Annotated in this window: 106 protein-coding genes, 3 tRNA genes and 1 pseudogene (1 of these 110 running past the window's edge); 68 read left to right on the top strand and 42 right to left on the bottom strand. The window is 59.9% G+C overall.

Features of this window, described 5'->3' with window-relative positions:
- From ilvG to ompA, 6 genes are all read left to right on the top strand, one after another.
- On the top strand, nt 1-35 hold the 3' portion of the coding sequence (ilvG, locus tag AB5Y71_RS05330; protein WP_368171147.1) for an acetolactate synthase 2 catalytic subunit. 1,612 nt of this gene lie to the left of the window's left edge; 35 of the gene's 1,647 nt are visible here — the last part of the coding sequence; the start codon falls outside the window, past its left edge; the stop codon is at nt 33-35.
- Nucleotides 32-310 (top strand): acetolactate synthase 2 small subunit, encoded by a 279-nt coding sequence (ilvM, locus tag AB5Y71_RS05325; RefSeq protein WP_139426456.1) that lies wholly within the window; start codon nt 32-34, stop codon nt 308-310. The genes ilvG and ilvM overlap by 4 nt, the downstream gene beginning before the upstream one ends.
- Nucleotides 311-322: 12 nt before the next feature.
- Nucleotides 323-1,267, top strand: a complete 945-nt coding sequence (locus tag AB5Y71_RS05320; RefSeq protein ID WP_088870379.1) for a branched-chain amino acid transaminase — start codon at nt 323-325, stop codon at nt 1,265-1,267.
- Between the two features lie 144 nt (nt 1,268-1,411).
- Nucleotides 1,412-3,253, top strand: coding sequence for a dihydroxy-acid dehydratase (gene ilvD / locus AB5Y71_RS05315; protein ID WP_368171146.1), 1,842 nt, complete (start codon nt 1,412-1,414; stop codon nt 3,251-3,253).
- 3 nt (nt 3,254-3,256) lie between these two features.
- Nucleotides 3,257-4,777, top strand: a complete 1,521-nt coding sequence (gene ilvA, locus AB5Y71_RS05310) for a threonine ammonia-lyase, biosynthetic (RefSeq protein ID WP_368171145.1) — start codon at nt 3,257-3,259, stop codon at nt 4,775-4,777.
- Between the two features lie 301 nt (nt 4,778-5,078).
- Nucleotides 5,079-6,173, top strand: coding sequence for a porin OmpA (ompA, locus tag AB5Y71_RS05305; protein WP_236322644.1), 1,095 nt, complete (start codon nt 5,079-5,081; stop codon nt 6,171-6,173).
- A gap of 79 nt (nt 6,174-6,252) precedes the next feature.
- Here ompA and AB5Y71_RS05300 read toward each other — a convergent pair whose 3' ends face one another.
- The 6 genes from AB5Y71_RS05300 to AB5Y71_RS05275 form a co-directional block, all read right to left on the bottom strand.
- Nucleotides 6,253-7,362: a YeeE/YedE family protein gene (locus tag AB5Y71_RS05300; protein ID WP_368171144.1), complete on the bottom strand. Its 1,110-nt coding sequence runs from the start codon at nt 7,360-7,362 to the stop codon at nt 6,253-6,255.
- A gap of 122 nt (nt 7,363-7,484) precedes the next feature.
- Entirely contained in the window at nt 7,485-9,104 is a 1,620-nt protein-coding gene (locus AB5Y71_RS05295) for a methyl-accepting chemotaxis protein (protein WP_368171143.1), read from the bottom strand.
- Between the two features lie 180 nt (nt 9,105-9,284).
- The gene (rarD, locus tag AB5Y71_RS05290; protein WP_368171142.1) at nt 9,285-10,181 is read right to left on the bottom strand and encodes an EamA family transporter RarD; all 897 of its coding nucleotides are present in this window, start codon (nt 10,179-10,181) and stop codon (nt 9,285-9,287) included.
- A 125-nt stretch (nt 10,182-10,306) separates the two neighbouring features.
- The gene (locus AB5Y71_RS05285; RefSeq protein WP_005341999.1) at nt 10,307-10,477 is read right to left on the bottom strand and encodes a hypothetical protein; all 171 of its coding nucleotides are present in this window, start codon (nt 10,475-10,477) and stop codon (nt 10,307-10,309) included.
- Nucleotides 10,478-10,603: 126 nt separating this feature from the next.
- A complete protein-coding gene (locus AB5Y71_RS05280; RefSeq protein ID WP_368171141.1) occupies nt 10,604-12,100 on the bottom strand; it encodes an aldehyde dehydrogenase in 1,497 nt (498 codons plus the stop codon).
- A gap of 124 nt (nt 12,101-12,224) precedes the next feature.
- Nucleotides 12,225-12,767 (bottom strand): cupin domain-containing protein, encoded by a 543-nt coding sequence (locus AB5Y71_RS05275; protein ID WP_005339643.1) that lies wholly within the window; start codon nt 12,765-12,767, stop codon nt 12,225-12,227.
- A gap of 186 nt (nt 12,768-12,953) precedes the next feature.
- Between AB5Y71_RS05275 and AB5Y71_RS05270 the strand changes: the two genes are divergently transcribed.
- From AB5Y71_RS05270 to AB5Y71_RS05245, 6 genes are all read left to right on the top strand, one after another.
- A complete protein-coding gene (locus AB5Y71_RS05270) occupies nt 12,954-14,285 on the top strand; it encodes an aspartate aminotransferase family protein (protein WP_368171140.1) in 1,332 nt (443 codons plus the stop codon).
- A gap of 82 nt (nt 14,286-14,367) precedes the next feature.
- Entirely contained in the window at nt 14,368-15,864 is a 1,497-nt protein-coding gene (locus tag AB5Y71_RS05265) for a CoA-acylating methylmalonate-semialdehyde dehydrogenase (RefSeq protein ID WP_368171139.1), read from the top strand.
- Nucleotides 15,865-15,947: 83 nt separating this feature from the next.
- Nucleotides 15,948-16,676, top strand: coding sequence for a glutamine amidotransferase (locus tag AB5Y71_RS05260; RefSeq protein WP_005357481.1), 729 nt, complete (start codon nt 15,948-15,950; stop codon nt 16,674-16,676).
- 183 nt (nt 16,677-16,859) lie between these two features.
- Nucleotides 16,860-17,831: a LysR substrate-binding domain-containing protein gene (locus AB5Y71_RS05255; RefSeq protein WP_005339651.1), complete on the top strand. Its 972-nt coding sequence runs from the start codon at nt 16,860-16,862 to the stop codon at nt 17,829-17,831.
- 106 nt (nt 17,832-17,937) lie between these two features.
- Entirely contained in the window at nt 17,938-18,777 is an 840-nt protein-coding gene (locus AB5Y71_RS05250; RefSeq protein WP_287873398.1) for a PfkB family carbohydrate kinase, read from the top strand.
- Between the two features lie 320 nt (nt 18,778-19,097).
- Nucleotides 19,098-19,550, top strand: coding sequence for an Rrf2 family transcriptional regulator (locus AB5Y71_RS05245; protein WP_033114760.1), 453 nt, complete (start codon nt 19,098-19,100; stop codon nt 19,548-19,550).
- A 53-nt stretch (nt 19,551-19,603) separates the two neighbouring features.
- Here AB5Y71_RS05245 and AB5Y71_RS05240 read toward each other — a convergent pair whose 3' ends face one another.
- Nucleotides 19,604-20,125 (bottom strand): ferredoxin-type protein NapF, encoded by a 522-nt coding sequence (locus AB5Y71_RS05240; RefSeq protein WP_033114761.1) that lies wholly within the window; start codon nt 20,123-20,125, stop codon nt 19,604-19,606.
- Between the two features lie 141 nt (nt 20,126-20,266).
- On the opposite strand from AB5Y71_RS05240, the gene AB5Y71_RS05235 reads away from it, so the two are divergent.
- Complete coding sequence (locus AB5Y71_RS05235; RefSeq protein WP_033114762.1) at nt 20,267-20,482, top strand: hypothetical protein; 216 nt, start codon at nt 20,267-20,269, stop codon at nt 20,480-20,482.
- Nucleotides 20,479-21,819 carry a DNA recombination protein RmuC gene (gene rmuC / locus AB5Y71_RS05230; protein WP_368171138.1) on the top strand — a complete coding sequence of 447 codons (1,341 nt, stop codon included), beginning with the start codon at nt 20,479-20,481 and terminating at the stop codon, nt 21,817-21,819. The genes AB5Y71_RS05235 and rmuC overlap by 4 nt, the downstream gene beginning before the upstream one ends.
- Nucleotides 21,820-21,970: 151 nt before the next feature.
- Here the strand turns inward: rmuC and add are convergent, their stop codons facing one another.
- From add to glnA, 5 genes are all read right to left on the bottom strand, one after another.
- Nucleotides 21,971-22,972, bottom strand: coding sequence for an adenosine deaminase (gene add / locus AB5Y71_RS05225; protein WP_368171137.1), 1,002 nt, complete (start codon nt 22,970-22,972; stop codon nt 21,971-21,973).
- 141 nt (nt 22,973-23,113) lie between these two features.
- On the bottom strand, nt 23,114-24,532 hold the full coding sequence (gene glnG, locus AB5Y71_RS05220) for a nitrogen regulation protein NR(I) (protein WP_368171136.1): 1,419 nt from the start codon (nt 24,530-24,532) through the stop codon (nt 23,114-23,116).
- 9 nt (nt 24,533-24,541) lie between these two features.
- Nucleotides 24,542-25,597 (bottom strand): nitrogen regulation protein NR(II), encoded by a 1,056-nt coding sequence (gene glnL / locus AB5Y71_RS05215; RefSeq protein ID WP_005356202.1) that lies wholly within the window; start codon nt 25,595-25,597, stop codon nt 24,542-24,544.
- Nucleotides 25,598-25,683: 86 nt separating this feature from the next.
- Nucleotides 25,684-26,262 carry a DUF4124 domain-containing protein gene (locus AB5Y71_RS05210; RefSeq protein ID WP_368171135.1) on the bottom strand — a complete coding sequence of 193 codons (579 nt, stop codon included), beginning with the start codon at nt 26,260-26,262 and terminating at the stop codon, nt 25,684-25,686.
- A 115-nt stretch (nt 26,263-26,377) separates the two neighbouring features.
- Entirely contained in the window at nt 26,378-27,787 is a 1,410-nt protein-coding gene (gene glnA / locus AB5Y71_RS05205) for a glutamate--ammonia ligase (RefSeq protein WP_005339672.1), read from the bottom strand.
- A 351-nt stretch (nt 27,788-28,138) separates the two neighbouring features.
- On the opposite strand from glnA, the gene typA reads away from it, so the two are divergent.
- A complete protein-coding gene (gene typA / locus AB5Y71_RS05200; protein ID WP_005339679.1) occupies nt 28,139-29,950 on the top strand; it encodes a translational GTPase TypA in 1,812 nt (603 codons plus the stop codon).
- 245 nt (nt 29,951-30,195) lie between these two features.
- Here typA and AB5Y71_RS05195 read toward each other — a convergent pair whose 3' ends face one another.
- From AB5Y71_RS05195 to def, 5 genes are all read right to left on the bottom strand, one after another.
- Entirely contained in the window at nt 30,196-31,638 is a 1,443-nt protein-coding gene (locus AB5Y71_RS05195) for a TrkH family potassium uptake protein (RefSeq protein WP_005341967.1), read from the bottom strand.
- 96 nt (nt 31,639-31,734) lie between these two features.
- The gene (gene trkA, locus AB5Y71_RS05190; RefSeq protein WP_005339689.1) at nt 31,735-33,111 is read right to left on the bottom strand and encodes a Trk system potassium transporter TrkA; all 1,377 of its coding nucleotides are present in this window, start codon (nt 33,109-33,111) and stop codon (nt 31,735-31,737) included.
- 87 nt (nt 33,112-33,198) lie between these two features.
- Complete coding sequence (gene rsmB / locus AB5Y71_RS05185) at nt 33,199-34,491, bottom strand: 16S rRNA (cytosine(967)-C(5))-methyltransferase RsmB (protein ID WP_368171134.1); 1,293 nt, start codon at nt 34,489-34,491, stop codon at nt 33,199-33,201.
- Between the two features lie 75 nt (nt 34,492-34,566).
- Complete coding sequence (gene fmt, locus AB5Y71_RS05180; RefSeq protein ID WP_107683207.1) at nt 34,567-35,511, bottom strand: methionyl-tRNA formyltransferase; 945 nt, start codon at nt 35,509-35,511, stop codon at nt 34,567-34,569.
- Between the two features lie 12 nt (nt 35,512-35,523).
- Nucleotides 35,524-36,036 carry a peptide deformylase gene (def, locus tag AB5Y71_RS05175; RefSeq protein WP_005339694.1) on the bottom strand — a complete coding sequence of 171 codons (513 nt, stop codon included), beginning with the start codon at nt 36,034-36,036 and terminating at the stop codon, nt 35,524-35,526.
- Between the two features lie 108 nt (nt 36,037-36,144).
- Between def and AB5Y71_RS05170 the strand changes: the two genes are divergently transcribed.
- The 9 genes from AB5Y71_RS05170 to AB5Y71_RS05130 all read left to right on the top strand — a co-directional run bounded on the left by AB5Y71_RS05170 (nt 36,145) and on the right by AB5Y71_RS05130 (nt 42,909).
- Nucleotides 36,145-37,236 (top strand): LysM peptidoglycan-binding domain-containing protein, encoded by a 1,092-nt coding sequence (locus tag AB5Y71_RS05170; RefSeq protein WP_167557389.1) that lies wholly within the window; start codon nt 36,145-36,147, stop codon nt 37,234-37,236.
- A 1-nt stretch (nt 37,237) separates the two neighbouring features.
- Nucleotides 37,238-38,353: a DNA-processing protein DprA gene (gene dprA / locus AB5Y71_RS05165; RefSeq protein WP_368171133.1), complete on the top strand. Its 1,116-nt coding sequence runs from the start codon at nt 37,238-37,240 to the stop codon at nt 38,351-38,353.
- The gene (locus tag AB5Y71_RS05160) at nt 38,346-38,819 is read left to right on the top strand and encodes a DUF494 family protein (protein WP_005339699.1); all 474 of its coding nucleotides are present in this window, start codon (nt 38,346-38,348) and stop codon (nt 38,817-38,819) included. The genes dprA and AB5Y71_RS05160 overlap by 8 nt, the downstream gene beginning before the upstream one ends.
- 55 nt (nt 38,820-38,874) lie before the next feature.
- Entirely contained in the window at nt 38,875-39,432 is a 558-nt protein-coding gene (locus tag AB5Y71_RS05155) for a topoisomerase DNA-binding C4 zinc finger domain-containing protein (RefSeq protein WP_368171132.1), read from the top strand.
- 74 nt (nt 39,433-39,506) lie between these two features.
- Nucleotides 39,507-40,010 (top strand): 5-(carboxyamino)imidazole ribonucleotide mutase, encoded by a 504-nt coding sequence (gene purE, locus AB5Y71_RS05150; protein WP_005339704.1) that lies wholly within the window; start codon nt 39,507-39,509, stop codon nt 40,008-40,010.
- Nucleotides 40,011-40,145: 135 nt separating this feature from the next.
- Entirely contained in the window at nt 40,146-40,706 is a 561-nt protein-coding gene (locus AB5Y71_RS05145; protein ID WP_110304141.1) for an L-threonylcarbamoyladenylate synthase, read from the top strand.
- A 112-nt stretch (nt 40,707-40,818) separates the two neighbouring features.
- Entirely contained in the window at nt 40,819-41,727 is a 909-nt protein-coding gene (gene hemF / locus AB5Y71_RS05140) for an oxygen-dependent coproporphyrinogen oxidase (protein ID WP_236322632.1), read from the top strand.
- A gap of 103 nt (nt 41,728-41,830) precedes the next feature.
- The gene (aroE, locus tag AB5Y71_RS05135) at nt 41,831-42,652 is read left to right on the top strand and encodes a shikimate dehydrogenase (protein ID WP_139412105.1); all 822 of its coding nucleotides are present in this window, start codon (nt 41,831-41,833) and stop codon (nt 42,650-42,652) included.
- The gene (locus AB5Y71_RS05130) at nt 42,649-42,909 is read left to right on the top strand and encodes a DUF1488 domain-containing protein (RefSeq protein ID WP_227095651.1); all 261 of its coding nucleotides are present in this window, start codon (nt 42,649-42,651) and stop codon (nt 42,907-42,909) included. Before aroE ends, AB5Y71_RS05130 begins: the two co-directional genes overlap by 4 nt.
- Before the next feature lie 776 nt (nt 42,910-43,685).
- On the opposite strand, the gene yihA is transcribed toward AB5Y71_RS05130, so the two are convergent.
- On the bottom strand, nt 43,686-44,342 hold the full coding sequence (gene yihA / locus AB5Y71_RS05125; protein WP_064337553.1) for a ribosome biogenesis GTP-binding protein YihA/YsxC: 657 nt from the start codon (nt 44,340-44,342) through the stop codon (nt 43,686-43,688).
- 142 nt (nt 44,343-44,484) lie between these two features.
- On the opposite strand from yihA, the gene AB5Y71_RS05120 reads away from it, so the two are divergent.
- The 4 genes from AB5Y71_RS05120 to hemN all read left to right on the top strand — a co-directional run bounded on the left by AB5Y71_RS05120 (nt 44,485) and on the right by hemN (nt 48,385).
- Complete coding sequence (locus AB5Y71_RS05120; protein WP_005339710.1) at nt 44,485-45,102, top strand: cytochrome c; 618 nt, start codon at nt 44,485-44,487, stop codon at nt 45,100-45,102.
- Nucleotides 45,103-45,940: 838 nt separating this feature from the next.
- A complete protein-coding gene (gene yihI, locus AB5Y71_RS05115) occupies nt 45,941-46,528 on the top strand; it encodes a Der GTPase-activating protein YihI (protein ID WP_019445784.1) in 588 nt (195 codons plus the stop codon).
- A gap of 11 nt (nt 46,529-46,539) precedes the next feature.
- Entirely contained in the window at nt 46,540-46,980 is a 441-nt protein-coding gene (locus tag AB5Y71_RS05110) for a DUF2489 domain-containing protein (RefSeq protein ID WP_005339712.1), read from the top strand.
- 31 nt (nt 46,981-47,011) lie between these two features.
- Nucleotides 47,012-48,385, top strand: coding sequence for an oxygen-independent coproporphyrinogen III oxidase (hemN, locus tag AB5Y71_RS05105; RefSeq protein ID WP_368171131.1), 1,374 nt, complete (start codon nt 47,012-47,014; stop codon nt 48,383-48,385).
- A gap of 737 nt (nt 48,386-49,122) precedes the next feature.
- Here the strand turns inward: hemN and AB5Y71_RS05100 are convergent.
- From AB5Y71_RS05100 to AB5Y71_RS05090, 3 genes are all read right to left on the bottom strand, one after another.
- Nucleotides 49,123-49,491, bottom strand: a complete 369-nt coding sequence (locus AB5Y71_RS05100; RefSeq protein WP_005339715.1) for a hypothetical protein — start codon at nt 49,489-49,491, stop codon at nt 49,123-49,125.
- A gap of 1 nt (nt 49,492) precedes the next feature.
- Entirely contained in the window at nt 49,493-50,140 is a 648-nt protein-coding gene (locus AB5Y71_RS05095; RefSeq protein WP_005339716.1) for an AAA family ATPase, read from the bottom strand.
- Nucleotides 50,141-50,237: 97 nt separating this feature from the next.
- Nucleotides 50,238-50,414 carry a hypothetical protein gene (locus tag AB5Y71_RS05090; RefSeq protein WP_368171130.1) on the bottom strand — a complete coding sequence of 59 codons (177 nt, stop codon included), beginning with the start codon at nt 50,412-50,414 and terminating at the stop codon, nt 50,238-50,240.
- Between the two features lie 747 nt (nt 50,415-51,161).
- Between AB5Y71_RS05090 and arcA the strand changes: the two genes are divergently transcribed.
- The 4 genes from arcA to AB5Y71_RS05070 all read left to right on the top strand — a co-directional run bounded on the left by arcA (nt 51,162) and on the right by AB5Y71_RS05070 (nt 55,985).
- Nucleotides 51,162-52,382 (top strand): arginine deiminase, encoded by a 1,221-nt coding sequence (gene arcA / locus AB5Y71_RS05085; protein WP_005339718.1) that lies wholly within the window; start codon nt 51,162-51,164, stop codon nt 52,380-52,382.
- A 62-nt stretch (nt 52,383-52,444) separates the two neighbouring features.
- Nucleotides 52,445-53,371 carry a carbamate kinase gene (gene arcC, locus AB5Y71_RS05080; RefSeq protein ID WP_005339719.1) on the top strand — a complete coding sequence of 309 codons (927 nt, stop codon included), beginning with the start codon at nt 52,445-52,447 and terminating at the stop codon, nt 53,369-53,371.
- A 79-nt stretch (nt 53,372-53,450) separates the two neighbouring features.
- Nucleotides 53,451-54,455 (top strand): ornithine carbamoyltransferase, encoded by a 1,005-nt coding sequence (argF, locus tag AB5Y71_RS05075; RefSeq protein ID WP_021231476.1) that lies wholly within the window; start codon nt 53,451-53,453, stop codon nt 54,453-54,455.
- 123 nt (nt 54,456-54,578) lie between these two features.
- Entirely contained in the window at nt 54,579-55,985 is a 1,407-nt protein-coding gene (locus AB5Y71_RS05070) for a YfcC family protein (RefSeq protein ID WP_005339725.1), read from the top strand.
- A gap of 132 nt (nt 55,986-56,117) precedes the next feature.
- Here the strand turns inward: AB5Y71_RS05070 and AB5Y71_RS05065 are convergent, their stop codons facing one another.
- The 4 genes from AB5Y71_RS05065 to AB5Y71_RS05050 all read right to left on the bottom strand — a co-directional run bounded on the left by AB5Y71_RS05065 (nt 56,118) and on the right by AB5Y71_RS05050 (nt 59,026).
- On the bottom strand, nt 56,118-56,609 hold the full coding sequence (locus AB5Y71_RS05065; protein ID WP_005339728.1) for an arginine repressor: 492 nt from the start codon (nt 56,607-56,609) through the stop codon (nt 56,118-56,120).
- Nucleotides 56,610-56,809: 200 nt separating this feature from the next.
- A complete protein-coding gene (gene pyrI / locus AB5Y71_RS05060) occupies nt 56,810-57,274 on the bottom strand; it encodes an aspartate carbamoyltransferase regulatory subunit (RefSeq protein WP_005339730.1) in 465 nt (154 codons plus the stop codon).
- Nucleotides 57,275-57,289: 15 nt separating this feature from the next.
- On the bottom strand, nt 57,290-58,210 hold the full coding sequence (gene pyrB / locus AB5Y71_RS05055) for an aspartate carbamoyltransferase (RefSeq protein ID WP_005339735.1): 921 nt from the start codon (nt 58,208-58,210) through the stop codon (nt 57,290-57,292).
- Between the two features lie 273 nt (nt 58,211-58,483).
- On the bottom strand, nt 58,484-59,026 hold the full coding sequence (locus AB5Y71_RS05050; RefSeq protein WP_368171129.1) for a hypothetical protein: 543 nt from the start codon (nt 59,024-59,026) through the stop codon (nt 58,484-58,486).
- A gap of 201 nt (nt 59,027-59,227) precedes the next feature.
- On the opposite strand from AB5Y71_RS05050, the gene AB5Y71_RS05045 reads away from it, so the two are divergent.
- Nucleotides 59,228-59,304, top strand: a tRNA-Trp gene (locus AB5Y71_RS05045).
- Nucleotides 59,305-59,449: 145 nt separating this feature from the next.
- On the opposite strand, the gene AB5Y71_RS05040 is transcribed toward AB5Y71_RS05045, so the two are convergent.
- Nucleotides 59,450-60,322, bottom strand: coding sequence for a LysR family transcriptional regulator (locus AB5Y71_RS05040; RefSeq protein ID WP_108542290.1), 873 nt, complete (start codon nt 60,320-60,322; stop codon nt 59,450-59,452).
- Between the two features lie 100 nt (nt 60,323-60,422).
- On the opposite strand from AB5Y71_RS05040, the gene AB5Y71_RS05035 reads away from it, so the two are divergent.
- The gene (locus AB5Y71_RS05035; protein WP_368171128.1) at nt 60,423-60,920 is read left to right on the top strand and encodes a lactoylglutathione lyase family protein; all 498 of its coding nucleotides are present in this window, start codon (nt 60,423-60,425) and stop codon (nt 60,918-60,920) included.
- A 207-nt stretch (nt 60,921-61,127) separates the two neighbouring features.
- The gene (locus AB5Y71_RS05030) at nt 61,128-63,020 is read left to right on the top strand and encodes a methyl-accepting chemotaxis protein (protein ID WP_005357549.1); all 1,893 of its coding nucleotides are present in this window, start codon (nt 61,128-61,130) and stop codon (nt 63,018-63,020) included.
- Nucleotides 63,021-63,085: 65 nt separating this feature from the next.
- Here the strand turns inward: AB5Y71_RS05030 and AB5Y71_RS05025 are convergent, their stop codons facing one another.
- Both AB5Y71_RS05025 and AB5Y71_RS05020 read right to left on the bottom strand, forming a co-directional pair.
- Nucleotides 63,086-63,598, bottom strand: a complete 513-nt coding sequence (locus AB5Y71_RS05025) for a lipocalin family protein (protein WP_368171127.1) — start codon at nt 63,596-63,598, stop codon at nt 63,086-63,088.
- A 17-nt stretch (nt 63,599-63,615) separates the two neighbouring features.
- Nucleotides 63,616-64,518 (bottom strand): AraC family transcriptional regulator, encoded by a 903-nt coding sequence (locus AB5Y71_RS05020; protein WP_139444352.1) that lies wholly within the window; start codon nt 64,516-64,518, stop codon nt 63,616-63,618.
- 157 nt (nt 64,519-64,675) lie between these two features.
- Between AB5Y71_RS05020 and yqhD the strand changes: the two genes are divergently transcribed.
- The 8 genes from yqhD (at nt 64,676) to AB5Y71_RS04980 (ending at nt 75,347) form a co-directional block, all read left to right on the top strand.
- On the top strand, nt 64,676-65,839 hold the full coding sequence (gene yqhD / locus AB5Y71_RS05015; RefSeq protein ID WP_058058975.1) for an alcohol dehydrogenase: 1,164 nt from the start codon (nt 64,676-64,678) through the stop codon (nt 65,837-65,839).
- A gap of 507 nt (nt 65,840-66,346) precedes the next feature.
- On the top strand, nt 66,347-67,873 hold the full coding sequence (pntA, locus tag AB5Y71_RS05010) for a Re/Si-specific NAD(P)(+) transhydrogenase subunit alpha (RefSeq protein WP_113740331.1): 1,527 nt from the start codon (nt 66,347-66,349) through the stop codon (nt 67,871-67,873).
- An 11-nt stretch (nt 67,874-67,884) separates the two neighbouring features.
- Entirely contained in the window at nt 67,885-69,369 is a 1,485-nt protein-coding gene (gene pntB / locus AB5Y71_RS05005; protein WP_069526987.1) for a Re/Si-specific NAD(P)(+) transhydrogenase subunit beta, read from the top strand.
- Between the two features lie 98 nt (nt 69,370-69,467).
- Entirely contained in the window at nt 69,468-70,247 is a 780-nt protein-coding gene (locus AB5Y71_RS05000) for a substrate-binding periplasmic protein (RefSeq protein ID WP_368171126.1), read from the top strand.
- Between the two features lie 147 nt (nt 70,248-70,394).
- The gene (locus tag AB5Y71_RS04995; protein ID WP_005357564.1) at nt 70,395-71,063 is read left to right on the top strand and encodes a transcriptional regulator; all 669 of its coding nucleotides are present in this window, start codon (nt 70,395-70,397) and stop codon (nt 71,061-71,063) included.
- 21 nt (nt 71,064-71,084) lie between these two features.
- Nucleotides 71,085-72,386: a serine dehydratase subunit alpha family protein gene (locus AB5Y71_RS04990; RefSeq protein ID WP_179214497.1), complete on the top strand. Its 1,302-nt coding sequence runs from the start codon at nt 71,085-71,087 to the stop codon at nt 72,384-72,386.
- Between the two features lie 133 nt (nt 72,387-72,519).
- Nucleotides 72,520-73,920, top strand: coding sequence for an L-cystine transporter (locus AB5Y71_RS04985; RefSeq protein WP_005341918.1), 1,401 nt, complete (start codon nt 72,520-72,522; stop codon nt 73,918-73,920).
- A gap of 98 nt (nt 73,921-74,018) precedes the next feature.
- Nucleotides 74,019-75,347 (top strand): CoA-disulfide reductase, encoded by a 1,329-nt coding sequence (locus AB5Y71_RS04980; RefSeq protein ID WP_368171125.1) that lies wholly within the window; start codon nt 74,019-74,021, stop codon nt 75,345-75,347.
- Nucleotides 75,348-75,482: 135 nt separating this feature from the next.
- Here the strand turns inward: AB5Y71_RS04980 and AB5Y71_RS04975 are convergent, their stop codons facing one another.
- The gene (locus AB5Y71_RS04975; RefSeq protein WP_019446583.1) at nt 75,483-76,238 is read right to left on the bottom strand and encodes an outer membrane protein assembly factor BamD; all 756 of its coding nucleotides are present in this window, start codon (nt 76,236-76,238) and stop codon (nt 75,483-75,485) included.
- 117 nt (nt 76,239-76,355) lie between these two features.
- On the opposite strand from AB5Y71_RS04975, the gene rluD reads away from it, so the two are divergent.
- The 3 genes from rluD (at nt 76,356) to clpB (ending at nt 80,962) form a co-directional block, all read left to right on the top strand.
- Complete coding sequence (rluD, locus tag AB5Y71_RS04970; RefSeq protein ID WP_005339771.1) at nt 76,356-77,336, top strand: 23S rRNA pseudouridine(1911/1915/1917) synthase RluD; 981 nt, start codon at nt 76,356-76,358, stop codon at nt 77,334-77,336.
- A gap of 112 nt (nt 77,337-77,448) precedes the next feature.
- On the top strand, nt 77,449-78,186 hold the full coding sequence (gene pgeF / locus AB5Y71_RS04965) for a peptidoglycan editing factor PgeF (protein WP_368171124.1): 738 nt from the start codon (nt 77,449-77,451) through the stop codon (nt 78,184-78,186).
- Nucleotides 78,187-78,388: 202 nt separating this feature from the next.
- Nucleotides 78,389-80,962: an ATP-dependent chaperone ClpB gene (clpB, locus tag AB5Y71_RS04960; protein ID WP_368171123.1), complete on the top strand. Its 2,574-nt coding sequence runs from the start codon at nt 78,389-78,391 to the stop codon at nt 80,960-80,962.
- A 299-nt stretch (nt 80,963-81,261) separates the two neighbouring features.
- Here the strand turns inward: clpB and asnA are convergent, their stop codons facing one another.
- Nucleotides 81,262-82,254, bottom strand: a complete 993-nt coding sequence (gene asnA / locus AB5Y71_RS04955; RefSeq protein WP_368171122.1) for an aspartate--ammonia ligase — start codon at nt 82,252-82,254, stop codon at nt 81,262-81,264.
- A gap of 154 nt (nt 82,255-82,408) precedes the next feature.
- Here asnA and asnC point away from each other — a divergent pair, with 154 nt between their 5' ends.
- Nucleotides 82,409-82,870, top strand: coding sequence for a transcriptional regulator AsnC (gene asnC, locus AB5Y71_RS04950; RefSeq protein WP_033135290.1), 462 nt, complete (start codon nt 82,409-82,411; stop codon nt 82,868-82,870).
- Between the two features lie 62 nt (nt 82,871-82,932).
- On the opposite strand, the gene AB5Y71_RS04945 is transcribed toward asnC, so the two are convergent.
- On the bottom strand, nt 82,933-83,697 hold the full coding sequence (locus AB5Y71_RS04945) for a substrate-binding periplasmic protein (RefSeq protein WP_368171121.1): 765 nt from the start codon (nt 83,695-83,697) through the stop codon (nt 82,933-82,935).
- 87 nt (nt 83,698-83,784) lie between these two features.
- Between AB5Y71_RS04945 and AB5Y71_RS04940 the strand changes: the two are divergent.
- Nucleotides 83,785-84,323 (top strand): annotated as a pseudogene (locus AB5Y71_RS04940) (DUF2301 domain-containing membrane protein).
- Here the strand turns inward: AB5Y71_RS04940 and AB5Y71_RS04935 are convergent.
- Entirely contained in the window at nt 84,320-84,724 is a 405-nt protein-coding gene (locus tag AB5Y71_RS04935; RefSeq protein WP_129504900.1) for a CBS domain-containing protein, read from the bottom strand. The pseudogene AB5Y71_RS04940 and the gene AB5Y71_RS04935 sit on opposite strands and share 4 nt — an antisense overlap.
- 161 nt (nt 84,725-84,885) lie before the next feature.
- Between AB5Y71_RS04935 and AB5Y71_RS04930 the strand changes: the two genes are divergently transcribed.
- The gene (locus AB5Y71_RS04930; protein WP_368171120.1) at nt 84,886-85,590 is read left to right on the top strand and encodes an SDR family oxidoreductase; all 705 of its coding nucleotides are present in this window, start codon (nt 84,886-84,888) and stop codon (nt 85,588-85,590) included.
- Here the strand turns inward: AB5Y71_RS04930 and AB5Y71_RS04925 are convergent.
- Complete coding sequence (locus AB5Y71_RS04925) at nt 85,516-86,091, bottom strand: 2-amino-4-hydroxy-6-hydroxymethyldihydropteridine diphosphokinase (RefSeq protein WP_368171119.1); 576 nt, start codon at nt 86,089-86,091, stop codon at nt 85,516-85,518. The two genes, AB5Y71_RS04930 and AB5Y71_RS04925, sit on opposite strands and share 75 nt — an antisense overlap.
- 124 nt (nt 86,092-86,215) lie before the next feature.
- Here AB5Y71_RS04925 and AB5Y71_RS04920 point away from each other — a divergent pair, with 124 nt between their 5' ends.
- The 4 genes from AB5Y71_RS04920 (at nt 86,216) to AB5Y71_RS04905 (ending at nt 89,613) form a co-directional block, all read left to right on the top strand.
- Nucleotides 86,216-86,308 (top strand): YnhF family membrane protein, encoded by a 93-nt coding sequence (locus AB5Y71_RS04920; RefSeq protein WP_005339800.1) that lies wholly within the window; start codon nt 86,216-86,218, stop codon nt 86,306-86,308.
- Between the two features lie 103 nt (nt 86,309-86,411).
- Nucleotides 86,412-87,812: a HAMP domain-containing sensor histidine kinase gene (locus AB5Y71_RS04915; protein WP_042657344.1), complete on the top strand. Its 1,401-nt coding sequence runs from the start codon at nt 86,412-86,414 to the stop codon at nt 87,810-87,812.
- A gap of 5 nt (nt 87,813-87,817) precedes the next feature.
- A complete protein-coding gene (locus AB5Y71_RS04910) occupies nt 87,818-88,336 on the top strand; it encodes a hypothetical protein (RefSeq protein WP_368171118.1) in 519 nt (172 codons plus the stop codon).
- Nucleotides 88,333-89,613 carry a sigma 54-interacting transcriptional regulator gene (locus AB5Y71_RS04905; protein WP_005339807.1) on the top strand — a complete coding sequence of 427 codons (1,281 nt, stop codon included), beginning with the start codon at nt 88,333-88,335 and terminating at the stop codon, nt 89,611-89,613. Before AB5Y71_RS04910 ends, AB5Y71_RS04905 begins: the two co-directional genes overlap by 4 nt.
- A gap of 1 nt (nt 89,614) precedes the next feature.
- Here AB5Y71_RS04905 and AB5Y71_RS04900 read toward each other — a convergent pair whose 3' ends face one another.
- Entirely contained in the window at nt 89,615-90,097 is a 483-nt protein-coding gene (locus AB5Y71_RS04900; RefSeq protein ID WP_201990928.1) for a DUF1097 domain-containing protein, read from the bottom strand.
- 369 nt (nt 90,098-90,466) lie between these two features.
- On the opposite strand from AB5Y71_RS04900, the gene msrP reads away from it, so the two are divergent.
- A complete protein-coding gene (gene msrP, locus AB5Y71_RS04895; protein ID WP_201990929.1) occupies nt 90,467-91,468 on the top strand; it encodes a protein-methionine-sulfoxide reductase catalytic subunit MsrP in 1,002 nt (333 codons plus the stop codon).
- A complete protein-coding gene (gene msrQ, locus AB5Y71_RS04890; RefSeq protein WP_201998504.1) occupies nt 91,459-92,085 on the top strand; it encodes a protein-methionine-sulfoxide reductase heme-binding subunit MsrQ in 627 nt (208 codons plus the stop codon). The genes msrP and msrQ overlap by 10 nt, the downstream gene beginning before the upstream one ends.
- On the opposite strand, the gene AB5Y71_RS04885 is transcribed toward msrQ, so the two are convergent.
- Nucleotides 92,082-92,330 (bottom strand): PepSY domain-containing protein, encoded by a 249-nt coding sequence (locus AB5Y71_RS04885; RefSeq protein WP_013724184.1) that lies wholly within the window; start codon nt 92,328-92,330, stop codon nt 92,082-92,084. The two genes, msrQ and AB5Y71_RS04885, sit on opposite strands and share 4 nt — an antisense overlap.
- 63 nt (nt 92,331-92,393) lie before the next feature.
- Here AB5Y71_RS04885 and AB5Y71_RS04880 point away from each other — a divergent pair, with 63 nt between their 5' ends.
- From AB5Y71_RS04880 to AB5Y71_RS04865, 4 genes are read left to right on the top strand one after another with little or no spacing between them, the layout of a single operon-like run.
- Nucleotides 92,394-92,732 carry a PepSY domain-containing protein gene (locus AB5Y71_RS04880; protein WP_201998507.1) on the top strand — a complete coding sequence of 113 codons (339 nt, stop codon included), beginning with the start codon at nt 92,394-92,396 and terminating at the stop codon, nt 92,730-92,732.
- Between the two features lie 21 nt (nt 92,733-92,753).
- Nucleotides 92,754-93,410, top strand: a complete 657-nt coding sequence (locus AB5Y71_RS04875) for a response regulator transcription factor (protein WP_005339826.1) — start codon at nt 92,754-92,756, stop codon at nt 93,408-93,410.
- A complete protein-coding gene (locus AB5Y71_RS04870; RefSeq protein WP_179902746.1) occupies nt 93,407-94,756 on the top strand; it encodes a sensor histidine kinase in 1,350 nt (449 codons plus the stop codon). Before AB5Y71_RS04875 ends, AB5Y71_RS04870 begins: the two co-directional genes overlap by 4 nt.
- Before the next feature lie 41 nt (nt 94,757-94,797).
- Complete coding sequence (locus AB5Y71_RS04865; RefSeq protein WP_368171117.1) at nt 94,798-95,259, top strand: hypothetical protein; 462 nt, start codon at nt 94,798-94,800, stop codon at nt 95,257-95,259.
- Between the two features lie 82 nt (nt 95,260-95,341).
- Here the strand turns inward: AB5Y71_RS04865 and torA are convergent, their stop codons facing one another.
- Together torA and AB5Y71_RS04855 are read right to left on the bottom strand one after the other, a co-directional pair.
- Nucleotides 95,342-97,822, bottom strand: a complete 2,481-nt coding sequence (torA, locus tag AB5Y71_RS04860) for a trimethylamine-N-oxide reductase TorA (RefSeq protein WP_368171116.1) — start codon at nt 97,820-97,822, stop codon at nt 95,342-95,344.
- 23 nt (nt 97,823-97,845) lie between these two features.
- The gene (locus tag AB5Y71_RS04855; RefSeq protein WP_330125154.1) at nt 97,846-98,976 is read right to left on the bottom strand and encodes a NapC/NirT family cytochrome c; all 1,131 of its coding nucleotides are present in this window, start codon (nt 98,974-98,976) and stop codon (nt 97,846-97,848) included.
- 276 nt (nt 98,977-99,252) lie between these two features.
- On the opposite strand from AB5Y71_RS04855, the gene AB5Y71_RS04850 reads away from it, so the two are divergent.
- From AB5Y71_RS04850 to AB5Y71_RS04840, 3 genes are all read left to right on the top strand, one after another.
- The gene (locus AB5Y71_RS04850; protein WP_368171115.1) at nt 99,253-101,220 is read left to right on the top strand and encodes an ATP-binding protein; all 1,968 of its coding nucleotides are present in this window, start codon (nt 99,253-99,255) and stop codon (nt 101,218-101,220) included.
- Between the two features lie 55 nt (nt 101,221-101,275).
- Nucleotides 101,276-101,773: a response regulator gene (locus AB5Y71_RS04845; protein ID WP_005341867.1), complete on the top strand. Its 498-nt coding sequence runs from the start codon at nt 101,276-101,278 to the stop codon at nt 101,771-101,773.
- Between the two features lie 67 nt (nt 101,774-101,840).
- Nucleotides 101,841-103,814 (top strand): DNA topoisomerase III, encoded by a 1,974-nt coding sequence (locus tag AB5Y71_RS04840; RefSeq protein ID WP_368171114.1) that lies wholly within the window; start codon nt 101,841-101,843, stop codon nt 103,812-103,814.
- A 40-nt stretch (nt 103,815-103,854) separates the two neighbouring features.
- On the opposite strand, the gene AB5Y71_RS04835 is transcribed toward AB5Y71_RS04840, so the two are convergent.
- Nucleotides 103,855-104,295 (bottom strand): DUF417 family protein, encoded by a 441-nt coding sequence (locus tag AB5Y71_RS04835; RefSeq protein WP_005341854.1) that lies wholly within the window; start codon nt 104,293-104,295, stop codon nt 103,855-103,857.
- Between the two features lie 13 nt (nt 104,296-104,308).
- On the bottom strand, nt 104,309-104,842 hold the full coding sequence (locus AB5Y71_RS04830) for a carboxymuconolactone decarboxylase family protein (protein ID WP_368171113.1): 534 nt from the start codon (nt 104,840-104,842) through the stop codon (nt 104,309-104,311).
- A 101-nt stretch (nt 104,843-104,943) separates the two neighbouring features.
- Between AB5Y71_RS04830 and AB5Y71_RS04825 the strand changes: the two genes are divergently transcribed.
- Nucleotides 104,944-105,774: an AraC family transcriptional regulator gene (locus AB5Y71_RS04825; RefSeq protein WP_103250729.1), complete on the top strand. Its 831-nt coding sequence runs from the start codon at nt 104,944-104,946 to the stop codon at nt 105,772-105,774.
- Nucleotides 105,775-105,816: 42 nt separating this feature from the next.
- Here the strand turns inward: AB5Y71_RS04825 and AB5Y71_RS04820 are convergent, their stop codons facing one another.
- Together AB5Y71_RS04820 and AB5Y71_RS04815 are read right to left on the bottom strand one after the other, a co-directional pair.
- Nucleotides 105,817-107,172, bottom strand: a complete 1,356-nt coding sequence (locus AB5Y71_RS04820; protein WP_058058992.1) for a TrkH family potassium uptake protein — start codon at nt 107,170-107,172, stop codon at nt 105,817-105,819.
- Nucleotides 107,169-107,822 carry a TrkA family potassium uptake protein gene (locus AB5Y71_RS04815; RefSeq protein ID WP_005339863.1) on the bottom strand — a complete coding sequence of 218 codons (654 nt, stop codon included), beginning with the start codon at nt 107,820-107,822 and terminating at the stop codon, nt 107,169-107,171. The genes AB5Y71_RS04820 and AB5Y71_RS04815 overlap by 4 nt, the downstream gene beginning before the upstream one ends.
- 127 nt (nt 107,823-107,949) lie before the next feature.
- Between AB5Y71_RS04815 and murB the strand changes: the two genes are divergently transcribed.
- Complete coding sequence (gene murB / locus AB5Y71_RS04810) at nt 107,950-108,987, top strand: UDP-N-acetylmuramate dehydrogenase (RefSeq protein ID WP_368171112.1); 1,038 nt, start codon at nt 107,950-107,952, stop codon at nt 108,985-108,987.
- The gene (gene birA / locus AB5Y71_RS04805; RefSeq protein ID WP_021231448.1) at nt 108,984-109,949 is read left to right on the top strand and encodes a bifunctional biotin--[acetyl-CoA-carboxylase] ligase/biotin operon repressor BirA; all 966 of its coding nucleotides are present in this window, start codon (nt 108,984-108,986) and stop codon (nt 109,947-109,949) included. The genes murB and birA overlap by 4 nt, the downstream gene beginning before the upstream one ends.
- Nucleotides 109,950-110,029: 80 nt before the next feature.
- On the opposite strand, the gene coaA is transcribed toward birA, so the two are convergent.
- The gene (gene coaA, locus AB5Y71_RS04800) at nt 110,030-110,968 is read right to left on the bottom strand and encodes a type I pantothenate kinase (protein WP_005356367.1); all 939 of its coding nucleotides are present in this window, start codon (nt 110,966-110,968) and stop codon (nt 110,030-110,032) included.
- Between the two features lie 263 nt (nt 110,969-111,231).
- On the opposite strand from coaA, the gene AB5Y71_RS04795 reads away from it, so the two are divergent.
- The 3 genes from AB5Y71_RS04795 to tuf all read left to right on the top strand — a co-directional run.
- Nucleotides 111,232-111,316 (top strand) — tRNA-Tyr (locus AB5Y71_RS04795).
- Nucleotides 111,317-111,354: 38 nt separating this feature from the next.
- Nucleotides 111,355-111,429, top strand: a tRNA-Gly gene (locus AB5Y71_RS04790).
- A gap of 168 nt (nt 111,430-111,597) precedes the next feature.
- On the top strand, nt 111,598-112,700 hold a 1,103-nt coding region (gene tuf / locus AB5Y71_RS04785; protein ID WP_368171110.1), incomplete at its 3' end, for an elongation factor Tu.

The following is a 112,700-nucleotide window of genomic DNA, read 5'->3' as shown; positions in this document are numbered from 1 at the left end:
TCGCCAACCACAAGATGATGGAGCAACGCCCATGAACCCGCACACCCTTGCACAGCCAGCATTTGTACAGCACACCCTGCATATTCACGCCCAGCCCAGACCCGAAGTGATGGAGCGGGTGCTGCGGGTGGTGCGTCACCGCGGCTTTAATCTCTGCGCATTGAATATGGAGCAGGATTGCCAACAGCTGCGGATCACGGTTACTGTCGAGTCGGTGCGTCCCATCCAGCAGTTGTGGAGCCAGCTGGTCAAGCTGGTGGACGTCTCCCGGGTCGATGCACTGGAACAGCAACCCCGGATCAGAGCTTAAGGAGCAAAGCCAATGTCACAGCCTTCCCAATCCGCCACTCACCCACAATACATCTGGTTCAACGGCAAACTGGTGCCCTGGCAAGATGCTCAGGTACACGTCATGAGCCACGCCCTGCACTATGGCTCCTCGGTGTTCGAAGGGGTGCGTGCCTACGATACCCCCAAGGGTACCTGCATCTTCCGCCTGCAGGAGCACACCCGTCGCCTGTTCGACTCCGCCAAGATCTACTGGATGGACGTGCCTTACAGCGAGTCTGACGTGAATGAAGCCTGCCGCACCGTGGTGCGCGAGAACGGCCTGAAGAGCGGCTATCTGCGCCCGCTGGCCTTTGTCGGCAACGTGGGGCTGGGGCTGCATCCGCCGCTGGATGCCAAGGCTGACCTGATGGTGGCGGCCCTGCCGTGGGGCGCCTATCTGGGGGAAGAGGGGCTGAAGAACGGGGTCGATGTGTGCGTCACCTCATGGAACCGGCTCGCCCCCAACACCATTCCCACCGGCGCCAAGGCGGGCGGCAACTACCTCTCTTCCCAGCTGATCAGCCGCGAGGCCAAACGCAACGGCTTCGCCGAGGGGCTGGCGCTGGATGTTAACGGCTACCTGAGCGAAGGGGCGGGTGAGAACCTGTTTCTGGTGAAGAACGGTGTGCTGTTCACCCCGCCCGCTACTGCCGCCATCCTGCCCGGTATCACCCGCGACACCATCATGACGCTGGCCCGCGATCTCGGTTACGAGGTGCGCGAGCAGGCGCTGCCCCGCGAGGCGCTGTACGTGGCGGACGAGATCTTCATGACCGGCACGGCCGCCGAGGTGACCCCGGTGCGCTCCGTCGATCGGATGAAGGTGGGCGCTGGCAGTCGTGGTCCGGTGACCGAGCAGCTGCAAAATGCCTTCTTCGGCCTGTTCAACGGCCAGACCGAGGACAAGTGGGGCTGGCTGACGCCAGTCAACGACTGATAAGAGAGGGGAGGCGCCATGCCTCCCCGAGTCGCTTCCGGTGAGAGCTTCCTAGAGGAGTCTTCACCAGGGTCGATTCCGATCCACTCGTATCATCACCGCATAACGCATCGAGCCCATATGGGCATTCAGGGAGTAGAGACAATGCCGAAGTTGAGATCCGCCACCACCACCCACGGACGTAACATGGCCGGGGCCCGCGCCCTGTGGCGTGCCACCGGAATGACCGATCAGGATTTCGGCAAACCCATCATCGCCGTGGTCAACTCCTTCACCCAGTTTGTGCCGGGCCACGTCCACCTCAAGGATCTGGGCCAGCTGGTGGCGCGCGAAATCGAAGCCGCAGGCGGCGTGGCCAAGGAGTTCAACACCATCGCCGTGGATGACGGCATCGCCATGGGCCACGGCGGCATGCTTTATTCCCTACCATCGCGGGAGCTGATTGCCGACTCGGTGGAGTACATGGTCAACGCCCACTGCGCCGACGCCATGGTCTGCATCTCCAACTGTGACAAGATCACCCCGGGGATGCTGATGGCAGCCCTGCGTATCAATATCCCGGTTATTTTCGTCTCCGGCGGCCCGATGGAAGCGGGCAAGACCAAGCTTTCCGACCAGATCATCAAGCTGGATCTGGTAGACGCCATGATCCAGGGTGCCGATCCCAAGGTCTCCGATGCCCAGAGCGATCAGATCGAGCGCAGCGCTTGCCCCACCTGCGGCTCCTGCTCCGGCATGTTTACCGCCAATTCCATGAACTGTCTGACCGAGGCGCTCGGTCTCTCCCAGCCGGGCAATGGCTCCATGCTGGCGACCCACAGCGATCGCGAGCAGCTGTTCAAGCTGGCGGGTCAGCGCATCGTGACCCTGGCCAAGCGCTGGTATGAGCAGGATGACGAGAGCGCGCTGCCGCGCAATATTGCCAACAAGGCTGCGTTCGAAAACGCCATGGCGCTCGACATCGCTATGGGCGGCTCCACCAATACCGTGCTGCACCTGCTGGCGGCGGCACAAGAGGCCGGTGTCGACTTCACCATGGCCGATATCGACCGCATGTCCCGCAAGGTGCCGCAGCTCTGCAAGGTGGCGCCCTCTACCCAGAAATACCATATGGAAGATGTGCACCGCGCCGGTGGCGTGGTCGCCATTCTGGGCCAGCTGGAAAAAGCGGGTCTGGTGCATGGCGATACCCGTACCGTGCTGGGTTGCTCCCTCGTCGAACAGCTCAATGAATATGACGTCAGCCGCCAGCCGAGTCAGGAGGTGGTGGACTTCTACCGCGCTGGCCCGGCCGGCATCCGCACCACCAAGGCGTTCAGTCAGGATTGCCGCTGGCCGGAGCTGGATCTGGACCGCGCCGAAGGCTGCATCCGCTCGCTGGAAAATGCCTACAGCCAGGAGGGCGGCCTGGCGGTGCTCTCAGGTAACCTCGCGGTCAACGGCGCCATCGTCAAGACTGCCGGGGTGGATGAGGAGAACCTCACCTTCCGTGGCCCGGCCCGGGTATTCGAGAGTCAGGAGAGCGCGGTGAACGGCATCCTCGACGGTACCGTGAAAGCGGGCGAGGTGGTTGTGATCCGCTATGAAGGGCCGAAAGGGGGCCCCGGCATGCAGGAGATGCTCTACCCCACCACTTATCTCAAGTCCATGGGGCTCGGCAAGGCGTGCGCCCTGATCACCGATGGCCGCTTCTCTGGCGGTACCTCGGGCCTCTCCATCGGCCACGTCTCGCCGGAAGCAGCCTCTGGCGGCACCATAGGTCTGGTGGAGGATGGCGACATCATCAGCATCAACATCCCGGCCCGCAGCATGGTGCTGGAGGTGGCCGACAGCGTGCTGGCTGCCCGCCGTGTCGCCGTGGAAGCCCGTGGCTGGAAGCCGCTCGATCGTCAGCGTCAGGTCTCCTTTGCCCTGCGCGCCTACGCCATGTTCGCCACCAGCGCCGACAAGGGCGCGGTGCGTGATCGCTCAATGCTGGGGGAATAAATCATGGTCTCTGCGGCGGATTATCTACGCAAGGTGTTGCTCTCCCCCGTCTATGAGGCGGCGCGGGTGACCCCCCTGCAAACCTTGAAGAAACTTTCCGAGCGACTCGGCAACCATGTCAGCCTGAAGCGGGAGGATCTGCAACCGGTCCACTCCTTCAAGCTGCGCGGCGCATACCACAAGATCGCTACCCTGACCGAGGAGCAGAAGGCGCGCGGCGTCATCGCCGCCTCTGCTGGCAACCACGCGCAGGGGGTCGCCCTGTCGGCCGCCAAGCTCGGCATCAAGGCGATCATCGTGATGCCCAAGACCACGCCGGACATCAAGATCGACGCGGTGCGCCGGCAGGGCGGCAACGTCATGCTGTTTGGCAACAGCTTCGATGAGGCTTATGGCGAGAGTCGCCGCCTCGCTGAATTGGAAGGCTACACCCTGATCCCGCCGTTTGACGACGTTGAGGTGATCGCCGGGCAGGGCACCATCGGCAAGGAGCTGCTGGAGCAGGATACCCACCTCACCCACGTGTTCGTGCCGGTGGGCGGCGGCGGGTTGGCCGCCGGGGTGGCGGTCTATATCAAGCAACTGCTGCCGGATGTGAAGGTGATCGGGGTGGAGGCTGAAGGATCCGCCTGTCTCAAGGCAGCCATGGCTGCTGGCGAGCCGGTCAATCTGGAGCGGGTCTCGCTGTTTGCGGACGGGGTGGCGGTCAAGCGCATCGGTGAGGAGACCTTCCGCCTCTGCAACCAGTATCTGGACGAGGTGGTGACCGTTTCCAACGATCAGATCTGCGCCGCACTGAAAGACATCTTCGACGACTGCCGCGCCATTGCCGAGCCGTCGGGCGCCCTGTCGCTGGCGGGCCTCAAGGCCTACAGCGAGCGGGAGCAGGTCAGGGGTGGCCGGATGGCAGCCATTCTGTCCGGTGCCAACGTCAACTTCCACAGCCTGCGCTACGTGTCGGAGCGCTGCGAGATTGGCGAGAAGCGCGAGGGCATGCTGGCGGTGACCATCCCCGAGCGCAAGGGGGCCTTCCTCGACTTCTGCCGTCAGCTCGGGCCGCGCATGGTGACCGAGTTCAACTATCGCTATGCGGATGCCGAGCAGGCGTCGCTGTTCGTCTCGGTGCGCCTCACCGGTGGTGATGAAGAGCTGGGCCAGATCATCGATCAGCTCGGCGGCAACGGCTACCCGGTGGTCAACATGACCGAGAGCGAGCTGGCCAAGAACCACGTGCGTTACATGATTGGCGGCCGCCCGGCCCGGCCCCTCGGTGAACGGCTCTATAGCTTCAAGTTTCCGGAGCAGCCTGGCGCTTTGATGCGCTTTCTCGAGACCCTCGGCTGTCGCTGGAACATCAGCCTGTTCCACTACCGCAACCACGGTGCCGACTACGGCCGGGTGCTCTGTGCCTTCGAACTGCCGGACGATGACGTGGCCGCCTTCCACGACTATCTGCGCGAGATTGGTTACGGCTGGAAAGAGGTGAGCGACGACCCCGCCTACCGGCTGTTCCTGGCCAGTTGAGCAAGGGGGCTGCAACAACTCACCGGGAGGGAGGCATTATGCCTCCCTTTTCTATTGCTGCGTGCGGATAGGTCCACTCCGTACGACGCAACGTCATGGTTTAACTGGCAAAACAGTGTGAATAGGTACACAGGTGATTTTTACGCCGGATATTGCTGGCAAGCTCACACTCCTGATGGCTTGGTCATTTGAGGCTGCGTTCGGATGGGATACCCTGAATAGCGGAGAGGCCGCCTGACGGCTTCACACAGGGAAAGTGCGCACTCAGGCGCCCATAACGACTTATTGCAGAGGCGAAAATATGAATAAATCCATGCTTGCCGTATTGGTCAGTGGTTTGCTGGCGGCCGGAGCCGTGCAGGCCGCCGCTCAGGACAATACCTGGTATGTCGGTGGCAAGGCCGGTTGGTCCAATTACTATGGCGTTGACCACAACCAGTATGCCGAGTCGATTGCCCAGACGTTGGGTAATACCAGTGAGAACACGGATGATCTGGGTCTGGGTCTGTTCGCCGGTTACCAGCTCAACCCCAATCTGGGCTTCGAGCTGGGTTATGACTGGCTTGGCAAATACGACACCACTTCGGGCACTGGCGCCAATACCCTCAAGACCGAAGCCAAGAGCCAGATGATTCAGGCCACCATGAAGATCAGCTTCCCGGCAACGAATGTGCTCGATCTTTATGGCCGACTGGGCGGTGCTTATGCCTGGACGGATAGCGAGATCAGCTTCGCCAATACCAGCGAGACCGGTAAAAAGCATGGCGCCGCCTTCGTTGGTGCGCTGGGTGCCGAATATGCCATCGATCGTGACTGGGCCGCCCGTCTGGAGTACCAGTACACCACGCCGCTGGGAGATGCCTCTCTCGATCGCTCCGGTATCGAGATGGATAACGGCCTGATCTCGTTCGGGATGCTCTATCGCTTCGGTCAGCAAGGTGGCGAGGTCGCTGCACCGGCGCCCGCTCCGGCAGCCGAACCGGCACCTGTAGCCGTGGTGGAGCCCAAGACCTTCAGTCTGAGTTCCGATGTGCTGTTCGAGTTCAACAAGGCGACCCTGAAACCGGCTGCCAATCAGGCGCTCGATGCCCTGTTCAGCCAGATTGTGGCGGCCAATCCGAAAGATGGTGTCGCAACTGTCATCGGTTATACCGACCGCATTGGTTCCGACAACTACAACCTGGCCCTCTCCGAGAAGCGGGCCCAGAGCGTGGCCAGCTATCTGGTATCCAAAGGCTTGTATGCCGACAAGGTACGGGTCGAGGGGCGTGGCAAGTCCAATCCGGTCACTGGCAACAGCTGTGCCAGCCGCTCCAAGCAAGAGCTGATCGCCTGTCTGGCACCGGATCGTCGGGTGGAAATTCATCTGGAAGGGGTTTCCCAGCCTGTCCAATAAGCAGAGCGACGGGAGCGATAAATGTTAAAACGGGAGGCCTGGCCTCCCGTTTCTTATGAGGTGTTTACGATGTCGAGCCTCAGAGCCCGAACAGCGGGCGCAGGCGAATGCCGATGAGGCTGCCTGCGAGGGCCATCAGCATCCAGACCCAGCCGTGCAGGCTGCCAGAGGCGGTGCCATCGAAGAAGCCGCCGAGGTTGCAGGCGGCGTACATGGCGCCCATCCCCATCAGCAGACCGCCGATGATTGAGGCCAGACTGTTGCCGAGTCGCATCGGGGCGAAGTTGCCGCCACCGCTCAAACAGCGCGCCAGCATGGCCCCCAGAATGCCGAGCCAGAACATGCCGACCATGGGATTGATGAAGAGTGGCTGGGCCAGCTTGGGGTTGCCCTCGAACAGGCCGAACAGGGAGGCGCCGCGCAGCGCCATGTCATAGACGGCGCCGGTGATGGTCCAGGCCGAGCCGTGCAGGGCGACGACAGTGGAGTTGAGTATGGCGATGATGATGCCGCCGGTCAGCACGGTAAAGCGGCCATCGCGCCAGAACAGATTGCCGCCGCTGAAGAGGGGCTTGAGCTCGCCGGTGCGCTTGAGTTCGCTCTTGCGAAACAGCAGGAACAGCGAGGCGACCAGCGCCAAGTTGAGCAGCATGCCGCTCCAGATGTTGCCGGTCAAATCCTTGGCCAGCACCACATGGCTGGAGAAGGTGGCCTCCAGTTCGGGGCGGAACTGGTTGCTGATGAGGGTGCCGATGCCGTAGCAGATCAGCACCAGCCAGAAGCGGGGTTGCCCCTCGCCGCAGCAATAAAGAGTGCCGGTGGCGCAGACGCCTGCCAGCTGCATGCCGATGCCGAACAGGAAGGCACCGATGATGAAGGGAATGCCGATAGCCATCACGTTACCCACCATGGCATCGCCAAACAGGGCGTGGCTAAAGGAGAGGAAGGTGGTGAACAGCAGAATTTCGATGGCGATGGTGAGTAGGTGAACCCGCACGTAGTAGCTGTTGCGCTTGGTCAGCATTTCGCGCCAACCGAATACGATGCCGAAGCGACTGAAGGAGAGGGTGAAGCCGAAGCCGAATCCGATCAGGGCCATCAGAGCCCATTTCATACCAAAGGTGTTGCCAAGCCAGAGTAACGCTCCCCCCGCGATTACCACGATGGGGAGCGACCATTTTCGAGTCATGTCAGTTGATCCTTGCAGTTGGTTTTTAGAGGGGTGGATCCTATTCCCTCATGGAGTCTAATGCTACCCATTTAACCAGTGCAGAGAAAAAGGGGAGCGCTGACTCCCGTCAGCGCCGGGGATCAATGGCGGGTGGTGTCGAGATGGAAGTGGTGAGTCTGCCTGGTCAGGATGCGGGCGTGTTGGGCGACCATGGTCGCCTCTTCGGCGGCCTGACTGGCGCTCTGGTTGGCCTCGGCCGCCAACCGCGACATCTCCCCGACCTGATGGTGGATCCCTTGTATCAGCCGGGTCTCATCGCTCATCAACTGATCGACCTGAGCGATGCGCTGGTTGATCTCCTCGCAGCTCTGCGCGATCCGGGCGACGCTCTGGCGCGCTGTCATCGTGTGAGTGACCGCTTGTTCGACCCGTGCCAGTTCGGTATCCATCTCGCTGGCGGCGCGCAGACTGACATCCTGGATCTTGCCGATGATGGTGTTGATCTCGGTGGTGGCGCTGCCGGTGCGGGTCGCCAGCGAGCGCACTTCATCGGCCACCACGGCAAAACCGCGTCCCTGTTCAGCTGTCCGTGCCGCTTCAATGGCCGCGTTCAGCGCCAGCAGATTCGTCTGCTCCGCAATATCGTGAATGGCGCCCGCCAGCCCGGCAATCTGCTGCGAGAGGCCAGCCAGATCCGAAATGGTATGGGAGACCTGCTTCACGCCCGTGACTTGCTCCCCGATCACCTGTTCCACGGTGTGGATGGCGAGTGTCGCCTCTTGTGCCCGCTCTGCTGACTGCAGGGTTTGCTCCCCCACCTGATGCAGCTGGCTACCCGCCTGTTCAATGGAGTGGGTGAGCTGTTCGATGGCCTGTTCGATATGGTGGGCCGCCCCGACCTGTGCCTGACTGTCATCGGTGTGCCGTTGTGCCATGGCGGTCAGGCTGGTTGCGCGATCATCCAGCGTACTGGCGCTGCGCTGCAGTGACTCCACCAGGGTTGCCAGCTGGTCACGCATAGTCCCGATCTGGCGGATCAACTCGCCGATGGCGTCGAGGCCCGGCTCCGGCATGGGGCGGTTCAACTCCCCTTCGGCGATGGCGGCGGTGGCTTTGCCTGCGGCCAGCAGCCGCTGTTGGGTGGGGCGTCCCAGCCAGAAGATGAGCCCGGCCCCCAGCAGTGCGGCGCACAACAGCAGTCCGTAGCAGAGTCGGGTGGTGTTGGCGAGATGGGCCATCTGCTCGGCGGCATACTCGTTGCCGCGGATGACGGTGGCGTCCACCCCTAGCCGGTGGGCGTTATAGAGGGTGTGCAGGCGCGTCGCAATCGTGCCCGCCTGCGCCAGATCCCCCGCCTTGATGGCGGGGACAAACCTGTCGTTGAGCAACTGCCAGAACAGCTCCCCCTGCACTTTTTGCTCCCCCAGCAGCAGCTCCCTGAGGGGCTCGTTCAGGCTGCTCTCTTGCCAGAAGCGGTTGCGGCTCTCGAACTCTTGCTGCAGCCGGGCGAGGGTTTGCAGCAGGGCCTCCCGCTCCTCCGGTTTGGCATGGAGCAGGGTGTAGACCTGCAACTGGGATTCGATGAGGTAGAGGGGCGGCGGCAGAATATCGGCTACCACATCCTTCCCCTGTCCCATCTGATCGGCTGCGCTCCGGACCGAATAAAGCCCAAAAAAGCTGATGGAGATCAGCGTGATAATGACCATGATCCCCAGAATCTGACCAAAAAGCAGGGATCTGTCGTGAATGTGCTTGAGCATGTTGCCTCCATTCGGCTCCGTTCATGGATAGCATAGCTCTCTGGCGGGATAGTGAGACTCGGATGTGGTCTGTTGATGGCGAGTCGGCTCTGGAGAAGGGGAAGTCGCAGTCTGAAAACCGCCGGTGGCACGAAAAAGAACCCCGGCTGATGAGCCGGGGTCGATGGTGGTGAGGCGGTGTCAGGTTCGGCTTGGCGCGGCTTTGCCGCTGCGCAGCCCATCCAGACTGAACAGCACCAGCGCACTCCAGATGCAGGCAAAGGTGAGCAGTTTGTCCATCGCCAGCGCTTCCCCATAGAGGGTGACCGCGAGGATGAACATCAGGCTGGGGCCTATGTACTGGAAGAAGCCCAGGGTGGAGAGCTTGAGCCTGGTCGCGGCGGCAGTGAAGCAGAGCAGGGGGGCCGTGGTGACGGCGCCTGCGGCGATCAGCAGCAGGTTGAGTTGCCAATCGTTCTGGGTGAGATGGCTGGTGGGGCTGTCGGCAAAGCCCCACAGATAGATGGCAGCTGGCGGCAGCATGATCATGGTTTCGATCAGCAGACCGGTGAGGGCATCGAGGGCCAGTTTTTTGCGCACCAGCCCATAGATGGCAAAGCTCGACGCCAGCACCAGCGCAATCCAGGGCAAGGAGCCAAAGGCGATAAGCTGGATCGCCACCCCGGCAAAGGCCAGCGCCACCGCCCACCACTGCAGGCGGCGCAGCTTCTCGCTCAGAAACACCATTCCCAACAGTACGTTGAACAGCGGGTTGATGTAGTAGCCGAGGCTGGCATCCAGCATATGGCCGTTGTTGATGGCCCAGATGAACAGCAGCCAGTTGCCGCCGACGGTAACCGAGGTAAACGCCAGGGTGAGCAACACTTTTGGCTGGCGTAGCACCGCCTGCACCTTGTGCCACTGGCGTCCTGCCAGGGTGAGTGCCATCAGCAGCACGCAGGACCAGATCATCCGGTGGGTCAGGATCTCGGCAGCCGGGACGGCAGAGATGGTCTTGAAATAGATGGGGGCTATGCCCCAAAGGGTATAGGCGCACAGGGCGTAGATGATGCCCTGACGCTGGATCTGTTGCGGCATGCGGATGACCTTTACTGAAGCGTTGGATGCGGGAAAACATCGCAAAAAATCAGTGTAGCGATCCTTTTGCGGGGAAAGAAGCGAATAAACGAAGTTTGAGGGATAGGAGGAGGGTGACTGGCCGGTCAGCCTTTACCGCGGCGGATCTTGTCGACGTCCATCAACAGCCACAACATCAGGGCGATGGCTGAGATCCAGGGGCCCCAGGTCACGTAGGCCTCGCCGTGCCCCAGCACGAAGAACAGCAGGGGCAAACCGATCACCAGAAAAAGTACGCTTCCCAGAAAAAATAGCATTTTTGTCTTTATATTTAACATGTTGGCTTTTTTATCATTATAAGGATTGAGCCCGGTGATGGAAGGCCAAAAATGCAAAAGGGGGATTTCTCCCCCTTTTTGATCCGATAGTGCTGCTTTGTCGTGTTATTCCAGCTGAATCCAGGTGCTTTTCAGCTCGGTGTACTTCTCCAGTGCATGAAGTGACTTGTCGCGACCGTTACCGGACTGTTTGAAGCCGCCAAACGGCATGGTCATGTCACCGCCGTCCCAGTTGTTGACGAACACGGTACCGGCGCGCAGGGCGCGGGAACCTTTCACCGCCTTGTTGAGATCAGCCGTCCAGATCGCCGCCGCCAGCCCATAGTCGGTGTCGTTGCCCAGCGCAATGGCTTCTTCCAGCGTATCGAAGCCGGTCACCGCCAGCACAGGGCCGAAGATCTCCTCGCGGAAGATGCGCATCTGCGGGGTCACGTCGTCAAAGATGGTGGGTTCGATATAGAAGCCGCCACTCTCCATATTGGTGCGGTTGCCGCCCAGCAGCAGTTTGGCCCCCTCCTGTTTGCCAATTTCGATATAGCGCAGCACCTGCTCCATCTGGATGTGATCCACCATGGCGCCGATGCGGGTCGCAGGGTCGAGCGGGTTGCTCGAGATCCACTCGCGGGCATGGGCCAGCAGTCGCTCCATAAATTGTGGCTTGATGCTGTTTTGCACTAGCAGCCGAGAGGCGGCGGTACATACCTCGCCCTGGTTGTAGAAGATGGCGCCAGCGGCGCTCTTGGCTGCGGCGTCCAGATCCGGCGCATCCGCCAGTATGATGTTGGGGCTCTTGCCGCCGCACTCCATAAAGGCGCGCTTGAGGTTGGACTTGCCGGAGCACTCCACCAGATGTTTACCGATCTTGGTGGAGCCGGTGAAGGTGATGCAGTCCACATCCATATGCATGGCCAGCGCCTCGCCCACGGTATGACCAAAGCCCGGCAGCACGTTGAACACGCCGTCCGGAATACCCGCCTCCTTGGCCAGACCTGCGATACGCAGGGCGGTCAGGGGGGATTTTTCGGAAGGCTTGAGAATGACCGAGTTGCCGGTAGCGAGCGCCGGGCCCAGCTTCCAGCAGGCCATCACCAGCGGGAAGTTCCACGGCACGATGGCGGCGACCACCCCGAGCGCTTCGCGGGTCACCAGTGCCAGGGCTGACTCCTCGACCGGGGCGACCTGATCGTAGATCTTGTCGATCGCTTCGGCGTTCCAGGCTATGCAGTTGGCGGCGGCGGGGGCGTCATAGCCCATGGCATCGCCGATGGGTTTACCCATATCCAGCGACTCCAGCAGCGCCAGCTCCACCTTGTTGAGGCGCATCAGCTCGGCGAAGCGCTGCATGATCTGTTTGCGCTGTTTCGGCGGCAGGCCGCTCCAACGCTTGTCGTTGAAGGCGTCACGCGCAGCCTTTACCGCCAGTTCGGCATCGGCGGCATCGCAGGCCGCCACCTTGGTCAGCAGCTTGCCGTTGGCCGGGTTGATGCAATCGAAGGTGGCGCCATTGACGGCATCCCGATAGCTGCCGTTGATAAAGGCTTGCGAGGGCAGGGTCAGATGGGCGGCCTTGTGTTGCCACTGGGCCAGGGTAAGGTCACTCATGTTCACTCCTTGAACCGGCAAAAGTCAGTTTCCGCGTATCAATATGCTAAACATCCTGCCGCTTGTAAATCCATCTTGTAACAATTAATTAAACATTATCCCCCTGCCGACGCGCGTCTGAATGTCAGAAACTGGCGGGGGTGTTGGCCGAGATCAGCACGCACTCCTGCTCGCCGCTATTGCGAAAACGGTGGGGGGTGCGGCTGTCGAAGTAGTAGCCATCCCCGGCGCCCAGCAGGTAGATCTGCTCGCCCACGGTCACTTCAACCTCGCCCTTGATGACGATGCCGCACTCTTCACCCTCGTGGCTCAGCATGTCGTCGCCGGTGTCGGCGCCCGGTGGCAGCACCTCCTGCAACATGCCGATGGCGCGGTTGGCACGGCTGTGCCCGACCAGCCGGTAGCTGATGGGATGCGTGCCGAGATCCGGCATATCGGCGGCGCGGAAGATCACTTCGGTGCCCATTTCGGTCTCTTCGGTGAAGAAGCTGGCCAGCGACATGGGGATGCCTTCCAGCACCTTGCGCAGGGAGGCGACAGAGGGGCTCACCTGATTTTTCTCGATCTGGGAGATAAATCCGTTGGTCACACCGGAGCGCTTGGCCAGCTCGCGCTGGGAGAGGGCTGCCTTGGTGCGAACCGCCTTGAGGCGGTGACCGATATCCATCTATAGACACTCCTTGACTGTTTACTATTATTAAAATTGTGTTAAATATCTTATACCACCCTGCTGATGCGTCTAGCTAGGGGTGGCACCAGACAGGGCGATAACGGGCCCTTTTTTATGGATTCAGGTGTTTAATTTAATAGGCATTGGCCGACAGTTGCTAAACACCTTAAGTATGAGGTGACCATGAAACCGATCAGCGACATCAATACGCCCTCCGACATGTCCGCCTTCTGGATGCCGTTCACCGCCAACCAGCAGTTCAAGGCGGCGCCGCGCATCCTGAAGTCGGCAGAGGGGATGTATTATCACTCAGAGGATGGCCGCAAGATACTGGATGGCACAGCCGGACTCTGGTGTTGCAACGCGGGCCATGGTCGGCGCGAGATTGCCGAGGCGGTTTCCCAGCAGATTTCCCACCTCGATTTCGCCCCCACCTTCCAGATGGGTCACCCCCTGCCGTTTGAGCTGGCCAACCGGCTAGTGGAGATCGCCCCCAAGGGCTTTGGTCACGTCTTCTACACCAACTCGGGTTCCGAGTCGGTCGATACCGCGCTGAAAATCGCGCTGGCCTGGCAGCGGGCTCGCGGTCAGGGCTCTCGCACCCGGTTGATTGGCCGCGAGCGTGGCTATCACGGGGTCGGCTTTGGCGGCATCTCGGTGGGGGGGATTCCCGGCAACCGCAAGTGGTTCGGCTCCCTGCTGACCGGGGTGGATCATCTGCCCCATACCCTCAACATCGCCAAGAACGCCTTCACCAAAGGGCTGCCCGAAGAGGATGTGGCGCTGGCTGACGAGCTGGAGAAGATCGTCTTCCTACACGATGCCAGCAATATCGCGGCGGTGATCGTCGAGCCCATCGCTGGCAGTACCGGCGTGCTGATGCCCCCCAAAGGCTACCTCAAGCGGCTGCGCGAGATCTGTACCAAGCACGGCATCTTGCTGATTTTTGACGAGGTGATCACCGGTTTCGGTCGCCTTGGCTCCCCCTTCGCCGCGCAGGAGTTCGATGTCATCCCCGACATGATCACCTGCGCCAAGGGGCTGACCAACGGCGCCATCCCCATGGGGGCTGTGCTGGTGCAGAAGCACATTTATGACGACATGATGGCGGCAGGCAAGGGGGCCATCGAGCTGTTCCACGGCTACACCTATTCTGGTCATCCGGTGGCTGCGGCTGCGGGGCTCGCGACCCTCGAGATCTATCGCAACGAGAACCTGCTCAGCCGTGCCACCGATCTGGCGGGCTACTGGGAGGAGGCGGCCCATTCGCTGAAGGGCTGCAAGCATGTGAAGGATGTGCGCAACTACGGGCTGGTGGCGGGTATCGAGCTGGAATCCATGCCGGATGCGCCGGGCAAGCGCGCCTATGAGGTGTTTGTGCGCTGCTTCGAGAAGGGGGCTCTGATCCGGGTGACCGGCGACATCATCGCCCTGTCGCCACCCCTTATCATCGAGCGCAGCCAGATCGACGATCTCTTCACCCTGCTGCAGGATGCCCTGCAGGCACAACCCTAACCCATATTTGATGGCCCCGCACTGCGGGGCCTTGCGTTGATTTGCTCAGCGCATTTACCACATCAGTTATCACGGAGGATACATGACATACAGGGTCAGCAACTTCATCAACGGCCAGCCGCAGGAGAGTCGCAGCGAGCGCCAGGGGGCCATCTTCAACCCAGCCTGCGGCAACCAGCAGGGGAGTGTCGGGCTGTCCAGCGCCGCCGAGTGTCAGGAGGCGATCGCCATCGCCGAGCGCGCCTTTGCCGACTGGTCGCAAACCCCGCCGCTGGTGCGGGCCCGGGTCTTTTTCCGCTTCAAGGAGTTGATGGAGCAGCACAGAGACGAGCTGGCCCAGCTCATCAGCCGCGAGCATGGCAAGGTCTTCTCCGATGCGCAGGGGGAGTTGACCCGCGGGCTGGAGGTGGTGGAGTTTGCCTGCGGCATTCCCCATCTGCTCAAGGGGGAGCACTCCCTCAACGTTGGTCGCGGGGTAGACAGCTACTCCATGATGCAGCCAGTCGGTGTTTGCGCCGGTATCACCCCGTTCAACTTCCCGGCCATGGTGCCGCTCTGGATGTTCCCGGTCGCCATCGCCTGCGGCAACACCTTCATTCTCAAGCCCTCCGAGAAGGATCCCTCCCTCTCGTTGCGGATGGCCGAGCTGCTCAAGGAGGCCGGTCTGCCGGATGGAGTGCTCAACGTGGTGAACGGTGACAAGGAGGTGGTGGATGTGTTGCTGACCGATCCGCGGGTCGGTGCCGTCTCGTTTGTCGGCTCCACCCCCATTGCCCAGTACATCTATGCCACCGCCTCGGCCCATGGCAAGCGAGTGCAGGCGCTGGGCGGTGCCAAGAACCACATGGTGGTGATGCCGGATGCGGATCTCGATCAGGCGGTCTCCGCCCTGATGGGGGCTGCTTATGGGGCAGCGGGCGAGCGCTGCATGGCGATCTCGGTAGCTGTGGTGGTGGGTGACGAGACCGCCGATGCGCTGGTAGCCAAGCTGACGCCGCTGGTGGAAAAACTGCGGGTGGGCCCGGGGCTGGGCCAGAGCCCGGAGAACGAAATGGGGCCGCTCATCAGCAAGGAGCATCTGGCCAAGGTGCGCGGCTATGTGGATCAGGGGGTGGCCGAAGGGGCCACGCTGCGGGTCGATGGTCGCACGCTGAGCCACGACGAGGGTTACTTCATCGGTGGCTGCCTGTTTGACGAGGTGACGCCAGAGATGCGCATCTATCGCGAGGAGATCTTCGGCCCTGTGCTCTCCATCGTGCGGGTACCGGATTACGAGACGGCGCTGCGCCTCATCAACGAGCACGAGTACGGCAACGGCACCGCCATCTTTACCTGTGACGGCGACACCGCGCGGGACTTCACGGCGCGGGTGCAGGTCGGTATGGTAGGGGTGAACGTTCCCATTCCGGTGCCGATGGCGTTTCACAGCTTTGGCGGCTGGAAGCGCTCCATCTTCGGGCCGCTCAACATGCACGGGCCGGACGGGGTTCGCTTTTATACCCGGATGAAGACGGTGACGGCGCGCTGGCCCCAGAGCCTGCGCAGTGGTGCCGAGTTCTCCATGCCGACCATGAAGTGACGCGCTGGCGCGTGTTCATGGCCTAACCTCTTGCCCCCGCCGGTCAATGATTGGCGGGGGCGAACTCTGTAAAGGAACAACAGATGCGATTGGGAATTCTCGATTGTGACCGGCTCGATCCCGATCTGGCGGATCGTTTTGGCCCCGTTTACTCCGAGATGTTTATCAGGGGCTTTGCGGCCCTGGCCCCCGAGCTGGAATTTCGGGTCTGGTCGGCTCTTGATGGGGAATTGCCGGAGGATCTGCACGAGTGCGATGCCTGGCTCATCACAGGCTCGCGCCACGATGCTTACAGCGATATCCCCTGGATTCAGGCTCTGCGGGCGTGGATCCGTCAGGCGCACGATGCCGACGTCAAGCTGGCCGGTGTCTGCTTCGGTCATCAGGTGATCGCCCAGGCACTGGGTGGCGAAGTGGTGAAGTCTACCAAGGGGTGGGGGCTGGGTGTGTCGGTGCACCCCATGCTGGCAGATGAGCCCTGGATGGCGCCAGCGCGGGATCAGATCCGCATTCTGGCCAGCCATCAGGATCAGGTGGCACTGCTGCCGCCGGGGGCGACCCGGCTGGCGGGCAACGATTTTTGTCCCAACTTTATGTTTTTGCAGGGTGATCACATCGTCGCCATTCAGGGGCATCCGGAGTTCTCGGTGGAGTACAACCGGGCGCTGATCGAGCGGCGCCGTGGCCTGTTGCCCGACGAGCGCTACCAGAGCAGCCTCTCCTCGCTGGAGGGGGAGGTGGATTCGGCGACCATGATGCAGTGGCTGCTGCAGTTTCTGGGGATCCTGCCGCTGCGGGCTGGCGCGGCCTGAACCCGGTTTGTCAGCCACCCCTTCGGATGCTAGATTTTGTAGCAAAATGAAGGATCAAGCGCTGAGATGTCGGGATCGGATGGTACACTGGCCGCCCATGTGGCGGCCTGTTTGTCTGGCTTGATTGCCGTCCCGGCCTGAGCCAAACCTGTCTGAGCCAAACCAGTGTGAGAGTGTGACGCCTTGAAACTACAGCAATTGAAGTATTTGATCGCGATCCGGGACCACAACCTCAATGTGTCCGTGGCTTCCGATGCGCTCTTCACCAGTCAGCCGGGGGTCAGCAAGCAGATTGGCCTGCTGGAGAGCGAGCTGGGGGTGCGGATCTTCGAGCGCCGTGGCAAACACCTGCACCGCATCACCCCGGTGGGTGAGGAGATCATCAAGTGTGCCGAGGCGATGCTCAACATAGAGAGCAAGATCAAGGCGATCTCCCGCGAGTATCTGGATCCGACCGTGGGCACCCTCAATATTCACACCACCCACACCATCGCCCGCTACCTGTTGCCCAAGTCAGTCACCTACTTCACCAAGAAGTATCCCAAGATCTCGTTCCACCTCCATCCGGTGATGTCGGCGAGCAAGGAGCAGATCAGCAAGGGTTACTCCGATTTTTCCATCGTTGCCCACGAGATTGGCTTCGACAAGGAGCTGATTGCGCTTCCCGCCTACCTCTGGACTCTCTCGCTGGTGGTGCCGCAGGATCACCCGCTGGCCAAGGTGAAGAAGCCGACGCTGGAGCAGCTCTGCCACTACCCGATCCTCAGTTACGAGAGCGGTGCCACCGGTCGGCAGGTGCAGGATGAGGTGTTTCAGGCGGCGGGGCTGACCCCGAGCTACTACATGACGGTAATGGATGCCGGAGTGATCAAGCGCTACGTGGAGCTGGGTTTTGGTATCGGCATCATCTCCTCGCTGGTGGCCAACGACACCGACAGCCCCGGGCTGGTCTCCATCAATCTGGAGCACCTGTTCAAGCCCTGCCCGGCGCAGATCTGTTTCAGCAAGAGCATCCTGCTGCAGAACTATATGTATGACTTCATCAGCTCCTTCTCGCCCCACCTCACCAAGGAGGTGATCCAGAGTGTGATGCAGCAGCCGAGTCAGGCGCGCATCGACGAGCTGCTGGCCGGGGTAGAGCTGCCCATCTATTGATCCCGATCGGATTCCCGATCCCTGCCGGTTGTCTCTTCTGTCAGGCTGGGCTCTACTCGGGGTTCAGCCTGTCTCTTTTGGGCTATCTCCATCGTCCGAGGTCTCTATGTCCCGCATTCTGCTGCTTGCCAATCTCAACTGTGATCATGTGCTCTCCCTCTCCGAACCGCTGGTGGCGGGGGCCCGGCTGCAATATGTGGATCAGGGGCGCAGGCTCGGCGGTGGCGCGGCCAACACCGGCATCGGGCTGGTGTGGGCGGGCCACGAGGTGACCATTGCTTCCCGTATCGGGCTGGACGAGACCGGCGACTGGCTGCTGGAGCAGGCGGCCGGTTACGGGCTGGATTGCAGCCATGTGGAGCGCTTTGGCGGCGAGACCGGCGAGCTGCTGATCCTGGTGGACTCCACTGGCGAGCGCACCATACTGCGCCGCCCGCGGCGTCCCGACTTGCCCGGCGATCTGCCGCTGGAGGGGGTGGATTGCCTCTATGTGAACTATCCCGGTACCGCCATCATCAGCTACATGCGCCAGATGCTCGGCAAGAGCTTCGTGGTGGCCCAGTATCCCAAGGGCGGCCAAGCGCGCCGCCCCTGTCATGTGCTGGTGGCTTCCCGCTCCGATCTCGGCGAGGTGAGCGACCCCTGGCTACACGCCCGTCAGCTGGCGGGGGAGCAGCTGGAGTGGCTGGTGTTGACCGAAGGCAAGGCGGGCGCAGTGGCAATCCATGGCGAGGAGCAGATCAGGGTCGCCGCCCGGCCGGTTTCGGTGGTTGATACCACGGGGGCGGGGGATGCCTTCGCTGGCGGATTGATCCACGGGCTGGCGCGAGGCATGGCGATCAAGGATGCGTTGCAGTGTGCGGTGGACTGGGGCGCATTTGCCGTCGCCTCCGAGAGTTCTATCCCCTCGGTCGCGCTGAAAAACTGGCTGAAACAGCCTCACTGACGCCCCGTTCATTCACTGTTCGAAGGGGGATTTCCCCTCTTGTGTGTTGGGGGCGGCGGCAAGGAATTTCGGGAAATTTAGCCGCCAGAATGGAGGCAAACGCCGGGCTAACCCGGCAAGTTTGCGATCAATCAAAGAAAGTGTCGATTTATGTGCATCTTCATCGACACCCGGTTGTGCTGCTCTTAACCTTGTCACTCCGCAACTCAGATTAAGAGACAGGCCCCCTCTGGTGGACAGAGGCAAACCGGTTGTCTCCTGCCTCTTAGCTCAATGTTGTCGTCCTGATTCCTGGCTTGTAGTAAGAGGCAAGTGCGACCATGCAACTGACACGATTTACCGACTACGCCCTGCGTACCCTGACCTTCCTGGCGGTGCAGCCGGGCGATCGCCTGTCGACCATTACCGAAGTGGCCGATACCTTCGGCATCTCTCGCAACCACGTGGTCAAGATAGTGCACCAGCTCGGCATCAAGGGGTACATCGAGACGGTGCGTGGCAAGCATGGCGGTATTCGGCTCGGTCGCTCCGCAGTCTCCATCAACCTGCGCGATGTGGTGATGGACATGGAGCATGTGCTCTGTCCGGTCGACTGCAAGCGTGAGAACTGCCGTCTCTCCGGCGGCTGCCGCATTCAGGGCATCCTGCGCCGCGCCATGAACGCCTTCCTCGAAGTGCTGGGTGAGTACACCCTGGCCGATGCGGTGCGCGATCCGAACCGTCTCTGCCATCTGCTGGGCATCGAGCAGGAGTCCATTCTGGCAATGGCCTGATGGGCAGGAAACAAGAACAGTTAAGAAAGGGGCCTGATGGCCCCTTTTGCTTGTCAGCGATTACCCGGCTGGCGGATCAGGGTGATGGCGCCGTGCAGACAGGCGAGGCCGCAGGCGCCGCAGCCATTGCAGGCATCCATGTTGACGTTGATGCCATCGGCTGTGGCCTTGATTGCCTGCTGGGGGCAGGCATCTTCACAGAGCAGGCAGTAGAAGCCCTGACGGGCCTGACAGCTCTCTTCAATCTGGACCCGGGTCTGCACCTGCCGACCCAGTTGCAAGTCGAGTGCACCGGTCGGACAGGCTCTGGCGCAGCTGCCGCAATAGCTGCACTGACCGCAGGCGAGATCGAGCACCGGGGTGCCGGCAATCGGGCTCCCCTCATACTCCTCTTGGGTGGCCGGTTTGAGCAGACCGCGCGGGCAGGCCTTGAAACATTCGCCACAGCGGGTGCAGAGGGTGAGGTACTGGGACTCCTCGATCGCCCACGGCGGGCGCGCTTCATGGCAAACCACCGCGGGTTTGCGTGAAGCTTGCCAACCTTGTGTCAGCCAACGGAGGAAATAATGAGTCATGCCCACCCCTGATACCTATTAGGGGTTAATTTTATCGAAGTTTGCGAGGGCAGGCCAGAGAATAGCAGCCGTCAGGATCGCAAGGGCTGTTGCCCTTGTGTAAGCTAGGCGGGTCTCTTTTCCGTGGTTGAATGAAAACATATGTGGTTATTTCTCTGGCGTTCGTCCCTGCTCTATATCTTTCCCCTGCTGATGTGGGGCTACTGCCGCATCAAGGGCATCGAGTTCGTCGAGCTCGATACCGGGGTCAACAGCCACAAATGGGTGGTGCTCGCTGCCTACCTCATCTACGTGCTGCTCTGGCTGCTGGCCAACCGCTATCTCGAACTCTTCCTGCGCCAGCGGAGCCGTAAATGATCGAGCCCGGGCTCTGGGTCATCCTGCTGCCAGTCGCCCTGCTGACCCTTGGGACAGGCTGGCTGATTGGCCGGCGCAGCAGCACGGCGCAGGCTCAGGAGCTGCTGCTGGCACAGGAGCGTTATCAGGCGTTGCAAGAGCGTTTTAACGAACTGCAGGATGAGCGACAACAGGGGCAGCAGAAGCTGGATCAGCAGCAGACCCTGCTCATCAAACTCACCGCCCGTCTCAAGGATGCGGAAGCGACTCTGCGCAGCGAACGGCTGGCCGCCGCCGAGAAGCTGCAACTGCAACAGGAGGCGGAGCAGCGCCTCAGCCAGCAGTTCGAGAACCTTGCCAACCGGATCTTCGAGCAAAACTCCGGCAACTTCCGCGAATTGAACCAGAACAGCCTCGATCTGCTGCTCACTCCGCTCAAGGAGCAGCTGGAGGGCTTCCGCCGTCAGGTGGGGGAGACCCACGCGCAGGAGACGGCCCAGCGCCACAGTCTCAAGTTCGAGCTGGAGCGCCTCGCCGAGCTCAATGCCCGCATGACCGAAGAGGCTGCGGCCCTGACCCGCGCCCTCAAGGGCGACAGCAAGCAGCAGGGCAACTGGGGTGAGGTGGTGCTGGCGCGGATCCTCAGCGAGTGCGGTCTGCGCGAAGGTCACGAGTACCACACCCAGGTCAATATCGAGGTGGAGAAGGGCAAGCGCTACCAGCCCGATGTCATCGTTCATCTGCCGCAAGAGAAAGACATCATCATCGACGCCAAGGTGTCGCTGACCGCCTACGAGCGCTGGTACAACGCCGATGACGAGCTGGAGAAGGCGGTGGCGCTGAAAGAGCACGTCGCCTCGGTGCGCAACCATATCCGCGAGCTGGGCCGCAAGGATTACCAGCAGTTGCCCGGGGTGCGCACCCTCGACTATGTGCTGATGTTCGTGGCGGTGGAGCCCGCCTTCCTCACCGCGATGGAGGCCGATCCCTCGCTGGTGCGTTACGGTCTCGACAACAACATCCTGCTGGTGAGCCCCACCAACCTGATGGTGGCGCTGCGCACCATCGAGAACCTGTGGCGTTACGAGCGGCAGAACCAGAATGCCCGCCAGATTGCCGAGCGGGCCGGTCGTCTCTACGAAAAGCTGCGGCTGTTTGTCGAGGAGATGCAACAGATGGGCGGCAGCCTGCACAAGGCGCAGGAGAGCTACGACAAGGCAATGGGACGGCTGGTCAACGGCCGTGGCAACCTGATTGCGCAGGTCGAGCGTTTCCGCGAGCTGGGGGTGGAGGTGACCAAGAGCCTGCCAGAGCCGCTGGTGGAGCGGGCACTGGAGCGTGACAAGGAGCAGGAGTAGTTTTTACCTGCACCGACATCAACAAAAGACCCAAACACTGTTTGGGTCTTTTGCTATCTGCCTGCTGGCCCAGTGCTTACCCATCATCAGAAATCCGCAAAGCAAACGGCCCACCGAAGTGGGCCGTTTCTATTTGTAGTGCCGGTGTGGATCAGCGGCTGGCTGCGCGGGCGCTCAGTTCGGCCTTCTCGCTATCGCTCAGGAAGGCCAGGGTCAGGCCGTTCTGCTGGGCAGTGCGGATCTCGCTCGTCGTCATGCCAGCGGCTGGGGCAGCCACCTCATATTCGTGCGGCAGGTCGATCCCTTCCACCGCCGGATCGTCGGTGTTGAGGCAGGCCAGCACGCCGGCGGCCAGGAACTGGCGGATCGGGTGTTCGGTCAGGCTCGCCACCGTGGTGGTCTGGACGTTGGAGGTGAGGCAGGATTCGATGCCGATGCGGTGCTCGGCCAGATAGGCCATCAGGGCCGGGTCCTGAATCGCTTTGACGCCGTGGCCGATACGTTCGGCACCCAGTTCGCGAATGGCCTGCCACATGCTCTCGGGGCCTGCGGCTTCACCGGCGTGCACGGTGACGCGCATGCCTGCATCGCGCACCTTGCGGAAGTGGTCGACAAAGAGTTCGCCCGGGAAGCCCAGCTCGTCACCGGCCAGATCGATGGCGACCAGCTTGTCGCGGTGGGCCAGACAGGCGGCCAGCTCCTGATTGCACTGCTCGGTGCCGAAGGTGCGGCTCATGATGCCGATCAGGTTGGTCTTGATGCCGAAATCGCGGCTGCCAGCGGCCACGCCGTCGATGATGGCTTCTACCACGCCCTGCGGGTGCAGCTTGTGGGCCATCGCCATATAGGCCGGACTGAAACGCAGTTCTGCATAGTCGATACCGGCGCGCAGCAGATCTTCCACGTTCTCGTAGGCGACCCGGCGGCAGGCGTCATAGTCGGCCAGCACGGCAACACCCCAGTCGAGCTTCTTCAGGAAAGCAACCAGACTTGGCTCGTTTTCGACGATCTGTACGTGGGGGCGCAGCGCTTCCAGTTCGAAGGCGGGCAGCGGGATATTGTGTTGGCGACCCAGCTCGAGGATGGTTTGCGGGCGGATGTTGCCGTCCAGATGGCGGTGCAGGTCGGTCAGGGGGAGAGATCTGTCAATCATGGGGGCGCCCTCGTCGAGTCAGGTTTGAAAGCCTGCCATTCTAGGCGGGGCTTTCAAAAAAGATACCCCGTTTATGGTTAAACGGGGTTCTGGCGGACGGTGATTTGTCAGGGCGTGATGGGAATCGTTTTTCCCCGGGACTCAGGAGAGATCAAGTTCCTTCAGCTTGCGGGTCAGGGTGTTGCGGCCCCAACCGAGCAGGCGCGCCGCCTCCTGCTTGTGGCCGTGGGTGTGTTCCAGCGCCGTCTCCAGCATGATCCGTTCGAACTGGGGCATGGCATCGGCCAGGATGTCTGTCTCTCCCAGCGCCAGCTTGCTGGCCACCCACTCCTGCAACTGTTGCTGCCAGCAACCGGGCAACGCCGGTTGACCCGGTTCGGTGTTGTGGGTGATGGGGGTGAGCAGCTCGGCAGGCAGGTCGCCGACCAGCACTTCTTGCCCCGAGGCCATCACGGTAAGCCAGCGGCAGACGTTCTCCAGCTGGCGCACGTTGCCCGGCCAGGGCAGGCGGCTGATATAGGCCTGGGTATCCGGGTGCAGGCTCTTGGCCTCGACGTTCAGCTCTTTGGCTGCGCGCAGCAGGAAGTGACGGGCCAGCTGGGGGATATCCTCACGGCGCTCCTTGAGGGCGGGGATGTGGATTCGGATGACGTTGAGGCGGTGGAACAGATCCTCGCGAAACTCGCCATCGGCGACCCGCTTCTCCAGATTCTGGTGGGTGGCTGCGATGATCCGTACATCCACCTGCACCGGCTGGTGGCCTCCGACTCGATAGAACTGGCCATCGGCCAAGACACGCAGCAGCCGGGTTTGCACATCCAGCGGCATGTCGCCGATCTCGTCGAGAAACAGGGTGCCGCCGTCGGCCTGCTCGAAGCGGCCATGGCGGATGTTGTTGGCGCCGGTGAAGGCCCCCTTCTCGTGACCGAACAGCTCCGATTCGATGAGATCTTTCGGAATGGCCGCCATGTTGAGGGCGATAAAGTTCTTGTGGGCGCGCGGGCTGTGCTTGTGCAGCGCATGGGCGACCAGCTCCTTGCCGGTACCGCTCTGGCCGTTGATCAGTACCGAGATGCTGGAGCGCGACAGGCGGCCGATGGCGCGGAACACCTCCTGCATCGCCGGTGCCTCACCGATGATTTCGGGAGTGGCGGTGGCTTCTTGCTGGCGAGACTTCCGCTTGGTGCGCTGCTCCTTGAGGTGATTCTCGGCGCGGCGCACCAGGGTCACCGCTTCGTCGATGTCGAACGGTTTGGGCAGGTACTCGAAGGCGCCGCGCTGGTAGGCGTTGACCGCGCTGTCGAGATCCGAGTGGGCGGTCATGATGATGATGGGCAGATCGGCCTGACGGCGGTGGATCTGCTCCAGCAGGCTCAAACCATCGATGCCGGGCATCCGGATATCGGAGAGGATCACATCGGGCGAGCGCAGCTCAAGGGCGTGCAGCAGGGCTTCGCCATCGGCAAAGCTCTCGCAGTTGAAGCCTTCGCTGCCGAGAGTGCGCTCCAGCACCCAGCGGATAGAACTGTCGTCATCGACGATCCACACTTTGGCGGTCATGGGGTTCCCTTACTTGCGAAGCGGTAGAAAAATGGTGAATTCGGTGTGACCCGGCCAGCTGATGCAGTCAATCCGCCCCTTGTGCTGGTCGATCAGGTTCTGGGCGATGGAGAGGCCGAGCCCGGTACCCCCCTCCTTGCCGGTGATCATCGGGTAGAACAGGGTGTCGCGAATGGCGTCCGGAATGCCGGGGCCGTTGTCGATGATCTTGATCTCCGCCGCCAGCCGGTAGCGCTGACCGTGGATGGTGATCTGGAACGCGGTGCGGGTCTTGATGCGGATAAGCCCGGTCTGATCCCCCAGCGCTTCGGCCGCGTTGCGCACTATGTTGAGAAACGCCTGCTGCAGTTGATCTGGCTCCATCTCGAATTCGGGGATGCTGGGGTCGTAATCCCGCTCGATGCGAACAGAGGGAGGGAGTTCGAGCTCTACCAGTCGGCGTACCTGCTCCAGCACCGAATGGACATTATGCATCTGGTGACGGCCGGGGCGCTGGGGGCCGAGCAGCCGATCGACCAGTACCCGCAGCCTGTCAGCCTGTTCGATGATGATGCCGGTATATTCGCGCAGGGCCGGATCCGGCAGCTCTTTTTGCAGCAGCTGCGCCGCGCCGCGCAGGCCGCCGAGGGGATTCTTGATTTCGTGGGCCAGCCCGCGCACCAGCTCCTTGGCCGCCAGTTGCTGGGCATGTTGCTGTTGCTCCTGACTGATCTTCTTCTGCTGGTCGATCTTGCGCAGCTCCACGACCAGCAGACGCTGTTCGTGGTCGGCCATCGGGGTGGCGCTCAGCTCCACCAGTCGCGGTTCTCCCTCTACCACCAGAGTCACTTCGCTATCGGTAAAGCCTTGCCCTGACACGAGGCACTGCTTGAGCCGCTGCAAATCGAGGGAGATATGTTCCAGCAGATGGGGCAGTTCGATGCCGATCAGCCTGCGTTCACTGAGGGAGAGCAGCTGTTCAGCCGCCGGGTTGACGAACTGGATGCAGAGCCGCTCATCCATCAGGATCACGGCGGTCAGCAAATTATCCAAGAGTGTTTTGGCGTTGTCCGAGCGGGTTGGCACAGGTTTCTCCCTAAAACGGTGCTACACACCTGTTATGCACCGATATGGTGCATAGAGTTTACCCGCATCGGTGCGCTATATCACCCCTAGTCGGCTTTGGGGGTGGGTTTGGGAGCCGGCGTCACGCTCGCTCTATGCAGGTAAAAGGTGACTGCACTGGATTTAGCAAGGATCGTACCGTCTTTGGCGAGCAGTTCGAGCTGGGCCTCGTGGGCGCCGCGATCGACGTTTTCGACGCGGACAGATAGGCTGTTGCTGACGATGGGGGCGGCTTTGCCATCCAGGGTCAGGCGCACATCATACTGGGTCGGAGGTTTGGGGCTGATGGTGCCCTGAAAGACGATATTGCCTGTGTTGTCGCGCAGGGTGCTGCCCTGTTCCGGGGAGAGCAGTTCGATGGTCAGCTTGGCCGCCTCTTTCTCTTTCTTGGCATCGGCGCCAGTCAGGCTGTTGAAGTTATCCACCTGCACCGATCTGGGCGCGCTGCTGCCCAGCAGCGGGGCGACCCGCAGATCGACCTCTTTGGCGTTTTTGCCGGGTGGTGGCGCATCCGAGTAGTGTGTGATGCCATTGCCATCGACCCAGGAGTAGACCTTGGCCGCGTCCGTAGCGAACGAGGTCAGCAACAGGAGGCCGAGTACCCCTATGCCATGCTTGTTGTTCATCCATCTCTCCTTGACGGTATTTTGCTTAATCCTATCAGAGAAAAAACCCGCCAGATGGCGGGTTTTGTCACGATTAAGCAAGCTGACCAGATTTAAACGGCCAGTCTGCTGAGACTTAGACGGAGTAGTACAGTTCGAACTCCAGCGGGTGCGGAGTCATGCGCACACGGTCAACATCCTGCTGTTTCAGTTCCAGATAGGAGTTGATGAAGTCATCGCTGAACACGCCGCCACGGGTCAGGAACTCGCGGTCAGCATCCAGAGCAGCCAGGGCTTCGTCCAGAGAACCGGCAACGGTCGGCACTTCTGCGGCTTCTTCCGGCGGCAGGTCATACAAGTTCTTGTCCATGGCATCGCCCGGATGGATCTTGTTGATGATGCCGTCCAGACCGGCCATCAGCTGGGCTGCGAAGGCCAGGTACGGGTTGGCAGCCGGATCCGGGAAGCGCACTTCGATACGACGGGCTTTCGGGCTCGGTACCACCGGGATACGGATGGAGGCAGAGCGGTTGCGGGCAGAGTAAGCCAGCATGACCGGTGCTTCATAACCCGGAACCAGACGTTTGTAGGAGTTGGTGGTCGGGTTGGCGAAGGCGTTGATGGCCTTGGCGTGCTTGATAATACCGCCGATGTAGTGCAGAGCCATCTCGGACAGACCGCCGTACAGGTCACCAGCGAACAGGTTGACGCCGTTCTTGGCCAGAGACTGGTGGCAGTGCATGCCGGAGCCGTTGTCACCGAACATGGGTTTCGGCATGAAGGTCACGGTCTTGTTGTAGGCGTGGGCCACGTTGTGGATCACGTACTTCAGTACCTGCACTTCGTCAGCTTTCAGCGTAAGAGTGTTGAAGCGGGTAGCGATTTCGTTCTGACCGGCAGTGGCCACTTCGTGATGGTGAGCTTCAACGACCTGGCCCATCTCTTCCAGCACCAGACACATGGCGGCGCGGATATCCTGGGAGGAGTCGACCGGTGCAACCGGGAAGTAACCGCCTTTCACGAACGGACGGTGACCCTTGTTGCCATGCTCATAGGCAGTGCCGGAGTTCCATGCGGCTTCTTCAGATTCGATTTTCACGAAGCTGTGGCCCATGGTGTTGGAGAAAGTAATGTTGTCGAACATGAAGAATTCCGGCTCCGGCCCGAACAGCACGGTGTCAGCGATGCCGCTGGACTTCAGGAAATCTTCTGCACGTTTGGCGATGGAGCGCGGATCGCGATCGTAGCCCTGCATGGTGGCAGGCTCCAGCACGTCACAAACGATGTTCAGAGTGGTCTCTTCGGTGAACGGGTCCAGCTTGGCGGAGGCTGCGTCCGGCATCAGTACCATGTCGGATTCGTTGATGCCCTTCCAGCCGCCGATGGAGGAACCATCGAACATCTTGCCGTCTTCGAAGAAATCTTCATCAACCTGGTGAGCAGGGATGGATACATGCTGCTCTTTACCCTTGGTGTCGGTAAAGCGCAGATCAACAAACTTGACTTCGTGTTCCTGGATCAGGGCCAAAACGTTCTGGGCTGACATGCTAAGTAACCTCCGGTGTTAAAACTCTCTGGGTGAATGCGTCGTCGTATTCACATAAGCCAGTATCGTGCCAAGTTTGTGACAGCTTGATTTCAGGGCAATCTCGCAGAAGAGGCTCCCCAAAATCAGGCGATCTCGACTCGCGTTGCATCAATTTAGTGCGATGGTGGATCGTTTTGGTGCACTGTAATGGTGCGCGAAATACGGTCACCGCCCATCTAAGCAGAGTTTGTCAGAGAGGTCTATGATCCAGATCTGTTGTTATGCGCGAATGTACTGCAATTCTGCTAGGCAGATCACAAAGGCAAGAGTACAATTAGCGCCCAATTTTACCCGGTGATTGAGGCGAGAATGTTAGAGAATTTACGCAATATTGCGATTATTGCGCACGTTGACCACGGCAAAACGACTCTGGTTGATAAGCTGCTGCAGCAGTCCGGCACCCTGGACCGCTCCACGGAAGGCCAGGAACGGATCATGGACTCCAATGATCTGGAACGGGAACGTGGCATCACCATTCTCGCCAAGAACACTGCGATCCGCTGGAATGACTACCGCATCAACATCGTTGATACCCCGGGTCACGCCGACTTCGGTGGTGAAGTAGAGCGCGTACTGTCCATGGTTGACTCCGTGCTGCTGCTGGTTGACGCCGTAGACGGCCCGATGCCGCAAACCCGTTTCGTGACCCAGAAAGCGTTCGCTCAGGGTCTGAAGCCGATCGTGGTCATCAACAAGGTTGACCGTCCGGGTGCTCGTCCTGACTGGGTAATGGATCAGGTATTCGACCTGTTCGACAACCTGGGCGCGACTGACGAACAGCTGGATTTCAAAGTTGTTTACGCCTCTGCACTGAACGGTTGGGCCACCATGGATCAGGACGTCGAGTCCGAGAACATGGAGCCGCTGTTCCAGGCCATCGTTGACAACGTTGAAGCGCCGAAGGCTGATGCCGAAGGTGGTTTCCAGATGCAGATCTCCCAGCTGGACTACAACTCCTACGTGGGTGTTATCGGTATCGGCCGTATCACCCGTGGTCGCGTCAAGACCAACCAGCAAGTCACCATCGTTGGTGCTGACGGCAAGACCCGTAACGGTAAAGTCGGTCAGGTGCTGGGTTACCTGGGTCTGTCCCGTACTGAGGTTACCGACGCGCAAGCGGGTGACATCATCGCTATCACCGGTCTGGGCGAGCTGAAAATCTCCGACACCATCTGTGACAACGGTGCCGTTGAAGCCCTGCCGCCGCTCTCCGTTGACGAGCCGACCGTGAACATGACCTTCCAGGTCAACACCTCACCGTTCGCCGGTAAAGAGGGCAAGTTCGTGACCTCCCGCAATATTCTGGAGCGTCTGAACCAGGAGCTGGTCCACAACGTGGCCCTGCGCGTGGAAGAGACTGATGATCCGGACAAGTTCCGTGTATCCGGTCGTGGTGAACTGCACCTCTCCATCCTGATCGAAAACATGCGTCGCGAAGGTTACGAACTGGCTGTGTCTCGTCCGGAAGTAATCCTGCGTACCGTTGATGGTGTTCTGCAGGAACCGTTCGAAACCGTAACTGTGGACGTTGAAGAAGCGCACCAGGGTTCCGTGATGGAGCAACTGGGTCTGCGTAAAGGCGAAATGACCAACATGACCCCGGATGGCAAGGGTCGTGTCCGTCTGGACTTCATGATCCCGAGCCGTGGCCTGATCGGTTTCCAGACCGAGTTCATGACCATGACTTCCGGTACCGGTCTGCTGTACCACACCTTCGACCACTACGGTCCGCACAAGGGGGGCAGCATCGGCGAGCGTCAGAATGGCGTGCTGATCTCCAACGCTACCGGTAAGGCTCTGACCTACGCCCTGTTCGGTCTGCAAGACCGTGGTCGTCTGTTCATCGGTCACGCGACCGAAGTGTACGAAGGCCAGGTGATCGGTATCCACTCCCGTTCCAACGACCTGACTGTTAACTGCCTGAAAGGCAAGCAGCTGACCAACATGCGTGCCTCCGGTACCGACGAAGCTCAAGTGCTGACTCCGCCGATCCGCATGACTCTGGAACAGGCTCTCGAGTTCATCGATAACGACGAACTGGTAGAAGTGACTCCTAAGAACATCCGTATCCGCAAGAAATTGCTGACTGAGCTGGATCGTAAGCGCTCTGGCCGTGGTTAATGCCATGTGCTGAGCCTCGGCAGCCTTCGTGGCCGCTGACGGTTCACTGATAAACGGACCCAAACCTCTGGTTTGGGTCCGTTTTTTTATGCTTGTGATCCGCTCTGGCCATCCTGATGAGTTCGTTCAGGCCATCAGCAATGGATGATGAGTGGGCTGATAAGCGGCGAACGAAAGTCGTGGGGATGGTGAGATAAAAAAACCGCAGCGGGTGAACGCTGCGGCTTTTTGCTGGCAGTGAGGAATTACTGGCGCCAGAAGGAGGGGAAGAAGAGCACGGCGACCGTCAGGATCTCCAGTCGTCCCAGCAGCATGCCGAATGACAGCAGCCATTTGGCCGATTCCGGCAGGCTGGCAAAGTTGGTGCTGGGGCCGACCACCGGGCCCATGCCCGGGCCGACGTTGGCAACGGCGGTGATGGAGCTGGAGATGGCCGTCAGGGGGTCAAGCCCGATGGCACCCAGCAGCGCGGCTATCACCAGAATGATGGCGAAGTAGGCCAGCACGAAGGAGATCATCGAGCGGATGATGGCGTCATTGACCGTCCGGCCGTTGTACTTCTGGGGGAAGACGGCAGAGGGGTGCATCAGCTGGCGCATCTGCTTTCTGAACAGGGCAAACGCCACCTGTACCCGGAAGATCTTGAGACCACCCGCAGTGGAGCCGGAGCAGGCCCCCAGCGCCAGCAGCACGATGAAGACGATGCTGGCGAGCGGTCCCCAGGTGCCGAAGTCACCAAGACCGTAGCCGGTGGTGGTGAGCACCGAGACGATGTTGAAGCAGCTGATGCGCAGGGCATCCCAGAAGCCGAACAGGTCTCTCTCCCACAGATAGAAGGTCATGATGACGGTGACCCACACGACCAGCCAGAAGAAACCACGCACCTGGGCATCCTTGAACAGGCTGTTGTCCCTGTGGTTGAGGCTCTGCACATAGAGCAGGAAGGGCAGGCCGCCGAGGAACATGAACAGGGTGCCAATCCAGTGGGCCGAGTTGGAGAAGTGGGACATGGATTGATCGGAGGTGGAGTAGCCGCCGGTACTGAGGGTGGTCATGGCGTGGTTGATCGCCTCGAACATGTTCATGCCGCTGGCCCAGTAGGCCATGAAGCAGAGCATGGAGAGCACCAGATAGACCACGACGATGTTGTTGGCGACCGTCTTGGCACGCGGGGCGCTTTTGTCCGACCAGTCCGAGCTCTCGGTCTGGAACAGCTTCATGCCGCCGACGTTGAGGTAGGGCAGCACGGCAACCGCCATCACGATAAAGCCGACCCCACCGAGCCACTGCAGTATGGATCGCCACAACAGGATGCTGTGGGCCATGTTGTCGAGGCCGGAGAGCACGGTAGAGCCCGTGGTGGTCACCCCCGACATGGTCTCGAAGTAGGCGTCGGTGAAGTTGATGTGGGTGATGAAGACAAAGGGCAGGGCGCCGAAGGCGCAGGCCACCACCCAAACCGAGGTGGTGAGCAGGAACATCTCCCGCACCCCCAGATGAAACTCCGCTTTGCGGCCGTAGTGGAGGCAGAGCAGTGCGGCGCCGTGGGTGATCAGCACGGACTTGAGAAACTCGACAAATCCCTCTGACCCGGTGAGCAGTGCCAGCAAGGTGGGCAGCCACATGAAGAGCGCCAGCTTGGAGAGCACCAGCCCGAGGGTGAAGATAATGGGACGCAGCTTGATCATGTTCGATAACCTGGTCGTTGATTAACAAAAGACCCGGACCATCCCCTTGGGGGAGCTGAGCCGGGTCTGGTTTGACAGCCTGTGCGCATGAAGACGTTACAGGAAGAAGGGGCTTGGCTGGAACAGCCGCTCCACTTCCGGGATGTACTTCTTGTCCACCAGGAACATGACCACGTGGTCATCCTGCTGGATCTTGGTGCGATCGTGGGCGATCAGCACCTCATCCCCGCGCACCACGGCACCGATGGTGGTGCCCGGCGGCAGCTTGAGCTCGCCCACCGTCTTGCCGACCACCTTGGAGGTGTTCTCATCGCCGTGGGCAATCGCCTCGATCGCCTCGGCCGCGCCGCGGCGCAGGCTGTAGACGTTGGCGATATCGGCCCGGCGCACATGGGTCAACAGCGCCGAAATGGTGGCCTGCTGCGGCGAGATGGCGATATCGATGGAGCCACCCTGCACCAGATCGACGTAGGCGCCGCGCTGGATCAGCACCATGGTCTTCTTGGCGCCCATCTTCTTGGCGAGCAGCGCCGACATGATGTTGGCCTCATCCTCGTTAGTCACGGCGATGAAGACGTCGATCTGGTCGATGTGCTCCTCGGCCAGCAGCTCCTGATCCGCCGCATCGCCGCAGAAGACGATGGTGTTCTCCAGCAGTTCGGAGAGCTGCTCCGCCCGCTTCTGGTTGCGCTCGATAAGCTTGACGCTGTAGCGCTTCTCCAGCTGGCGGGCGAGACCCGCGCCGATGTTGCCACCACCGACGATCATGATGCGACGGTAGGGGCTCTCGAGGCGCTGCAGCTCCGACATCACGGCACGGATATGGCCCGCGGCGGCGACGAAGAAGACCTCGTCATCCGCTTCGATGATGGTGGTACCTTGCGGACGGATCGGGCGGCCCTGACGGAAGATGGCCGCTACCCGAGTTTCGATGTTAGGCATGTGCTCGCGCAGGGTCGAGAGGGCGTTGCCCACCAGCGGGCCACCGTAGTAGGCCTTGACCGCTACCAGACCGACGCGGCCACCTGCAAAATCAACCACTTGCAGGGCGCCCGGATATTCGATCAGGCGACGTACATAGTCGGTCACCAGTTGCTCCGGTGCGATCAGGTGATCAACCGGTACCGATTCGGGCAGGAACAGGCGATCCCGCTCGGTCAGATAGGCCGGCGAGCGGATCCGTGCCACCTTGTTCGGGGTGTTGAACAGGGAGTAGGCCACCTGACAGGCGATCATGTTGGTCTCGTCACTGTTGGTGACGGCGACCAGCATGTCGGCATCCTGAGCCCCCGCTTCGCGCAGCACCTTGGGGTGAGCGCCATGGCCGTTGACCACCCGCAGGTCAAACTTGTCCTGCAGTTCGCGCAGGCGCTCACTGTCGGTATCGACGATGGTGATGTCGTTGTTCTCTCCGGCCAGGTTCTCGGCCAGAGTGCCGCCGACCTGGCCGGCTCCCAAAATGATGATTTTCATAGGGAACGTCTACTCACGTTGAGGCTGTAAAGGGGAGCGCCAGAACGCAGCTGGCGGCTCTCCCGAATGAGGTTTGTCATGCCCGACTCAGAGCTTGACCAGTTTGGCGTAGTAGAAGCCATCCATCTCGGCTTCACCCGGCAGGAACTGGCGACCCGGGCAGTCCGGAGTGTCCTGTTCGTGCAACGGTACCAATTTGGCATCTTTGGTCGCGGCAAGGAAGGCGCGGATCTGTTCGCGGTTCTCTTCCGGCAGGACGGAGCAGGTAGCGTAGAGCAGGGTGCCGCCGATCTTCAGCTTGCCCCAGAGGGCATTGAGAATGCGGCGCTGCAGCTCGGCCAGCTCGCGAATGTCCTGATCACGGCGCAGCCACTTGATGTCGGGGTGGCGACGGATAACACCAGTGGCGGAGCAGGGGGCATCCAGCAGGATGCGGTCGAACTGGCCCTCCGGCCACCACTGTTCCGGTGCCGCGGCATCGCCGTGGATCACTTTGGCGGTCAGGCCGATGCGATCCAGGTTCTCCTGCACTCGCTTGAGGCGGTTTTCGTCGGCATCGACGGCAACCACGCCAGCCAGCTTGGGTTGACGTTCCAGCAGGTGGGCAGTCTTGCCGCCGGGGGCCGCGCAGGCATCCAGCACCCACTCGCCCGGTTGCGGGTCGAGCAGTGCCGCGGCCTGCTGTGCTGCACCATCCTGTACCGAGCAGTCACCGACCTCGAAGCCGGGCAGCTTGGTCACATCGCAAGGACGCTCCAGCAGGATGCAATCCTCGCCCTCTTCACCGGCCACGGCATTGATGCCGACTTCAGCCATGCGAGCCAGCATGGCATCGCGGCTCTGGCGCTGGCTGTTGTTGCGGATCCACATGGGGGGACGCTGGTTGTTCGCCTCCATGATGAATTCCCACTCATCGTGATAGGCCTGACGCAGGCGCTTGGTGAGCCACTCCGGATGACCGAGGCGAATGCTGGGAACACGGTCGATACGCAGCAGAATGACTTCGGCGCTGCGCTGGAAGTTGCGCAGCACGCCGTTGATGAGGCCACGCAGGGAGGTGCCCTTGAGCAGTTTGACGGCGTTGACGGTCTCGGCCACCGCGGCGTGAGCCGGAATGCGGGTGTAGATGAGCTGATAGAGACCGACCAGGATGAGGTAGTGGAAAATGCGGCTCTTGTTTTTGAGCGGCTTGTCCATCATCTCGTTGACTGCCGCATCGAGGCGGGGCAGCCAGCGTAGGGTACCGTAGCAGAGTTCTTGCAGGAGAGCGCGATCACGGGGCGCAACTTTCTCCTGGGCAGCAGGCAGAACAGCGGAGAGGGATTGACCCTGATCCAGCACCTGTTGAATAACGAGAGCGGCCTGTGCACGTGTTTTCATAGAGTTACCTTAGATGCGCAAGTCGGGGCCTGGGCCCCGCTTGTGTCAATTCAATCCAGTTCAATTCAATCCAGTTCAATTCAATTGCGTGCCGGGTTCAAACCAGTCGCGGCGAGAGTTGAGCAGATCCGAAACGGACATCGCCTTCTTGCCGGGCGGTTGCAGGGTCAGCAGGCGCAGTACCCCTTTGCCGGTAGCGATATCGATCCCCTGCTTGTCGGCCTTGAGCAGGGTGCCGGCGGGTTGGCCGTGGTCGCTGTCAATGACGGCGGCTTGCCATACCTTGACGGTCTGGTCAGCCACTTCAAACCAGCTGATGGGCCAGGGGTTGAACGAGCGGATGCAGCGTTCGATGGCAACCGCCTCCATCGACCAGTCGATACGGGCCTCTTCCTTGGAGAGCTTCTCGGCGTAGTTTGCCTGCGCATCATCTTGTGCCTCGGCAGCGGTTTCACCGGCGGCCATGGCATTGATGGTGTCGACCAGTGCTTGCGGGCCCAGCTCGGCCAATTTGTCATAGAGGCTGGCGGAGGTCTCGTCGGCGGCGATTGGGCAGCTTACCTTGCGGATCATGGCGCCGGTATCCAGTCCCACATCCATCTGCATGATGGTGACGCCGGTTTCGGCATCGCCCGCCCAGATAGAGCGCTGGATCGGTGCGGCACCGCGCCAGCGCGGCAGCAGGGAGCCATGGACGTTGATGCAGCCCAGCCGCGGGGTATCGAGCACCACTTTGGGCAGGATCAGGCCATAGGCCACCACCACCATCAGGTCGGCACCCAGTGCAGCAAGCTCGGCTTGCGCCTCTTCCTTGCGCAGGGAGGCAGGTTGGTAAACCGGCAGGTTGTGGGCCAGTGCCAGCTCTTTGACCGGGCTAGCGGTGAGCTTCTGGCCACGGCCAGCAGGCTTGTCAGGTTGGGTATAAACGGCAACGACCTCGTGGTCGGAAGACAACAACGCCGCCAGGTGACGGGCGGCGAAGTCGGGAGTACCGGCAAAAATCAGTTTCAGCTTATTCAATGGGGCAGATCCTCAGAGGACTTTGCGATCTTCACGGGCCATCTTTTCCAGCTTCTGGCGAATGCGCTGGCGCTTGAGCGGGGACAAGTAATCAACAAACAGCTTGCCGACCAGATGATCCATCTCATGCTGGATGCAGATGGCGAGCAGATCATCGGCTTCCAGCTCGAACGGCTTGCCGTGGCGATCCAGGGCGCGGATTTTGATCTGTTCAGCGCGAGGCACCAGAGCACGGCTGCCGGGCACGGAGAGGCAACCCTCTTCAATGCCGGTGCTGCCGCACTGCTCGATGACCTCCGGATTGATCAATACCAGAGGATCTTCACGGTTTTCAGAGACATCGATCACTATGATGCGCTGGTGAATGTCGACCTGAGTCGCGGCCAGGCCAATGCCTTCCTCCGCGTACATGGTTTCGAACATATCATCTACAATCTGTTGTAACTCGGGTGTAAAGGTCTCGACAGGGGCTGCAACGGTGCGCAGGCGCTCATCGGGAAAACGCAATACATCTAGAATGGCCATAGTTTTTTCTTTAGTTTCGTATAAATGCAGTCAATATTGGCGTAATTCTAGTCATTTACGCCGACAAAAAACAGCAACACTTTGCGTACAGAAGTAACAGGGAGTGTTATGTATCTGAAGCAAACCATCCTCGCCTGCCTGCTGGTGACCGTGAGTCAGGCAGCAGTGGCCGATCAGCTGAGGCTGAAAGCGGGTTACCCCGAAAGCTATGTAGTGCAAAAAGGCGACACCCTGTGGGATATCTCCGGCAAGTATCTTTCCGAACCCTGGCTCTGGCCCCGTCTCTGGAATATCAATCCGCAGATTGCCAACCCTCACTGGATATACCCCGGTGATGTACTGCATCTGAGCTGGGTCAATGGTGAACCCCGGCTCGGCAAGGCGATGCACGGTGGCAAGCAAGTCATCCGTCTCGGCCCGAAAACCCGTTACGAGAACAAAGCCAACCCCATTCCGACCCTGCCTATCAGCGAGATAGGCCCCTTCCTGCAAACCGACCATATTCTGGCTGACAACCAGCAGCAGAAAACCTTGCCGTATCTGCTGGGGTCGGATCAGAAACATATCGGCATGCTGGAGGGGGACACCCTCTATGTACAGGGCTCCCTGACACCGGGGCAGGTCTATGGCATTTATCACCCCGGAGTGGTCTACAAGGATCGCGAAACCGGTGAACTGCTGGGCCAGGAGGCGATCTTTGCCGGTGTGGTGCGGGCCGTGGCGCGTCTTGATGGCGATCGGACCGAGGTGACTCTGACTCATAACCAGCGCGAAGTGCTGCAGGGCGACAAGGTGATGCCGCTGCCCGCTCAGGAGAACATGCCCGCCGTCTTCACACCGAAAGCGGCACCTGCCATCACGCCGGGCTATATCATCGATTTGCCGAATAAGACCCGGGGCGGTGGCAAGTTTGATGTGGTGCTGATCAACCGGGGTGGCCGCGATCAATTGGTCGCCGGGGATGTACTGGATGTCAGACGGCCCGGTGCTGCTCTGGTCACCAAGAATGGCGATGTACAGTACAAGGAACTCTCGTCGGTTTTTAACCGGGTGTTTTACAGCAGTAACAAGAAGGCACCACTGCCCTCTGAAGCGATTGCCCGTGTCATGTTGTTCAAGGTGTATGACAAGCTGAGTTACGGTCTCATCATGCAGAGTAACGACATGGTGAGTGCGGGCTATCAGGTCACTCACTTCTGACGTGAACTACCCCGACGCGCGTCTGGCGCTCTGGCTAACTCTCGATGCGGTCACCGGTATCGGTCCGGTGACCGCTGCACGTCTGTTGGAGCGGGCCGGGGGAAGTATTGAGACCCTGTTCCAGAGCGATGAAGCGCAACTGCATGGTATGGGGTTATCGTCAGAGCAGATCAAACAACTGCGCTGGCCCTCGCCAGTGGTTGAGCAGAGCCTGGCTTGGGCCGCTTTGCCTGACAATCTCCTTATTCCGCAAGATCACCCGATTTATCCACCCTTGTTGCGAGAAATTCCCGCGGCCCCCCTGTTGCTCTACTGTCGTGGCGATCTTGCTGCGCTATCGCGACCCCAGCTGGCAATGGTGGGGACACGCCATCCGACCTATGTAGGCAAAGATAATGCCTCCCGCCTTTGTAGCGAGCTGGTTGGATGCGGGCTGGCCATCACCTCGGGCCTTGCGCTCGGTATCGATGGTGTCTGCCATCAGCAAGCGCTGGCTGGTGGCGGTATCACCCTTGCCGTGTTGGGTTCCGGGCTGGATTGCCTCTACCCCAAACGCCACCAGGGGCTGGCAGGCCAGATTCTGGAGAGCGGTGGTTTGCTTATCTCCGAGCTGGCGCCGGATAAAGGACCGCTGGCTGAACATTTTCCTCGTCGCAACCGTATTATCAGTGGTCTGTCGCTGGGAACTCTGGTGGTGGAGGCGACCGAGCAGAGCGGTTCGCTGATCACCGCTCGCTATGCGCTTGAACAGGGGCGCGAAGTGTTTGCGGTACCCGGCGCCCCGCAAAATGCCCAGGCGATAGGGTGCAACAGATTAATTCAGCAGGGGGCCAAACTTGTGCTGAGTGCGGTCGATATAGTGGAAGAGCTGCCAGAGTGGGTCGCACGGCCACATTCGTCGGTCATACCATCTGAGCAACCGCATAATAGCGAATTGCCTTATGCCGATTTGTTGGATAACGTAGATTATGAGACCACGAGCGTGGATACCGTTGCCGAGCGGGCCCAGCTTCCTGTCGAAGTGGTATTGGGCAGGTTGGTAGAGCTGGAGCTGGCCGGTGCAGTGATGGCGGTAGCCGGTGGATACGTCAGAGCGAGGAGGGCGAATCATGTTTGATGTATTGATGTACCTTTTCGAGACCTACATCCACAGCGATGCAGATGTGATGGTCGAGCAGGATGAGCTCACCGACGAGTTGAGCCGGGCCGGTTTCGATAAAGAAGAGATCGACAAGGCGCTCGACTGGCTGGAGCGACTGGCCAATCTGCACGATAGCGAGCGGGAGGTCTATGTTACCGCCAGCGCACAAGGCTCGATGCGTATCTATGCTCCGCAAGAGCTGGCGCGGCTCAGCACCGAGTGCCGCGGCTTCCTGCTCTTTCTGGAACAGGCTCAAGTGCTGAATGCCGAAACCCGCGAGATCTGTATCGAGCGCCTGCTCGAGCTGGACAAGCCGGATATCGAGCTGGATGACCTGAAGTGGGTCGTCATGATGGTGCTGTTCAACGTACCGGGCAGTGAAAATGCCTACCAGCAGATGGAAGAGCTGGTGTTTGATGAGTCAGACGGCGTCATTCACTGACAGTCCGGTGCCGCGCTGGTAGAATTCAGGCCATCTGGATTTCAAGGCGCGGCCCATGTCAAAAATCGATCATCACCTCTTTTCAGCCCACGAACATGCCTTCGAGCGCGAGCCGTGCCCGCAGTGCGGGGCCGAGCTGGTGATCCGCCAGGGCAAACATGGCCCCTTTCTTGGCTGTTCTGCCTATCCTGCCTGTGATTACGTCCGCTCCCTGACGCCATCCGGCCGCGACATCGAAAAGGTGCTCGAAGGCTCTGCTTGTCCCGATTGCGGAGAGCCGCTGGCGATCAAGAAGGGGCGTTACGGTCTCTTTGTCGGTTGTACCCAGTATCCGGCCTGCCAGCATATCGAATCCCTGCAGGAGAGCGATGATACCCAGATCCTCTGCCCCGAGTGCGGCAAGGGGCATCTGGTGAGCCGTACCTCCCGCTACGGCAAGCAGTTTTACTCCTGTGATGGCTATCCCCATTGCAAATATGTGGTGAACGACAAGCCGATCCCCATGCCTTGTCCCGCGTGTGGCTGGGGCATCATGATCGAGAAAAAAGTGAGGGGAACTCTGCGTTGGGTCTGTCCGCAAAAGAAATGCGGCCACCAAAGTGAGCAGGTATAATCCCGCCGCCGCAACCGGATTGAAACGTTTTCGGTGAACTTCAACCCCCCACTTGGAGTAAGGAAATTCCCACCATGAATAAACCCTTTGTTGCCGTATTGATGGGCTCTGATTCTGATTTCCCCGTGATGCAGACCACCCTCGAGGTGCTCAAGTCATTTGATATCGCAGTGGAAGTCAAAGTCACCTCCGCGCACCGCACGCCGGCTGCGACTCATCAGTATGTGACCGATGCCGAGGCCCGTGGCTGCAAGGTCTTTATCTGTGCTGCCGGTCTGGCAGCGCATCTGGCGGGTGCCGTAGCCGGCATCACGACTCGTCCTGTGATCGGGGTACCCATCGATGGTGGCCCGCTCAAGGGGCTGGATGCGCTGCTCTCCACCGTGCAGATGCCGGGTGGTGTACCGGTGGCGACCGTGGCGATCGGCAAAGCCGGTGCCAAGAACGCAGGTTATCTGGCAGCCCAGATGCTGGCAGTAGCCGATGATGAACTGGCGGCCAAGGTTCGGGCCGAACGCCAGAAGAATGCCGAAGAGGTGATGGCCAAGGATGCCGCCCTGCAGGCTCAACTCAAGTAAGTGAACGGGTGGCGATCCGGATGTGTCGTATTTTTCCTGTGCAACAGCAACACGTCACTTTGCCATGGTCGCCGCCATACGGATTCAACTTGCTACTAAGTGACGAGGCGGCAGCCAGGCTGCCGCATTTTTCCTATGCCAAATGAATTTGAACAGGCAGTTGCCGCCCTCCAGCAGGAAGGGGTGATTGCCTATGCGACCGAGGCCGTGTTTGGTCTGGGATGTGATCCCGACTCCGAAGTGGCGGTGCAGCGACTGCTGGCCATCAAACAGCGTCCGGTTGAGAAGGGGTTGATCCTGATTGCTGCCGACGTAGAGCAATTGCAGGATTACATCGATCTGAGCCAACTTAGCGGTGAGCAATTGGCTCTGGTTGAAGCCAGCTGGCCCGGCCCCTTTACCTGGATCATGCCTGCCCGTGCAACGACGCCGGCCTGGCTGACCGGGCAGTTCGAGACCCTCGCGGTACGCGTGACGGCTCATCCTCAGGTGCAGGCGTTGTGCCGTGCCTTTGGCAAGCCGCTGGTCTCTACCAGCGCCAACCTGACCGGTGAGGAGCCTGCCCGTCGGGTGGCCGATATTGGTGAGCGGCTGGCAAGCAAGTTGGCCTATATCCTGCCCGGTGAAGTGGGTGGTCAAGCCAACCCCTCCGAGATCAAGGACGCCAGAACCGGCGCCATTATTCGCCCCTCCTGAGCAGGCGGATACGTCATGATTTGCCATCAATCCGCTGAGCGGTGAGCTCATCGGATTGATTTAACTATAAAAATGGACAGGGCATTCACGATCCTGCCTGACTGGAGACAAGATGAGCAAACCGGATGTGGCCCAGGTCAAGGCCTTCCTGTTGCAGTTGCAGGACGAGATCTGCCGTGGTCTGGAGCAGGCCGATGGCAGTGGACACTTTGTGGAAGATGCCTGGAGCCGTGAAGGCGGTGGCGGTGGTCGCACCCGTGTGCTGCGCCACGGTGCGGTGATCGAGCAGGGGGGCGTCAACTTCTCCCATGTCTATGGCGATGCCATGCCTGCCTCTGCTACAGCCCATCGGCCAGAGTTGGCCGGTCGCAAGTTCGAGGCGATGGGCGTGTCGCTGGTGATCCATCCGCACAACCCCTATGTGCCGACCAGCCACGCCAATGTCCGTTTCTTCATTGCCGAGAAGGAAGGCGAAGATCCCATTTGGTGGTTTGGCGGTGGCTTCGATTTGACGCCCTTCTACCCGTTTGCCAAGGATGTCCAGCATTGGCATCAGGTCTCCCGTGATCTCTGCCAGCCCTTTGGTGATGAGATCTACCCCGAGTTCAAATCCTGGTGCGATCGCTACTTCTTCCTCAAGCACCGCAATGAGACGCGGGGGGTGGGCGGTCTCTTCTTCGACGATCTGAATCGCTGGCCTTTTGCCGACTGCTTTGCCTTTATGCAGGCGGTAGGTCGGGGTTATCTCGATGCCTACCTGCCGATCATCGAACGACGCAAGGCGCTGCCCTATGGCGAGCGGGAGCGGGAGTTCCAGCTCTATCGTCGCGGCCGTTATGTGGAGTTCAATCTGGTGTATGACCGGGGCACCCTGTTCGGGTTGCAGACCGGCGGACGTACCGAGTCGATCCTGATGTCGATGCCACCGCTGGCACGTTGGGAGTATGACTGGCAGCCACAGGCGGGCACTCCTGAAGCCTTGCTCTACACCGATTACCTCACGCCGCGAGAATGGCTGTGACCTGAGGGACCATGATGGTCCCTTTTTACTGGCCGTTATTCGGCTTGTTCCCGAGTGCGAAAACCCGTTAAATCGGAATATTGCCTTCTGATGGAACTCTTTGATGGATCGTTATCTGGTTTTTGGCCACCCGGTGCGCCACAGCAAGTCCCCCTTCATTCATACCCTGTTTGCCAGACAAACTCAGCAAGAGCTGGAGTATGGTCTGGCTGAACCTGACGTCGACGAGTTTGCCCAAGCCCTGCGCACCTTCTTTGACCAAGGGGGCAAGGGATGCAATGTCACCGTTCCCTTCAAGGAGCAGGCATTCACTCTGGTCGATTGCTTGAGCCCGAGGGCCAAGCGGGCGGGCGCGGTTAATACCATCAAGCTGACCGATGATGGTGTGTTGCTGGGGGATAATACCGATGGCGCCGGTCTGGTCGCCGATCTCAAGTCCCATGGTGTGACGCTGGCGGATAGCCGGATCCTGCTGCTGGGTGCCGGTGGCGCTGCTCGCGGTGCATTGGCGCCGCTGCTGGCTGAGTTGCCGAGCGAGCTGGTGATCGCCAACCGTACCCACACAAAAGCGCAACAGTTGGCTGCCGAATTCCACGATCTGGGGCCTGTGACTGCTCAGACCTATGAGCAGTTGGCAGGGCCATTCGATCTCGTCATCAACTCTACCTCCGCCAGCCTGCAAGGAGAGCTGCCGTCGTTGGCCCCTGCCCTGATCCACGCTGATATTGCCATCTACGACATGATGTATGGCGCCTCGGATACGGCGTTTATCAGTTGGGCCAAACAGCATGGGGCCCGTCAAACCATGGATGGACTCGGCATGCTGGTGGAACAGGCCGCCGAAGCGTTTACCGTGTGGCGCGGAATTCGTCCCGGGACTAAACAGGTATTGAGAGAGTTGAAGCGTAACTTGGGGGTGATATGAACCAGGGTATTCTGTTTCCCGACCTGATGGAGTGGCAGGCTGACGAACAGCGGGTGCGTTTTCCTGCCCAGCAGATGGGGGCGCTGATTGATTGTTACATTAGCCAGCGGCGGCTGGAGAGAATGACAGGTCTGGCGCTGACGAGAGAGGATGACATCGTCAGAGCCTTCGAAAGTGTACGTTTTGATATTGAAGAGATGGCTGAAAAACTCATTGAAGAACAAGAGTTTGCTGAAGATGGTGCTATCTATCTCTGATTTTTCAAAGTTTTTTTGTTTTGTAGCGGAACTACTTTGAAATGGCGCTGACTAACTAGATAGTTGAGGAAGTGCTAGCTAGTCACCTTTATAACTCCCCGGTATTCGTACTGGGGATTTTTTTATCTACATGAAAGTAAAAGGTTTTTTATTAATCTGTAAGTTGTGAAACTAAATTACATAAATTACTTTCACTTTCTGCTGCTTTGCTGTACAGTTGTCTGCGTAGGGTACAGAGGTAAGATGTTCTATCTTTCAGACCTTTTATTTCACGTAATTGAATGTGGCTGAATAGCTGCCCCGATGAGGTTCTCGTCGGGGTGTTTTTTTATGCGTGCCATTTAGAGTAAATGCTTTAAATTGGCGATGCATTTGATAGAATGAGGCTGCTTCTTGAGGAATACCTGTCGTCTGGTACTCAAGATTCAGCTTCTTCCCAATTTTTTGAACTTATTATTTCAGGCTGGATGGCATCACTGTCGTCCGGCCTCATTTTTATCCCTTTCGGTTAGGTTTTGTAATTAAATTTCATTTTTGTCTCTTTTTGTAATTATTGTTCGTTTTGAAAGAACGAATTTGAAAACGCTATCAACGCCTACTTAAGTTAATTATTTATGTGAATTAACTGCCTATCTATATGAACTGTAAGCGGTAATGGATATAGCAAGGGAGCTGAATACGGGGTGTTTGTCGTGAGGCAGGTGAAAGCGACAATCTGAAACCCTTTCAATCAGCGGAGGAGTGCTCCGCCAATTGCAAGGAGAGCGAGGAGTAGATTACTCCTCGGCAGGTTGCTGTTCGTCAGCGTTCAGCAGGTCGGTATCGTCACCACTGACGTACCATTCGGTCAGGGTTTTCGCCAGCTTCTCCACACCGATATTGGTGAGAGAGGAGAATGCTTCGACCTGGATCTGGGAACCGAGGTTGGCAACGGCCTGGCGCACCTTGATCACCTGGTTGTTGCGCGGGCCGGGGCTCAATTTGTCAGCCTTGGTCAGCAGCAGCATGACGGGCAACTGACGGTGCGAGCTCCACTCCAGCATGTTCATGTCGGTATCTTTGAGCGGGTGGCGGATGTCCATCAGGATCACCAGGCCTTTCAATGACTCACGGCGCTGCAGATACTCTGCCAGTGACTTTTGCCACTTGAGCTTCATTTCCAGTGGAACTTGCGCATAACCATAACCCGGCAAGTCGACCAGACGCTTGCCCGGTTCCAGCTCAAACAGGTTGATCAGCTGGGTACGACCGGGTGTCTTACTGGTGCGCGCTAGGTTCTTGTGTTTGGTTAAGGTGTTCAATGCAGATGACTTACCGGCGTTGGAACGGCCGGCAAACGCGATCTCGACACCCCCATCATTTGGCAGGTGACGGATGTCGGGTGCGCTGGTCACAAAATGCACCTTATTGAAATTCAGAGTTTGTGTATCCAACGTAAATTCCCCATGGAGATAGAGGGTTGTAGAGTTACTTTTTTGTAAAATGGTGTAAAATAGCGTCGCTTAAACGCGTTTATTTTAACATGCCTTCAGCGGCATGGGATCTGGAAGCCTAATAACGAAAAGTTGGAACGCCATGAAGAACCTAGTCATTACTCTTGCTCTGATGGTTGGCGTAACGGGGATGGCACAAGCCAAGGGCGATGCCGCTGCGGGACAGACCAAGGCTGCCGTTTGTGCGGCTTGTCATGGACCGGACGGAAACAGCCTGGTTGATATGTACCCCAAAATTGCTGGTCAGCACGCATCATATATCAAAAAGCAGTTAGTTGAACTGAAGGCTGCCGCTTCTGGTCAAATTGGCCGGGTTGCGCCAGTGATGGGGCCGATGGCGTTACCTTTGTCGGAACAGGACATGGATGACCTGGCGGCTTATTTCTCCAGCCTGAAGGTTACCCCTATCGCTGTCCCTGACGACGTGGTCGAAGCGGGCAAGGCACTCTATATGGGTGGTGACATGAGTCGCGGTCTGGCAGCTTGTACGGCTTGCCATGGTCCCCGTGGCTCGGGTGTCGAACAGGCGAAGTATCCAAACCTGTCCGGCCAGCATCCTGCCTATATCAAGGCTCAGCTCACCGCATTCCGTGCCGGGACGCGTGACAACGATCCGAATGGCATGATGCGGGACGTTGCCAAGAAACTGACGGATCAGGATATCGAAGCCCTCTCCAAATATGTGGCGGGTCTGCACTGATATAGTCGATACGGTCGATTTGAGTTGAAACGGGGAGCCTGGGCTCCCCGTTGTTTTTATGGCGTTCAGATAATTCTCGGTTTAATCCCCCCATTCTGTAAGAGATCTCCCATTCTCAAGGCAGGCCAAGGCTCATAAAATTGCATAAAATATTAAATAATCATTATTTATCAATAAATTATATGAATATTGATATTTTTAGACATGTTGAGAATGTTTTGGGTGGATTGAGCCGCTTTATAGAGTTGGTACAGTAGGTTTAATGGATTCACCCATGGATTGGGTGGCGGTTTCACGACAGGGTGTTGTGAGCAGAGGATGGCTGGCGTGGCGGGATGCCATGGGCTCGGATGAGCTGGCAAAGGATTGAAGGATCAGGATGGTGACCATCTCCGGAGCGGGATGGGGTTGCGGGATGCAGACTCCCCGGCACGATGGCAGGATGCGGTCGAGACGGGTCAAACAGGCACACGCACATTCAGGAACGACCAATATAAGGTCAGGATGACCACACAACGATATGATGCGGCGACAAGTTGTCACGGAGAGGACGAAACAGATTGTTTTGCCATTCAGGATGGCGCACGCATGAACATATCAAGGCAGCTTCGGCTGCCTTTTTTCTTTTGGGTCATTAACCCGATCAGCCATTCTGTGTCAAAATACCAGCAACATGCCCAGAGGATACCGATCCTGCGGTGTTCAGTGGCCTGATTGGGCCTGATTGGTGCGGGATCCTGCTCTACTGTTCCAGCCTTACTGTTCCTCGCATCGTATCCCACCGGGTGAGATCATCCCGGGTACGGGTCAAACCAGTTATTTTCGGAGTTAGCCATTCATGTCTGCCAAACAACCCACTCGCAAGCCTACTGGCAAGCGCAAAGAATCTGATGTCAGTGCTCAGGAAGGCCGTGAGCGTAAACGGGCTGCCAAGCGAAAGGGCCTGAAGGCTGGTTCTCGTCAGCAAGTTGAACAGCCGAAGAACAAGTCTGGCAACAGCCAGTCCAAAGATCCGCGTATCGGTTCCCGCAAGCCGGTAGTTCTGGTGGTGGATGACAAACAGAAGAAGCCGGCAGCACCCAAGGCGGTGAAAGAGAAGAAGCTGGTGATGACGCCCGAGCAGGAGCTGGCTTCCATCGAAAACGATGACCGCTTGAATGATCTGCTGGATCGTCTTGATGCCGGTGAAACCCTGGAAGCGGCCGAGCAGGCCTGGGTTGATCAGCGTGTCGACCGTTATCAGGAGCTGATGGATGAGCTGGGCATCATCGACAACGACGATGATGAAGATGACGAGCTGCCGTTTGATGATGGTGATGACGCCGAGTTCGATGAGCAGAAACCGGCCTCCGAAGAGGAGCTGTGGGACCGTTTCAACCAGGTCGATTTCAAGCCGGAACCCAAGCCTGAGCCGAAGAAAAAGTGATGAGTGGATGGATGCTGGCCGCCCTGTTGGGCGGCCTGATTTTGTCAGGGTTGGCCATCTATGCAGGCATGCTGCTGGCCAGGCTGAGACGGCAGCAAGCGATGCAGTGGCAGGCTATAACTGCTCGCAATGAGCGAATTCTGGAGAGCGTACGGGTCATTGCCCATGCGGTGCAGGAGGGGCAGTGCGATTACTCCGAAGGCGCCATTCGGCTGACCAATCTGCTGGATGCGTTGCAGATCAAGGGGGGGCGAGCATTCGTTGCCGAGTTCCCGGGTCTGTACGGGCTGTATGAGAAGGTGAAAGATATGCCGACTCATGAGGCCAGACGTGCCCTCAAGCGCAATGAAGTGATGAAGATGGATCTCGAACGCAGCGGCTACGAGGCCGAGCTGGAGGCCCAGATCCTCAAGGATGTGGCCCAGCTGAAGGATTTTCAGTTAGGTCGGTGAGCCAACAATAACAACAAGAGAGGAAGCGAGCGTGCAAGCAGAACAGATTGTGTGGGATCAGGCCCTGATCGAAAAATATAACTACAGTGGCCCGCGATACACCTCTTATCCCACTGCGCTGGAGTTCAACGAGAGCTTCGGCTATCCGGATTTTGTCCGCGCTGCCGGCCAGTATCCTGAGCGTAATCTGTCGCTCTACGTGCATATCCCTTTCTGTCACAAGCTCTGCTACTACTGCGGCTGCAACAAGGTCATTACCCGTCATCAGCACAAGGCTGACGAGTATCTCGACTACCTGGAGCAGGAGATCAAGGCGCAAGCCCCGCTCTTCAAGCACCGTCTGGTCACCCAGCTGCACTGGGGTGGCGGTACACCCACCTATCTGGATGAAGCGCAAACGCGCCGTCTGATGGCCATGCTGCGTGAGCACTTCCATTTCGCCGAAGAGGGGGAGTTCAGCATCGAGGTCGATCCGCGCGAGATTGCCATTACCATGCTGGATGTGCTGCGAGATGTCGGCTTCAATCGCATCAGCCTTGGGGTGCAGGACTTCAACAAGGATGTACAGGTCGCGGTCAACCGCGAGCAGGACAACGACTTTATTAAAGCCATGTTGGAACGAGCCCGTGAACTTGGCTTCCGCTCGACCAACCTCGACCTTATCTATGGCCTGCCGCATCAGGATCGTGCCAGCTTCCACCATACGCTGGAAGAGGTGCTCAAGACGGATCCGGCGCGCCTCTCCATTTTCAACTATGCCCATCTGCCGAGCCGCTTTGCCGCCCAGCGCAAGTTGAAAGAGGTGGATATGCCTGCGCCGCAGGAGAAACTGGCCATGCTGCAGGACACCATCGCCTTCCTCACCGGTCAGGGTTACCAGTTTATCGGCATGGATCATTTTGCCAAACCCGATGACGAGCTGGCCGTGGCGCAGCGCGAGGGCAAGCTGCACCGCAACTTCCAGGGCTATACCACTCAAGGTGATTGTGATCTGCTGGGGTTGGGTGTCTCCTCCATCTGCATGATCGGTGATGCCTATTCCCAGAACCAGAAAGAGCTCAAGGCGTATTACGCACAGGTTGCAGAGCTGGGTCATGCCCAGTGGAAAGGCTGCTCGCTCAATCAGGATGACCTGATCCGCCGTGAGGTGATCAAGCGGCTCATCTGTGATTTCCGTCTGAACTTTGCCGCTGTCGAACAGGCGCATGGGCTCAATTTCAGAGAGTATTTTGCCGACGATCTCAAGCTGCTGCAGACCTTCATCAACGATGGATTGGTGCGTATGACGGAGGATGGTCTGGAGGTCTCCTCCACGGGGCAGCTGCTGATCCGCAATATCTGCATGTGCTTCGACGTGTACCTGCGCAACAAGGCGCGTCAGCAGCAGTTCTCTCGCGTGATATAAGCTTGTTTGCCGATTAGAAAACATAGAAGGGCGCTATCGTGGCGCCCCTTTCATATGTATTTTTGCTTAAGCAGCGGGTCGGGAAGGTTCTGGTAAGAAGTCTCTGCGCTGAGGCAAGCAATTGAGAGCCAAGCAAGGTGATGGTGAAACGCAGATAAAAAGATGGGGGCGACTTGCGTCGCCCCCGGTAGTCGTATCGCTCAGATCCTTGAACGAAGTTGCTCCCTGCAATCCCTGACTGTTTACCTCTTCCTTTAGGTTTCCCCTTCCCAATCCTTTGGGGTGTCCTTTAGCCATCTTGGCCTGACGAGTCATCCTGTCCCGTCGCACTTTCTCCGTCCCGGGAGGTGTCCTTTACCACATCCTGTGGTGAGTCCATTTGCCCAACCCTGGCAGCCAGTCTTCCTGACCGACTTCATTGCGTCCGTGCATGAGTAACTATAAGGATTTTCTAACCGGCTACAACGCCAGATTGGAAAACGTTTTTGTCATTAGCTGTTTCGAAAGTGATGAGTTTCGATTTATTCATTTATAAACAGCTAGTTAAGTTTATCGTCTTCATGTTTTAAGATCTTATCTTCCGATTATTTCGGGGATCTTTTCGGCTGTTGGCTTACATATGGAATGGCAGATCTCTTACACGGCGTTTTGGTTGCTTCAGAAACAGATGTTGCAGTCTGATGATGGTCATTAGGGGTGAGTTGGTGAGGCACACAAAGAGCGGCTGAATGGAGAAATTATGAGCGCTGGTTGAGTCGCTCATAGATGGTCTGGCGCTCCTCAGGAGTCAGCGAAGAGAAGTAGTGGGTAAAGAGGCGCAGCAACAGGGACTTGTTCATGCCATCTTGCTGGGTCAGATTACCCAGCTCGTCGATGGCCACCGTGCTCATGGAGAAGGTGGCTTTTTTGTAGCTGGGCTTCAGGTGCTCGCCGCTCTCGATAAAGGCCAGCGCCGACAAGGCTTCGTCACGATGCAGGCCCAGTTCAAGGCTGACCACCTTGGGTTTGCCCTTGGCGTAGAACTCCGCATCTTCGATAAATTCGTCGACGGTGAACTTCTTCTGGTGATGCAACTGGTGCTTTTTCTTCAGATCGGCCAGACCCATCTCACACCCCCACTTGCAGGAACTCTTTGGCGATGGCCCGGATCTCTTCGGCGGATTTGCCATCCGGCTCGATCTCCATCACCGACAGTCCCTTCTCTTCGCTGTCGTCATAGACGTTGCGGCCATAGGTGATGGCGTTCAGGACGTCGACACCGAACGAGGAGCAAACCTCTTTCGCTTCGAGAATGCGTTTTACCTGATTGGGCAGGGCGGGGCACTGGGTCAGCACTACTGCTGCATTGAGGGTCGGGTTGACCATCTTGCAGGTGGTGATGAGATCTTCCATGTGGGGCAGGGTCTTGAGGTCGCGGCGTTTCGGGCGCAAGGGGATAAGGGCGTGGGTGGCGACAGCCATGGTGGAGCGCAGCGCCCGGTTGTCTTGCCCGCCGCAATCGACGATGACGTAGTCGTAGCGGTTTTTCAGGCTGAGCAGGTCGTTGCGAATATTGCCATAGAGCTGCACGCAGTTGATTTGTGGTAGCTCCGGGTTGTCGTTGCGTTCCTGAATCCAGTCAGAGGTGGTGCGCTGCGGGTCGCAGTCGACCAGTAACACCTCCCCCTGAAATTGGGATCTGAGGTAGACCGCCAGATTTTGTGCCAGGCAGCTCTTGCCACTCCCCCCCTTCTCTCCACCGACCAACAAGATCATGACGTTCCCCTATCCATGAGAAAACCGCTGATTTCAGTATAGGAGGGGCCTGTCTCATCACAAGGCGAGAGGAGTGATGCTCCTCTCGTTGTTTCGACTAGTAATGAACGCTGCCTCCCTGCCAGCGGCAGACATAGTCAGGCACCAGCATCTGGGGGGCCTTGTCAACATGGCATACCACCATGGGCACGGCAGGGGCTCCTTCAGCCTGACTGAGGGTGGGGAGCGCAGAGAGCAGCAAAGTCGCGAGCAGCAGCATGGGTTTCATCTTCATAACAACTCCTTGGTAGTGCCATTCCTGTGTGATCTGGATCACTTTCTGAGTTAAGTCGAGGTTGGCGCCAGTGCAAGGTGAGACGAATAAATTCAATTAATGAAAAAAGTATCAAAAGGCGTTGTGATGACCGACGAGGATGGCTGCCCACCTTGATGCGGACTTTGTGCATATTAAGTTGAACCGCACAAAGAGGTGGTGACTTATGAGGCCGAGCCTGATGGGGTTGGCATCAATGCCATGATCTGGAACAAGAAAAGATTTATGCAGTGAATGTGGTCGATGTGAGTATTTATTTCTCCCGCATTCCTCCCGTCACGGCGATGTATTCAATACCTAGGAAGTAATATTCAAATTCTATTTGTAAAGTTATTTATGGTAATGATTTTTAATGGTTTTTGTTATTTGTATTTAATCACTCCAGTGAACTGGCATGAATAAAAAATGAATCAATCTGAAATATAGCAGGGTGGTTTTGCATGGTTATTCGGTTTGCCTTGTGTGGAAAATGCGCAATTTGCTACCGGGGTCATAGATTGGATGGTGAATATATTCAGTTCTGATTGAATGTGATCAATGTCTAAGTTTGTTGTGATTCGCAGGGCTAACCTCGGTCTCGAAAGGCAAGGGCAGGATAGAACACAAGCCGATTACCCTACATAAAGAATATCCCGCCTTAGCCACGAGCATGAATAGAAGGAATCTATTCAATCACTCGCAGGGACCATTGCTAGACGGAATATAATCATGAGCAAATTTTATGTAGGTTCTGAAGTTGGCCAATTGCGCCGTGTCATGTTGCACCGCCCCAACCTCAGTCTGAAGCGTCTGACTCCTTCCAACTGCCAGGATCTGCTGTTCGATGACGTCCTGTCTGTTGAACGTGCCGGTCAGGAGCACGACAAATTCGCTCAGGTACTGCGCGATCAGAATGTCGAAGTTTTCCTGCTGACCAATCTGCTGGCGGAAACCCTGGATGTGCCGGAAGCCAAAACCTGGCTGCTGCAACATCAGGTCTCCGACTATCGCCTCGGCTCTTCTTTTGCCAACGACGTGCGCTGCTTCCTGGCTGACATGCCGCATCGCGAATTGGCCCGCATTCTCTCCGGCGGCCTGACCTACTCCGAGATGCCCTACAGCGGCGTCAACATGGTAGTGGGCATGCACGCTCCGACCGATTTCATCATCGAGCCGCTGCCCAACCACCTCTTTACCCGTGACACCTCCTGCTGGGTTTACGGTGGCGTCTCCATCAACCCGATGGCCAAGCCGGCTCGTCGCCGCGAGACCAACCATGTGAAGGCCATCTACCGCTGGCACCCGATGTTTGCCGGTCAGGACTTCATCAAGTACTTCGGTGACGAGGAGCGTGACTACGACAACTCCACCATCGAGGGTGGCGACGTACTGGTGATCGGCCGCGGCGCCGTGCTGATCGGCATGTCCGAGCGCACCACCCCGCAAGGTGTCGAGCACCTGGCTCGCAGCTTGTTCAAACATGGTCAGGCCAAGCAGGTCATCGCTATGGAGCTGCCGAAACACCGCAGCTGCATGCACCTGGATACCGTCATGACCCACATGGATATCGACACCTTCTCCGTCTATCCGGAAGTGATCCGCAAGGATGTGCAGTGCTGGAGCCTGACTCCGGGCGGCGCTACTGGCATGAACATCAAGGAAGAGGGTTACTTCGTCACCGCTATCGAGAAAGCACTGGGCGTGGATCAGCTGAAGATCATCACCACTGGCGGTGACAGCTTCGAAGCCGAGCGCGAGCAGTGGAACGACGCCAACAACGTACTGACAGTACGTCCCGGCGTGGTGGTGGGTTACGAGCGCAATACCTACACCAATGAGAAATATGACAAAGCCGGTATCACAGTCCTCTCCATCCCGGGTGATGAACTGGGCCGTGGCCGCGGCGGCGCCCGCTGCATGAGCTGCCCGATGGAACGCGACAGCATCTGATGAGACGGCGTGGCGCTGGCAGAAGCTGGCGCCACACAGAACCAAACTCGAGATTAACCACTATGAAAAAACCAACTGTCGTCGTCGCTCTGGGTGGCAATGCACTGCTCCGTCGTGGTGAGCCACTGGAAGCGGATATCCAGCGCAAGAACATCGCCACAGCCGCCAAGACTATCGCCCTGATTGCTCAGGAGTACAACGTGGTGCTGGTGCATGGCAACGGTCCGCAAGTCGGTCTGCTGGCCCTGCAAAACAGCGCCTACACCAAGGTATCCCCCTATCCGCTGGATGTGCTGGGTGCCGAGTCCCAGGGCATGATCGGCTACATGCTGATCCAAGAGCTGAAAAACCTGATGCCGAGCCGCAACGTCACCGCGCTGCTGACTCAGGTGCAGGTCGATCCCAAGGATCCGGCATTCGCCAACCCGACCAAATTTATCGGCCCCGTCTACGAAGAGGCTGAAGCGCGCACCCTGGCAGAAGAGAAGCACTGGGTGGTCAAGGCTGACGGCAAGTTCTTCCGCCGCGTAGTGCCATCCCCGCTGCCCCAGCGCATCGTCGAAGGCGACGCCATCGAAACCCTGATTGCCCAGGGCCACCTCATCATCTGTACCGGTGGTGGCGGCATCCCTGTGACCTGGGATGGCCAGAGCCTGACCGGTATCGAAGCCGTCATCGACAAGGACATGTCTGCCGCCTATCTGGCCAAGCAGATCAAGGCCGACGCCCTGCTGATCCTGACCGACGCCGATGCCGTCTATCTGGATTGGGGCAAACCGACCCAGCGTCCGCTGCGAGTCACCAGCCCGGACGAGCTGGCCGGGGTCAAGTTCGATGCAGGTTCCATGGGGCCGAAAGTCGAAGCCTCCTGTGAATTTGTCAAAGCGACCGGCGGCATGGTCGGCATCGGCTCGCTGGAAGATGGCCTCGCCATCCTCAAGGGTGAAGCCGGCACCAATATCGTCGCCACCCGCACCGTACATGCGTAATTACCGATATCTGTACTGAGAATGCGTAGTCAACACTACTGCCCGAACTGGTCTGAAACATATATAGAGAGAACTCATCATGGCTTTTAATCTGCGTAACCGTAACTTCCTGAAACTGCTGGACTTCACCCCGCGCGAAATCCAATACATGATCGACCTGGCCATCGACCTGAAGAAAGCCAAATACGGTGGCTACGAGCGCAAGCATCTGGTCGGCAAGAACATCGCCCTGATTTTCGAGAAGACCTCCACCCGCACCCGCTGTGCGTTTGAAGTAGCGGCCTTCGACCAGGGCGCGCAGGTCTCCTACCTTGGCCCAAGCGGTTCCCAAATCGGTCACAAGGAGTCCATGAAGGACACCGCCCGTGTACTGGGTCGCATGTATGACGGTATCGAATACCGCGGCTACGGTCAGGAGATCGTGGAAGAGCTGGGCGCCTACGCCGGTGTCCCGGTCTGGAACGGCCTGACCAACGAATTCCACCCGACCCAGATCCTGGCCGACTTCATGACCATGCTGGAGCACGGCAAGGGCAAGCGTCTGGATCAAATCAAGTTCGCCTACCTGGGTGATGCCCGCAACAACATGGGTAACTCCCTGATGGTCGGCGCCGCCAAAATGGGCATGGACATCCGTCTGGTCGCGCCGAAAGCCTTCTGGCCGGAAGAGGAGTTGGTTGCCAAGTGCCGCCAGATCGCCGAAGAGACCGGCGCACGCATCACCCTGACCGAAGATGTGAAAGAGGGCGTGCTGGGTGCGGACTTCCTCTACACCGACGTCTGGGTATCCATGGGGGAAGCGAAAGAAGCCTGGGATCAGCGCGTCAAACTGATGACCCCGTATCAGGTCAACATGGATGTCATCAATGCCACCAAGAACCCGGATGTGAAGTTCATGCACTGCCTGCCCGCGTTCCACAACGACGAGACCACCATGGGCAAGGAAGTGGCTGACAAATATGGCATGAAAGGCCTGGAAGTGACCGAGGACGTGTTCGAATCCGAGCACAGCATCGTGTTCGACGAGGCCGAAAACCGGATGCACACCATCAAGGCAGTGATGGTTGCTACGCTGGGCGACTAAGGTCGCAGTAGTGGTGCCGGGGGGCGACCCCCGGCTTTTCGACCATGTGACAGCGGCATAATACCTCTAACCCTACAACCCGCAGCCTGCATGGATACCACACCCACAGAAGGAAGCTGGACCATGACCAAATTCAAGTTCCCGTCAGCCTACACGATACTGTTTGTGCTGATCGCCCTGGTGGCCGCCCTGAGCTGGATAGTGCCGGCCGGCAAATATGAAATGACCATGAACGAAGCCCTCGGCAAAGAAGTGCCGGTGGCGGGTACCTACAAACTGGTGGAGGGGAATCCCCAGGGGATCGTCGACGTGCTGCTGGCACCTATCGATGGCCTCTACAACCACGACACCTATGAGGCTGGCGCCATCGACGTCTCCCTCTTTATCCTGATCATCGGTGGTTTTCTTGGCATTGTGACCAAGACAGGTGCCATCGATGCCGGTATTGAACGTGTTACCGACCGCCTGCGCGGCCGGGAAGAGTGGATGATCCCGATCCTGATGGCGCTGTTCGCCGCAGGCGGGACCATCTACGGCATGGCCGAAGAGTCGCTGCCGTTCTACACCCTGCTGGTGCCGGTGATGATGGCCGCCCGCTTCGACCCTGTGGTCGCCGCGGCAACCGTATTGCTGGGTGCCGGTATCGGTACTCTCGGTTCCACCATCAACCCGTTTGCCACCGTGATTGCCGCCAACGCGGCCGGTATCTCCTTCACCGACGGTATCTGGCTGCGCGTCGCCATGCTGGTCGCCGGTTGGCTGCTCTGCGTTGCCTACGTCATGCGTTACGCCAAGATGGTGCGCAGCGATCCGAGCAAATCCCTGGTAGCTGACAAGTGGGAAGAGAACCGTGCCCACTTCCTTGGCAACAAGAGCGACCAGATGCTGGAGTTCACCCTGACCCGTAAAATCGTGCTGGGTATCTTCGTCGCCGCCTTTGCCGTGATGATCTACGGTGTGGCCGTGCTGGGCTGGTGGATGGCGCAGATCTCCGGCGTCTTCCTGGCTGCCGCCATCATCGTTGGTCTCATCTCCCGCATGAGCGAAGAGGAGCTGACCTCCAACTTTATCGACGGTGCCCGCGACCTGCTGGGTGTGGCGCTGATCATCGGTATCGCCCGCGGTATCGTGGTAGTGATGGATAACGGCATGATCACTCACACCATTTTGCACAGTGCAGAAGGGATCGTGACCGGCCTCTCCACCATCGTCTTTATCAACGTGATGTTCGTGCTGGAAGTGGTGCTCTCCTTCCTGGTGCCGTCCTCCTCCGGTCTGGCCGTACTGACCATGCCGATCATGGCGCCGCTGGCCGACTTCGCCAACGTGGGCCGCGATCTGGTGGTGACTGCTTACCAGTCTGCCTCCGGTCTGGTGAACCTGGTGACCCCGACCTCCGCCGTGGTCATGGGCGGTCTGGCCATCGCCAAGGTGCCTTATGTGCGCTGGCTGAAGTGGGTGGCTCCGTTGCTCGGTATCCTGACCGTGCTGATCGTGGTCTGCCTGAGCCTGGGCGCCGTGCTCTCCTGAGGGATGACAAGCAAGATGAAGCGGGAGCCTGCGGGCTCCCGTTTTTTATAGGCGCAAGAAGTGATGGACACAAAGTAGCAAGCAACAAAAAGGCGACCCGCGGGTCGCCTCAGTGCATTTGGGGGAGAGAGCTTAGCGGGCCTGCGCCAGCGTGCGCACCACGGCGGCATGGGCCTGACGGGTGCGGCTGATATGGCGCGGCGCGACCAGCACCACGTCATTGCCCGCGACGGCGCCCATGATCTCGGGATTGGCGTTGCGATCCAGCAGGCGGGCCACCACGGTGGCGGCCCCCGGAGTGGTGTGGATCAGCACCATCTGCTGGTTGTGTACCACTTCGCGCACCATGTCGTGGATCGAGCGGGTGCTGCCGGCGGGCTCCAGCTGCTCATCGACCAGGGTGTAGACCTTCTTGCCGTTGGCATTCTGTGCCTTGGCAACGCCGAGACGGCGCAGCAGGCGGGAGATGGTGGACTGGCTGATGTCGGCAAAGCCGCGCTCCGACAGCTCGCGGCGGATCTCTTCCTGGGTGCTGTAACAGTGCTGACCGATGATCTGGCGACAGGCATCCAGCTGGGCCAGATCGGGCTCTTGGGCAACGGGACGACTGAGGGTTTTGACCACGACGAATTCCTTTGATGATGACCGGAGGTAAACGCGCGATATCTGCCATAGCAGTCAGTTATCAGGCAAAAACACTGATAATCCATCTATATGCAGGGAATGAGCGGGCATTACCATCTTGCGATGGCAAATTATAGCTGACTGGAAATTCGGTGATGTGACAGGGTTCAAAAATGGGCCCCGCGGGGCCCAATCAGATATCAGTAACGCTCGCTGACGATGTCCTGAGTGAAGGACTTCTCGCAATATTTGCACTTCATCCGCACCACGCCTTTCACTTCGCGCACCCGGAAGTAGCTGTCAACCGGCTCGTTATGGGAGATGCAGTTGGAGTTGGGGCAGTGGAACACCCCGGCGATGAACTCCGGCAGCTCCAGCTGGTGCTTCTTCACCACATTGAAGTCTTCGATGATGTTGACGGTCGCTTTCGGGGCGAACAGCGCCAGCTGGTTGGCTTGCTGTTCGGTCAGACGGGTGTTCTCAATCTTGATGAGATCCTTCTTGCCCAGCGCACCGGATTTCAGGTTGAAGCCGACGGTGATCCGCTCCTGGGTTTCGACCAGCTGGAATAGCTTGAGGATCTTGATGCCCTGGCCAGCGGGGATGTGATCGATGACGGAGCCGTGACGGATGGCTTCGACTTGCAGTTGGTTCTTGTCAGACATGATATTCCCCTAAGCTCAGACAGTTTCGTTCAGTACCAGTGCCAGCAGCGCCTGGCGTGCATAGACCCCGTTCTCCGCCTGCTGGAAGTAGCAAGCGTGGGGAGTCTTGTCGACCGCTACATCGATCTCGTCGACGCGGGGCAGGGGATGCAGGATCTTCATGGTGGGCTTGGCCCCTTCCAGAGTCGCCAGCTCCAGAATGAACTTGGCAGCCATGTGCTTATATTCAGTCTCGTCGAAGCGCTCTTTCTGGACGCGGGTCATGTAGAGGATGTCCAGCTCCGGCATCACCTCTTCCATGGTCTGGTGGACGCTGAACTGGATGCCCTTCTCTTCCAGCTCTTCGCAGATGTAGTCCGGCATCGCCAGCGCTTCCGGGGAGATGAAGAAGAAGCGGCAGTTGAACAGGCTGAGGGCCTGGGCCAGCGAGTGCACGGTGCGGCCATATTTCAGGTCACCGACGAAGGCGACGTTGAGGTTGTCCAGACGGCCCTGGGTCTCATGGATGGTGAACAGGTCGAGCAGGGTCTGGCTCGGATGCTGGTTGGAGCCGTCGCCGCCGTTGATGACCGGCACGCGGGAGAACTCGGAGGCCAGACGGGCCGCGCCCTCTTTCGGGTGGCGCATCACCACCGCATCCGAGTAGGAGCCGATGATCTTGATGGAGTCAGCCAGCGTCTCGCCCTTCTTGGCGCTGGTGTTGCCACCGTCGGCGAAGCCGATGATGTTGCCGCCAAGGCGCTGTACCGCGGTCTCGAACGAGAGGCGGGTGCGGGTGGAGGCTTCGAAGAAGCAGCTGGCAACCAGCTTGTCTTTCAACAGGCTGGTGTCAGGTTCAGCCTTCAACCGTTGTGCGGTTGAGACTACCAGTTCCATTTCTGACCGGGTCAGGTCCGAAATGGAGATGACATGTTTCTTATAGAGTGGATTGGTCATCGTCTGCATTCCCTTTGACATCATTGGAGGTTTTTCGGGCACAAAAAAAGCCCCTGAAACAGGGGCTTTTTTTAAAAATAACTGGGGATCTTTGGGGTGGGAACCGGAAACAACGGGGCCGCTCTGGTGCGCACCACCCGTCTGCAAGGCTGTTTTCTGAATCAAAAACTGCATCGTTTCGTCCCGACCTTTTTCAAAACCGGACAGATTATAGGGCCGCTTTTTTAATTGTCAAAATTTTATTTCCGATGCCAATTTCAGTATGAAAAACGTTTAAGTGGCGGAAACATGACGACAAATCCACACTCTGTGCGTCTCTTGCAGCGATTCCCCATCGCGGGCCATGGCGCGCAAATAACCGAGTCTGTGGTGCCCTTCCAGCAGGCAGTAGGGGCGGGGCAGGGGATGACCGTTCGGGTAGCTGGCCCCCTCCTCCGGCACCAGCACGATGACAGGTTCGGGCCAAGTGCCGTCGCTCAGCATCTTCTCGCCGAGCCAGGAGCGGCGGACATAACGGTTGCTGCGCAGCATCTCGCCCCAGCGCTCGATCACCTCCATATGGCGGGAGTCCACCTGCTCTACCAGTTGCGCGGTGGGCCAGCTTTCACAGGTGAACTGATGGCTGGCGAGATCGATAAAGCTCCAGTTGGACTCAAAACCGCGCCAATGGCGGTAAATCCACTGTGAGAGCACATTTTCAGGAATAAAGGGCACCAGCGGCGCGACCCGTTCAAGATAGGCGGGCAGGGGCTCTGTTTTGCGTTCATCCCTGAAGTTGAGGGGCGCCAGTTGTTGGAGCAGTCGGTAATTGAGCATAAGTGGCCTCCCGGTACCTGATTTCACCCTACCCCCATTTATGTCCTATTCCTACCCCGGCAGGGCTGCAAATACAGCAAGTTATCCCGCTTTGCTGCACAAACAAGCGCGACTTGTTCGGGATTTGTGCAATCGCATTAAAAGTGTGAAAAAAGCCTTTACCTTTGAAACCCGCTTTGTATACTACGCCTCGTTTGTTGCAGGGGCGTAGTTCCAATTGGTAGAACAGCGGTCTCCAAAACCGATGGTTGCGGGTTCGAGTCCTGCCGCCCCTGCCATTTTCAGAAAGGCCAGCTCATTGAGCTGGCCTTTCGCATTTCCGGCGTTCGCCAATTTATCCCTCTCTCCTTTCTCTTTTTCTTCTTGCCGTTAGCCCCCCGGTGACTGTGGCCACATTGATCTCGATGTCTGCCGCAAGAGCGTTCAGTGTGCTGCAACCCGCTGTTTCAGGACGGTGACCAGCCGCTGGTGGCGGGCGGGGAGTGGCCACTCGGCGCGGTAGATCAGCCAGAGGGTGTCGATCACTTCAATGCTGCTTTGGATCACCCGGATCTTCTCCTGTTGGGCAAAGGCGGTGACGGCGAAGCGGGGCAGCACGGTAAAACCGAGGCCGCGGGCGACCGGCTCCAGGATCAGGCCGATCTGGTTGGTAAAGCCGCGCTGCGGGATCTCGTCAACGCGCTGGCCGGGGTAGCGTCGTCCCAACAGGCGTTGTGCCATGCTGCGGCCATCCGGGTGGTCGATAAAGCCGAGCTGACAGAGGTGCTGCCAGCTCTGCTCCTCGCCATCGTTGGGCACCACCAGGCAGAGGGGTTCGCGGGCGAAGGGCTCGGCGGCGATGCTGGGGTGTTCAGGCGGCTGATCCACCAGTCCCAGATCGCTGCGCCCCGCCAGTACCGCCTGCACTATGTCGGGGGTGGGGGCAAAGCGGTGCTGGATGGTGAGTCCGGGGTGCTCTTGTTGCTGGTCGAGCAGCAGGGGATAGAGCAGCAGACCAATGCTGCCCGGGGTGGACAGGGTGATGGCGCCGCGGTGAGGGTCATCGTCCGAGAGGCGCGCCCGCAGCTGTTCGGCGGCCTGCGCCTGCTGGCGGGCGAAGTCGAGCAGTACCAGCCCGCGCGGAGTGAGCTCCAGCTGACGGGGCTTGCGCAGCAGCAGAGGGCCAAATTCGGCCTCGAGACGCGAGATATGCTGACTGACGGCGGCCTGGGTGAGATCCAGCCGCTCGGCGGCGCGGGTAAAGCTGCCGGTTTCATGCACCACCACCAGGGTATGGAGCCAGAGTGGATTAACCATAAATTTAATTTATGCATTCCATTAGTTTGACCTTATTTTTCATTATGTTGCCCCTTCCTATCATGTCACCTGTTTCCCACACACAATTTCAAGGTGACGTATGACCTATCCACGCAACTTCTCCCACATCGGCATCACGGTGACTGACCTCGACAAAGCGGTCGAGTTCTATACCATGGTGATGGGCTGGTATCTCATCATGCCGGCCACCACCATCACCGAGGATGACTCTGCCATCGGCGTGATGTGTAACGACGTGTTTGGCCCGGGTTGGGGCTCCTTCCGCATCGCCCACCTCTCCACCGGCGACAAGATTGGCATCGAGCTGTTCGAGTTCCCCAACAGCGAGCAGCGCGAAAACAACTTCGAATTCTGGAAGACCGGAGTGTTCCACTTCAGTGTGCAGGATCCGGATGTCGAGGGGCTGGCGGCGCGCATCGTCGCGGCGGGCGGCAAGCAGCGGATGCCGGTGCGCGAGTACTACCCGGGCGAGAAGCCCTACCGCATGGTCTACATGGAAGATCCCTTCGGCAATATCGTCGAGATCTATAGCCACAGCTATGAGCTAACCTACTCCGCCGGTGCATATCAGGGGTAGGTGACAGGCCGCCTTCGGGCGGCCTGCTGCTTTGTTGTTACAAGAGTCAGTAGCATGGAATAGCGATCTGGTTCACACGAATAGCGCGTTCTGTTGTTGATAGATGGGAAAATATACAGATTCACTAAAGTCTGTTCATATTGCGGCCGATAGCCTTTGATACATCAGGGTTTTCCCTGCCTGACACAACAACAAGGATTCGTCATCATGACCCTCTCTCTGCGCGGCAAGCTGCTGGCCACCAGTCTTGGCGTAGTGCTGCTGATGGCATCACTGCTCGGCATCGTTGCCTTTCACACCCTAAAATCCCGCACCATGAGCGCCATCCAGAGCGAGGCGGTCAACTATGGCCACGCCTACTCGGTCGCCATCGGCGAATGGATGACGGATCGCAAGAACACCGTCCATGCGCTGGTCAATCTGATCAGCGATAACCCCCAAGCCGAGCTGGTGCCGCACCTGAAGCAGGCCTACACCTCCGGCGGCTTCGGCCTCACCTATTTTGGCTCCGCGCAGGGGGTGATGACCCGGCAGGACCCCTCCCTCAACACCGGCAACTATGACCCGCGCGAGCGCCCCTGGTATCAGGATGCGGTGAAAGCGGGTCAGCTGATCGTCACTGCCCCCTATGTCAGCGTCACCATGCAGAAGCTGGTGGTCACCCTCTCCGAGCCGGTACGCCATCAGGGTGAGCTGGTCGGTGCCGTGGGGGCCAACTTGGCGCTCGACAAGCTGATCGACGAAGTGCTGGCGATGAAGGTGCAGGGTGAGGGCTACGCCATGCTGCTCGACAGCAGCGGCCTCATCGTCGGCCATCCGCAGAAGGATTTGGCGCTCAAGCCCATCGCCGAGCTGGCGCCGGGACTCTCGGCCGCCACCTTCCAGCAGTGGGGCCGCGAAAACAGCGAGCTGCACGCCGCCACCCTCGACGGGCGGGATGTGCTGCTGGCGGTACAACCGGTACCGGGCACCGACTGGCTGCTGGCCATGGTGATGTATCGCGATGTGCTGGAGGCGCCGCTCAGCAGCCTGCTGTGGGAGCTGGTGGGGCTGACCCTGGTGCTGATGCTGGTGTTCAGTGCCCTGCTCACTGCCACCTTCAAATACCTGTTCGCCGATCTCGGTCGGGTCGCGCACGCCCTGCACGACATTGCCCACGGCGAGGGGGATCTCACCGTTCACATCAACACCCACAGCAAGGATGAGGTGGGCCAGCTGGCCCAGAACTTCAACCAGTTTGTGGCGCGGCTGCACGGTATCGTCAGCCGGTTGCGGGATGTGACCGTCGAGCTGGCGGCACAGTCCCGTGCCCAGGCGGCCGGGGCGCAGGCTCGCAGTCAGCGGGTGCGCCAGCAGCAGGACGAGATCGTGATGGTGGCGACCGCGGTGACCGAGATGGCTTCCGCTACCCAGGAGATCGCCGGCAACGCCGAGTTTGCCGCCACCACCGCCACCGATGCGGTCGCACTGGCGGTCGCCGGTCAATCCCAGGTTGGCCAGAGTCAGCGCAGCATTACCGGTTTGGCGGACGAAGTGGCCGATGCCAGCCAAATCATCAATGAGCTCGACAGCCATGCTCAGAAGATCAGCGGCATTCTGGCGACCATCAGCGGCATCGCCGAGCAGACCAACCTGCTGGCGCTCAACGCCGCCATCGAGGCGGCCCGGGCCGGTGAGCAGGGCCGTGGTTTTGCGGTGGTGGCAGACGAGGTGCGGGTGCTGTCACGCCGTACCCACGACTCCACCGACGAGATCCAGCAGATGATCGAAACCCTGCAGCAGACCACCCGTCGCGCCGTGGGTGGCATGGAGACCAGCCGTCAGCTGGCGGGTACCAGCGTCGAGGATGCGGAAGCGGCCAACCAGAGCCTTGCCCGGATCAACGAGGCGATCGGCTCCATCAGCGACATGGCGACCCAGATCGCCGCAGCGGCCGAGGAGCAGACTTCGGTGACCGGCGAGATCAGCCGCAATACCGAGAATATCCGCCACGTCTCGCAAGAGCTGGCCGAGCAGGCGGGCAACGAGGCGGCGCAGGCGGCGGAACTCAAGTCGCTGACCGAGCGGCTCGAGCAGGAGATCGGCCGTTTCCGGCTCTGACATCCCGCCACGCCAGCAACAGAAAGGGCAGCCCGCGGGCTGCCCTTTGTTATTTTACGGCTGGCTTAAGGGGTCTGCTTGACCCAAATCAGCTGGTCGGTGGCAAAGCCCAGCAACTTCGCTTTGGCGACCAGCGCATCCACCTTCGCCTTGGGCGGGTTGGGTGAGCGGGAGAGGATCCAGAGGTAGTCGTGGTTGTAGCTGGTCACCAGCGAGAGCTGGTAATCGGGGTCGAGGTCGATGACGTTGTAGCCACCGTAGAAGGGGCCGAAGAAGCTCACCTTGAGCCGTGCCTCGTCAGGGCTACCGACGAAGTAGGCCTTGCCCTCGGCTTCGCGCCAGCTGCCATCGCTCTGCTTGCCGCGGTTGAGCACCTTGACGCCGCCATCATCCCGCAGGCTGTAGGTGGCGCTCACCTGCTCCAGCCCCCGCTCGAAGCTGTGGTCGAGGCGGGCAATCTCATACCAGGTGCCAAGATAACGATCGAGCTGGAAGCCGGTGACGGGGCGAATGCCGTCGGCAATCCCGGTACAGGCCGTCAGCAGTAAAGCGGTGAACAGGCAAAGCAGTGAACGCATAAGTAATCCCTCTCTTGTTATCCCTCGATGATGCGCAACTGACCATCCCGGAAGCGGGAGGCCTGATCCGTCGGCGTGCTGCCGAAGAAGCGCTTGTACTCCCGGCTGAACTGGGAGTTGCTCTCGTAACCGACTCTGGCCGCCGCGGTGCCCGCCTTGATGCCGTCGTGCAGCATCATCATCCGCGCCTTGTGCAGGCGAAACGACTTGATGTACTGCAGCGGCGAGGTGGCAGTGACCGCCTTGAAGTGGTGGTGAAAGGCGGAGACGCTCATGTTCACCTCCCGCGCCAGCTCCTCCATGGTGAGGTTGTCGGCATAACGGGACTCTATCATACGCAGCACCCGGGCGATCTGGCCCACATGGTTGTGGCGATTGGCGAGCGCCTGCAGCGCCGGGCCGCCCCCCTCGGTGAGGGCGTGGAACAGCATCTCCCGCACCGTCTGCGGTCCCAGCACCCTGGCGTGCAACGGGTTGTCCATCAGCTCGATCAGTCGCTCGGCGGCGCAGAACATGGTTTCCGACAGGGGGACCGAGTGGACGCCGCTCTTTTGTGGCGCGGGGGCGGGCAGGGCATCGCCCAGCTCCAGCAGCAGCTCTTGCAGGGTGACCAGATCGATCTCGATGGTAAAACCGATAAGCGGCTGCTCGGGGGAGGCGAAGCACTCGCACTCGCAGGGCAGCGGCAGGGTCATCAGCAGATAGTGGTTGGGGTCGTAGCGAAACACCTGATCCGCCAGATAACCCACCTTGTGTCCCTGCAGGATAACGATCATCCGCGGTTGGTAGAGCACCGGGGTGCGGCCATGGTGCTCGGTGGTATAGATGAGGCTGACCTGTTTCACCGGTGATGGGGTGATGCCGGGGGCGGTGACGTGGCGGGTCAATCTGGTTGCGAGGTCGCTGTAACGGTTTTGCATGGGCGCTCTTTGATTCGACAGTTCCGGTTTTCGCTGCTTTGTAGAAATAGGCAAGAATCAAGCAGGATGTTGTCTTGATGGTAGGGTGGTTCTGGAGAAAAATGCAATCACGATTTCGCGGCCAGGCCGCCCTGACTATCAGAAGAAGGCAATGTCGATGAACAACTTTACTCTCCATACCCCGACCAAAATCCTGTTCGGCCAAGGGCAGATCGCCCAGTTGCGCGAGCAGCTCCCGAGCGATGCCCGCGTCATGATCACCTATGGCGGCGGCAGCGTGGTACGCAGCGGCCTGCTGGAGCAGATCCGCAACGAGCTGGCTGGCATGACCCTGTTTGAATTTGGCGGCATCGAGCCGAATCCGGCCTACGAGACCCTGATGGGGGCTGTGGAGCTGGCCCGTGCCGAGCGGGTCGACTTCCTGCTCGCCGTTGGCGGTGGTTCCGTGCTCGATGGCACCAAGTTTATCGCCGCTGCCGCGCACTACGATCCGGCCAAGGATCCCTGGCACATTCTCGAGACCGTCGGCAGCGAAGTGCGTTCCGCCATCCCGCTCGGCTCAGTGCTGACCCTGCCGGCGACCGGTTCCGAAATGAACATGGGCGCCGTCATCACCCGTCGCAGCAGTGGCGACAAGGTGCACTTCTTCTCGCCGTTCGTGATGCCGCGCTTCGCCGTGCTCGATCCGGTGCTCACCTACACCCTGCCCGAGCGTCAGGTGGCGAACGGAGTGGTGGATGCCTTTGTTCACATCGTGGAGCAGTACCTCACCTATCCGGTCAACGCCAAGGTGCAGGATCGCTTCGCCGAAGGCTTGCTGCTGACCCTGATCGAAGAGGGCCCCAAGGCGCTGGCCGAGCCGCACAACTACGAGGTGCGCGCCAACATCATGTGGAGCGCCACCATGGCATTGAACGGTCTGATTGGTGCCGGTGTACCACAGGACTGGGCCACCCACATGCTGGGCCACGAGCTGACTGCCCTGCACGGCCTCGACCACGCCCAGACTCTGGCAGTGGTGCTGCCCGCCCTGCTGCAGGCCAAGCGCAAACAGAAGCATGCCAAGCTGCTGCAATATGCAGAGCGGGTGTGGGGCTTGAACAGCGGCAGCGAAGCGGAGCGCATCGACGATGCCATCGCCGCGACCCGCGACTTCTTCGAGCGGATGGGGGTCAAGACCCGACTGCGCGACTACGGTCTGAAAGATCTGGGTATCGACACCCTGATCGGCAAGCTGGGTGAGCACGGAATGACTGCCATCGGCGAGCACCGCGATATCGATCTGGTGCAGAGCCAGCATATTTATGAAGCGGCCTGGTAAGGGCCGCCAATCGGTGCCAAACGGGCGAAACGATTGAATTGCCGGGGCCCTCTCCCGCCTTCTGGCGGCTGAGTGGCCCCGCTTTTGTTGGGAAAATGTTACTTTTCGGCGTTTCGCTGCGAGAAGTGAGACGAAAGCGGATTTCGTAAGAACAAAAAACGCTAAGATAGAGGGCCGGTAAAACATTTTTTTTGACTGGTTGGATCACTTTTTTCAGCCGTTTTTACTGGTATAAGCCTCTAATTTGGTTTGTTTTTTTTAATCGTAGCCAGGGATGGGCTGAATTCTGTACGAGTGCCGTCGGGACTGCGGTTGTAATAAAACTCCAAAATTTGATACTAATCACCTTCGCGCCTGAAAAGCGGGTGCCTGACCATGACAGGAGGTTGAGGTAAAGCCTACTGATTTTCATAACAAAGAGCCCTGGACCTGCACTTTGGTCATGTCTTGTTTCGTCAGAAGTGAGACACTGGGCAGCGATTGTTTATTAACCATCAGGGAATAGTCATGCAGATTGGAATACCGAGAGAGAGTCTCGCCGGTGAGACCCGGGTCGCAGCGACCCCGGCTACCGTCGAGCAGCTGAAAAAGCTCGGCTTCGAGGTCGCCATCGAGACCGGCGCAGGCCTGTCGGCCAGCTTCGATGATGCCGCCTTCGAGGCTGCCGGTGCCAGCGTGGTGCCGAATGTCTGGCAAGCCGACCTTATCTTCAAGGTCAATGCGCCGACCGATGCCGAGATCGCACAAATTAAAGATGGCGCCACTCTGGTGAGCTTCATCTGGCCTGCCCAGAACCCTGAGCTGGTCAAGAAGCTGTCCGAGCGCAACATCAATGTGATGGCGATGGATATGGTGCCGCGGATCTCCCGTGCCCAGTCCCTCGATGCCCTCTCCTCCATGGCCAACATCGGTGGCTATCGCGCCGTGGTGGAAGCTGCGCACCAGTTCGGTCGCTTCTTCACCGGTCAAATCACCGCAGCCGGTAAAGTGCCGCCTGCCAAGGTACTGGTGATCGGTGCCGGTGTTGCCGGTCTGGCCGCCATCGGTACTGCCGGTTCCCTCGGTGCCATCGTGCGTGCCTTCGATACCCGTCTGGAAGTGGCCGAGCAGATCGAATCCATGGGTGGGGAATTCCTCAAGCTGGACTTCGGTGGCGAAGACGGCGCATCCAGCGATGGTTACGCCAAAGTCATGTCCGATGAGTTCATCAAGGCCGAGATGGAGCTGTTCGCCCAGCAGGCCAAAGAGGTGGACATCATCATCACCACCGCCCTGATCCCGGGCAAGCCGGCTCCCAAGCTGATCACCAAAGAGATGGTCGACAGCATGAAGCCGGGCTCCGTCATCGTGGACATGGCCGCTCAGGCTGGCGGCAACTGTGAATACACAGTGCCGGGTGAGCTGCATGTCACCGCCAACGGCGTCAAGGTGATCGGTTACACCGATCTGCCGGGTCGTCTGCCTGCCCAATCCTCCCAGCTCTACGGTACCAACCTGGTCAACCTGATGAAGCTGATGTGCAAGGAGAAGGACGGCAACGTTGCCATCGACTTCGAAGACGTGGTTCAGCGCAACATGACGGTGATCCAGGCCGGTGAAGTGACCTTCCCGCCGCCCGCCATCTCCGTCTCTGCTGCCCCGCAGAAACCGGCCGCCGCCAAACCGGCCGCCAAGAAGGAAGAGGCCAAGCCCTCCAACAAGAAGTTCGTGTTCGGTGCCCTCGGCATCGCCGCCTTCGGCTGGATCGCCTCCGTTGCCCCGGCAGCCTTCCTCTCCCACTTCACCGTATTCATCCTGGCCTGTGTGGTCGGTTACTACGTGGTGTGGAACGTCTCTCACGCCCTGCACACGCCGCTGATGTCGGTCACCAATGCCATCTCCGGCATTATCGTGGTCGGTGCCCTGCTGCAGATCGGGCAAGGGTCGACCCTGGTCACCGCGCTGGCGTTCGTCGCCGTGCTGATTGCCAGTATCAACATCTTCGGCGGCTTCACCGTCACTCAGCGCATGCTGAAGATGTTCCGTAAGGATTAAGGGGGTTTAACGTGTCTCAAGGACTGGTAACAGCATCCTATATCGTTGCCGCCGTGCTCTTCATCCTCAGTCTCGCGGGACTGTCGAAGCAAGAAACGGCCAAGCATGGCAACCTGTTCGGTATCGCGGGTATGGCTATCGCCCTGCTCGCCACCGTATTCAACCCGGAGACCAGTGGCGTTCACTGGATCATTCTGGCCATGGTGATCGGTGGTGCCATCGGCGTGCGTCTGGCACTCAAGGTCGAGATGACCGAGATGCCCGAGCTGGTGGCCGTGCTGCACAGCTTCGTGGGTATGGCAGCGGTGCTGGTGGGCTTCAACAGCTTCATCGATCTGCACCCCTCTGCCCCTGCTGAGGTGGTCGTCTCCGTCGGTTCCAACCTGGATGCCACCCTGGCAGCCGCCCGTGCGGCGTTCGAGCAGGCCAACAGCGTCGCCCAGGTCGAGCACCTGACCGGCGCCATGCTGAACATCCACCTGGTCGAGATCTTCCTGGGCGTCTTCATCGGTGCCGTAACCTTCACCGGTTCCGTGGTTGCCTTCGGCAAACTGCGTGGTCTCATCTCCTCCAAGCCGCTGATGCTGCCGCATCGCCACAAGCTGAACCTGCTGGCCGTGGTCGCTTCTCTGGCACTGATGGTCTACTTCGTCAACGCGGGCGGTTCTACCTTCGCCCTGCTGGTGATGACCCTGATCGCCTTCGCCTTCGGCTGGCATCTGGTTGCCTCCATCGGTGGCGCCGACATGCCGGTGGTGGTCTCCATGCTCAACTCCTACTCCGGTTGGGCGGCAGCGGCGGCGGGCTTTATGCTTTCCAACGACCTGCTGATCGTCACCGGCGCTCTGGTAGGTTCCTCCGGTGCCATCCTCTCTTACATCATGTGCAAGGCGATGAACCGCTCCTTCATCTCCGTGATCGCCGGTGGCTTCGGCTCCGACGGCGTAGCCTCCACGGCTGATCAGGAGATGGGCGAATACCGCGAAACCAGCGCCGAGGAAGTTGCTGACCTGCTGAAGAACTCCAGCTCCGTCATCATCACCCCGGGCTACGGCATGGCGGTGGCTCAGGCCCAGTATCCGGTGGCTGAAATCACCCAGAAGCTGCGTGATCGTGGCGTCAAGGTGCGCTTCGGTATCCACCCGGTTGCCGGTCGTCTGCCTGGCCACATGAACGTGCTGCTGGCGGAGGCGAAAGTGCCGTATGACATCGTGCTGGAAATGGACGAGATCAACGAAGACTTCGCCGATACCGATACCGTGCTGGTGATCGGTGCCAACGACACCGTCAACCCGGCCGCGATGGAAGATCCGGGCAGCCCGATCGCCGGTATGCCGGTACTGGAAGTGTGGAAAGCGCAGAACGTCATCGGCTTCAAGCGCTCCATGAACACTGGTTACGCCGGTGTCCAGAACCCGCTGTTCTTCAAGGAAAATACCCAGATGCTGTTTGGCGATGCCAAGGCCAGCGTCGAAGCAATCCTGAAAGCACTGTAAGTGCCATTCAGAGAGTGGATATCAAGGAGGCTTCGGCCTCCTTTTTTATTGCTCATCCCTTGTATATCCTCAATCCATACGGGCCATGAGGGATCTCCATGATGTGGTGTCAGGGTTGGCGAAGGATCGGGTTGTTCGGCTGGCTGCTGGCCTCCCTGTTTGGTGCTGGTTCGGCCGTGGCGGCGGACGAGCCGCCGACTCTGACGCTGCTGACCGAACTGTGGCCCCCTTATGTGATGCGTGGTGACAATGGCGAGCTGGCCGGTGCCGATCTCGATCTGGCCTGTACCGTGTTGCGCCAGATGGGTTATCGCACCGAAATCAGGGTGCTGCCCTGGAAGCGGGTTCTGCAGCAGGCCCGTCTCAAGCAGGGGGATGCGGTAGTCGACGTCTTCTTTGAACCTTCCCGCCAGCACTGGCTTCACTACCCCGAAGAGCCGCTCTCTTACAGCGGCGAAGTGCTCTTCTATCCATCGGCTCGTCCGGTGGATTTCAGGCAGCTCTCCGACCTCAAGGGTCTGCGGATAGGTATTCAGGAAGATTATGCCTACAGCCCCGATTTTCTGACCGATCCCGGGGTGATCCGGATGCCGATGACGGGGGAGGGGAATGCCATCAAACAGCTGCATCTGATGATGGCCGGTCGGCTGGACGGGGTGGTGCTCAACGAGCGGGTCGGTCGCTACTTGCTGCACACTCAGGGGTTGCAGGATCAGGTGAACCACGGCTCGCGCCTGCTGACAGACGACAACCGCAACTTTCTCGCGTTTACCCACAAGCCCGGCCACGACCAGCTGGCTATCCGTTTCTCCTCTGCCCTCAAGGCGTTCAAACAGACCCCCGCTTACAAGCAGCTGCTGGCTCGCTATCACCTCTGAGTTGCCGCCCTGCTGTGCGCCGCTTCACAATTTGTCGCACTTTGTTAAAAGGTGGGCATAATGGCGAACAAAAAGGGGATGCCGCTCAACATTAGTTGATCTTGTTGATAATAGAATCAACTGCGGTTTACTCAGAGTTACTCATATATGTCCACAGCAGCCACCACTGACCAGATCAATTCGTTAACGGATGAAGAACGTCATCTGATCGCCAGTTTCGAGCCCGCGGTCGAGGCGCTGGCCGCGCTGTTTGGCGCAGGGTGCGAGGTGGTGTTGCATGCGTTCGATACGCTGGATGCGTCGGTCATCAAGATTGCCAACGGCCATGTCACCGGTCGTCGGGAGGGGGCGCCGGTCACCGACTTTGCCCTCAACCGCTTGCAGGGGGAGGCGGGCAGCCAGTGGAGCAGCTACTTCAGCCGTACCCGCGACGGGACGCTGATGAAGTCCTCCTCCATCACTATCAGCAACCGGCAGGGCAAGCCCATCGGCATGCTCTGCGTGAACTTCAGTCTGGATACCTCCCTTGGCAGCCTGCTCGATACCTTTGCGCTGCCCGCGGCACCGGCGCCGCTCAACAACGAGACCTTTGCCAGCTCGGTGGACGATCTGGTGACTCAGGTGATTGAGAAGGTGGATCGGGATGATTCGCTCTCCTGTACGGTGCGCAACAAGGAGATAGTGACCCGGCTCTTCGACATGGGGATCTTCGAGATCAAGGAGGCGGCCCAGCTGGTTGCCCGGATGCTCGGCATCTCCCGTCATACTGTTTATCTGCATATCCGCAATCACAAGGCGGATCTGAACAAGCAATAACTGCCTGCGGGCACCCTGAACATGAGAAACACTGCGATGAAAGCACAATGGACCGACTTTATTACCCTGCTCAAGCGTGAAGTGGTGCCGGCCCTGGGCTGCACCGAGCCGATGTCGGTGGCGCTGGCGGCGGCCAACTGCCGCAAGCTGCTGGGGGAGACTCCGACCCGCATCAGCGTCTGGGTCAGTGGCAATCTGTTCAAGAACGGCATGGGAGTCGGGGTGCCGGGCACCGGCATGATCGGTCTGCCGGTGGCCGCTGCGGTCGGCATCACCGGCGGCAATCCCGATGCCGGGCTGGAGGTGCTCAAGACCCTTACACCAGAACAGGTGGAAGCGGCCAAGACGTTGCTGCCGGTCATCAAGGTGGATGTGAAGGATGTGCCGGACGTGCTCTACGCCGAGGTGCTGGCCGAAGTGGAGAGCCATAGCGCCCGGGTGGTGATCTGCACCGACCACACCCGTATCATCCTGATGGAGAAGGATGGCGAGGTGCTGATGGAGCAGGCCAGTGCCCCCGGCGTGCAGATCCAGCCAGCCAAATCCGCCAAACCGGCCATGACCCTGCGGGAGATCGTCGATTTTGCATTGGAAGTGCCGCTGGCGGAGATCGACTTTATCCGCGAGGCCGCCACCATGAATCAGGCGCTGGCGGACGAAGGGTTGCAGGGTTACGGCTTGAAGATCGGCAAGATCCTCACCGAACAGGTGGAGCGCAAGCTGCTCTCCGATGACCTGATGACCCTAGCGATGCGCCTCTCCTCTGCTGCCTCCGATGCACGGATGGATGGCGCCATGCTGCCCGCCATGTCCAACTCCGGTTCCGGCAATCAGGGCATTGCCGCCACCATGCCAGTGGTCGCGGCCGCCCGCTTCCTCAAGGCGAGCGACGAGCAGCTGACCAGGGCGCTGGTGATGAGCCATCTGGTGGCCATCTACATCAAGACCTATCAGAACAAGCTGTCGGCCCTCTGCGCCGCCAGTACCGCCGCCATGGGTGCCGGTGCCGCCATCACCTGGCTGCTGGGCGGCCAGTATCAGCAGATCAGCCACTGCATCAACAACATGATTGGCGATGTCTCCGGCATCATCTGCGACGGCGCGGGCAGCGCCTGCTCCATGAAGGTCTCCACCTCCACCTCGGCGGCGGTTAAGTCTTCGCTGATGGCCATCAACAACCTGCATGTCCCCCAGAGCGAGGGGATCGTCTCCGATGATGTGGACCAGACAATCGCCAATCTGGGCCGCCTCTCCAAAGAGGGGATGCTGGATACCGACATCGAAATCATCAACATCATGCGAGCGAAACAGCAGAAGCAGTGAATCTGTGACAAGGGGGCGATAGACCCCCTTGTTCTTGTCACGACGGCGCAGACCGTCTGACACGGTTGCCAGGGCAAGCATGGCGCTTGCTCTTGTTTCTCGGGCGCAAGCCCGCTTTTTGGGGAGTCACACCATGACATTTAGCGTTATCGGCAATCTGGCCATCGCCGCCATCTTGCTGTTCTTTCTCTACCGGTTACAGGAAAAACATGTGAGCTTCACCCGCCGGGTATTTGCCGGTCTGGGGCTCGGTATTCTGTTCGGCGCCGCGTTGCAACTGCTTTACGGTGCAGGTTCGCCGGTCATTGTTCAGACCATCGACTATCTGGATATCGTGGGTAGCGGCTATGTGAAGCTGCTGCAGATGATTATCATCCCGCTGATCATGGTCTCCATCATCAGCGCTATCTTGAAGCTCAATGGCGGCACTGCGCTGGGCAAGATCAGCGCCATGACCATAGGCGTGTTGATCTTCACCACCGCCATCGCCGCCGGGGCGGGTATCCTGATGTCCAACCTGTTTGGCCTGACCGCTGAAGGACTCACCTCCGGTGCCGCCGAGAGCGCCCGTGGCGCCGCGCTGCAGACCACCCTCGGTAGCGTCGAGAGCATGTCGTTCGCCAAGATGATGCTGGAGTTCATTCCCGCCAACCCCTTCCTCGACATGACCGGGGCGCGCAAGACCTCCACCATCGCCGTGGTGATCTTCTCCATCTTCATCGGCCTCTCCGCTACCGGCATCGCCCGCAAGAAGCCGGAGATCTTCGCCAGCTTCAGCCACTTCGTGGCCGTGGCTCATGCCATCGTGATGCGGATGGTGACTCTGGTGCTGCGCCTGACCCCGTTTGGCGTGCTGGCGCTGATGACCAAGGTGGTCTCCGGCTCCAACTATGCTGACATCCTCAACCTGCTCAGCTTTGTAATGGCCTCTTACGGTGCCATCGCCATCATGTTTGTCGTGCACCTGCTGCTGGTGAGCATGGTCGGTATCAACCCGCTGCGCTTCCTCAAGAAGATCACTCCGGTGCTGGCGTTTGCCTTCACCTCGCGCACCAGTGCGGGCTCCATCCCGATGAACGTGCAAACCCAGACCAAGTCGCTGGGTATTCCTGAGGGGATCGCCAACTTCGCCGCCTCCTTCGGTTCCACCATCGGCCAGAACGGCTGTGCCGGTATCTATCCGGCCATGCTGGCCGTGATGATTGCCCCGACCGTCGGGGTCAACCCGATGGATCCCGGCTTTATCATGACCCTGATCGCCATCATTACCGTCAGCTCCTTCGGGGTGGCCGGGATTGGCGGTGGCGCCACTTTTGCCGCGCTGATCGTGCTCTCCGCGCTGGACTTCCCGGTGGCGCTGGCCGGTCTGCTCATCTCCATCGAGCCGCTGATCGACATGGGCCGTACCGCGCTCAACGTCTCCGGCTCCATCACCGCAGGGACGGTCACCAGCCGCCTGATGGGCGAGACCGACATGCATGTGTTCAACAGCGATCACGAAGTGAGTCTGGACGGCGAAGAGTCCACCGTCTGATTTGCTGTCGGTTGATCTGCCCGTGGAAAGGGGTGACTCTTTCCCGTCATAGACCGCAGGGAGGGCATGCCCTCCCTGCGCCATTGAGAGGAAAAACTATGAGAATTCTGATCATCGGTGGTGAAGCCGCCGGTATGAGCGCGGCGGCCAAGGCACGCCGTCTGGCCATCGATGCCGACATCGTGGTGTATGAGGCCTCCGAGGTGATCTCTTTCGGTGCCTGCGGCCTGCCTTACTTCGTCGGTGACGAGTTTCAGGAGCCCGGCTACATGGCCGAGTTCACTCCCGAGCAGTTCGCCGCCAAGGGGATCGAGGTCAAGATTGGCCATCGGGTATTAAGCGTTGACGCCACTGCCCAGACCTTGCAGGTGGAGCACAACGGCGACACCTTTACCGATCGCTACGATCGCCTGATGATCGCCACCGGCGCCCGCGAAGTGATGCCCCCCATCCCCGGTTTGCAGCAACAAGGGGTATTCGGTCTGCGCCGGATGGCCGACGGGCTGGCGCTGAAGGCGGCGGTGCAAGACAAGAACAATCGCCGCGCCGTGGTGATTGGCTCCGGCTTTATTGGGCTGGAGGTGGTCGAGGCGCTGGTCCATCAGGGCAAAGAGGTGCGTCTCATCGAGCTGGCGGAGCGGGTCATCCCCGACGCGTTTGATGGCGAGATCACCCAGCACATTGAAACCGAACTGCGCGAGCAGGGGGTCTCTCTCCATCTGGGTGAGCGAGTTGAAGCACTGCTGGGGGATGGTCGGGTGACCGGCGTGCGAACCAGCCATGGCGAGCACGAGGCCGATATCGTGGTGGTCTGCACCGGGGTCAAGCCCAACACCGAGTTTCTGGCCGACACCGGCATCAAGCGGCTCGGCAACGGCGCAATCAAGGTGGATCGTCAGGGGCGCAGCTCGCTCGCCAACGTCTGGTCAGCCGGTGACTGTGCCAGCGTCTGGCACAGCGTGAAGCAGCAGCAGGTCTATGTGCCGCTCGCCACCATCGCCAACAAGCTGGGGCGCATGGTGGGTGAGAACCTGGCGGGGGCCGAGCAGGAGTTCCCGGGCACCCTCGGCTCTGCCGCGCTCAAGGTGTTGGGGCTGGAGGCGGGCCGTACCGGTCTTTCCGAGCAGGAAGCCAAGGCGATGGGCATCGACTATCGCACTGTGGTGATCAAGGACAAGTGCCATACCAACTACTGCCCGGGCCAGTCCGACATTCACGTCAAGCTGGTCTATGAGGCGGGCAGCAAGCGGCTGCTGGGCGGCCAGATCCTCGGTCGCAAGGGGGCGGTCCACCGCATCGACGCGCTGGCGGTGGCCATCACCATGGGAGTGACCACCGATCAGCTCGGCATGCTGGATTTTGCCTACGCGCCGCCCTTCTCCCGCACCTGGGATGCCCTGAACGTGGCGGGTAACGTCGCGAAGTAAGCGTTGCGATGACTGCGTCGTTACGCAGATTCTGCTCTGCAGAGCAATCTGCGGGTAATAGCTGAGGGTAAATTGCAGCGATAAAAAAACCGATGCCTTGGCATCGGTTTTTTGTTACCGGTTTATCCGTATCACTCAGCCACGGCCGAGGCGGTTCTCCGGGTAGTTCTTGGCCAGCACTTCGCGGGCATGCTTGGCCAGCTGAGGCATCTTCAGGGCGTCGTAAGACTCGACCATGATCTCCAGTGCCTTCTCGGTTTCGGCTGTGTCGGGGTAGGTTTCGACAATCAGCTTGGCCCGGTTGGCGGCCGCGACCAGTGCATCACGCTTCACGTAATACTCGGCCACGCTCAGGTCATATCGGGCCAGACGATTCTTCAGGCCAATCATGCGCGCACGGGCATCGGCGGCATAGACGCTGTTGGGGTAGTTTTGCAGCAGAGTCTTGAAGTCCTGGAATGCCTGACGGGCATAAGCCGGGTCTTTGTCGTCCCGATCGATACCGAACAGGCTCTGGAAGAAGTTGTAATCCGCCGCCATGTTGGTCAGGCCGCGCATATAGAAGACGTAATCGATATTTTTATGCGCCGGATTGAGGCGGATAAAACGGTCGATATTGGCGATCGCCTGAGCGGTATCATCCTGCTTGTAGTAGGCATAGATGAGGTCAAGCTGCACCTGGTTGGAGTAGGCGCCGAACGGGTAGCGAGAGTCCAAAGCCTCCAGCAATTCAGTGGCTTGCACGTAATTGCCAACGTCCAGTTTGAGGCGTGCTTTCTGGTACAGGGTCTCCGGCGGTTCGTCGGGTACCTTGGGTTTGGTGCTGGAACAGCCTGTGATCAAGGTAGCGACCAAGGCGAGCGACATCAGCAGGTGAGACTTCTTTCCCATCAACAACATCCGGTCCATTTCCACGAAATTGGCAAAGTATCCGTTATGCTTGGCTAAAAGAAAAGCTAGAATACCCGGATTATTTCGAATTGATACCCCCCGCTCAAGAGACCATACATGAGCCAGCATATTGAACTGACAGGCGAATTCCAGGATCACCAATTCGGGCAGCGACTCGACCAGGCCCTGGCCGAATTGTTTCCAGACTACTCCCGCACCCGCATCAAGGAGTGGATTTTACAGGACAGAGTGACCCTGGACGGTCAGGTTGCCAACACCCCGCGCGAGAAGATTCTGGCCGGGCAGCAGGTGCATGTGAATGTCGAGCTGGAAGATGATACCCGCTGGGATGCCCAGGATATCGAGCTCAACATTGTTTATGAAGATGAACACATTCTGGTGATCGACAAACCGGCCGGTCTGGTGGTTCACCCGGGCGCAGGTACGCCGGATGGCACCATCCTCAACGCCCTGCTGCACCGCTACCCCGGCATTGCCGAGGTACCTCGCGCCGGTATCGTGCACCGTCTGGATAAAGACACCACAGGCTTGATGGTGGTTGCCAAAACCGTACCCGCACAGACCCATCTGGTGGAAGCGCTGCAGGCGCGCCAGATCACCCGTGAGTACGAAGCGATCGCCATCGGTCACATGACCGCAGGTGGCACCGTCGATGCGCCCATCGGCCGTCACCCGACCCAGCGTACCCATATGGCCGTGGTGCCCAATGGTCGTCCTTCCGTGACCCACTACCGGGTTCACGAGAAGTTCCGTGGCCACACCCGTCTGCGTCTGCGTCTTGAGACCGGTCGTACCCACCAGATCCGTGTCCACATGGCGCACATCAAACACCCGCTGGTGGGTGATCCCGCTTACGGTGGCCGTCTGCGCCCGCTGCGCAACGCGACCCCCGAGCTGACCCAGGCACTGCGTAACTTCAACCGTCAAGCGCTGCATGCCACCATGCTGCAACTGGCTCACCCCATCACAGGGGAAGTGATGCAGTGGCATTCAGCTACACCGCAAGACATGGTGGAGCTGATGGAAGTGCTGCGCGCGGATACTCTCGCCAATCCGGATGATTTAGTCTGGAACTGATGCGATAGGGCCTGCTGCGTCGGTTTCTGGCGTCATCCGGCCCGAACAGATGCCAAACGGGGTTCCCTTGCAGGAGCCCCGTTTTTATATCGGTGAATTGAAGGAGTCACAGATGAAATGGATCGAACCCGACTGGCCAGCCCCGGCGTGTGTCAGGGCGTTGTCGACCACCCGGGATGGCGGCGTCAGTGAAGGGGTCTTTGCTGGCCTTAATCTGGGGGCCCATGTGGGTGACGAACCGGTGCGAGTCGAGGCCAATCGTGCTTGCTTGCAGCAGGCGGCCGCCATCCCGGGGCCCCTCAACTGGCTCAATCAGGTGCACGGCACCGTGGTTCATCAGGTCAGCAGCCATTATCAGCAAGCACCGGATGCCGATGCCGCCTGCACCCATGAGGCGGATCAGGCCTGCATCGTGATGACTGCTGACTGTCTGCCGGTGCTGTTCTGCGATCGGGCCGGTACCGTGGTGGCCGCCGCTCACGCGGGCTGGCGTGGCCTGAAAGAGGGCGTGCTGGAGGCGAGCATCGCCGCCATGGGGTGTGAGCCGGGCGAGGTCCTGGCCTGGCTGGGCCCGGCCATCGGCCCCACTGCATTTGAAGTGGGTGGCGAGGTGCGCGAGGCCTTTATGGCGGAGCAGGCTGAAGCAGAAGCGGCGTTCGTCCCTTCGTCCAACGACAGCAAATGGTTGGCAGATATCTACCAGCTGGCGCGGTTGCGCCTCGCCCGTGCCGGCGTTACCGCCGTCTATGGCGGCGAATGCTGCACCTTCAGCGATAGCGAGCAGTTTTACTCCTATCGCCGCGACGGCCAGACCGGCCGCATGGCCTCCCTCATCTGGTTGGCCCGCTAAGTAATCACCCGCCAACTAATATCCCGTCTCTCTCAAGAACAGATCCGTATGAGAGAGGCGGTGATCCTGTTCTTGTCCCGTCTTGCAGAAAAAATAACCAGCCCATGCCCTTGAAATAGCCCGTACGGGCCTCATCTTTCATCTCAGAAAGTTAAGTTGTTTGCCGCGCAAGCGGCGTCTGCCTGTTTGAAGGGGGAGTGCAATGCGCCTCGATCGCCTTACCAGCAAATTCCAGATTGCTATTTCCGATGCCCAGTCTCTTGCGCTGGGTCGTGACCACCAATTCATCGAACCCGTTCACCTGATGACCGCACTGGTCAATCAGGATGGCGGCTCCATCCGTCCGTTGCTCACCCTGACCGGGATGGATATCAATGCCCTGCGCTCCCGCCTCGGTGAGGAGCTGGATCGCCTGCCGCGCGTCAGCGGCGTAGAAGGGGACGTGCAGCTCTCCAGCGGCCTCGGCCGCCTGCTCAACGTCTGCGACAAACTGGCCCAGCAGCGCAAGGATCAGTTCATCTCCTCCGAACTGTTCGTGCTGGCGGCCCTCGACGAGAAGGGGACGCTGGGCGAGCTGCTGCGTGCCCAGGGGCTGACCAAAGAGAAACTCGAAGCGGCCATCGACAAGGTGCGTGGCGGCAAGAAGGTGGAGGATGCCAACGCCGAGGAGAACCGTCAGGCGCTGGAGAAGTACACCATCGATCTGACCGAGCGGGCCGAACTCGGCAAGCTCGATCCGGTGATCGGCCGGGATGACGAGATCCGCCGCACCATTCAGGTGCTGCAACGCCGCACCAAGAACAACCCCGTGCTGATCGGAGCCCCCGGTGTCGGTAAAACCGCCATCGTCGAGGGACTGGCTCAGCGCATCATCAACGGCGAAGTGCCGGAAGGGCTCAAAAACAAGCGGGTGCTGTCGCTGGACATGGGGGCGCTGGTGGCCGGTGCCAAGTATCGCGGCGAGTTTGAGGAGCGGCTCAAGGCCGTGCTGACCGATCTCGCCAAGGAGGAGGGCAATGTCATCCTCTTTATCGACGAGTTGCACACCATGGTTGGCGCTGGCAAGGGCGAAGGGGCCATGGACGCGGGCAATATGCTGAAACCTGCGCTGGCCCGCGGCGACCTGCACTGCGTCGGCGCCACCACCCTGGATGAGTACCGTCAGTACATCGAAAAAGATGCCGCGTTGGAGCGTCGCTTCCAGAAGGTGCTGGTGGAAGAGCCGAGCGTGGACGACACCATCGCCATCCTGCGTGGCTTGAAAGAGCGTTACGAGCTGCACCACCATGTGCAGATCACCGATCCTGCCATCGTGGCGGCGGCCCAGTTGTCGCACCGCTACATTGCGGATCGTCAGCTGCCGGACAAGGCCATCGACCTTATCGACGAGGCGGCGGCCAGCATCCGGCTACAGATCGACTCCAAGCCGGAGGCGCTCGATCGCCTCGAGCGGCGCATCATCCAGCTCAAGCTGGAGCAGCAGGCGCTGATGAAGGAGGACGACGACGCCAGCCGCAAGCGTCTGGAGCTGATCAATCAGGAGATTGGCGAAAAAGATCGGGAATACAACGAGCTGGACGAAGTGTGGAAGGCCGAGAAGGCTGCCCTCGCCGGCACCCAGCATATCAAGGCTGCACTGGAGCAGGCCCGTCAGGATCTCGATGTGGCGCGCCGCGCAGGCGACTTGGGTCGGATGTCCGAGCTGCAATATGGCCGCATTCCGGAGCTGGAGAAACAGCTGGATCTCGCCACTCAGGCGGAGATGCAGGAGACCAGTCTGCTACGCAACCGCGTCACCGATGTGGAGATTGCAGACGTCTTGGCCCGCTGGACCGGTATTCCGGTCGCCCGCATGCTGGAAGGGGAGCGCGACAAGCTGTTGCGGATGGAAGATCAGTTGCACAGCCGGGTGATTGGTCAGGAGGAGGCGGTCGATGCGGTCTCCAACGCCATTCGTCGCTCCCGTGCCGGTCTCTCCGATCCGAATCGCCCCATCGGCTCCTTCCTGTTCCTGGGGCCCACCGGGGTGGGCAAGACCGAGCTGTGCAAGGCGCTGGCGGAGTTCCTGTTCGATACCCAGGATGCCATGGTGCGGATCGATATGTCCGAGTTCATGGAGAAACACAGCGTGGCCCGTCTGGTGGGGGCGCCTCCCGGATACGTGGGTTATGAAGAGGGTGGTTATCTGACCGAGGCTGTGCGCCGTCGTCCCTACTCGGTGATCCTGCTGGACGAGGTGGAGAAGGCGCATCCGGATGTGTTCAACATCCTGTTGCAGGTGCTTGATGATGGCCGCCTGACTGATGGTCAGGGTCGGACCGTCGATTTCCGCAACTCGGTGGTGATCATGACCTCCAACCTCGGGTCGGATCTGATTCAGGAGCACCACTCCGAGAAGGATTACGACGAGATGAAGGCCATGCTGATGGATGTGCTGACCCGCAGTTTCCGGCCGGAGTTTATCAACCGGATCGACGAGACAGTGGTGTTCCACCCCCTCGGCGAGGAGCACATCAAGTCCATCGCCCGGATCCAGCTCAAGAGCCTGATGGGCCGTCTCGAGGCTCAGGGTTACGAGGTGGAGGTGAGCGAAGCGCTGCTCGAGAAGCTGGTGCATGCCGGGTTCGACCCCGTCTACGGGGCGCGACCCCTCAAGCGGGCAATCCAGCAGAAGGTGGAGAACCCGCTGGCGCAGGCCCTTCTCTCCGGTCGCATCGTTCCGGGCAAAAAACTGCTGCTGGGGGCCGACAGCAATGGCCTGACCATGACCCAGTAACCGATTCTGTATCGATGTTTGCAACGCCAGCCCTCGGGCTGGCGTTGTCATATCTGGTGGCGGGGATTCGGGCGCAAAAAAACGGCAATCCGAAGATTGCCGGGAGGAATGTAGTGACGCGACCTGACGTGGGTTGAGCGGGTCGCAGGGGCAAGCCCCGGTTTCGCCGTGGGCCATCAGGGATGACCACGCGACTTACAGCATGTCCGGACTGCGCTCGTTCAGTCCGCACCGCCACACACCTTCAGGGCTGACCCGCGAGCCACTGCGCGCAGGCCAGACCGATGAAATCAACGCGTTTACAGCATGCCCGGGATGGCGGCTTTCATCTCGGCTGGCCACACACCGACCTGCACCTGACCGATGTGCTCTTTTTGCAGCAGCAACATGGCCAGACGGGATTGGCCGATGCCGCCGCCGATGGTCTGCGGCATCCGTGCTGCCAGCAGATCCTGATGCCAGTCGTACTGCAGGCGATCCTCGTCGCCTGTGATAGCCAGCTGGCGGCGCAGCGCCTCGGCATCTACCCGGATCCCCATGGAGGAGATCTCGAAGCTGTCTTGCAGCACCGGGTTCCACACCAGAATGTCACCGTTCAGACCCGCCAGACCCAGCTCGCTGTGGCTGCTCCAGTCGTCGTAATCCGGGGCGCGGACATCGTGGCGCTCGCCGTGGGAGAGGGCACCGCCGATGCCGATCATGAACACGGCCCCCAGCTCTTTGGCGATGGCCCGCTCGCGCCCCTTGGCATCGAGATCCGGGTAGCGGGCCAGCAGCTCTTCACTGTGCAGGAACTGGATCTCCGCCGGCAGGAAGGGGGTCAGTTCATGCTCGGCACAGACTGCGCGCTCGGTGGCCTTGATGGCGGCCCAGATGCCGCGCACGGTTTCCTGCAGATAGGCCAGATCGCGGCGCTCGCTCGGCATCACCTTCTCCCAGTCCCATTGATCCACGTAGACCGAGTGGATAGGGGTGAGCTTGTCTTCATCCGGACGCAGTGCCTTCATGTGGGTGTAGATCCCTTCGCCCGGGCCGAAACCGAAGCGACCCAGGGTCTGGCGCTTCCATTTGGCCAGTGAATGGACCACTTCGTAGTTGTGATCCGGCAGGGTTTTTACTTTGACCTGCACTGCATTCTCGTGGCCAGAGAGGTTGTCCTGAGTACCATCACCGACCCGGCTCAGAATGGGGGCTTGCACCTCCATCAGACCCAGTTGCTGGGCGAGTTGGCGGGAGAACATCTCTTTGACGAAGCTGATCTGCTGTTGGCTGCGAATGTAGTGCTGTTTCATGCTGAATTCCTGTTTCAAACCCCGTTGGATGTGGTGATTCTTCAACGGAATGCCAGCTAAATTCAATATTCGATAATAGAAATAGGTTTTGTGTGTTTTTTTCTTCAAAATAAGCCGTTGTTTAATGAGGTATCGTCAATGGGAGTGCAAAAAAATGCCGGAAAATTACCGGATCGATAATCTCGATCAGGCCATCCTCACCGCTCTGATGGAGAATGCGCGGATCCCGTACGCCGAACTTGCGAAACAATTGGCTGTCAGCCCGGGCACCATTCATGTGCGGGTGGAGAAGATGAAGCAGGCGGGGATCATCGAGGGGACGCGGGTACAGGTGAATGCGAAGAAGCTGGGCTATGACGTCTGCTGCTTTATCGGGATCAATCTGAAGAGCGCCAAGGACTATCCCTCGGCACTGGCCAAGCTGCAGGCGCTGGACGAGGTGGTGGAGGCTTACTACACCACCGGCCACTACAGCATCTTCATGAAGGTGATGACCCGCTCCATCGACGAGCTGCAGATAGTGCTGATCAACAAGATCCAGACCATCGACGAGATCCAGTCCACTGAAACCCTGATCTCGCTGCAAAACCCAATCCTGCGGGATGTGAAGCCTTGAGGTGGGTTGTATAAGGGGTAGGGTGTAGAGATCCATCTCCCGTGCGAAACCCTGACCCCTGATCAGGGTTCGATATAGGGGATGGCGTACTTGTCGTAGAGGGCCTTGAGGCTGCCGTTTCGCTTCATGCGCAGCAGTTCGGCATCGTAGGCGGCCATCAGTGCGGGGGTCTGTGCATCCGCTCGTGCGCGGGCCCAGGTGTTGAAGTAGGGGCTGCTCTTGAGCGGTTTGGGCAGGTAATCGATCTTTCCCGTCAGCCCCTCCTCCTTGATCTGGGTGAAGGCGGTGACCAGCGGCATGGGCACGGTATCGATGCGTCCGGCCAGCAGTTTGCGCAGTTGCAGCTGGTTCATGGTGATCTCCTGAAACTGATAGGCCGGGTCGGTCATGGCCGCTGCCAGTTCAGGGGTATAGGAGAAATCCTTGGTCACGCCGATGCGCCAGGGTTTGAGATCGGCCAGCGTTTCGTAGCGGATCTTGATCAGGTCCGCCTTGCGCACGAAGAAGTGCCAGCTGTGGCGAAGATGGGCCTGTTGGGGATAGATGAGATAACTCTCCCGCTCTGCCTTGTAGGAGTGGGTCATCACCACATCGCAGGCGCCGGTTTCGGCATTGCGGGTGAGGCGGGCACCGGAGTCGGCCAGCTCGATCCGAAAGGGCGTCTCCAGCTTGTCGAAGATGGCGGTGACGATGTCTATATCGAGTCCGCGGGGTTTCTGATCGGCATCGAGAAACTTGAGCGGGGGCTCCATGGTGCCGCAGATCACCAGCTCTTTGGCGGGCAATCCGAGTGGAAACAGCAACCAAAACAGGGGGATCACACGCAAACTACGTCTCCTGAGCCCGTTTGAAGATATTCCAAGACCTGATTCCAGTATATTGGATGGCACCTGATCCGTTAGAAGCGACTGTTTATGGCAAATCCTGAAATCGAGAGCCCGCTGGACGGGATCGACAAGTTGACTGTCTCGCTCTACCGCCTTGGCTTGAGTGCGGCAGCCTTGTTGCTGCTTTTTACCGCGGTGCGGCGCTGCTGAGCGGGATGGCACTGCTCCCGTCGGCACAATGGTTGATGTCGCTGGCAGTGGCAAGCGCAATCTGCGGCTTCTCGCTGCATATCTACGACAAGCGGATTCGCCTGATTCTGCAGGGATTTGGGTGGGGCGCACTGGCCCTGGCAACGGTGGGGGCACCGGATGCGCTGGTGCTGGGGGCGGCGTTGGCGACCCTCTCCGGGCTGGCGTTCAAGGAGCAGTTTTGCTTCGCCATTCCCGGCATCAAGCTGGTGCCCGTATTGCTGCCGGCGTTATGGCTGCTGGAGTGGTTGCGGGTGGAGTGGGCCGCCGCACTGGTGGCGCTGGTCTGCGGCGCCCTGTTGACCTTGCTGGCGCTGGCCAAGTGGCGAATGCCCCTGCACTTCGATATCGGTGACAAGGGGCGTTACCAGATCTAGGTCTGCTGGCACACCTTCATCTGCTGGTTGAGGGCCTGCATCACCTGACGGCGGCTGATGATGCCGATCACCTTGCCCTGTTGCAGCACCGGGTAGATCTTGGGCTTGGCATCGGCCATCTGGCGAGCCAGCTCCAGAATGCTCTCATCCGGCCCGACCGAGAGGGGCGAGCGGTTCATCAAATCCTCCACCCGGGTACGGGTATCGCAGTGGTAGCTGCCGGTGAGCAGGCTGGGAATGCAATCTTGTTCGGAAAGAAAGCCGATCAGCCGTTTCTGCTCATCCAGTACCGGCAGGCCGCCAAGACCCGATTGATGCAGGCGATCCAGCGCTTCTGCCAGGCCGAGTCCAGCAGTGAGGGAGTGGGTCAGGCGACCCATGTGGTGGTGTACTTTCAGCATGGTGGTGACTCCGCAAGAGGGGATGCCGCCACTATGACGCGGGCGAGTGGCCCGTGACCAATGGCTTGTGCCGCAGGGATTGATAGGCACAAGCCATCGGCGGTGATCCGCTGGCAGGCGGGCTTCGTTCATGCAAGACCATGAAAGGGAAAGGAGATCGTATGCGTGCATTGGTTACGGGCTGCGGCCGTCGACTCGGATTTTATCTCTGTGAACAGCTGATGGCAGCGGGCTGGCAGGTGACGGGCAGCTATCGCAGCGAGCGGCTGGAGCTGGCCACGTTGGCTGCATTGGGGGTCGAACTGGTGCAGGCGGATTTTGGTCGGGAAGAGGACGTTGGCAAGCTGATCGATGTGCTGGCGACCCATCAGGATCTGACGCTGGTGATCCACAACGCCTCGGCCTTCGAGCCGCAGGCAACTGATCCGGCGGCGCAACTGGCCCAGTTCGAGCAGTTCTACCGGGTACACATGGCGGCCCCCTTCCAGCTAAACCGGGCGCTGGCCCCCCAGCTTGCCAGCAATCCCAACGCCAGCATCATTCACATCACCGATATCTATATCCATGCCCCGGCCCCCCGTTTTGCCAGCTATGTGGCGACCAAGGCGGGAGCCCATTCGCTGGCCATGAGCTTTGCCCGGGAGCTGGCGCCCACGGTGCGGGTCAACACCATAGAGCCGGGCCCCATTCTGTTTCTCGACGAGCATGACGAGGCATGGCGCCAGCAGGTGTTGGCGAAAACACCGCTGGCGCGGGAGGGGGGGCTTGAGCCCATCTGGCAGGCGGTGCAGTTACTGATGGGGAACAGTTATATGACGGGTGCCAGCATCAAGGTAGATGGCGGGCGTGCGCTGGCCACCCTCTGATAGGTTGCCGAGCACCAGCGGCCCCAGCCCGACCTGCCGAGTCAGCAAGCCCTTGCCGGGTTTGAGCTTGCCCGACGGGGCAGGGAGCGTCACTTGCAGCGCCACCTTGGGGTCATGCACCTCGCCATGGCCATAGAGCTCGGCCTGCAGCTCCGCCAGATAGGAATCGACCTCTGCCGAGGCAAAGTCACCGCTCCTGTTGCTGGCCAGAATATCGATGTCGAGCGGCCGATCGTGCACCTTGCAGAGTGGATCGCTGCGATCCCGGCCGTGAGCTACCTCAAGGGAGACAAAGTACTGCTTGAGGCTGGCGGCATCGAGCGGGCTCTCCACCACCAGCAGGCAGTTGAGAAAGTCGTGGCAGGAGTGCATTCCCACCGGCTTGGTGCGGATCACCGAACTCAGCCGCAGGGGGCCGACGTTCGCAAGCAGCTCGGCCAGCGCGCGGCTGACATGGATATGCGGGTCAATATTGGAACCAATGCTACACAGATAGAACATGCTCACCTTCCCGGGGTTGGGCTCATCTGAAATGTATACGCAGCTCACGGTTATCGGATTAACTATGGCTTAACATTGTCTTATCTATTGTGATCCGGCACTGATTGGCAGAAAGGAGGTTTGCATGAGTGTGGAGCTGAAATGGGCGCTGTTGACCGCCTCGGGCGCGCTGGCGATGATCATGATTATCTGTCTGGCCTCTGTCGCGTTGGCGTGAATCACCACAATCCAGATAATACAAACCGGCCTGTTGGCCGGTTTTGTTTTTTGGGGCGGTGCGGCTATGCTGGCGCACCGGTGAGAATGCAAGAGAAGAGATGATGACCAAGGTTCGCCCACGCTCCCTGCTGCAGGTGGTATTGATGGGATTTGTGCTGGTATTGATGCCGCTGGGCGGCATGATCTGGCACAACAGCACCTCCCTTGCCCACCTCAGTCAGCTCACCAGCGACGAGATGGAGCGGGCGGTCAAAGATACCCGCCGCGCCACCTTGCTGACGGCGCAAGCCATCGATATCGAACGCACCTTGCGCCGCTTCGCGGTGTTGGGGGATCGCCGCAGTCTCACCAGCTACCAGCAGCAACTCGACGGGTATCGGGTGTTGCTGGCGGAACATCGCAACTCCATCACCGACGGCCAGCTCTACAGCGGGCTCGATCAGGGGCTGGCCTGGCTCGACAGCCTGCAGGATGCCGCGTTGGCCCGGGCGGCGGTAGCGGGGGACAAGCTCGAGCAGTTCAACGATGCCAACAAGCAGCTCGAAATAGTCACCCGCAGCCGGGTTGACGAACACATGGATCGGGTGCAGCTCACCATCGCCGGACTGACCAGCGAGCTCTGGTGGGTGAGCGGAGCGGTGGCGGCGCTCAGCCTGCTGATGGTCTTTATCTTCACCTACCTCATCATCCACCCGGTACGACAGATTGAGTCGCGCATCTTGAGTCTGGGTGCCGGGGTCGAACCCGATCCCAAGCCGGTTGACGGTCCTGCCGAACTGGTATTGCTGGGGGAGCGGATCGTCTGGCTGCACGACAAACTCAAGGAGCTGGAGCTGCAGAAATACCAGTTCCTGCGCCATGTTTCCCACGAGCTCAAGACCCCGCTGGCGGTGCTGCGGGAGGGGACGGATCTGCTCTGCGAGCAGCTGGTCGGGCCTTTGACGCCGGATCAGCTGGAGATCTGCCAGATGCTCGACGAGAACAGTCGGCGTTTGCAGACCCTGATCGAGCGGCTGCTCGACTTCAACCGGCTCAGTCAGCAGGAGGCCTTCGAACTGGAGCCCGTCCCCCTGCTGCCGATGTTGTCGGAACTTTCTGCCGAGTACCGGCTGGCATTGGAGTCCAAGCAGATCCGTGTACACTTGCCGACCGTGCCGGTTACCCTGTGGGCGGAGCCCTACCGGCTACGACTGATCCTCGATAACCTCTTCTCCAACGCCGTCAGTTACGGCGCCAGCGGGGGCAATATCTGGATCAGGGCAGGGCAGAATGAACAGATAAGCTGGCTGGAAGTGGCCAACGAGGGGCCCAAGATCCCCGTGGCCGATCAGCAACGTATTTTTGAACCCTTCGAGCAGGGCAGCACTGTGCGGCAAGGTCTCTTGAAAGGCTCGGGCATGGGCCTCTCCATCGCCCGCGAGTCTGCCAACAGCCTGGGGGGGGAACTGGTTCTGGTAGAGGATGAACAGGCGGATGTCTGTTTCAGGTTGACGTTGAAATGAGGACTATGAAGATACAACGCGTATTTCCAGCTCTGATGGCAGGGCTGCTCGCGGGTTGCTCCTTGCTGCCGCAACAGGCACAGCGGGAGTCCTCCGATATCGCTTTTGCCAAGCGGATGGAGTTTGCCAACAAAGAGATGCAGGTGCGTCTGCAATACTCCGACTGGCTGCTGGCCAGTCACCCCCAGCAACGGGTGCAGGAGCGTCAGCGTCTGAAAGGGACCGACGATCTGGAGAGCCGGGTCAGTCTGGCGATGGTGGACTCCCACCCCGCCGAGTCGGTGGCCAATCGCACCGCCGGTCTGGCGCGCCTGAAGCAGATGCTGCCCGAGCTGGGTCTCGATGCGCAGGCCTTTTTGCGCAGCTGGATCGCCCTTGGCGAGCAGCTGCTGGCCCGCGACAGCCGTCGCGATGACCAGAGTCAGGAGATCCAGCGGCTGCGCCGCCAGATCGAGCAGCTGACCGCCATCGACGACCAGCTCAACCAGCGCAAGCTGAACGAGAATCGTGAGGTAATACCATGAGCCGGATCCTGTTGGTGGATGACGACGTCAGCCTGCTCAAACTGATGAGCATGCGGCTGCGCAGTCAGGGTTATGAAGTGGATACCGCCGACAGTGCGGAAGGGGCCCTCGACCGGTTGCGTCAGCAACGGGCCGATCTGGTGCTGAGCGATCTGCGGATGGCCGGTATGGACGGTCTGGCGCTGTTCGAGCGGATCCAGGCCCAGTGGCTGGGTTTGCCGGTGATCATCATGACCGCCCACGGCACCATACCGGACGCCATTCAGGCGACCCGCTCCGGGGTCTTCAGCTTTCTGACCAAACCCATCAACAAGGATGAGCTGTTCGCCACCATCGAACATGCGCTGAGTTTGACCCGGCCGAAACAGCAGCAGGAGTGGCAGTCGCTGATCCTGACCCGCAATCCCCAGCTGGAACAGCTGCTGATCCAGGCCCATAGCATTGCGACCATGGAGGTGCCGGTGCTGATCATGGGGCCGTCAGGCTCCGGCAAGGGGGCGATGGCGCAGGCGCTGCATCAGGCCAGCCAGCGGCGCGACAAGCCGCTCCATACCATCAACTGTGCCGCCATTCCGTGGGCGTCACTCGACTTGCAGCTGTTTGGTGAAGATGGCCAGTCAGGGCTGTTCGAGCAGGCCAAGGGGGCGACCCTGTTTCTCGACGAGATTGGCAGCCTCTCCGAATCCCTGCAGGCCAAGCTGCTGCAGGTGATGGAGGAGTATGGTCAGGGCACGCCGGAGGTGAGGGTGCTCAGCTCCAGCCATCAGGATCTGGTCAAGGCGATGGAGGAGGGGCGCTTTCGGGAAGATCTCTTCTACCGTCTCAACGTCGCCAATATCACCTTGCCGTCTCTCAGTGCCCGCAGCGAGGATATCCCCCTGCTGGCCCGTCAGGCGCTCGACGATTACCGTAGCCGCCACAGCGACTGCGCCGCCATGGGTTTTTCGCCCGAGTCGCTGGCGATGCTGGCGGCCGCTGCCTGGCCTGGCAACGTGCGCCAGCTCTGCAACGTGGTGGAGCAGCTCGCCAGCCTCTGTTGCAGCCCGGTGATCGGGGTCTCCATGGTGGAGTCCGCCCTGAGCGGCGGTGGCGGCGGCATCCCCTCGTTCAACGAGGCGCGGGCCGAATTCGAGAAGGAGTATCTGATCCGTTTGCTGCGCACCACCGAGGGCAATGTGACCCTGGCGGCCAACATGGCGGGCAGAAACCGTACCGATTTTTACAAGTTATTGAATCGGCACGGTATCGAAGCTGCAAACTTCAAATCGAAGGGATAAATCAGGCGGGATCAACTACCGCCGGAGCGGCGTCAGCTTTCTGGGTTTTATGGGAGAGCCAGAGGCCGCTCGCCTTCATCAGGTAACCGAACAAGGCGCCAATGATGAGGGAGGGCAGGATCAGCCGCCACTCGCCAGCCGCCCCGAAGGTGGCACAGCAACCGGCAAAGGTGCCGGGAATGTAGCCGAGCCACTGCTGCTTGGCCTGTACGCACATCAGGGTGGCGACTACCCCCGTCATCACATAACCCGCCACGCCCGCCCCCCACAGGCTGTCGCCATGGATCAGCAGCAGTGCCCACAGCATGCCGCTGGCGTTGCAGAAGATGGTCTGCAGCAGCGCCTTGTAGCCACCGCTTGACGCGAAATAGCTGGTGCAGCCGAGAAAGCCAACCCAGGAGATAAGGCCGAACGCGACGGCAATCCAGCCCCAGACGGCGGAGAGAATTCCAGTGGTGATGGCGATGGCGATCAGTGGGCTCATGGGGGCGACTCTTCAGTTGGCTTCGCAAAATGGGCAGCCTACCCCCGGCAATCGGGGCGGCAAGCGGGGGCCGAATTGTGTGTGATCTTCATCACTCTTTTCAACTCAGGAATACGCTTGCGCTCGCGAAAAAAATTCATTGGTGACCGGCCTGACAGTCGGCCATAGTTAGAGGCCCTGTCCTGCTCATGGAGTGAGTCTGATGGCGCCAAATGTGATCGTTCCCCTGCTGGTGTTCGTAGTCCTGTTTCTGGTCGGCACCATGGCCAAGGCACTGCCCCTGCACCACATGATGTAAATTTGTGTGAAATAAAAATCTGCCGGGGCGGGTCTTATCCATACTGCCTCACTCAGCCCCGGGAGTTTTTCATGTTGATCAAGCGTCGTACCGCCCACCCCCTCACCGAACAGGATGTCACCCCGGAAGCCGTCTATCAGGATCGCCGCCTTATTCTCAAAGGGCTGGGTCTGGGCGCGGCCACCCTGGCGTTTCCCACTCATGCCGGTGTGCTCGATCTGCTGCGCGGTAAAGAGGATGCTCCCCAGTTAGCCACCAAACCGATCAACAGCAAGCCTGCCGAGCGCCCGGCCAATCTGGTGCTGACACCGGAAGAGAAGGCCACCAGTTACAACAACTTCTATGAGCTGGGCACCGACAAGTCCGACCCGGCTCGCAACGGCCATTACCTCAAGCCCGAACCCTGGACCCTCAAGGTGGAGGGGGAGGTGGCCAAGCCCTTTACCCTTGATGTGTGGGATCTTATCAACAAGAGCGAGCTGGAGGAGCGGATCTACCGGCTGCGCTGTGTCGAAGCCTGGTCCATGGTGCTGCCCTGGAACGGCATCTCGCTGGCGGAGATTATCCGCCGTGCCGAGCCCACCAGTCGTGCCAAGTTTGTCGCCTTCGAAACCCTGTTTGATCCGAAACAGCTGCCGGGGCAGGCCTCCAGTCTGGGGGGCGGCATCGAGTATCCCTATGTGGAGGGGCTGCGTATCGACGAGGCGATGCATCCTCTCTCTTTCCTTGCGATGGGGCTCTATGGCAAGACCCTGCCCGCCCAGAATGGCGCGCCGATCCGCTTGGTGGTGCCGTGGAAGTACGGTTTCAAGAGCATCAAGAGCATCGTCTCGATCCGGCTGGTGGAGGAGATGCCGCCGACCACCTGGAACCTGCTGGCTCCCAACGAATATGGCTTCTACGCCAACGTCAATCCGCAGGTAGATCACCCGCGCTGGAGTCAGGCCAGCGAGCGCTTTATCGGCGAGGGCGGAGTGTTTGGCGCCAAGCGTCAGCCGACCCTGATGTTCAACGGCTATGGTGACGAAGTCGCCTCGCTCTATCAGGGGATGGATCTGCGCCAATGGTACTGAGATTGAAACCGGCCCATATCAGCGGCTTGCGGGTGCTGGTGCATCTGGGCTCCCTCTGCTTCCTGCTCTGGCTGGTTTTTGCCATTCCGGCAGGTCTGCTGGGGGGCGATCCGGTGCCAGAGCTTATCCACTACCTCGGCAAGGGGGCGCTCAACCTGCTGCTGCTCACCCTGCTGGTGTCGCCGCTGGCCAAGCGCTGGCGGCAGGGGCAGCTCATCAAGCTGCGCCGCCCCCTCGGGCTCTGGTGTTTTGCCTGGGCGCTGCTCCACTTCATGGCGTGGCTGGGGCTGGATCTGCAGTTTGACTGGGGTCTGATTGGCGGCGAGCTGGTCAAGCGCAGCTACATAGTGGTGGGGATGGTGGCATTGCTGCTGCTGGCCGCCCTCAGCTTCACTTCGCTGCCCGCATTGCAGCGCCGCATGGGCGCCGCATGGCAGAAGCTGCACAACTGGATCTATGCCATCGCCCTGCTGGTGCCGGTGCATTACTGGTGGTCGCTCAAGAGCGGTTGGGGGGAGCCCCTCATCTACCTGCTGCTGTCCTGCGCCCTGCTCTGGCCGAGGCGGGAGAAGCTGCTGCGCCCCATGCGGGGACGCTGGAATGCAAAAGAGGCCTAATCGGCCTCTTGTTGTTTGATCTCGCCAGTGTAGGCATCGACGATGAGATGCACCTTCTGATCCTGGCGATTGAGGGTTTTGACCTCGAATTTGTCCCCTTCCAGCTCCACTTCCCGAATGTCGTGATACCCTTGCGCCAGCAGGAGTTTGACCAGCCCGGCCATGTCGAGACGGCTCTGGGCCGCCCAGCTTGTGGCACTCAACAGGCAAAGGATCAGCAGGAAACTGCGCGGGATCATATTCATTCCGGATTCATGGCTGGCAGACTATAAACGCCATTATGTTAGGTTTTTGGAGATGAATCATCCATGAATAGAGCGCTCCCTCTGCTTGGGTTATTGCTGCCGTTGCTGGCACAGGCGGTCACGCCTGATGAAGCCCAGCTGCAGCAAGCTGTCCATGAGGGACGGGTTCGGCCCTTCCATGAAATGATGGAGGTGGCGGCCAGATTGCCGGTGCGGGTGTTGCGGGTGGATCTGGGAGAAGAGGATGGTATCTGGCTCTATGAACTGCGAGTCATCGATCGGGAAAACAGCGTGATCAAGGTAGCCTATCGGGCCGACAACCTTGAGCTGGTGTGGGCCAAGGGCCACCATCTGGAGCGGTTGTTCGAACCGCCCAAGCCCCCGATTGAGGATGATGAATAACCCCTGTGTGGAAGCCTGTTCATGCGAATTCTGATTGTTGAAGACGAAAAAATTCTGGCTGGCCAGCTGGCCGAACAGCTGCGCCTCTCCGGCTTTGTCACCGATCTCTGCCACGATGGCAACGAGGCCGGTTTTCTCGGCGAGACCGAACCTTACGATGCCATCATTCTCGACCTCGGCTTGCCTGGGCGCGATGGCCTGAGCGTGCTGAAAGAGTGGCGCAGCAAGGGGATCGATACCCCTGTACTGGTGCTGACCGCCCGTGGCCAGCTGCACGAGAAGATCGAGGGGCTCAACGCCGGTGCCGATGACTACCTCACCAAGCCGTTCCAGGTAGCCGAGCTGGTAGCGCGGGTCCATGCGCTGGTGCGCCGGGCAGCGGGCAACGCCAGCTCAATTCTGGAGATTGGCGGGGTGCGGCTCGACATGGCGGCGTCGCAGGTGTGGTACGAAGGGACCCCCATCAAGCTGACTGCCCACGAGTTCCGGGTGCTGGGTTACCTGATGCAGCATCGGGGCAAGGTGGTGTCGCGCAGCGAGCTGATCGACCACATCTATGCTCAGGATTTTGACCGTGACTCCAATACCGTGGAGGTGTTCATCGGCCGGATCCGCAAGAAAACCAACCCCGATCTGATTGAGACAGTGCGCGGCCTCGGGTACCGGATCAACGAATGAGGCTGGTCAGAACCCTGCGGGGGCGACTGGTCGCTATCGCGCTGGTCTGGTGCGGGCTGTTTCTGTTCGCCACCGGTTTCAGTCTGCAGACCATGATGCGCAACTACTGGCAGGAGGCGGAGGCCGACGGTTTGCGCCTGCAGCTCTATGATCTGCTCTCCCGGCTGGAAGTGGCCAAAACCGGCCTGCCGGTGGTCACCGGCTCCCTCTCCGATCCCCGCTTCAATCAACCCTACTCCGGCTACTACTGGCAGCTGGAGCTGGGCCGCGATGTGGTGGGGCGCTCCCGCTCCCTGTGGGATACCAACCTGAAGAGCGACGGCCTCAAGTCGGCGTTTGGCGATCCCGACCTCTTCGTCGGCAAGGGGCCCAACAAGGAGCCGCTGCTGATCATGACCCGTACCGTGCTGCTGCCCGGTTCGGATCGGGTGTTCACTCTGGTGATGGCCAAGGACAGCAGCGCCCTGACCCAGACCCTCAACAAGACCCGGATCAGCCTGTTCCTCGGTCTCGGCTTTGCCGCCGCCGGTCTGGTGCTCGGCTTCATGTTCCAGATCGTCTACGGCTTGCGGCCGCTGCACCTGCTGCGCCGCGAATTGGGGCGGGTTCACGAGGGTCATCAGGAGGGGTTCCGGCTGCGCTATCCGCTGGAGATCCAGCCGCTGGTGGAGGATATCAACCGGCTGCTGCACCACTACGGCGAGCTGCTTCAGCGGGCGCGCTCCCACACAGGCAATCTGGCCCACGCTCTCAAGACGCCGCTCAGCATCATGCGCAATCAGGTGGCCCAGTTGCCGCCGGAGGATCAGGTTGCCATCGGCGAGCAGCTCGACCAGATCCAGCGCCATATCGATTACCACCTCGGCAAGGCACGGGTGACCGGCGCCGCCAAGATCCTCGGGGTCTCGACCCCGGTGCGGGCGCGGGTGGAGTACATCTGCCGCGCCTTCTCCCGCCTCTATCCGGGCAAGACGGTGGACTTGCAAGTGCCCGCCAATCTGGCGGTCGGGGTGGAGGAGCAGGATTTCGACGAGATGGTGGGCAATTTGCTGGAGAACGCCTTCAAGTGGTCAGCCAGCGAGCTGCGCATCTCCAGCGCCGAGCTGGGGGGCTGGATCACCCTGCGTATCGAGGATGACGGCCCCGGCATGAGCGAGGATCAGATCGCCAAGGCGGTGCTGCGTGGGGTGCGGCTCGACGAGAAGGTGCCGGGTTCCGGTCTCGGTCTCAACATCGTCTCCGATCTGGCGGAAGCCTATCGGGGCAGTTTCATCATGGGCCGCGCCGAACTGGGCGGTCTGGCCGCCTCCCTCTCGTTGCCCAAGGTGGCAAGAGTCGAGAGCTAGGCATAACATATGGCATTTGTTTTAGCCTGAGGAAGAGAAGCATGACCGACGATCCGTGGGCACTGTGTCACCTTGACGATTCGTTTGATGCCTCTGTGCTGGGGGTCAAGGGCGCCCAGATCCAGTGGTTTGAAGACAGGGATGGCCTGATCGCGTTCCTTCTGGAAGATTTTGTCGACTTGCTGGCCGATGTGGGCGAGCTGGACGAGGAGCAGACCGAGCAGGCGCGCGAGCGCTTCACCCTGCTGGTGGAGCAGAGCTTCGACGATCGCACCCTGATGGATGCCATCAACGATCTAGCCTCCGGCCTGCGTCGCATCGCCTGGTTGGGGCCGCTCTCGGAGCTGGCCGAGATCAGCGACGAGTTTGCCTCCGGCCTGCGCCGTTACTTCTGGAGCCAATACGATGGCGATGAAGATGATCCGGACGCCTGGGTGCCGGAAGATCTGTGGCCACAATTGGTTGAGTGCGCGCAGGAGTATATGGAGGAAGGGGAGTTCTAAACCCATCCCCATGCCTGCGCTTTGGCAGACAGATAAAGAAACGGCGCCTTGATGGCGCCGTTTTTATTGGGTGGCAATAGCCTTAGCCGTTGGCCGGTACCGCGTGGGCGGTGTTGGCCAGTACCGGGCCTGTGTACTTCTCGATCTGCAGCTGGGCCATGTGGCCGCAGTTGCCCTGCGCCAGACTGGACGAGCCTTCGTCGAAGGTGAGGCAGTTGACGTTGCCGTTCTTGCAGATGCTGCCCGCTTCGCCCGGCTTGGCTGGGTCGTACCAGGCCCCTTCGCAGATCCGCACCACCCCTTGGCGCACATCCTCGGAGAGCAGGGCGCCCACCAGGATCTGGCCGCGTTCGTTGAAGGCACGCACCAGATCCCCCTGTGCGATACCACGAGCCTTGGCATCCAGCGGATGGATCATGATCGCCTCGCGGTCGGCGATGGCGAACTTGTCCCGCAGCGGAGTGTTGTCGAGCTGGGAGTGCAGCCGCTGGGTCGGGTGGGAGGTGTTGAGCGACAGCGGATAGCGCGCCGCCACCTCGCTCTTCACCCACTCCTTGGGCTCATACCACTTGGGATGGCCGGCACAGTCGGCATAACCCATTCCGGCTACCGTGTTGGAGAAGATCTCGATCTTGCCGGACGGGGTGCCGAGCGGGTTGAGCAGCGGATTCTCGCGAAAATCGGCGTGACGGATCCACTGGCGGTTGGCCTCGGGGATCGGGAAGCGGATGTAGTTGTTGGACTCCCAGAACATATTGAACGGCGGCAGCGCCACGCGTGCACCACGGGCCTGCGCCGCCATGCCGTCGTACATCTGCTTGAGCCACAGCATCTCGTCTTTGCCTTCGGTGTACTGCTCCTGCACTCCCAGCTTGGCGGCGATGGCGCTGAAGATGTCGAAGTCGTTGCGGGACTCGTGCTGGGGGGGCACGCACTGGTGCATCGGGAACACATAGCGCTGGGAGTAGTCGCCACCCATCTCCAGATCGTTGCGCTCGTAGCTGGTGGTGACCGGCAGCACGATATCGGCGTGCTTGGCGGTAGCGGTCCAGTAAGGCTCGTGAACGATCACGGTCTGCGGCTTGCGCCACGCTTGCAGCAGGTTGTTGGTGTCCTGATGGTGGTGGAAGGGGTTGCCGCCCGCCACGTAGACCAGCTTGATGTCCGGATAGGTGACCTTGCGGCCGTTGAAGTCGATGGTCTTGCCCGGATTGGCGAGACAGTCGGCGATGCGGGCCACCGGGATCGGAGCCGGGCTGTTCTTCGGTGCGTTGCCGGCGGAGATACCCGCCAGAATGCCACCCTTGGCGGTGGGGCTGCCACCGGAGGAGTAGTGGTAGCTGAAGCCGAAGCCGCCGCCCGGCAGGCCGATCTGACCCAGCATGGAGGCTAGCGTCACCAGCATCCAGTTTGGCTGTTCGCCGTGCTGCTGACGCTGCATCCCCCAACCGGCCATGATCATGGTGCGCTTGGTGGCCATGTCGAGAGCCAGCTGGCGGATCACCTTGGCGTCGACGCCGCAGACGGTGCTCGCCCATTCGGCGCTCTTCGGTTGGCCGTCATCCTTGCCGAGCAGGTAGTTCAGGAACTTGTCGAAGCCGACGGTATAGCGATCGAGGAAAGCCTGATCGTGCTTCTTCTCACTGTAGAGGGTGTGGGCCACACCCAGCATCATGGCCACGTCGGTGTAGGCGTTCGGCGCAATCCACTCGGCGCCGACCAGCTTGGCGGTCTCGTTGTAGATGGGGTCGATGCTGATGACGCGGGTGCCCTTCTCTTTCAGCGCCATGAAGCCGGCCTGACCTTCGTGATCCGGCATGTTCCAGCTGTTCTTCAGGGTGACCTGGGCGTTGACCCCCCACAGCACCACCAGTTCGGCGTTCTCCACCACGTTGGGCCAGGCGGTCTGCTGCTCGTACACCTCGATGGAGCCCATCACATGGGACATGATCACCTGAGCCGCACCGGTGGAGTAGTCACCGGCATAACCGGTGAAGCCACCGGAGAGGTTCATCAAGCGGTGCAGCAGGGTGCGGCTATTGTGGAACATGCCGACGCTTTTCCAGCCGTAGGAGCCGGCGTGGATTGCCTGCGGGCCAAAGTCACTCTGCACGCGCTGGATTTCACCGGCTACCAGTTCGATCGCCTTGTCCCAGCTCACTCGCACCCACTGGTCGGCACCGCGCAGCTCGGGTTTGGCGCCCGGGCCGTGCTCCAGCCAACTCTTGCGTACCATGGGGTATTTGATGCGGTTCTTGGCGTGCACCTGGAACGGCGCCATGTCGATGAGATCGTTTGGCGCCGGATCATCGGCCACCGGCTGAACGCGCACCATGTGGCCATCTTCGACGATCGCCTCGAAAGCACCCCAGTGGGCGCCGGTCAGAATGCCCTTCTGGGCGGGCACCAGGGTCGGGAACTGACTCAATGCGGTGCTGATGGCTTGCGCCAGCGCACTCTTGGGAAAAATGCCGCCGAGCAGGGGCAGGGCTGCGCAGGCGCCGAGCCCCTTGAGCAGGTTGCGGCGGGACAGATTGGTCTTCTTGTCATTGAAAAAAGTCATAACGGTTATCCTCTGTGCCAGCCTTAGTGGGCCGCGCTCATGTCACTGGCGTGTTTCTGGACATACTGGGTCAACATGCGAGCCTGTTCCGGGGTCAGGGAGGTACGAGATTCCATCCCCTTGATGACGCCGATCCACTGGTTGGCATTGAAGTGATCCAGCGCGGTGAGGCCGTGGCAGCCGGTACAGTTGTTGGACATCAGGGTGGAGGCGTATTGCCACAGCTTGCCCTGATCGCCGATGAGCTGGCTTTGGTCGACCCAGGCGGTCAGCTTGACCTGATGCCAGGTGAGGTTGGTGGCGCTGTCGGTTTCGCTCTGGCCGGTGACCAGTGCTTTCTTGGCGGCATCGCCGACCAGTACGCTGAGGATCCGTTTGCCCGGTGCGGCGTAGAACACTTCGCTCACGCCATCCTGTTGCCAGCCTTCGATCTGCACCTTGGCGCGGCCGTTTTCGTTGGCCAGCACTTCCACCTTGGTGGAGGGCATCAGGGTGCCTTCGTCGGTCTTGGCGGCAGCATCGAGGAACAGCGGGGTGGTAGCGATGGCGTAACGGGTGGTGACGTTGGCCGGGGTCTGGGCCGCAGCCTGCGCCAGCTCGCTGGCACCGGCGGCAGCCAGGCCGCTCATGTCAGGCATGATGTGGGCGACACCACGGTGGCAGTCGATACAGGTCTGGCCTTCCTTGATGGCGACCGGGTGCTCGGCACGGGCATTGGGGCGCTGGGCCAGAATGTCCATCGCCTCGTAGCTGTGGCAGCTGCGGCAGGTGGCGGAGTCGTTGGCTTTCAGCTCGTCCCAGACGGACTGGGCCATCCGCAGCTTGTGGGCTTCATACTTTTCCGGGGTATCCAGTGTGCCGATCGCCTCGTGATAGATATCCTTCACGGCGCGGATCTTGGTCCACAGGTAGGAGGTGGGGTCGCCCGGGATGTGGCAGTCGGCGCACTCGGCGCGGATCCCCTTGGTGTTCTGGAAGTGGACACTGCCCTGATACTCGGCGAGCGGAGTCTGCATGGAGTGGCAGGAGACGCAGAATTCGGTGGAGCTGGTCTTGTGCAGCACGGTCACGGTGACACCCAGTGCCGCGATACCCAGCAGGGCCCCGAGCAGCAGGAGCCAGAACCAGGTTTTTCTTATCAGTTTTCCAATCATGGCGGCGTTTTCCTACGGTCAATAATTACCTACATAGTACTAGTCCAATAGTAGTAGTAATGACAGGGATAAGGCGTTGACCTCCATCATGGTTTATATTTTTGATTGTTGTCACATTTTGTCTTTTGTTTTGTTATTGATTTAATTATCGAATTAAATTCAGTTGTTTTCTGTTTTATCTATTTGTGCACTTTCCGCGACAGCTGTTAGCCCCCTCGCAAAACCCCACAAGATTCGCTGATATAGTGAGCAGTGAGCCTCAACGGAGTGTCGCTGATGAGCCCTTTCTCACTGCTGTGTGTCGCCGCCAACGTGCAACTGCTGGCCGAATTCGAACAGGAGTTGGCTCCGCTGCTCGGCCATTTCGCGTTGGTGGTGGTGGTCGGTCAGGGGTCGGCGGAGCTGGCCTTGGACGAGCTGGATCGCAAGGGGCAGCCACCCGCCGTGGTGGTGTGTGACAGCGAGCTGGGGGATGGGCGAGGGGCCGATTTTCTGATCCGCCTCGGCAGTCGTCACGAGGCGTGCCGCAAGATCCTGCTGGGCAGCCAGCCGGAGATGAAATCGATCATCGAGGCGGTCAACCTCGGTCGTCTCGACTACTACCTGCAACGCCCCTGGCGCGATGGCAGCCTGCGCCGGGCGGTGATCGAGCAGGCGAGCCACTTTGTATTGCAGCGTCCCGAGGCGGATCTGCTGAGCTATGCCGCCGTGCTCGACAACCAGAAGCTGCTGCGAGCCCATGTCGATCGCCAGTTGGCAGCCTATCGGCAGGGCTTTATGGATTACACCCACTGCAGCGATGAAGAACTCTCCCGGGTGGTGATCGACGGCCTCTACCAGTTTTTCGAGGGCAATGACGAGGAGCGGGTCTGCCGCCACTACAGTCCGGGCCATGTGCTGACCCGCGAGGGGGAGCCCAACAGCTTCCTCTGGTTTATCGCCAAGGGGGAGGTGGTGCTGCGCAAGCGGGACGAGCAGGGGATCGATCAGGAGGTGGTGCACTATCGTACCGGCTCGCTGGTGGGGGGCATGTCCTTCGTCACCGGCGAACCCGCCTTCACCACCGGCGTGACTCTGACCGGTGCCGAGGTGATCAAGCTCGACAAGCTGCAATTCTCCCGGGTGATGCAGGCGCGCAGCGAACTGCTCCCCTCCTTTACCAACCTGCTGCTGCGCCACTTCAACCGCCGCCTGCAAAACAGCATCCGTACCGAGATGCGGCTGCAACAGACCCTCAACTCCCTCGACGCCGCTCACGCCCAGCTGGTGGAGAGCGGAAAAATGGCGATGCTGGGTCAGCTGGTGGCCGGCGTCGCCCACGAGCTGAACAACCCGGTGGCGGCCATTATTCGTGGCAGCGAGACCCTGCGGGCCGCCATCCCCGAACTGGTCAATCTCGAGCTGCCCGCCTCCATCAAGGGGCTGGGCAACCAGACCCTCTGTCAGGCGCTCTCCTCCCAGCCGGTCTCGACCAGCGAGATCCGTGACAAGACCCGGCAGGCTGAGGGGCGCTTTGGTGATCGCCAGCAGGCGCGGCTGGCGGTGCAGATGAATCTGGATGACGAGCTGCACTGGCAGCGCTGGTTTGCCAGCCGCACTGCCGACGAGCGGGAGGCGCTGCTCGCCCGGCTGGAGCTGTTCCAGCAGACCGGCAGTTTCCTGCGCAATATCGAAGTGTGTGCCCGTCGCATCGGCGATCTGGTCAAGAGCCTCAAGCAGTATGCCCGGCAGGACAGGGACGAGCCCTCGCTGGTGGACCTGCACGAGGGGCTGGAAGATACCCTGATGATTTTCGAAAACCGCCTCAAGCATCATGAGCTCTGCAAGGAGTACCAGCCGTTGCCGCTGGTACGTTGTCACTCCATCGCCCTGCAACAGGTGTGGACCAACCTGATCGCCAACAGTCTGGATGCCATGAGCGGCCCGGGGCGACTCACCATTCGCACCGGGTTGCTGGATCCCGAGTGGGTCATGGTAGAGATCGAGGATAGCGGTTGCGGCATCGAGCCCGAGCTGTGGCAGCGGATCTTCGATCTCAACTTCACCACCAAGCGGGAGGGACATTTCGGCCTCGGGATTGGTCTGAGTGTCTCACTGCAGATAGTTCAGCAGCACCACGGCCGGATCGAGGTGGCCTCCGAGCCGGGCCGTTACACCCGGATGCGGGTCTGTCTGCCGTTGGACGGCATGGGGCAGGCCGGTTACGGGGGCGAACCTCATCACAACAAGGAGCATGCGGCCTGAGCCGTCGCCAGCATCAATCGCGCGGCGTGCCAAACCATGTCGCCAAGGAGGAGCAATGAACAAACACTATCTGATCCTGTGTGTGGACGATGAGCGGGAGGTGCTGGATGCGGTGATCCATGACCTCGCCCCGTTCCGTTCCCACTTCGAACTGGAAGCCGCCGAGAGCGTCGATGAGGCGCGTGCGGTGGTGGAGGAGTGGGAGCGCGACGGCAACAAGCTGGCGCTGATCCTTTGTGACCACATCATGCCGGGAACCCTGGGGGTCGATTTTCTGGTAGAGCTGAACCGGCGAGCCTCCACCCGTGCCAGCCGCAAATTGCTGCTGACCGGACAAGCGGGGCTGGAGGCCACCGTCGAAGCGGTCAATCGCGGCGGGTTGCACTACTACCTCGCCAAGCCGTGGAAGCTGGAGACCCTGCAAGAGGCGGTGCGCGAACAGCTGACCGACTACCTGCTGGCGGAAGATGGCGAAAATGCCTTCCACTATGCGCCGCTGCTCAATCAGGCGCGGCTGTTTGCCGCCATCCACGATCACCCGTTCGACGAGTAGGGGCAGTTGGGCTTTCGCGGTGGCAGTTGTATACTGTCTGTATATACAGTATTGCAGGTAGCCACCGATGCGACTCTTTATCGCCGAGAAGCCCACGCTGGGCCGCGCCATTGCCGATGCCCTGCCCAAGCCCCACAAGAAGGGCGACGGTTTTATCGAAACAGCCCAGGGGGATGTGGTCACCTGGTGCATCGGCCATCTGCTGGAGCAGGCCGAGCCCGATGCCTATGACGCCGCCTTCAAGCAGTGGCGGATGGAGCATCTCCCCATCATCCCCGCCCAGTGGCAGCTGGTGGCCAAGCCCAAGACCAAAACCCAGCTCACCGTCATCAAGCGGCTGATCAAGCAGGCCGACTGCGTGGTCAACGCCGGTGACCCGGACCGGGAAGGACAACTGCTGGTGGACGAGGTGATCGACTTTCTCGGCTACCCGAAAACCAAGCCGGTGCAGCGCTGCCTCATCAGCGATCTCAACCCGCCCGCAGTGCGCCGTGCCCTCGAGAAGCTGAGGGACAACAAGGAGTTCGTGCCGCTGGCGGTCTCCGCACTGGCCCGCAGTCGGGCCGACTGGCTCTACGGCATCAACATGACCCGCGCCTACACCTTGCTCGGGCGCAAGGCCGGTTGCAGCGAGCTGCTCTCGGTCGGTCGGGTGCAGACCCCGCTGCTGGGGCTGGTGGTGCGGCGGGATCTCGAGATCGAGGCCTTCGTCCCCAAACCCTTCTACGAGGTGCTGGCCCATCTGCTGACCGATAGCAACGAGCGCTTCACTGCCAAGTGGCTGCCATCGGAAGCCTGCCTGCCGTGGCAGGACGAGGAGGGGCGGGTGCTCAACCGGGCGCTGGCCGACAAGGTGGTGAGCCGGATCAACGGCCAACCGGCACAGGTTGAATCGGTGGAGGAGCAGGCCCGCAAGCAGGCGGCGCCGCTGCCCTACAACCTCTCCAGCCTGCAGATCGATGCCGCCAAGCGCTTCGGCATGGATGCCAAGCGGGTGCTCGATATCTGCCAGAGCCTCTACGAACGCCACAAGCTCATCACCTATCCGCGCTCCGATAGCCGCTATCTGCCGACCGACCACTTCAAGCGGGCCGAGCCGGTGCGCAGCGCCATCGCCGCCACAGCGCCCGCGCTGGCCAAGGCAGTTGCCGAGGCGGACGGCAAGATCCGTAGCAAGGCGTGGAACGACAGCAAGGTGGATGCCCACCACGCCATCATACCCACCGAGAAGCAGGGCAACCCCGCCACGTTGGGGGCCGACGAGGCGAAGCTTTATGGCCTGATTGCCCGCCAGTACCTGCTGCAGTTCTATCCCCCGTTCGAATACAACGACAGCAAGGTGCTGCTGCGCATCGCCGGTGGTCTGTTTCAGGCCAAGGCGCGGCGCATTCTCAAGGCGGGCTGGAAGGCGCTGCTCGGGGTGGAGGAGGATGACGACGAAGAGAAGGCGGGCACCCTGCCTGCCCTGAAAGAGGGGGAGCAGCTGCTCTGCGAGCGGGGCGAGCTGCTGGAGAAGATGACCCAGCCGCCCAAGTCATTTACCGATGCCACCCTGCTGGCAGCCATGACCGGCATCGCCCGTTATGTGCAGGATCCCGAGATCCGCAAGACCCTGCGCGACACCGATGGCCTCGGCACAGAAGCGACCCGAGCAGGCATTATCGACCTGTTGTTCAAGCGCCGCTTTCTGGTGCGTCAGGGCAAGAGCATCAAGGCGACCCCGACCGGGCGGGCGCTGGTTCAGGCGTTGCCAGCCACCGCTACCACGCCGGATATGACTGCGCTGTGGGAGCAGAGCCTTGGCCAGATCGCCGAGCGCCACGGCAGCTACCAGCAGTTTATGGGGCCGCTCACCGAGCAGCTTAACGGCCTTATTGAAGGGGCGCGGCAGGACTCCGGCGCCAGCTTCAGCGCCCTGCCCAAGGAGGCGGCGGGTGCCGGCAAGCGGCGTTTTACCAGGCGCAAGAGTCCGGCGGCCAGCACGACTGGCGGGCCCCGACCGCGCAAGACGGCCAGCAAGCGCCAGACCAGGGTGGCATAACGAAAAAAGGCGCCCATCCCGGGCGCCAAAGGCATTGTTGTCAGGCTGCCTGAGTGGACAAGCTGGCACGGATCCTGTGTTGGTAGTGCAGAACCACACCGAGAAACACCAGATCCTTGAACAGGAAGAACTCGGTGACTGGCACGCCATCAACCACTTTCCAGACACCTGTCAGGGTCAGCAGGAAGCTCAGCGTCGCCAGGAAGGTGACGATAGCCCCCATGCTGCACCAGTAACCGATGCGAGGTTGCCACAGACCCACGACCAGCCCGATGGCGATCACTATCTCGACCACCCCGATCAGGTTCGATACGCTCTGTTCCGACAGGGGGCCATAGAGCCAGCTCATCAAGGGGTGGCTGGCTACCAGTGGTTTGATGGCGGCTGCCTCTGTCGGGGTAAACTTGAAGACGCCGATCCAGAGCAGGGTCAATACCACGCCCGCCAGGGCGACCAGAAAGCCTTTGTCATGTTGCTGCATGGGGGCTCCTTGTTTAAGGGGTCAGAGTGACGGGCGGGAAGTCGATCTCGGTCGCCGCCAGGTGGTTGCCATAGTTGGTCAGGGTATTGACCACCACCTGGCCGAGCACCTCCAGCAGCAGCTCGTCATCTACGCCTGCGGCACGGGCGCTAGCAAGCTGCTCGTCACTGATCACCCCGCGCTGGTTGACCAGCGCCGTTGCCAGTTGCAGCAGGGCGTGATCAAGGGGAGCCGAGGCTTGGCCGAGCCGGGCAGCCTGGATCTCCTGGGCCGAGAATCCGGCCTTGCCCGCCAGTAGTGTGTGGGCAGACAAACAGTATTGGCAGGCGTTGGCTTGACCTATGGCCAGTGCCAGCAACTCCCGTTGTGGGGCAGTGAGGCGCCCCTTGCCAAGCGCCTCGGCAAAGGCCAGGAAGCCATTGAGCAGGGCTGGCGAGTGGGCCAGGGTGGCGTAGAGGTTGGGCACCATACCCAGATTGCGGTGAAGGGTGGTCAGGGTCTGGGCGGCTTCGGGTTGCGGCTGGGATATTGGTTGGATACGGCTCATGATCTTCTCCTGTGGTAGTGAGGGTACGGGAGACAGTGTGCCGTCATTCGTGATACGGTTTATCACTCATCGTCTGCAAATAAATACTATTCGTCTCAAATATGGATCCGCTCTCTGCCCTGTTGGTTCATGCCTCCCCCGAAGCCAAGATCTTCTTCGCCGGCAACCTGTGCCAGAACTCCTCCAGTGATGATTACCCGAGTGGCGGACATCTTCATCTGCTGCGCAGTGGCGCCGTCATGTTGCGTGAAGAGGGGGGCGCCAGCTTGCTGCTCGAGGAGCCGACCCTGATCCTGTTCCCTCGGGGACGTCCTCACAAGCTTGAACCCAGAACGTTGGGGGGTTGCGATCTGGTGTGTGCCAATGTCGCATTCGGCAAGGGGGGAGCATCGCCGTTACAACTGGCATTACCGGGCTCGCTGGTGCTGCCGCTACGTGAGTTGCCTGCCCTGACGCCGGTGCTGAGTCAGCTGTTTGACGAGGCGTTTCACCCCCGCTACGGGCAGGATCCGCTGATCTCCCGCTTGCTGGAGGTACTGTTGATCCTGCTGCTGCGTCATCTGGTCGAGCAAGGAGTGTGTCAGCAGGGGATGCTGGCAGGTATTTCCGATCCCCAGTTGGCCAAGGCGATCTCGGTAATGCATCAGCGTGGGGATGAACCCTGGACGGTGGCCACGCTGGCGCGGGAGGCCGGTATGTCGCGGGCCCGCTTTGCCGCGAGGTTTCAGGAGCGGGTTGGTCAAGCGCCGCTGGGTTATCTGACCCACTGGCGCATGGCGCGAGCCTGCCAGCAACTACTGGCGGGGGAGCCTATGGTGCAGGTGGCGCTGGGGGCGGGGTACAGCAGCAGTGTTGCCTTTGGTCGGGCATTCGAGCGGGAGCTGGGGGTGAGCCCGGGGCGCTGGCTCAAGGCGCAGCAACAAGCCGAATAAAAAAAACGGGGCAGCCAGTGGCGGCCCCGTTTTCATAACCGGTCAGCCGGTATAGACGTTCTCTTCCGGATAACGGATGCGGGTCTCGACCGGGCGGGCCAGCATAAAGGCCAGGGTCAGCGGGCCGAGACGGCCGCAGATCATCACCAGCACCAGGATGAGCTTGCCCGGCTCGCTCAGGGAGGCGGTGATGCCGGTGGAGAGGCCGACGGTGGCAAATGCCGAAATGGTCTCGAACATGATTTTGTCGAACGGCAGATCCTCGGTCACCATCAGCAGGAACATCGCCAGCATCAGCACCATGGTGCTGACGATGATGATGGCCAGCGAACGGGTCACGATCTGGGGCGACAGGGTGCGGCCAAAAGCGGTGACATGGGGCCGTTTGGTCAGAAACGCCTTGGTTGCCAGCAGCACTACGGCGAAGGTGGTGACCTTGATACCGCCACCGGTCGAGGTGGCACCGGCACCGATAAACATCAACATCATCAGGAACAGCAGCGCCGCCGGGGTCATCAGCCCGATATCTATGGTATTGAAACCGGCGGTACGGGCACTGGCAGACTGGAAGAAGGCCGCCAGCAGCTGGCCACCGATACCTGCCTTGCCGAGGGTGCCCGGGTTGTTGTGTTCCAGCAGCCAGAACATCAGGGTACCGGCCAGCAGCAGGGCCGGGGTCATCAGCAGCATCAGCTTGCTGTGCAGCTTCAGCTTGCGCCAGCGGCGGTTGCGCACCAGATCGACGATGACGGTAAAGCCGATCCCCCCCAGGATCAGTAGGCCGGCGATGGTCAGGCTGATGATGGGGTCGTCCCTATAGTCCATGAGATTGTTGGCAAACAGCGAAAACCCGGCGTTGTTGAAGGCCGAGACCGCGTGGAAGAAGCTGACATAGAGGCCGTGCACCCAACCCATCTCGGGCACCCAGCGGATCGCCATGATGCCGGTACCGATCAATTGGGCGATAAAGGCGAACAGCACGATCCGTTTGACCAGCTGAATGATGTTGACCGAGCCCTCCTGTCCCAGCGCCTCCTTGGCCAGTACCTGTTGGCGCAGACCGACCCGCTTGCTGAAGATTGCGATCAGCAGCAGGGTCATGGTCATCTGGCCCAGACCGCCGATCTCCATCAGCATCAGCAGGAAAATCTGACCCTGCAGGGTGAAGGCGGTGCCGGTATCCACCACGCCAAGACCTGTCACGCTGATGGCCGAGGTGGCGGTAAACAGGGCGTTGACGACGGTAACCTCGCCATTGTGGCTGGAGGGTTGCACCAGAAAGATGGTGCCAATCAGCAGAATGATCAGAAAGCTGCCGAGGATCAGCCGGGCTTCGCTCCAGCGAGAGTCCTGCTCCCGATGGAGGGCGAAGGCGTAGCTGCTGCGCCAGTTGATCATAGGGTTTCGAGCCAGTGGTCGATGGCGTGCTTGTTGCCCGCCAGGATCAGGATGTCGCCCAGTTGCAGCTCCATTTTGCCGGTTAGTACGTTGTGCAGCACATCACCACGCTTGATGGCGAGCAGCTGGAAATCGCTCTGTTGCAGCAGGTGGAAGTCGCCCAGTTCCCGGCCGTTCTGTTGCAGGCCAATCACGAACTCGGTCAGCACCATGTCGTGACCCAGCTCCAGATAGTCGAACAGCCGGTTGTCCAGCATGCTCTGGGCGACCCGGCGGCCCATGTCCCACTCCGGGTTGATCACCTTGTCGGCGCCCACTTTCTGCAGGATCTTGGCGTGGAACTTGTCGCGCGCCTTGACCCACACCTTCTTCACGCCCGCCTCTTTCAAGACTAGGGTGGTGAGGATGCTGGTCTCCAGGTTGTCACCGATGGCAACGAAGACGATATCGAAATTGGCCAGTCCCAGCTCGGCCACGGTGGCCTCATCGGTGGCGTCGGCCACGATAACGTGATTGCAGAGGGCGGCGATTTGCCGGGTCTTGCTCTCGTCGATATCGATGGCCAGTACTTCGGCATCTTGCCGTTGCAGCTCTTCGCACAGCGCGCTGCCAAACAGGCCCAGGCCGATGACGGCAAACTGGTTGTTCATGAGTTATTCCTCAGCAGTTGAAGTCGCCTACTCTAAACCACTGCTATTCCCCCGAAAAGGGCTCGGGTTTTTCGTCATGGGGCAACTTGAGGTAGACTGCGCCCTTGCACCAAGCCGGGATAGACCGATGAAACTGAATGCCAACGCCTCCTTGTTGAAGCTCAACACCCTTGCCCTCGATGCGTATTGCCTCTGGCTGGCCGAGGTGGAGCAGGTTGCCGATCTGGCGACCCTGCGTGCCGATCCACAGCTCAACCAGTTGCCACGCCTCAATCTGGGCGGCGGCAGCAACATGCTCTTCACCACCGATTTTCTCGGTCTGGTGGTGCTCAACCGGCTCAAGGGGATTACCGCTGAAGATGGCGGTGATCACTGGTTGCTCCATGTGGCGGCCGGTGAAGATTGGCATCAGCTGGTGCGTCATACCTTGCAACAGGGCTGGTTCGGGCTGGAGAATCTGGCGCTGATCCCCGGTACGGTCGGTGCGGCGCCGGTGCAGAACATCGGTGCGTATGGCGTTGAGCTGGCTGACTTCTGCGCCTATGTCGAGGCGTTCAACTGGCAGAGCGGCGAGATTGAGCTGATCGCGGCGGCAGAGTGCCGCTTCGGTTATCGCGACAGCATCTTCAAACACGAGTATCAGGATTCCCACCTGATCACCGCCGTCGGGCTCAAACTGCTCAAGGCGTGGCAACCGGTGCTGGGCTATGGCCCGCTGGCAGCCCTCGGTGACGCGCCTTCGGCGCAGGCCATCTTCGATACCGTCTGTGCCACCCGCATGGCCAAGCTGCCGGATCCCGCCGTGCTCGGCAATGCCGGCAGCTTCTTCAAAAATCCGGTGGTGCCTGCCGCGCTGGCGGAGAATCTCAAGGCGCGCTACCCGCAGATGCCCTGCTATCCGGCCGGAGAAGGGCAGGCCAAGCTGGCGGCAGGCTGGCTCATCGATCAGTGCGGGCTGAAAGGTTTCGCCATCGGCCGCGCCGCCGTTCATCAGGAGCAGGCGCTGGTGCTGGTCAATCTGGGGGGGGCCAGTGCCATGGAGCTGATCGCGCTGGCGGCTCATGTCCGCGATAGCGTGGAGCAGACGTTTGGCGTGGTGCTGGAGCATGAGGTGCGCTTTATGGGTGCGCACGGTGAAACCTGGCTCGACGAGGTGCTCTCATGACGTTGACTCCCATCAGGCAGACTCTGATCACCCTGCTTAGCGACGGCCAGTTTCACTCCGGCGAACAGCTGGGTGAGCAGCTCGGCATCAGCCGGGCGGCAGTGAGCAAACACATGGCGGCGCTCAAGGAGCTGGGGCTGGATCTCTTTAGCCTGACCGGCAAGGGCTACCGGCTGGCGGTGCCGATGGCGCTCTATGATCAGGCCACCTTGCAGGCACTGGCCCCGATGGCGCCGGTGCACTGTTTTCCGGTCATCGGCTCGACCAACCAACACCTGCTGGATCGGGTCAATGAGCTGCGCTCTGGCGAGAGCTGTCTAGCCGAGTGTCAGACCGCCGGGCGCGGTCGTCGTGGCAAACCCTGGATTTCGCCGTTTGGTTGCCAGCTGATCCTCAGCATGTACTGGCGACTCGAACAAGGCATGGCGGCGGCCATGGGGCTGAGTCTGGCGGTCGGCGTGGCAGTGGTTGAAGCGCTGGAGTCCCTTGGTTATCAGGGGGTCGAGCTCAAGTGGCCGAACGACCTCTACTATCAGGGTCGCAAGCTGGCGGGAATACTGGTGGAGATGAGCGGTAGCGCCGGGGCCAGCTGTCATCTGGTGATCGGCATCGGTCTCAATCTGGCGATGCCGGCCCGTGAAGGGGAGAAGATCGATCAGGCCTGGGCCGAGCTGCGCCACATCAATCCCGAGCTGGTCGATCGCAATCAGTTGGCGGCCCGGATGATTGTCCATCTGCAGCGGGCGCTGCACACCTTTGAGCAGCAGGGGCTGGCAAGCTTTGTCGATGAGTGGAATCGGCTCGATCACTTTGCCGGTCGCCCGGTGCGCCTGCTGATGGGGGATCAGGAGATCCGCGGCATCGCTCGTGGCATCGACGATCGCGGCGCCCTGCGACTGGAGACAGGCGAGGGGATCAAATTCTATCTGGGGGGCGAGCTCTCCCTGCGCCGGGGCGACTGAGGTTCAGCAAGGCCGCTCATGATGCCAAATAGAAGAGGGGGCCTGCGGGCCCCCTCTTCGTTATCCGGCAACCGCCGTCATCATTTTCGCAGCTTGATTTGCTCGATGGCGTGCTCATGGCCCTTGGTCATGATCAGGTTGGCTCGCTCACGCGTTGGCAGGATATTTTCTTGCAAATTCAGATAGTTGATATCTTGCCAGATGTTGCTGGCGATCTGGGTCGCCTCACTCTCCGTCAACTTGGCGTAGTTATGGAAGTAGGAGTCGGGATCCGAGAAAGCACCGCTTCTGAACTTGAGGAACCGTTCGATATACCAGGTACGCAGCAGTTCGGCATCGGCATCCACATAGATGGAGAAGTCGACGAAGTCCGACACGAAGACCCGATGGGGCTCCTGAGGGTAGTCCATGCCGCTTTGCAGCACATTGAGCCCTTCCAGGATCAGAATGTCCGGCTGCTCCACCACCTTTTTCTCATCGGGAATGATGTCGTAGATAAGGTGGGAGTAAACCGGCGCTTCGACCTTCTCGTGACCAGCGCGGATGTTGGCGACAAATTCCACCAGATGGCGGATATCGTAGGATTCCGGGAACCCCTTGCGGCGCATCAGGCCGCGCTCTTCCAGTACCTTGTTGGGGTAGAGGAAGCCGTCGGTGGTGACCAGTTCTACCCGCGGGTGCTCCGGCCAGCGCTCCAGCAGGGCCTGCAGAATACGGGCCGTGGTACTTTTGCCCCCGGCCACACTGCCGGCAATGCTGATGATATAGGTGCCCTTGCCGCGGGACTGGCCGAGGAACTGCTCCAGCACCCGGCTGCGGCGCTGTTTGGCCTTGACATAGAGATTGAGCAGGCGGGAGAGAGGCAGATAGATCTCTTCCACTTCCCGCAATGACACCTTCTCGTTGATCCCGCGCAGGGTCTGCAGATCGTGTTCGGTCAGGGTCAGGGGGACCGAATCGCGCAATAACGCCCATTGTTCGCGGGTGAATTGCAGATAGGGGTTATGCTCTGTCGTCATGGTGTCATCACTGTTTCTTGGGCACGGCGACCATACACCAAGGGTGGGGGAGCGACAAGGGACGCAGCAGGATTGGCTTGTTTGCCCCCGCTTTTTTGCAAACTTCCCAGCAATAAAGCATATTTTGCCGGGTTCAATGGTTGCATCCCCCAAAACCTTACAATAAAATGCGCGACGCTTGACTGTCTGTCGTCTATTTGCCGTGCAAAAGCGATAAACACAACGGGTGCAAGCAGAATTACCGTTGTGACAATCTGGCGTCTGGAGGGGTTCCCGAGCGGCCAAAGGGATCAGACTGTAAATCTGACGGCTCTGCCTTCGAAGGTTCGAATCCTTCTCCCTCCACCATATTTCTCTGCGGTTTGAGTTCTTTGGGTTAGAGAAATGCGGGCATCGTATAATGGCTATTACCTCAGCCTTCCAAGCTGATGATGCGGGTTCGATTCCCGCTGCCCGCTCCAAGATGCTGATATGGCTCAGGCGTTAGCAGAGCCGCACCCTAGGGTGAGTTCGGCAAGCGAACCAGCCATCAGTACCTCTCTCTTTCCCACCAGATTCAAATCCATCATATAAACTGTTCTGTGGTTAGCTTGCCACCGCGTACTCAGCGTTAGTTTAGAGGGACGATCATGTCTAAAGAAAAATTTGAGCGTAATAAACCGCACGTTAACGTGGGTACCATCGGCCACGTTGACCACGGTAAAACCACCCTGACTGCAGCTATCACCAACGTGCTGGCCAAGCACTTCGGTGGTAAAGCTTTCGCCTTCGACCAGATCGACAAGGCACCGGAAGAGCGTGAGCGTGGTATCACCATCAACACCTCCCACGTAGAATACGACACCGCTACCCGTCACTACGCCCACGTAGATTGCCCGGGTCACGCCGACTACGTTAAAAACATGATCACCGGTGCTGCCCAGATGGACGGCGCGATCCTGGTAGTAGCAGCGACTGACGGCCCGATGCCGCAGACTCGTGAGCACATCCTGCTGGGTCGTCAGGTTGGTATCCCGTACATGATCGTGTTCATGAACAAGTGTGACATGGTTGATGACGAAGAGCTGCTCGAACTGGTTGAGATGGAAGTTCGTGAACTGCTGACCGAGTACGACTTCCCGGGTGATGACCTGCCGGTAGTTCGTGGTTCCGCACTGAAAGCGCTGGAAGGCGACGCTCAGTGGGAAGAGAAGATCATCGAGCTGGCTGGCCACCTGGATACCTACATCCCGGAGCCGGAGCGCGCGATTGACCAGCCGTTCCTGATGCCTATCGAAGACGTATTCTCTATCGCTGGCCGTGGTACCGTAGTAACCGGTCGTGTAGAGCGCGGTATCGTTAAAGTAGGTGAGACCGTAGAAATCGTTGGTATCAAAGATACCGTTTCTACCACCTGTACCGGTGTTGAAATGTTCCGCAAGCTGCTGGACGAAGGTCGTGCAGGCGAGAACATCGGCGCGCTGCTGCGTGGTGTTAAGCGTGAAGACGTAGAGCGTGGTCAGGTACTGGCCAAGCCGGGTTCTATCAAGCCGCACACCAAGTTCGAATCTGAAGTGTACGTGCTGTCCAAAGAAGAAGGTGGTCGTCATACCCCGTTCTTCAAAGGCTACCGTCCGCAGTTCTACTTCCGTACTACCGACGTGACCGGTACCATCGAACTGCCGGAAGGCGTAGAGATGGTAATGCCGGGCGACAACATCAAAATGGTTGTTACCCTGATTGCTCCGATCGC

Source organism: Aeromonas sp. R9-2 (genome assembly GCF_040908025.1).
GTDB lineage: Bacteria > Pseudomonadota > Gammaproteobacteria > Enterobacterales > Aeromonadaceae > Aeromonas > Aeromonas veronii.
Note: the sequence above shows the minus strand (reverse complement) of the source record. Positions and strands in the feature narration are given on the sequence as shown.

Coding starts and splice junctions, on each gene's coding strand:
- ilvM (WP_139426456.1), top strand. CDS start 32: ATGAACCCGCACACCCTTGCACAGCCAGCATTTGTACAGCACACCCTG.
- AB5Y71_RS05320 (WP_088870379.1), top strand. CDS start 323: ATGTCACAGCCTTCCCAATCCGCCACTCACCCACAATACATCTGGTTC.
- ilvD (WP_368171146.1), top strand. CDS start 1,412: ATGCCGAAGTTGAGATCCGCCACCACCACCCACGGACGTAACATGGCC.
- ilvA (WP_368171145.1), top strand. CDS start 3,257: ATGGTCTCTGCGGCGGATTATCTACGCAAGGTGTTGCTCTCCCCCGTC.
- ompA (WP_236322644.1), top strand. CDS start 5,079: ATGAATAAATCCATGCTTGCCGTATTGGTCAGTGGTTTGCTGGCGGCC.
- AB5Y71_RS05300 (WP_368171144.1), bottom strand. CDS start 7,362: ATGACTCGAAAATGGTCGCTCCCCATCGTGGTAATCGCGGGGGGAGCG.
- AB5Y71_RS05295 (WP_368171143.1), bottom strand. CDS start 9,104: ATGCTCAAGCACATTCACGACAGATCCCTGCTTTTTGGTCAGATTCTG.
- rarD (WP_368171142.1), bottom strand. CDS start 10,181: ATGCCGCAACAGATCCAGCGTCAGGGCATCATCTACGCCCTGTGCGCC.
- AB5Y71_RS05285 (WP_005341999.1), bottom strand. CDS start 10,477: ATGCTATTTTTTCTGGGAAGCGTACTTTTTCTGGTGATCGGTTTGCCC.
- AB5Y71_RS05280 (WP_368171141.1), bottom strand. CDS start 12,100: ATGAGTGACCTTACCCTGGCCCAGTGGCAACACAAGGCCGCCCATCTG.
- AB5Y71_RS05275 (WP_005339643.1), bottom strand. CDS start 12,767: ATGGATATCGGTCACCGCCTCAAGGCGGTTCGCACCAAGGCAGCCCTC.
- AB5Y71_RS05270 (WP_368171140.1), top strand. CDS start 12,954: ATGAAACCGATCAGCGACATCAATACGCCCTCCGACATGTCCGCCTTC.
- AB5Y71_RS05265 (WP_368171139.1), top strand. CDS start 14,368: ATGACATACAGGGTCAGCAACTTCATCAACGGCCAGCCGCAGGAGAGT.
- AB5Y71_RS05260 (WP_005357481.1), top strand. CDS start 15,948: ATGCGATTGGGAATTCTCGATTGTGACCGGCTCGATCCCGATCTGGCG.
- AB5Y71_RS05250 (WP_287873398.1), top strand. CDS start 17,938: ATGTCCCGCATTCTGCTGCTTGCCAATCTCAACTGTGATCATGTGCTC.
- AB5Y71_RS05245 (WP_033114760.1), top strand. CDS start 19,098: ATGCAACTGACACGATTTACCGACTACGCCCTGCGTACCCTGACCTTC.
- AB5Y71_RS05240 (WP_033114761.1), bottom strand. CDS start 20,125: ATGACTCATTATTTCCTCCGTTGGCTGACACAAGGTTGGCAAGCTTCA.
- AB5Y71_RS05235 (WP_033114762.1), top strand. CDS start 20,267: ATGTGGTTATTTCTCTGGCGTTCGTCCCTGCTCTATATCTTTCCCCTG.
- rmuC (WP_368171138.1), top strand. CDS start 20,479: ATGATCGAGCCCGGGCTCTGGGTCATCCTGCTGCCAGTCGCCCTGCTG.
- add (WP_368171137.1), bottom strand. CDS start 22,972: ATGATTGACAGATCTCTCCCCCTGACCGACCTGCACCGCCATCTGGAC.
- glnG (WP_368171136.1), bottom strand. CDS start 24,532: ATGACCGCCAAAGTGTGGATCGTCGATGACGACAGTTCTATCCGCTGG.
- AB5Y71_RS05210 (WP_368171135.1), bottom strand. CDS start 26,262: ATGAACAACAAGCATGGCATAGGGGTACTCGGCCTCCTGTTGCTGACC.
- glnA (WP_005339672.1), bottom strand. CDS start 27,787: ATGTCAGCCCAGAACGTTTTGGCCCTGATCCAGGAACACGAAGTCAAG.
- typA (WP_005339679.1), top strand. CDS start 28,139: ATGTTAGAGAATTTACGCAATATTGCGATTATTGCGCACGTTGACCAC.
- AB5Y71_RS05195 (WP_005341967.1), bottom strand. CDS start 31,638: ATGATCAAGCTGCGTCCCATTATCTTCACCCTCGGGCTGGTGCTCTCC.
- trkA (WP_005339689.1), bottom strand. CDS start 33,111: ATGAAAATCATCATTTTGGGAGCCGGCCAGGTCGGCGGCACTCTGGCC.
- rsmB (WP_368171134.1), bottom strand. CDS start 34,491: ATGAAAACACGTGCACAGGCCGCTCTCGTTATTCAACAGGTGCTGGAT.
- def (WP_005339694.1), bottom strand. CDS start 36,036: ATGGCCATTCTAGATGTATTGCGTTTTCCCGATGAGCGCCTGCGCACC.
- AB5Y71_RS05170 (WP_167557389.1), top strand. CDS start 36,145: ATGTATCTGAAGCAAACCATCCTCGCCTGCCTGCTGGTGACCGTGAGT.
- AB5Y71_RS05160 (WP_005339699.1), top strand. CDS start 38,346: ATGTTTGATGTATTGATGTACCTTTTCGAGACCTACATCCACAGCGAT.
- AB5Y71_RS05155 (WP_368171132.1), top strand. CDS start 38,875: ATGTCAAAAATCGATCATCACCTCTTTTCAGCCCACGAACATGCCTTC.
- purE (WP_005339704.1), top strand. CDS start 39,507: ATGAATAAACCCTTTGTTGCCGTATTGATGGGCTCTGATTCTGATTTC.
- AB5Y71_RS05145 (WP_110304141.1), top strand. CDS start 40,146: ATGCCAAATGAATTTGAACAGGCAGTTGCCGCCCTCCAGCAGGAAGGG.
- hemF (WP_236322632.1), top strand. CDS start 40,819: ATGAGCAAACCGGATGTGGCCCAGGTCAAGGCCTTCCTGTTGCAGTTG.
- aroE (WP_139412105.1), top strand. CDS start 41,831: ATGGATCGTTATCTGGTTTTTGGCCACCCGGTGCGCCACAGCAAGTCC.
- AB5Y71_RS05130 (WP_227095651.1), top strand. CDS start 42,649: ATGAACCAGGGTATTCTGTTTCCCGACCTGATGGAGTGGCAGGCTGAC.
- AB5Y71_RS05120 (WP_005339710.1), top strand. CDS start 44,485: ATGAAGAACCTAGTCATTACTCTTGCTCTGATGGTTGGCGTAACGGGG.
- yihI (WP_019445784.1), top strand. CDS start 45,941: ATGTCTGCCAAACAACCCACTCGCAAGCCTACTGGCAAGCGCAAAGAA.
- AB5Y71_RS05110 (WP_005339712.1), top strand. CDS start 46,540: ATGCTGGCCGCCCTGTTGGGCGGCCTGATTTTGTCAGGGTTGGCCATC.
- AB5Y71_RS05100 (WP_005339715.1), bottom strand. CDS start 49,491: ATGGGTCTGGCCGATCTGAAGAAAAAGCACCAGTTGCATCACCAGAAG.
- AB5Y71_RS05095 (WP_005339716.1), bottom strand. CDS start 50,140: ATGATCTTGTTGGTCGGTGGAGAGAAGGGGGGGAGTGGCAAGAGCTGC.
- AB5Y71_RS05090 (WP_368171130.1), bottom strand. CDS start 50,414: ATGAAGATGAAACCCATGCTGCTGCTCGCGACTTTGCTGCTCTCTGCG.
- arcA (WP_005339718.1), top strand. CDS start 51,162: ATGAGCAAATTTTATGTAGGTTCTGAAGTTGGCCAATTGCGCCGTGTC.
- arcC (WP_005339719.1), top strand. CDS start 52,445: ATGAAAAAACCAACTGTCGTCGTCGCTCTGGGTGGCAATGCACTGCTC.
- argF (WP_021231476.1), top strand. CDS start 53,451: ATGGCTTTTAATCTGCGTAACCGTAACTTCCTGAAACTGCTGGACTTC.
- AB5Y71_RS05070 (WP_005339725.1), top strand. CDS start 54,579: ATGACCAAATTCAAGTTCCCGTCAGCCTACACGATACTGTTTGTGCTG.
- pyrI (WP_005339730.1), bottom strand. CDS start 57,274: ATGTCTGACAAGAACCAACTGCAAGTCGAAGCCATCCGTCACGGCTCC.
- pyrB (WP_005339735.1), bottom strand. CDS start 58,210: ATGACCAATCCACTCTATAAGAAACATGTCATCTCCATTTCGGACCTG.
- AB5Y71_RS05050 (WP_368171129.1), bottom strand. CDS start 59,026: ATGCTCAATTACCGACTGCTCCAACAACTGGCGCCCCTCAACTTCAGG.
- AB5Y71_RS05040 (WP_108542290.1), bottom strand. CDS start 60,322: ATGGTTAATCCACTCTGGCTCCATACCCTGGTGGTGGTGCATGAAACC.
- AB5Y71_RS05035 (WP_368171128.1), top strand. CDS start 60,423: ATGACCTATCCACGCAACTTCTCCCACATCGGCATCACGGTGACTGAC.
- AB5Y71_RS05030 (WP_005357549.1), top strand. CDS start 61,128: ATGACCCTCTCTCTGCGCGGCAAGCTGCTGGCCACCAGTCTTGGCGTA.
- AB5Y71_RS05025 (WP_368171127.1), bottom strand. CDS start 63,598: ATGCGTTCACTGCTTTGCCTGTTCACCGCTTTACTGCTGACGGCCTGT.
- AB5Y71_RS05020 (WP_139444352.1), bottom strand. CDS start 64,518: ATGCAAAACCGTTACAGCGACCTCGCAACCAGATTGACCCGCCACGTC.
- yqhD (WP_058058975.1), top strand. CDS start 64,676: ATGAACAACTTTACTCTCCATACCCCGACCAAAATCCTGTTCGGCCAA.
- pntA (WP_113740331.1), top strand. CDS start 66,347: ATGCAGATTGGAATACCGAGAGAGAGTCTCGCCGGTGAGACCCGGGTC.
- AB5Y71_RS05000 (WP_368171126.1), top strand. CDS start 69,468: ATGATGTGGTGTCAGGGTTGGCGAAGGATCGGGTTGTTCGGCTGGCTG.
- AB5Y71_RS04995 (WP_005357564.1), top strand. CDS start 70,395: ATGTCCACAGCAGCCACCACTGACCAGATCAATTCGTTAACGGATGAA.
- AB5Y71_RS04990 (WP_179214497.1), top strand. CDS start 71,085: ATGAGAAACACTGCGATGAAAGCACAATGGACCGACTTTATTACCCTG.
- AB5Y71_RS04985 (WP_005341918.1), top strand. CDS start 72,520: ATGACATTTAGCGTTATCGGCAATCTGGCCATCGCCGCCATCTTGCTG.
- AB5Y71_RS04980 (WP_368171125.1), top strand. CDS start 74,019: ATGAGAATTCTGATCATCGGTGGTGAAGCCGCCGGTATGAGCGCGGCG.
- AB5Y71_RS04975 (WP_019446583.1), bottom strand. CDS start 76,238: ATGGGAAAGAAGTCTCACCTGCTGATGTCGCTCGCCTTGGTCGCTACC.
- rluD (WP_005339771.1), top strand. CDS start 76,356: ATGAGCCAGCATATTGAACTGACAGGCGAATTCCAGGATCACCAATTC.
- pgeF (WP_368171124.1), top strand. CDS start 77,449: ATGAAATGGATCGAACCCGACTGGCCAGCCCCGGCGTGTGTCAGGGCG.
- clpB (WP_368171123.1), top strand. CDS start 78,389: ATGCGCCTCGATCGCCTTACCAGCAAATTCCAGATTGCTATTTCCGAT.
- asnA (WP_368171122.1), bottom strand. CDS start 82,254: ATGAAACAGCACTACATTCGCAGCCAACAGCAGATCAGCTTCGTCAAA.
- asnC (WP_033135290.1), top strand. CDS start 82,409: ATGCCGGAAAATTACCGGATCGATAATCTCGATCAGGCCATCCTCACC.
- AB5Y71_RS04935 (WP_129504900.1), bottom strand. CDS start 84,724: ATGCTGAAAGTACACCACCACATGGGTCGCCTGACCCACTCCCTCACT.
- AB5Y71_RS04930 (WP_368171120.1), top strand. CDS start 84,886: ATGCGTGCATTGGTTACGGGCTGCGGCCGTCGACTCGGATTTTATCTC.
- AB5Y71_RS04925 (WP_368171119.1), bottom strand. CDS start 86,091: ATGTTCTATCTGTGTAGCATTGGTTCCAATATTGACCCGCATATCCAT.
- AB5Y71_RS04920 (WP_005339800.1), top strand. CDS start 86,216: ATGAGTGTGGAGCTGAAATGGGCGCTGTTGACCGCCTCGGGCGCGCTG.
- AB5Y71_RS04915 (WP_042657344.1), top strand. CDS start 86,412: ATGACCAAGGTTCGCCCACGCTCCCTGCTGCAGGTGGTATTGATGGGA.
- AB5Y71_RS04910 (WP_368171118.1), top strand. CDS start 87,818: ATGAAGATACAACGCGTATTTCCAGCTCTGATGGCAGGGCTGCTCGCG.
- AB5Y71_RS04905 (WP_005339807.1), top strand. CDS start 88,333: ATGAGCCGGATCCTGTTGGTGGATGACGACGTCAGCCTGCTCAAACTG.
- AB5Y71_RS04900 (WP_201990928.1), bottom strand. CDS start 90,097: ATGAGCCCACTGATCGCCATCGCCATCACCACTGGAATTCTCTCCGCC.
- msrP (WP_201990929.1), top strand. CDS start 90,467: ATGTTGATCAAGCGTCGTACCGCCCACCCCCTCACCGAACAGGATGTC.
- msrQ (WP_201998504.1), top strand. CDS start 91,459: ATGGTACTGAGATTGAAACCGGCCCATATCAGCGGCTTGCGGGTGCTG.
- AB5Y71_RS04885 (WP_013724184.1), bottom strand. CDS start 92,330: ATGAATATGATCCCGCGCAGTTTCCTGCTGATCCTTTGCCTGTTGAGT.
- AB5Y71_RS04880 (WP_201998507.1), top strand. CDS start 92,394: ATGAATAGAGCGCTCCCTCTGCTTGGGTTATTGCTGCCGTTGCTGGCA.
- AB5Y71_RS04875 (WP_005339826.1), top strand. CDS start 92,754: ATGCGAATTCTGATTGTTGAAGACGAAAAAATTCTGGCTGGCCAGCTG.
- AB5Y71_RS04870 (WP_179902746.1), top strand. CDS start 93,407: ATGAGGCTGGTCAGAACCCTGCGGGGGCGACTGGTCGCTATCGCGCTG.
- AB5Y71_RS04865 (WP_368171117.1), top strand. CDS start 94,798: ATGACCGACGATCCGTGGGCACTGTGTCACCTTGACGATTCGTTTGAT.
- torA (WP_368171116.1), bottom strand. CDS start 97,822: ATGACTTTTTTCAATGACAAGAAGACCAATCTGTCCCGCCGCAACCTG.
- AB5Y71_RS04855 (WP_330125154.1), bottom strand. CDS start 98,976: ATGATTGGAAAACTGATAAGAAAAACCTGGTTCTGGCTCCTGCTGCTC.
- AB5Y71_RS04850 (WP_368171115.1), top strand. CDS start 99,253: ATGAGCCCTTTCTCACTGCTGTGTGTCGCCGCCAACGTGCAACTGCTG.
- AB5Y71_RS04845 (WP_005341867.1), top strand. CDS start 101,276: ATGAACAAACACTATCTGATCCTGTGTGTGGACGATGAGCGGGAGGTG.
- AB5Y71_RS04840 (WP_368171114.1), top strand. CDS start 101,841: ATGCGACTCTTTATCGCCGAGAAGCCCACGCTGGGCCGCGCCATTGCC.
- AB5Y71_RS04835 (WP_005341854.1), bottom strand. CDS start 104,295: ATGCAGCAACATGACAAAGGCTTTCTGGTCGCCCTGGCGGGCGTGGTA.
- AB5Y71_RS04830 (WP_368171113.1), bottom strand. CDS start 104,842: ATGAGCCGTATCCAACCAATATCCCAGCCGCAACCCGAAGCCGCCCAG.
- AB5Y71_RS04825 (WP_103250729.1), top strand. CDS start 104,944: ATGGATCCGCTCTCTGCCCTGTTGGTTCATGCCTCCCCCGAAGCCAAG.
- AB5Y71_RS04820 (WP_058058992.1), bottom strand. CDS start 107,172: ATGATCAACTGGCGCAGCAGCTACGCCTTCGCCCTCCATCGGGAGCAG.
- AB5Y71_RS04815 (WP_005339863.1), bottom strand. CDS start 107,822: ATGAACAACCAGTTTGCCGTCATCGGCCTGGGCCTGTTTGGCAGCGCG.
- murB (WP_368171112.1), top strand. CDS start 107,950: ATGAAACTGAATGCCAACGCCTCCTTGTTGAAGCTCAACACCCTTGCC.
- birA (WP_021231448.1), top strand. CDS start 108,984: ATGACGTTGACTCCCATCAGGCAGACTCTGATCACCCTGCTTAGCGAC.
- coaA (WP_005356367.1), bottom strand. CDS start 110,968: ATGACGACAGAGCATAACCCCTATCTGCAATTCACCCGCGAACAATGG.